90 protein-coding genes and 1 riboswitch (1 of these 91 running past the window's edge) are annotated in these 115343 nt (G+C 35.9%); of the genes, 42 read left to right on the top strand and 48 right to left on the bottom strand.

Annotated elements, in window-relative coordinates:
• Together dnaG and HNS40_RS01455 are read left to right on the top strand one after the other, a co-directional pair.
• A protein-coding gene (gene dnaG / locus HNS40_RS01460) for a DNA primase (RefSeq protein ID WP_216663763.1) crosses the window boundary here: on the top strand, positions 1–7 show its 3' end. The gene continues 1952 nt to the left of window position 1, outside the view; 7 of the gene's 1959 nt are visible here — the last part of the coding sequence; the start codon falls outside the window, past its left edge; its stop codon occupies positions 5–7.
• A gap of 236 nt (positions 8–243) precedes the next feature.
• Positions 244–696, top strand: a complete 453-nt coding sequence (locus HNS40_RS01455) for a hypothetical protein (RefSeq protein ID WP_172276497.1) — start codon at positions 244–246, stop codon at positions 694–696.
• Positions 697–780: 84 nt separating this feature from the next.
• On the opposite strand, the gene HNS40_RS01450 is transcribed toward HNS40_RS01455, so the two are convergent.
• Both HNS40_RS01450 and HNS40_RS01445 read right to left on the bottom strand, forming a co-directional pair.
• A complete protein-coding gene (locus HNS40_RS01450) occupies positions 781–2589 on the bottom strand; it encodes a hypothetical protein (RefSeq protein WP_216663762.1) in 1809 nt (602 codons plus the stop codon).
• Positions 2590–2813: 224 nt separating this feature from the next.
• Positions 2814–3770: a glucosaminidase domain-containing protein gene (locus tag HNS40_RS01445; protein WP_172276494.1), complete on the bottom strand. Its 957-nt coding sequence runs from the start codon at positions 3768–3770 to the stop codon at positions 2814–2816.
• A 409-nt stretch (positions 3771–4179) separates the two neighbouring features.
• Between HNS40_RS01445 and HNS40_RS01440 the strand changes: the two genes are divergently transcribed.
• The 4 genes from HNS40_RS01440 (at position 4180) to HNS40_RS01425 (ending at position 10859) form a co-directional block, all read left to right on the top strand.
• On the top strand, positions 4180–4524 hold the full coding sequence (locus HNS40_RS01440) for a NifB/NifX family molybdenum-iron cluster-binding protein (protein ID WP_172276491.1): 345 nt from the start codon (positions 4180–4182) through the stop codon (positions 4522–4524).
• A gap of 268 nt (positions 4525–4792) precedes the next feature.
• Positions 4793–7147, top strand: coding sequence for a M1 family aminopeptidase (locus HNS40_RS01435; protein WP_172276488.1), 2355 nt, complete (start codon positions 4793–4795; stop codon positions 7145–7147).
• A gap of 8 nt (positions 7148–7155) precedes the next feature.
• Positions 7156–7827 (top strand): DNA alkylation repair protein, encoded by a 672-nt coding sequence (locus HNS40_RS01430; protein ID WP_172276485.1) that lies wholly within the window; start codon positions 7156–7158, stop codon positions 7825–7827.
• Between the two features lie 161 nt (positions 7828–7988).
• On the top strand, positions 7989–10859 hold the full coding sequence (locus HNS40_RS01425) for an AsmA-like C-terminal region-containing protein (RefSeq protein ID WP_172276482.1): 2871 nt from the start codon (positions 7989–7991) through the stop codon (positions 10857–10859).
• A 521-nt stretch (positions 10860–11380) separates the two neighbouring features.
• Here the strand turns inward: HNS40_RS01425 and HNS40_RS01420 are convergent.
• Both HNS40_RS01420 and HNS40_RS01415 read right to left on the bottom strand, forming a co-directional pair.
• Positions 11381–12586: a C1 family peptidase gene (locus tag HNS40_RS01420; RefSeq protein WP_172276479.1), complete on the bottom strand. Its 1206-nt coding sequence runs from the start codon at positions 12584–12586 to the stop codon at positions 11381–11383.
• Between the two features lie 264 nt (positions 12587–12850).
• Positions 12851–13888 carry a rhodanese-related sulfurtransferase gene (locus HNS40_RS01415; protein WP_172276477.1) on the bottom strand — a complete coding sequence of 346 codons (1038 nt, stop codon included), beginning with the start codon at positions 13886–13888 and terminating at the stop codon, positions 12851–12853.
• A 137-nt stretch (positions 13889–14025) separates the two neighbouring features.
• Between HNS40_RS01415 and HNS40_RS01410 the strand changes: the two genes are divergently transcribed.
• From HNS40_RS01410 to HNS40_RS01390, 5 genes are all read left to right on the top strand, one after another.
• Complete coding sequence (locus tag HNS40_RS01410; RefSeq protein ID WP_172276475.1) at positions 14026–14646, top strand: MarC family protein; 621 nt, start codon at positions 14026–14028, stop codon at positions 14644–14646.
• A gap of 486 nt (positions 14647–15132) precedes the next feature.
• On the top strand, positions 15133–15846 hold the full coding sequence (locus HNS40_RS01405; protein ID WP_172276473.1) for an ABC transporter ATP-binding protein: 714 nt from the start codon (positions 15133–15135) through the stop codon (positions 15844–15846).
• Between the two features lie 348 nt (positions 15847–16194).
• Positions 16195–16572: a GxxExxY protein gene (locus tag HNS40_RS01400; protein WP_172276471.1), complete on the top strand. Its 378-nt coding sequence runs from the start codon at positions 16195–16197 to the stop codon at positions 16570–16572.
• 599 nt (positions 16573–17171) lie between these two features.
• On the top strand, positions 17172–17753 hold the full coding sequence (locus HNS40_RS01395) for an RNA polymerase sigma factor (protein ID WP_172276469.1): 582 nt from the start codon (positions 17172–17174) through the stop codon (positions 17751–17753).
• A gap of 2 nt (positions 17754–17755) precedes the next feature.
• Positions 17756–18190 (top strand): hypothetical protein, encoded by a 435-nt coding sequence (locus HNS40_RS01390; protein WP_172276467.1) that lies wholly within the window; start codon positions 17756–17758, stop codon positions 18188–18190.
• A gap of 53 nt (positions 18191–18243) precedes the next feature.
• On the opposite strand, the gene HNS40_RS01385 is transcribed toward HNS40_RS01390, so the two are convergent.
• The 5 genes from HNS40_RS01385 to HNS40_RS01365 all read right to left on the bottom strand — a co-directional run bounded on the left by HNS40_RS01385 (position 18244) and on the right by HNS40_RS01365 (position 22173).
• On the bottom strand, positions 18244–19212 hold the full coding sequence (locus HNS40_RS01385) for a glycosyltransferase family 9 protein (protein WP_172276465.1): 969 nt from the start codon (positions 19210–19212) through the stop codon (positions 18244–18246).
• Positions 19213–19547: 335 nt separating this feature from the next.
• Positions 19548–19934 carry a GxxExxY protein gene (locus HNS40_RS01380; RefSeq protein ID WP_172276463.1) on the bottom strand — a complete coding sequence of 129 codons (387 nt, stop codon included), beginning with the start codon at positions 19932–19934 and terminating at the stop codon, positions 19548–19550.
• A gap of 181 nt (positions 19935–20115) precedes the next feature.
• Positions 20116–20586: a WbuC family cupin fold metalloprotein gene (locus HNS40_RS01375; RefSeq protein ID WP_172276461.1), complete on the bottom strand. Its 471-nt coding sequence runs from the start codon at positions 20584–20586 to the stop codon at positions 20116–20118.
• 373 nt (positions 20587–20959) lie between these two features.
• Positions 20960–21613, bottom strand: coding sequence for an MBL fold metallo-hydrolase (locus HNS40_RS01370; protein ID WP_172276460.1), 654 nt, complete (start codon positions 21611–21613; stop codon positions 20960–20962).
• Positions 21614–21681: 68 nt separating this feature from the next.
• Complete coding sequence (locus HNS40_RS01365) at positions 21682–22173, bottom strand: hypothetical protein (protein ID WP_172276459.1); 492 nt, start codon at positions 22171–22173, stop codon at positions 21682–21684.
• Between the two features lie 290 nt (positions 22174–22463).
• On the opposite strand from HNS40_RS01365, the gene HNS40_RS01360 reads away from it, so the two are divergent.
• Positions 22464–22631: a hypothetical protein gene (locus HNS40_RS01360; RefSeq protein ID WP_172276458.1), complete on the top strand. Its 168-nt coding sequence runs from the start codon at positions 22464–22466 to the stop codon at positions 22629–22631.
• Positions 22632–22786: 155 nt separating this feature from the next.
• Here the strand turns inward: HNS40_RS01360 and HNS40_RS01355 are convergent, their stop codons facing one another.
• The 3 genes from HNS40_RS01355 to panB all read right to left on the bottom strand — a co-directional run bounded on the left by HNS40_RS01355 (position 22787) and on the right by panB (position 25837).
• Positions 22787–23365 (bottom strand): DUF2179 domain-containing protein, encoded by a 579-nt coding sequence (locus HNS40_RS01355; protein WP_172276457.1) that lies wholly within the window; start codon positions 23363–23365, stop codon positions 22787–22789.
• A 241-nt stretch (positions 23366–23606) separates the two neighbouring features.
• On the bottom strand, positions 23607–24821 hold the full coding sequence (locus tag HNS40_RS01350; protein ID WP_172276456.1) for an aminopeptidase C: 1215 nt from the start codon (positions 24819–24821) through the stop codon (positions 23607–23609).
• A 194-nt stretch (positions 24822–25015) separates the two neighbouring features.
• Complete coding sequence (gene panB / locus HNS40_RS01345) at positions 25016–25837, bottom strand: 3-methyl-2-oxobutanoate hydroxymethyltransferase (RefSeq protein WP_172276455.1); 822 nt, start codon at positions 25835–25837, stop codon at positions 25016–25018.
• A gap of 369 nt (positions 25838–26206) precedes the next feature.
• Between panB and HNS40_RS01340 the strand changes: the two genes are divergently transcribed.
• Entirely contained in the window at positions 26207–26680 is a 474-nt protein-coding gene (locus tag HNS40_RS01340) for a hypothetical protein (protein WP_172276454.1), read from the top strand.
• Between the two features lie 171 nt (positions 26681–26851).
• Here the strand turns inward: HNS40_RS01340 and HNS40_RS01335 are convergent, their stop codons facing one another.
• The 7 genes from HNS40_RS01335 to HNS40_RS01305 form a co-directional block, all read right to left on the bottom strand.
• Complete coding sequence (locus tag HNS40_RS01335; protein WP_172276453.1) at positions 26852–28438, bottom strand: T9SS type A sorting domain-containing protein; 1587 nt, start codon at positions 28436–28438, stop codon at positions 26852–26854.
• Between the two features lie 32 nt (positions 28439–28470).
• Positions 28471–29253, bottom strand: a complete 783-nt coding sequence (locus HNS40_RS01330; protein ID WP_172276452.1) for an alpha/beta fold hydrolase — start codon at positions 29251–29253, stop codon at positions 28471–28473.
• Positions 29250–29969, bottom strand: a complete 720-nt coding sequence (locus HNS40_RS01325) for a ThiF family adenylyltransferase (protein ID WP_216663663.1) — start codon at positions 29967–29969, stop codon at positions 29250–29252. Before HNS40_RS01325 ends, HNS40_RS01330 begins: the two co-directional genes overlap by 4 nt.
• A gap of 107 nt (positions 29970–30076) precedes the next feature.
• On the bottom strand, positions 30077–31366 hold the full coding sequence (locus HNS40_RS01320) for an MFS transporter (RefSeq protein WP_172276450.1): 1290 nt from the start codon (positions 31364–31366) through the stop codon (positions 30077–30079).
• 31 nt (positions 31367–31397) lie between these two features.
• A complete protein-coding gene (locus HNS40_RS01315; RefSeq protein WP_172276448.1) occupies positions 31398–31799 on the bottom strand; it encodes a thiol-disulfide oxidoreductase DCC family protein in 402 nt (133 codons plus the stop codon).
• A 4-nt stretch (positions 31800–31803) separates the two neighbouring features.
• Positions 31804–31998 carry a hypothetical protein gene (locus HNS40_RS01310; RefSeq protein ID WP_172276446.1) on the bottom strand — a complete coding sequence of 65 codons (195 nt, stop codon included), beginning with the start codon at positions 31996–31998 and terminating at the stop codon, positions 31804–31806.
• A gap of 4 nt (positions 31999–32002) precedes the next feature.
• Positions 32003–32572, bottom strand: coding sequence for an isochorismatase family protein (locus HNS40_RS01305; protein WP_172276444.1), 570 nt, complete (start codon positions 32570–32572; stop codon positions 32003–32005).
• 151 nt (positions 32573–32723) lie between these two features.
• Here HNS40_RS01305 and HNS40_RS01300 point away from each other — a divergent pair, with 151 nt between their 5' ends.
• From HNS40_RS01300 to HNS40_RS01285, 4 genes are all read left to right on the top strand, one after another.
• Positions 32724–33473: a YebC/PmpR family DNA-binding transcriptional regulator gene (locus HNS40_RS01300; protein WP_172276442.1), complete on the top strand. Its 750-nt coding sequence runs from the start codon at positions 32724–32726 to the stop codon at positions 33471–33473.
• Between the two features lie 15 nt (positions 33474–33488).
• Entirely contained in the window at positions 33489–34721 is a 1233-nt protein-coding gene (locus HNS40_RS01295) for a nucleoside recognition domain-containing protein (RefSeq protein WP_172276440.1), read from the top strand.
• The gene (locus HNS40_RS01290; protein ID WP_172276438.1) at positions 34722–35306 is read left to right on the top strand and encodes a methyltransferase domain-containing protein; all 585 of its coding nucleotides are present in this window, start codon (positions 34722–34724) and stop codon (positions 35304–35306) included.
• Between the two features lie 387 nt (positions 35307–35693).
• Positions 35694–35942, top strand: coding sequence for a hypothetical protein (locus HNS40_RS01285; protein WP_172276436.1), 249 nt, complete (start codon positions 35694–35696; stop codon positions 35940–35942).
• 57 nt (positions 35943–35999) lie between these two features.
• On the opposite strand, the gene gpmI is transcribed toward HNS40_RS01285, so the two are convergent.
• Complete coding sequence (gene gpmI / locus HNS40_RS01280) at positions 36000–37523, bottom strand: 2,3-bisphosphoglycerate-independent phosphoglycerate mutase (protein ID WP_172276434.1); 1524 nt, start codon at positions 37521–37523, stop codon at positions 36000–36002.
• A 104-nt stretch (positions 37524–37627) separates the two neighbouring features.
• Between gpmI and HNS40_RS01275 the strand changes: the two genes are divergently transcribed.
• Positions 37628–39217, top strand: a complete 1590-nt coding sequence (locus HNS40_RS01275; protein ID WP_172276432.1) for a S41 family peptidase — start codon at positions 37628–37630, stop codon at positions 39215–39217.
• A gap of 24 nt (positions 39218–39241) precedes the next feature.
• Here HNS40_RS01275 and HNS40_RS01270 read toward each other — a convergent pair whose 3' ends face one another.
• Positions 39242–39607: a hypothetical protein gene (locus tag HNS40_RS01270; protein WP_172276430.1), complete on the bottom strand. Its 366-nt coding sequence runs from the start codon at positions 39605–39607 to the stop codon at positions 39242–39244.
• Between the two features lie 187 nt (positions 39608–39794).
• Here HNS40_RS01270 and HNS40_RS01265 point away from each other — a divergent pair, with 187 nt between their 5' ends.
• Both HNS40_RS01265 and HNS40_RS23640 read left to right on the top strand, forming a co-directional pair.
• Entirely contained in the window at positions 39795–40595 is an 801-nt protein-coding gene (locus HNS40_RS01265) for a polysaccharide biosynthesis/export family protein (protein ID WP_172276428.1), read from the top strand.
• Positions 40596–40605: 10 nt separating this feature from the next.
• Positions 40606–43080, top strand: a complete 2475-nt coding sequence (locus HNS40_RS23640) for a tyrosine-protein kinase (RefSeq protein ID WP_172276426.1) — start codon at positions 40606–40608, stop codon at positions 43078–43080.
• 51 nt (positions 43081–43131) lie between these two features.
• Here HNS40_RS23640 and HNS40_RS01255 read toward each other — a convergent pair whose 3' ends face one another.
• The 3 genes from HNS40_RS01255 to HNS40_RS01245 all read right to left on the bottom strand — a co-directional run bounded on the left by HNS40_RS01255 (position 43132) and on the right by HNS40_RS01245 (position 50350).
• Entirely contained in the window at positions 43132–43767 is a 636-nt protein-coding gene (locus tag HNS40_RS01255; RefSeq protein ID WP_172276424.1) for a viroplasmin family protein, read from the bottom strand.
• Between the two features lie 96 nt (positions 43768–43863).
• Positions 43864–45474: a T9SS-dependent choice-of-anchor J family protein gene (locus HNS40_RS01250; RefSeq protein WP_172276422.1), complete on the bottom strand. Its 1611-nt coding sequence runs from the start codon at positions 45472–45474 to the stop codon at positions 43864–43866.
• Between the two features lie 82 nt (positions 45475–45556).
• The gene (locus HNS40_RS01245) at positions 45557–50350 is read right to left on the bottom strand and encodes a lamin tail domain-containing protein (protein WP_172276420.1); all 4794 of its coding nucleotides are present in this window, start codon (positions 50348–50350) and stop codon (positions 45557–45559) included.
• Positions 50351–50683: 333 nt separating this feature from the next.
• Between HNS40_RS01245 and HNS40_RS01240 the strand changes: the two genes are divergently transcribed.
• The 7 genes from HNS40_RS01240 to HNS40_RS01210 all read left to right on the top strand — a co-directional run bounded on the left by HNS40_RS01240 (position 50684) and on the right by HNS40_RS01210 (position 59366).
• Positions 50684–51937 (top strand): efflux RND transporter periplasmic adaptor subunit, encoded by a 1254-nt coding sequence (locus HNS40_RS01240; RefSeq protein ID WP_172276418.1) that lies wholly within the window; start codon positions 50684–50686, stop codon positions 51935–51937.
• On the top strand, positions 51925–53397 hold the full coding sequence (locus HNS40_RS01235) for a TolC family protein (protein ID WP_172276416.1): 1473 nt from the start codon (positions 51925–51927) through the stop codon (positions 53395–53397). Before HNS40_RS01240 ends, HNS40_RS01235 begins: the two co-directional genes overlap by 13 nt.
• 10 nt (positions 53398–53407) lie before the next feature.
• Positions 53408–54073 (top strand): ABC transporter ATP-binding protein, encoded by a 666-nt coding sequence (locus HNS40_RS01230; protein ID WP_172276414.1) that lies wholly within the window; start codon positions 53408–53410, stop codon positions 54071–54073.
• 11 nt (positions 54074–54084) lie between these two features.
• Positions 54085–55341 (top strand): ABC transporter permease, encoded by a 1257-nt coding sequence (locus tag HNS40_RS01225; protein ID WP_172276412.1) that lies wholly within the window; start codon positions 54085–54087, stop codon positions 55339–55341.
• Positions 55338–56504 (top strand): ABC transporter permease, encoded by a 1167-nt coding sequence (locus HNS40_RS01220; protein WP_172276410.1) that lies wholly within the window; start codon positions 55338–55340, stop codon positions 56502–56504. Before HNS40_RS01225 ends, HNS40_RS01220 begins: the two co-directional genes overlap by 4 nt.
• Positions 56505–56722: 218 nt before the next feature.
• Complete coding sequence (locus HNS40_RS01215; protein ID WP_172276408.1) at positions 56723–58084, top strand: sigma-54 dependent transcriptional regulator; 1362 nt, start codon at positions 56723–56725, stop codon at positions 58082–58084.
• Positions 58074–59366 (top strand): PAS domain-containing sensor histidine kinase, encoded by a 1293-nt coding sequence (locus HNS40_RS01210; protein ID WP_172276406.1) that lies wholly within the window; start codon positions 58074–58076, stop codon positions 59364–59366. The genes HNS40_RS01215 and HNS40_RS01210 overlap by 11 nt, the downstream gene beginning before the upstream one ends.
• Before the next feature lie 167 nt (positions 59367–59533).
• Here HNS40_RS01210 and queA read toward each other — a convergent pair whose 3' ends face one another.
• Entirely contained in the window at positions 59534–60580 is a 1047-nt protein-coding gene (queA, locus tag HNS40_RS01205; RefSeq protein WP_172276404.1) for a tRNA preQ1(34) S-adenosylmethionine ribosyltransferase-isomerase QueA, read from the bottom strand.
• A gap of 542 nt (positions 60581–61122) precedes the next feature.
• Between queA and HNS40_RS01200 the strand changes: the two genes are divergently transcribed.
• The 12 genes from HNS40_RS01200 to HNS40_RS01145 all read left to right on the top strand — a co-directional run bounded on the left by HNS40_RS01200 (position 61123) and on the right by HNS40_RS01145 (position 76770).
• Positions 61123–62625: a glutamine synthetase family protein gene (locus HNS40_RS01200; protein ID WP_172276402.1), complete on the top strand. Its 1503-nt coding sequence runs from the start codon at positions 61123–61125 to the stop codon at positions 62623–62625.
• Positions 62626–62788: 163 nt separating this feature from the next.
• Positions 62789–63349: a hypothetical protein gene (locus HNS40_RS01195; protein WP_172276400.1), complete on the top strand. Its 561-nt coding sequence runs from the start codon at positions 62789–62791 to the stop codon at positions 63347–63349.
• Positions 63350–63461: 112 nt separating this feature from the next.
• Entirely contained in the window at positions 63462–65147 is a 1686-nt protein-coding gene (locus HNS40_RS01190; RefSeq protein WP_172276398.1) for a glutamine--tRNA ligase/YqeY domain fusion protein, read from the top strand.
• Positions 65148–65933: 786 nt separating this feature from the next.
• On the top strand, positions 65934–66302 hold the full coding sequence (locus HNS40_RS01185) for a hypothetical protein (RefSeq protein WP_172276396.1): 369 nt from the start codon (positions 65934–65936) through the stop codon (positions 66300–66302).
• An 88-nt stretch (positions 66303–66390) separates the two neighbouring features.
• Positions 66391–70212: an efflux RND transporter permease subunit gene (locus tag HNS40_RS01180; RefSeq protein ID WP_172276394.1), complete on the top strand. Its 3822-nt coding sequence runs from the start codon at positions 66391–66393 to the stop codon at positions 70210–70212.
• Positions 70209–71435 (top strand): TolC family protein, encoded by a 1227-nt coding sequence (locus HNS40_RS01175; RefSeq protein ID WP_172276392.1) that lies wholly within the window; start codon positions 70209–70211, stop codon positions 71433–71435. The genes HNS40_RS01180 and HNS40_RS01175 overlap by 4 nt, the downstream gene beginning before the upstream one ends.
• 11 nt (positions 71436–71446) lie before the next feature.
• Positions 71447–73282: an efflux RND transporter periplasmic adaptor subunit gene (locus HNS40_RS01170; protein WP_172276390.1), complete on the top strand. Its 1836-nt coding sequence runs from the start codon at positions 71447–71449 to the stop codon at positions 73280–73282.
• 22 nt (positions 73283–73304) lie between these two features.
• The gene (locus HNS40_RS01165) at positions 73305–73646 is read left to right on the top strand and encodes a heavy-metal-associated domain-containing protein (RefSeq protein ID WP_172276388.1); all 342 of its coding nucleotides are present in this window, start codon (positions 73305–73307) and stop codon (positions 73644–73646) included.
• An 89-nt stretch (positions 73647–73735) separates the two neighbouring features.
• A complete protein-coding gene (locus tag HNS40_RS01160; RefSeq protein ID WP_172276386.1) occupies positions 73736–74389 on the top strand; it encodes a Crp/Fnr family transcriptional regulator in 654 nt (217 codons plus the stop codon).
• A 358-nt stretch (positions 74390–74747) separates the two neighbouring features.
• Complete coding sequence (locus HNS40_RS01155; RefSeq protein ID WP_172276384.1) at positions 74748–75425, top strand: T9SS type A sorting domain-containing protein; 678 nt, start codon at positions 74748–74750, stop codon at positions 75423–75425.
• Positions 75426–75429: 4 nt separating this feature from the next.
• Positions 75430–75798: a hypothetical protein gene (locus HNS40_RS01150; protein WP_172276382.1), complete on the top strand. Its 369-nt coding sequence runs from the start codon at positions 75430–75432 to the stop codon at positions 75796–75798.
• A gap of 33 nt (positions 75799–75831) precedes the next feature.
• Positions 75832–76770 (top strand): transporter, encoded by a 939-nt coding sequence (locus tag HNS40_RS01145; protein WP_172276380.1) that lies wholly within the window; start codon positions 75832–75834, stop codon positions 76768–76770.
• On the opposite strand, the gene HNS40_RS23460 is transcribed toward HNS40_RS01145, so the two are convergent.
• Complete coding sequence (locus HNS40_RS23460) at positions 76767–76901, bottom strand: hypothetical protein (RefSeq protein WP_256367515.1); 135 nt, start codon at positions 76899–76901, stop codon at positions 76767–76769. The genes HNS40_RS01145 and HNS40_RS23460 overlap by 4 nt on opposite strands.
• A gap of 56 nt (positions 76902–76957) precedes the next feature.
• On the opposite strand from HNS40_RS23460, the gene HNS40_RS01140 reads away from it, so the two are divergent.
• Both HNS40_RS01140 and HNS40_RS01135 read left to right on the top strand, forming a co-directional pair.
• Positions 76958–77341: a hypothetical protein gene (locus tag HNS40_RS01140; protein ID WP_172276378.1), complete on the top strand. Its 384-nt coding sequence runs from the start codon at positions 76958–76960 to the stop codon at positions 77339–77341.
• Between the two features lie 109 nt (positions 77342–77450).
• A complete protein-coding gene (locus HNS40_RS01135) occupies positions 77451–78296 on the top strand; it encodes a transposase (protein ID WP_216663662.1) in 846 nt (281 codons plus the stop codon).
• Here HNS40_RS01135 and HNS40_RS01130 read toward each other — a convergent pair.
• The 3 genes from HNS40_RS01130 to HNS40_RS01120 form a co-directional block, all read right to left on the bottom strand.
• Positions 78271–78612 (bottom strand): carboxypeptidase-like regulatory domain-containing protein, encoded by a 342-nt coding sequence (locus tag HNS40_RS01130; protein ID WP_172276376.1) that lies wholly within the window; start codon positions 78610–78612, stop codon positions 78271–78273. The genes HNS40_RS01135 and HNS40_RS01130 overlap by 26 nt on opposite strands.
• 330 nt (positions 78613–78942) lie before the next feature.
• Positions 78943–81594, bottom strand: coding sequence for a DPP IV N-terminal domain-containing protein (locus HNS40_RS01125; RefSeq protein WP_253916205.1), 2652 nt, complete (start codon positions 81592–81594; stop codon positions 78943–78945).
• Between the two features lie 173 nt (positions 81595–81767).
• Positions 81768–84437: a M14 family zinc carboxypeptidase gene (locus HNS40_RS01120; protein ID WP_172276374.1), complete on the bottom strand. Its 2670-nt coding sequence runs from the start codon at positions 84435–84437 to the stop codon at positions 81768–81770.
• Positions 84438–84550: 113 nt separating this feature from the next.
• Here HNS40_RS01120 and rsmA point away from each other — a divergent pair, with 113 nt between their 5' ends.
• Entirely contained in the window at positions 84551–85318 is a 768-nt protein-coding gene (rsmA, locus tag HNS40_RS01115; protein WP_172276372.1) for a 16S rRNA (adenine(1518)-N(6)/adenine(1519)-N(6))-dimethyltransferase RsmA, read from the top strand.
• A 144-nt stretch (positions 85319–85462) separates the two neighbouring features.
• On the opposite strand, the gene HNS40_RS01110 is transcribed toward rsmA, so the two are convergent.
• The 19 genes from HNS40_RS01110 to HNS40_RS01020 form a co-directional block, all read right to left on the bottom strand.
• Positions 85463–87196, bottom strand: coding sequence for a hypothetical protein (locus tag HNS40_RS01110; protein WP_172276370.1), 1734 nt, complete (start codon positions 87194–87196; stop codon positions 85463–85465).
• 24 nt (positions 87197–87220) lie between these two features.
• Positions 87221–90298, bottom strand: a complete 3078-nt coding sequence (locus tag HNS40_RS01105; protein WP_172276368.1) for a tetratricopeptide repeat protein — start codon at positions 90296–90298, stop codon at positions 87221–87223.
• 170 nt (positions 90299–90468) lie between these two features.
• A complete protein-coding gene (locus HNS40_RS01100) occupies positions 90469–91953 on the bottom strand; it encodes a T9SS type A sorting domain-containing protein (RefSeq protein WP_172276366.1) in 1485 nt (494 codons plus the stop codon).
• A 22-nt stretch (positions 91954–91975) separates the two neighbouring features.
• Entirely contained in the window at positions 91976–94819 is a 2844-nt protein-coding gene (locus tag HNS40_RS01095; protein ID WP_172276364.1) for a T9SS type A sorting domain-containing protein, read from the bottom strand.
• 438 nt (positions 94820–95257) lie between these two features.
• The gene (locus tag HNS40_RS01090) at positions 95258–96016 is read right to left on the bottom strand and encodes a tetratricopeptide repeat protein (protein WP_172276362.1); all 759 of its coding nucleotides are present in this window, start codon (positions 96014–96016) and stop codon (positions 95258–95260) included.
• Positions 96017–96024: 8 nt separating this feature from the next.
• Positions 96025–97878: a BatD family protein gene (locus HNS40_RS01085; RefSeq protein ID WP_172276360.1), complete on the bottom strand. Its 1854-nt coding sequence runs from the start codon at positions 97876–97878 to the stop codon at positions 96025–96027.
• A 94-nt stretch (positions 97879–97972) separates the two neighbouring features.
• Positions 97973–98752: a tetratricopeptide repeat protein gene (locus tag HNS40_RS01080; RefSeq protein WP_253916203.1), complete on the bottom strand. Its 780-nt coding sequence runs from the start codon at positions 98750–98752 to the stop codon at positions 97973–97975.
• The gene (locus HNS40_RS01075) at positions 98745–99791 is read right to left on the bottom strand and encodes a VWA domain-containing protein (RefSeq protein WP_172276358.1); all 1047 of its coding nucleotides are present in this window, start codon (positions 99789–99791) and stop codon (positions 98745–98747) included. Before HNS40_RS01075 ends, HNS40_RS01080 begins: the two co-directional genes overlap by 8 nt.
• A gap of 10 nt (positions 99792–99801) precedes the next feature.
• Positions 99802–100785: a VWA domain-containing protein gene (locus HNS40_RS01070; RefSeq protein ID WP_172276687.1), complete on the bottom strand. Its 984-nt coding sequence runs from the start codon at positions 100783–100785 to the stop codon at positions 99802–99804.
• Position 100786: 1 nt separating this feature from the next.
• Entirely contained in the window at positions 100787–101764 is a 978-nt protein-coding gene (locus HNS40_RS01065) for a hypothetical protein (RefSeq protein WP_172276356.1), read from the bottom strand.
• On the bottom strand, positions 101764–102639 hold the full coding sequence (locus tag HNS40_RS01060; RefSeq protein WP_172276354.1) for a DUF58 domain-containing protein: 876 nt from the start codon (positions 102637–102639) through the stop codon (positions 101764–101766). The genes HNS40_RS01065 and HNS40_RS01060 overlap by 1 nt, the downstream gene beginning before the upstream one ends.
• An 86-nt stretch (positions 102640–102725) precedes the next feature.
• Positions 102726–103718 carry a MoxR family ATPase gene (locus HNS40_RS01055; RefSeq protein ID WP_172276352.1) on the bottom strand — a complete coding sequence of 331 codons (993 nt, stop codon included), beginning with the start codon at positions 103716–103718 and terminating at the stop codon, positions 102726–102728.
• A gap of 315 nt (positions 103719–104033) precedes the next feature.
• Positions 104034–105197, bottom strand: coding sequence for an MFS transporter (locus HNS40_RS01050; RefSeq protein WP_172276350.1), 1164 nt, complete (start codon positions 105195–105197; stop codon positions 104034–104036).
• Between the two features lie 74 nt (positions 105198–105271).
• Positions 105272–106366: a YncE family protein gene (locus HNS40_RS01045; protein ID WP_253916200.1), complete on the bottom strand. Its 1095-nt coding sequence runs from the start codon at positions 106364–106366 to the stop codon at positions 105272–105274.
• Between the two features lie 361 nt (positions 106367–106727).
• Positions 106728–108956, bottom strand: a complete 2229-nt coding sequence (locus tag HNS40_RS01040; RefSeq protein ID WP_172276348.1) for a TonB-dependent siderophore receptor — start codon at positions 108954–108956, stop codon at positions 106728–106730.
• Positions 108956–111379: a T9SS type A sorting domain-containing protein gene (locus HNS40_RS01035; RefSeq protein WP_172276346.1), complete on the bottom strand. Its 2424-nt coding sequence runs from the start codon at positions 111377–111379 to the stop codon at positions 108956–108958. Before HNS40_RS01035 ends, HNS40_RS01040 begins: the two co-directional genes overlap by 1 nt.
• 119 nt (positions 111380–111498) lie before the next feature.
• A riboswitch (cobalamin riboswitch) is annotated at positions 111499–111676 on the bottom strand.
• Positions 111677–111807: 131 nt separating this feature from the next.
• On the bottom strand, positions 111808–113091 hold the full coding sequence (locus HNS40_RS01030; RefSeq protein WP_172276344.1) for a hypothetical protein: 1284 nt from the start codon (positions 113089–113091) through the stop codon (positions 111808–111810).
• Entirely contained in the window at positions 113091–114521 is a 1431-nt protein-coding gene (locus HNS40_RS01025; RefSeq protein WP_172276342.1) for an MBOAT family protein, read from the bottom strand. Before HNS40_RS01025 ends, HNS40_RS01030 begins: the two co-directional genes overlap by 1 nt.
• A 105-nt stretch (positions 114522–114626) precedes the next feature.
• On the bottom strand, positions 114627–115049 hold the full coding sequence (locus HNS40_RS01020) for a hypothetical protein (RefSeq protein WP_172276340.1): 423 nt from the start codon (positions 115047–115049) through the stop codon (positions 114627–114629).
• Positions 115050–115343 lie beyond the last annotated feature (294 nt).

Here is a 115343-nt window from a genome sequence, read left to right as displayed (position 1 = left end):
TCGTTAAGAACTAGGTTGGAGTCGGATATCGGATGACCGATGAGGGATATGGTTTCCCAAGTTCTCTGGCTCTTCAGCTCATCATTTCCCCAATTCATTCTAAAAACAAAATCTACAAGTTTAACTTTGAACTTTAAACATTGAACCTCGCTCTCAGTCCTTTTAAGCAATTTTAAGATTCCCGTTTCCTGCTCTTTCCCTTTCGTCGCAATATTTATAATACATTTGCGTTTCAAAGCAATAATGAAAAATAAACTTATATATCTTTTCCTACTTGGAATCGTCCTATTTGGCCTTATATTCTCGCAATGCAAAAAGGAAGACGATCCACTACCATTAGCAGTGGTTAATATTTATATTGAGCCCAACTCAACCTTATATATTAATTTGAATACTGTTGGTGGTTCTGAATATATTACGGCAAATTACCCAAGTAGAGGACTGATTGTATACAGAATAAGCGTGAATGACTTTGTAGCCTTTGAGCGCACTTGCCCTCACGATCCTGATGCCTGTTGCGATGAAAATGGCTGTGCTAGACTGAATGTTGAACCTGATGGAATCATTATAAAAGACAGTTGTTGCGAATCTCAATACCTCATTCTCGATGGTTCAAATGTGACTGGTCCATCGGTGAAACCTCTGAAGCAATATCGTACTTCCTACGATGGCAAGACTTTGCATATTTATAATTAAAAGTGCGCTTCTCATGGCAATAAAAAAGCCCTTTCCAAAATATTTAATTTCAAAATGGGCTCCTATATTCATAATTCTCTAGCTTTAGGCTTCTGAGAATTTCTTTCTAATTTCTATACTAAAATCGTGAAGTTTTTGTTTGCTTTCTTCTAAATCATAAGCAATTTGCTGTTTAGTATCTTCAAAAGCATGTTTCATTTCACTAAACAAATTTTGATAATAATTAACACCTTCTTTTAAATTTTCATTGAAAGTGGTTAAACTCTTTTCCTGCTTCTTAGAAAGATCTGTTTTTACTTCGTCAATCTTTCCTCTTAGATGATCTATATATAGGTGTAATTCTTTAACAAACATATGAGGACGGTCATTGCGTTTTATCACATTATTTCTGCCATAAATATGGCCTACCATTTCTTTTAAAGTAATTTCCTTTTCGTAATAGGCTATATTAGGTCCAGGACAAACCGAAACACCAGGTCCTTCCACCTTAGTGTCCAATCCTTTTGATATTAAAGCAGCAGTTCCTAAGCCCACACAAACGCAAGATTTTTCTACAATCTTATTATACTTATATTGTCGATCTGCTTCAGGTAATTCTAAATCATCAAGCTCTTTAATCTTCAGACGTTGATAGCGATAAGAAGCAGTACAGAGCCCTTTTTCAGTAAACTCATAATTGAGTTCTACATATTTCTTGGGACAAAGACTACCTGGTTTTCCCATATCTATACGAGCTTGCTTTTCAATATCTTTAGTATTTCCTCTCAAACTATTAAATGGGACTCCTAAAGGAGAAATCCCACTTAAATATAGGTCTTTCTCTCTAGCATCTGCTAATTGTTTGCGAGTGGCATTATCCACAGAAGTTACTTCAGGAACCAATAAAAATGGAGAACCCCAACCTACAGAATCCACTTCGAAATGATCAAGTAAGAAAGAATGCTCTTCTGCAGTCCCAACACCGCCTTGTGCCGACATACGTAGCGGTAATACCTCAGTAGGGACAGGACGATTCTTAGCTGTTAATGCCTTTTCGAGTAAAGCCCACACTTGTTGAACTAATGCTTCCTTATTGGTTTTGAATTCCTCTAAAACTGGTCCCATTAAGTGGCCTTCAGTGGCAAAAGCATGACCTCCACAATTTAATCCAGATTCTACTCTGTATTCAGAAACCCAAAGACCTTTTTTAGCTAAATATTTTCCCTGGATTAATGCCGAACGATAGTCAGAAACCTTTAGTATGATCTGCTTCTTCATTTCACCATCCTCATTAGGATAGAAATCGTCGAACTGATCCATATAATTATATAATCGAGGATTCATACCAGCTGAAAGAACGATAGAAGAGTTGAGATTGCTTTTAGCAAAACCTCTTAAAGCTGCATGGGCATCATTAAATTCAACAGGTAACTGCTCCCCATTTTTATAATTATGCTTGTCTACCTTAGTCATGATATTTACGTCTACATTTCCAATGCTCAGGTGGTCTCTAATCCAAGATTTCACATCGTTTAAGTTGAAATTTTCAACTTTTTGTTGGAATTCTTTTTTTAGTTCTGAGCTATCTGGTAATAAATGGAAATATTCTTTTATTTCTTCCCTTTTGTCTTGTGTTGCAGTTTTGAACTCTTCGAGTTTCGATTCTGCAATTTCTTTCATCAAATTGAGATATGAGGTGATTCTCTTGGCACGAAAATCATCAATTTTATGGGTAATTTCTTGGTAAGGAAGCTCAAATTTCTCGCTGTAAAATTTTCTCATTTTCTCGACTAACATATCGTCAACCAATGAAATAGTAGAGTCAATTCCTAAATGAGCCACCCTAGCTGGAGAGTCTATGGTAAAACCTATTCCCATCACAGGAATATGGAATGTGTGTTTTCTTTGATTCATTTTTCGAATTTTCGCTTTAAATATTCGGTAAAAGTACTTTAAAAACGATTAGTCACAAGGATATTATTAGACTTTAACAGAAAAAAAGTCTAAAAAAAGTATGGATGTGACAAAGTTATTCATGGAGTATTATACGATATGCTTTTTGGGTGATGATTCAATAGAGCCAATTTGCTCTCATCAACACCAAAATACTTACCTAAAGGAATGATAATCATAAGGACTTAACGAAGTTTTAAACGGCCTCCTTCTGGTAGAGCATCTTCATTTTTAATGCCATTCATCTTTTTTACTTTTTTCATCCTAACGGCATATTTCTGGCAGATTTCCCTTAAGGTTTCACCTCTTTGTACGATATGAAACTTAATTCTAGCTTTGGAATTTTTCTTTTCAATATATATAAAGTCACCTGAACTTAGTCTGGTCTTTTTAGTGGCATCATTATATTTCCTGACTTGCCAAGTGTATATTCCAAATTCAGCTGCAATGCTTTCAAAGCTGTCGTCTTTCATTGCTTTTACATAACGAACACCTTCGTTTTCGTAGATGAGTCTTTGATTATCACTTACTGATACTGGTTTGAAATCGGTGGGTTCAGCGACAACAACAATATCCTCTTTTGGTGGTTTTACATTAGTGGGCTTTTCTTCTTTTACTCCAAGCTCCTTCATACTCTTTATCTTGTCGTACTGATACAATTCGTTGTCTTCAATGACTTTAATAAGCAGATGCGCATATTTTGGATTGGTAGCATAGCCAGCCTTTTTTAAACCATGAGCCCATTTTTTATAATCTGTTACTTTGTATTCGAAGAGAAAAGCATAACGACTGCGAGTCATTAGAAACTGGGAATGATCTTCAAAAGATTCGGCAGCAGTTTTGTATTTTCTGAAACATTCATTCTTTTTATCATCGTCCATGATAAAGCTATCACCGGTCCATCCTTTATGGCATTTTATGCCAAAGTGATTATTGGCAATACTTGCTAAGTCGCTTTTTCCAGATCCTGATTCTAATATTCCTTGGGCTAAGGTGATACTTGCAGGAATTCCATGCTCCAACATCTTTTTCACAGCAGTTGCTTTGTATTTTTCAATATAGTCTTTTCTTACGGTGTTGGTTTGTGCAGATAGGTTGAATACTGCAAAACTCAGGACTAAAAGGCTAATAATCTTATTCATATTATGAAAGCTGTTTTTGATGTAATGATATAATTGTTCTATCTAAACAAAGAAAACCAATATTAAATTGTATTGAAGGGTGATTTGCAGAAGTTTTAAAAAGAGTAATGTTAAAAAGTGAAGGCTTAATGAAAGACATATTCAGTCTAAAGCCCTGATTTCATCAGGTCAAATTTTATTTGAAATTTGACTTTTTATACTAGTCTAATCCTAATTATACCAAACACCTGTCTTCCTAATCTCCCCCCCCCCCCCCATTTATTTTGCTTGATTTTTCATCAGCTTAACAAATTTTAAGAGAAATGGAAGCCATTACAGTTTCAAATCTGTATCAACTAAGCTATTAGATAAGAAAGGAATGAGAAATTTTACTAAATTCGCAAGCCCCAATTAAAAAAGGAGATTAAGAATGAAGATTGCAATACCTACATCAGATAAAAAGACTGTTTTTTCAAAAACTGGAAAAACAAAAGAATTTGCTATTTGTGAGATTGTAGAAGGTAGCTACGAATTCATTGAGTTTCGTAATAATCCATTTCAATCAGATGGTGATTCCCATAGCGAAGAACATAAGCATAAAGCACTACTTGAATTATTAAAAGACTGTGATGCGCTCTTGGTGAAGGCAACAGGTGAACTTCTTCGTGCCGAACTTTGGGATGCCAATATGCCTATCTATAAAACTAATGAAGAAGATTTAAAAGAAGCCATCACTCTTTTTACCTTAAACATGGTTGGACATAAGAGGTTATAATTCATCTTTTGTAGCAAAAGCAACTTCCAAACGAGTATTATTATGACTTCAATATTTGATAAATGCAAGTAGCTCTATACTCCCGTTTGTAGCTTTCTAAGCAATAATAGCAGGCGCTTGATATTATTGCTTTAAGAAGTAGTAAAAGAGAGTAATACAACAGAAGATTTTGTGCTTTTCCTCCAAAAAGCAAAACCTAAAAAATAACAACACCAGGAGTTTTCGATTTTCCAGTATATTTGATGCTTCAAATATCAATTCAAAACACATGAAAAATCGTTTCCTTCTTTTATTGATTAGCAGCTTGTTTGTCTCTTCCTTTACTTTAGCTCAAAATCACCAAAATTGTAATCACCGAGTATCTTTCGAGAAAAGCAGTTTGAGTGACAGCTTGGATGTACAATCCTATCATATATTTATCGATTCCATCCTTTGGGATACCGATGAATTATATGCCAGAACTGATATTTCAATTAAATCTAAAGTAGATGATTTAGCCATTATCCCGTTGGAACTGATGAACCTGATAGTGGATGAAGTAAAAGTAGGTGGAGTCCAAACAGATAATTTTGAGCAAGTTGGAAAAAGATTAATCATAAATTTAGATGATTTGCTGATGGCAGATGACTTGGCCGAGCTCAGCATTAGTTACCATGGCACACCCTTTCACGAAAGCTGGGGAGGTTTTTACATTGACAATCAATATGCTTATAATCTTGGTGTTGGATTTGATATAGAACCTCATAACCTCGGGAAATCTTGGTTTCCTTGTATTGACGATTTTCATGATAGAGCAGTTTATGATGTGACGGTTAGGGTCGACGACCCTTTAAAAGCGGTGGCTGGTGGTTTATTGCAAGAAGTGATAGATCATGGAGATGGAAGCAAAAGTTATCATTGGCATTTAGCAGAAACTATTCCAACCTATTTGGCTTCTGTGGCAGTGGGTGATTATGTGATTCATGAAGATATTTACGGAGGCATTGATGGTGATATCCCAATTAAAATATATGCGCGTCCGGCGAATGCTAGTTCGGTAGAAGCCAGCTTTATTAACCTCAAAGAAATTTTGGCCTATTTTGAAGAAAACTTTGGAGCTTATCCATTCGAACGAGTTGGATATGTGGGCACCTCAATAGGAGCCATGGAACATGCTACAAATATTGCATATCCTAATTTTGCTATTGATGGAACCTTAGGATACGAAGGATTATATACCCACGAATTATCACATATGTGGTTTGGCGATCAAGTGACTTGTGCCAGTGCCCTCGACATGTGGTTAAACGAAGGTTGGGCTACTTTCTCTGCATTATTCTATATGGAGCAGGTTTATGATATTGAAACTTATAAAGCGGAAATGAGATACCATCATAAAGAAGTACTCAGAAACACACATTTTAAAGATGGTGACTATCTGGCTTTATATGGCATTTCTCACGATCTTACATATGGAAGCACGGTTTATGACAAAGGGGCAACCGTGGTTCAGAGCTTAAGAGGTTATTTAACTGATGAGGTTTTCTTTCCTGCCATAAAAGCCTATTTAAGCGCCTATGCATATGATTATGCCTCTTCCGAGAATATGAGAGACTTCCTCACCGACTTTACCGGCATTGATATGGCATATTTCTTTGAAGCCTATGTGTTTACTCCGGGTTTCTCCACTTTTGTTATCGACTCAATTCAGCATATTTCTGGAGATGAGTATACCATATATGCCCGCCAAAAGCTGAAAGGGAAAGAGGTGTTTGCTAATTCTAATAAAGTAGACATCACTCTGATGAATAACGATTGGGAGCAATTTGATGTGAGAATGGAATTTGATGGAGAAACAGGTTCTCAAACCTTCACTATACCTTTTGAACCCATTGTTGCCATGGTGGATTTGCATGAGAACTTTTGTGATGCCACCAGCGACGAAACTAAAATCATAAAGGAAACTGGAGAATATAATTTCGAGGATTCCTATTTCAAGTTAGAAGTGGAAGATATCAGCGATTCAGCTCTAATTCAGGTTTCTCACCATTGGGTAGCACCCGATACTCCAGAAAACCCTCAGGAAGGTCTTACTTTTTCTGATTATCGTTATTATGAGATTGATGGGATAGTCCCAAATAATTTTCAAGCAACCGGAATCTTTCGCTACTCTATGACCAGTAAACTCGATCATACCCTTATCAATGATGTTTTTGATAGTTTGGTGATATTATTCCGTCCAGATGCCTCCTCCCATTGGCATGGCATTCCTTTTGAAAGAACAGGAAGTCCATTTGCAGGATATATCTATGTTCCAAATATTCAGAAAGGACAATATACACTAGCGCTTTGGGCAGAGGAATTTGTGAGTATTAAAGAAGAAATAGTCATAAGACCCGAAGATTACCTTCAAAGCTATCCAAATCCATCTAATGGCAGAGTCTTTTTTGAGTTGATGATGCCAGAAGAGGGTAGTCTTTTAATTTTTGACCAAAGTGGAAAGCAAGTAGATTCTGTTTTTATTCAAGCCCATCAAGAATCCGCAAAATGGGATGGAAGAAGAATGCCAAAAGGGAGCTATCTGGTTCGTCTGATTAACAAAAATGGAATAGAGCTTTCTCAGCAAAAGATTATCATACAATAGTATGTTCTATGGATGCCTATAAATACTATCAGGAATTGGATGCTCGTTTGGAAGCCATTGCTATTGAAGCCAATGCCATTCCAATGAAGAAGTATATGAAAAACCATTTCGAATTCTATGGTATAAAATCTGTAGCTCGGAGAGCAGTAGTTTCTGCATTTATTAAGGAATTAGGAAGAATTTCGGAGGAGGGTTTAGATGAATTTGTTCGTCTTTGTTGGGACAATCCCTATCGTGAATTGCATTATGCCTGCCTAGATATTATTGAGAAAGAAAAAAAGCCAAAGATTGAGCGATTAGAGCTATACGAGTGGATGATTCTGCATCGTTCTTGGTGGGATTCGGTAGATGCTATAGCACCTAATCTGCTGGGTAGACTCCTCCAACAAAACCCGGAACTCATTAAAGAAAACACACTTCGATATGTGCAATCCAATGAGCTTTGGTTGCAAAGAACTGCCTTAATATTTCAATTGCGATACAAAACCGAAACAGATTTACCTCTGCTTTTTAATTACTGTGAAATGTTGGCTGAGCATAAAGATTTCTTCATCAGAAAAGCCATAGGCTGGAGCCTCCGTCAAGCTGGCAAGTTCTATCCCGATGTAGTAAAAGATTTTGTGGCAAAAACGGAGCTGAGTAATCTAAGTGTTAGAGAGGCTTTGAAGCATTTGGGCTAGAAGTGGAGGCAAAGGGCTGCCTTCCCCAAATAAGAATGAATCCCTATTATAGATAAAATATTAACCCTTAAAACTAAAAAGGAGGTTTAATAGCTAATATTTTAACCGAAAAAGTTTTTAGTTTTCTATCTTTACCCCATCATACCAAAAAAAAATTTCCAATGAAAAAATTCATCAAGTGGTTTCTTATCATTATCGTTTTTATTCTAGCTATATTGATTATTCTTCCCATGGCTTTCCAAGGAAAGATTACAAAGATTGCCAAACAAGAAATCAATAAGAATGTGAATGCAAGAGTCAATTTTGAGGAGGTTAAATTAAGTCTAATCACTTCTTTTCCAGATTTGAGTTTTAAGATGAATGAGATTTCTGTAATTGGAGTCGACCATTTTGAAGGAGATACTTTGGCCTATATTAAGCAGTTCCGATTAGACCTTGGTCTTTTAAGCATTTTAAACGACCCTATAGAAATTAAATCGATTATCTTCAAGCATCCTCAAGTTTATACCAAAGTTTTAGAAGATGGTAAAGCCAATTGGGATATTGCTTTGGAAGAGGAAACAGTAGAAGAGGAAACTTCAAACGATTCGGAACCGGCAATGGTTTTATCCTTGCGTAATTTTAGCATTATTGGTGCCGAAATCATATATGAAGATCAAAGCATGGATTTATTCACCAAAATGGAGAACTTGAACTTTAATCTTAGCGGCGACCTTTCGTCGGACTATACCACTCTATCCACCAAATCCACCATTGATGCTATGAGCCTTAAAATGGAGGGACTTTCCTATTTAAAGAAGGCCAAAATGGAACTCATTGCTGATTTAGAAACCGACTTAGTAAAATCAAAATATACTTTCAAAGAAAACATCCTCAAGGTTAATGAACTGGAATTGGGTTTCGATGGTTCTGTGGAAATGCCAAGTGATGACATTATCGTCGACATAGTTTTTGATGCTAAGCAAACAGCTTTTAAAAACATCCTCTCTTTAGTTCCTGCGGTATATATGACCGATTTTCAGGATTTAAAAACAGCTGGTCAACTATCATTAAAAGGAAAAGTAAAAGGAATCTATAATGAGAATCAATTGCCAGCTTTTAACCTGAATTTATTAGTGAAAGAGGCCATGTTCCAATATCCTGACCTTCCATCTAAAGTAGAGAATATCTCTATGGATTTAGCTATTGATAATGCAGATGGAATAGAAGATCATACGATTATCAATCTAAAGACATTCCATATGGATATGGCTGGAAATCCTTTCGATATGAATATGTTGGTCAAAACGCCTGTGAGTGATCCAAGTATTGATGGAAAGATAAATGGAACAATAGACTTAGGAAAGATGAAGGATTTACTTCCTTCTGAGGATATGAATATGTCCGGAACCATTAAAGCCAATATGGAAATGAAGGGAAAAATGTCATCCATAGAAAATGAAGATTATGAAGACTTTTATGCGGTAGGAAATATTGCTATTCAAAACCTAAACTATAAAGATACTGATTTACCTCAGGGTATTCATATAAAAAGTGCCAAAGCCATCATCTCTCCTCAATTTGTGAATCTAGATCATTTTAAAGCTGAAATAGGTGAAAGCGATATGAATATGAAAGGTAAAATAGAGAACTTCTTGGCTTTTTATTTCAAAGATGAACTGCTAAAAGGAGATTTCAGTTTTACTTCCAACAAACTGAATATGGCAGATTTGATGGGTGAAGAAACGGATGAATTAGAGAGCAATTCGGAGGAAGAGAGCGAGGAATTAGCGGTGATAGAAATCCCTAAAAACATAGATTTTACTCTAAACACTGAAATTGATGAGCTTCTATACGATAATATGGAGATTAAAAATATTAGAGGAGACCTTCAATTAAAAGACGGTATAGCTAGCTTGGATGATCTAAACATGAATATGCTGGATGGTAGTTTAAAGATGAACGGGCAATATTCGAGTCAGGATTTAGAAAAGCCCAGCTTCGATTTCGATATGGATGCTGTAAATTTCAATGTAAAAGAGACCTTTGAGACTTTCAATACCATTCAGAAAATAGCGCCTATTGCTAAAAACATGGAAGGAAATATTTCTGCAAAAATGAATATCGATGGAATCCTCCTACAAAATATGGAACCTGATTTGGGGACAGTAAACAGCAAAGGTAGACTTCAATCTAATAGTTTGGCCATAAAAAATGCAGAGCTATTTAAGCAGGTGGGGAGTTTAATCAAGTCGGACAAGTTCAATCAACTCTCGCTAGATAATATGGATTTGACTTATACCATGACCAATGGAAATATTGATCTGAAGCCTTTCGACACCAAATTTGGGAAATCAAAAATGACCATTGGCGGATCCCAGAATATCAATCAAAACATTGACTATTATATGGATTTCAACATTCCAAGTTCAGAATTAGGTTCACAGGCCAATGCTGTGGCCTCTCAATTATTTGCTGAAGCAGGGAAATTAGGTTTGGATGTTCAGACTCCTGAAACCATCAAATTCAAAGCCTTAATTGGAGGAACATTAAGTCAACCTAAAGTAGGTTTAGATTTAAAGAATTCAGCTTCAAATATGGCTGATGATTTAAAGAAACAAGCAGAACTTAAGCTAAAGCAAGAAAAAGATAAAGCCAAGAAGCAGGCTATTGACGAGGCGAAAAAGCAAGCTGCTCAACTCATGGCTGAAGCTGACAAGCAAGGGAAGAAGTTAATCTCAGAAGCCCAGAAAGTAGCCAGTCAAGCCAAAGCAGAAGCCAACAAACAAGCAGATATAGCTAAAGCTGAGACTTACAAACAGGCAGATGCATTAATCAAAGAAGCTGGTGATGATACCATGAAAAAACTTATAGCAAAAACAGCTGCAGACAAGCTAAAAGCCGAAGCGGATAAAACCGCAGAAAACTTTAAAAAGGAAGCTGCTGCACAAGCCGACAAAGGAGTAAACGTAGCTAAGAAACAATCTGATGCTCTAAAAGTAACAGCTAAAAAGCAAGGTGATGCCTTAATTGTTAAGGCTGAGAAGGTGTAAACCTAAATGTGCTGGCTTGGAAATGCTTTCGGAGCCTTAAAACGTTTGGACAATCGAAAAAAATTCCGTTTGAGTGGTAACTAACTATTGAATCTTTAATTGATATCAGGGCCTCAATCCTCTACGAGGCTTTGATCCCTTAAAAACATCTGCTGGTTGAGATATTTTTCTGTTGTTGAAATTAAGCTCTCTTATACAAGAAGCATATCTGCAGAGAAGCTATGGCACAGAGTTGCACAAAGGAAGCACAGAGATTCTCAAAGTGGTTGATACTTTGGGCCATAAATTTAAGTCGTATATATAATTGGAGTACAATTTCGGTTGAGCTCGAATACAAAATAAGCAAACTGCTCAGGCGGAAATGATTTCCGCCGCTAAGAATAAGGTAAGCACTTTTATGCTGACTTGGAAATGATTTCCAAGCTTTGAGCCTAGTCATATATGGAACCTGAATACAATTCTGATTGAGCTGGGAAATTCGCGATAATTAGCCAAATTAGTGAAAATTCGTAGACAGAAACCTACTTAATCCCAAGTTTACTCTTAATAGCAGCAGGAATAGCATCCTTATGAATCATAATACTGATAGTTTTTGATTGCATATAAGGCGTTGAGGCAAAGAAAAAACCTTCATAAGGACTTCCTTTTTCGCTCCAGCTATTTTTTACTTTATAGAAAGTTTCTCCTCTTTGGTCTTTGGCAACAGCTGTAAGAAGCATCAAGTGATCGTCTTTGGTTTTATAATTATCAAAAGCCTCTTGTCTTAATGCTTGAGTGATTACTTTTTCAGCCACTGGCACATCAAAACTATAGAGTTTTTCGCTCTTTTCCTTCTCGTCCAACTCTTCCCATTTCTCACTTTCCATACCAGCTAACTCAGGCTTCTCAGCATCAGGAATAATGGCTACTCCATTCTTCCAACTAAAGCCTTTTTCACTAACATCAGCATCCCATGCTACTGAATAACCATTCATTAAGGCACTTTCTATCACTTCTATCATTTCGTCTAAAGGAAGGTTATAATACTCAGCCAACATCCAGTTGTCGGGGATTTCTAAAATAAAAGTCTCATAAAATGGGTGGTGATTAAAAGAAGTGATTTCCACATAATCATCCATATTTAAACCTAATTCATCAGCATAAGATTGGGTTGTAAATTCTTTACCATCCTCAGAAAATGTTTCAGGAACTTCACCTAAATAAGCATCTAAAATGCCATCGAAACCATTGTGCCAAGCAGCACTTAGTTTTCGGTTCTTATTCATAATGACTGTACTTACATAGGCATCTAACAAAGCATCTAATTCACCATGAACGTGTTTTTCTTCACCATATTCAAGACCAGCATAAGCATCTTCTGTGATGGCTCCGTGATTGGCAAAAACCCAAGTGACATCGTGGAAATTACCTCCTCCTCCAAAGTTGAGGTTACCATGCCAGCGAACGGTGTTTATGGCTTTTTGACTGTAGGCATTTCTAACCACAAACATCTCAGATAAATCTACTTCTCCTTTTCCTAATCGTATCAATTCTGTTTCTAAGAAGGCCGTACCTCCAAAACTCCAACATGTTCCAGAACGATATTGATTTTTTACGGCAGAAGTTGGAACTTCGTTGATAATAGTGAATTCGTAGGCTTTTTTGTCCTCTTCTTTTTTATCCTTCTTCTTTGCTAATACTGGCAATGTCAATACTAGGGCCAATAGAAAAATGCTTCCTTTTTTCATCTCTATATAATTTGATATCTGATTATAATTAAACATCAAATTTAGAAATTATTTTATGTCTAATAGACTATGGTTTAGAATTGTCTCCTTATTTAGAATGATGAGCAAATATGAATCTCTATAGTCTTTAGAAAAGAAAAAATTGGTTATTACACAAAAAACTCAAAGAAGGCACAAAAACCACAAAAAATGGCAATTAGGAAAATAGCTATATTGTATAATATATCCAATCAGTGAGAATTCGTGAAATCCGTGGACAAACATTTATACTACTGGTTCTTCTTTTCTTAATTTCGACATAGTTAAGCTCTTTCGGTACCTCCTACCACTTTTCGTAATAATGGGATGCGCAACCGGATCGATGGAACGAAGATGATTTTCTTCTTTACATTCATCTGAACAGCAATTTCCATACTGCTCGGCACATGAAGGACACTGGATAAACAAGAGATGACAAGAATCGTTGGCGCAGTTTTTATGGGTATCGAAAGCCGTTCCACATTGATGGCAAGAAGCCAATACTTGTCCGTTTACATCTTCAGCCATGCGGGCATCAAACACAAAGTTTTTGCCCATAAATTTTGATTTTAAACCCAAAGGCTTAATCTGTCTCACATACTCCAGAACACCGCCAAGCAATTGGTTTACATCATTAAAACCATGATGCTTTAAATAAGCACTGGCTTTTTCACAGCGGATTCCTCCGGTACAATATAATAGTACTTTTTTATCTTTTTGCTCTTTCAATAAATCTACTGCAATTTCCAATTCCTCTCTAAATGTGTCTGCTTCGGGACAAATGGCATTTTCAAACCTGCCTATTTCGCTTTCATAGAGATTCCTCATATCCACAACCACTGTGTTTTCTTTTCCTAATTGCTCGTGAAACTCTACTCCAGAAAGGTGCTTCCCCACATTTGTCACATCAAAATCGCCATCTTTCAATCCATCCGCCACTAGTTTTGGTCGAACTTTTATGGTTAATTTATAGAACGATTTACCATCATCTTCTACGGCATATTTAATGGGGATTTCCTTGAAAATCTCATGTTTTTTTAAGCTTTCCATAAAAGCCTCAAAATAGTGTTCAGGCACACTCATTTGTGCATTAATACCTTCTCTGGCTACATAAATCCTACCCAAGCAATTAAAGTTGTTCCATTCTTTATATATTTCATCACGAAATTCTTGAGGATGGTCTAAATAGAAATATCGATAAAAGGAAATCGTTTTTCTTTTGAAGGTTTCTTGCATGAGTTGTTCTTTCAACACTTCACGGTTGATGGTATTATGTAAAGGCATGTTCTAGATTTTTTAGGTGGGCGCAAATTTAGGCTTATGATTGCTGATTCCCTTCGTATTATTTATTAATAAAATGTGAAAAACTAGATTTAGCCTAAATTTGATTATTTTAGCATTGATAACTCAAAATCAGTAAAATGGATGAATTTCTAGCCACTTTTGTATTCTTCTTTGCTGTGATAGATCCCATTGGAACCATTCCTGTTTTTATTGCAGTTACAACAGGTTATAATGAAAAGCAGAAGAGGAAGATTGCTCTAAAAGCTGTTCTAATTTCAGCTATTGTTCTATTATTCTTTATTGCGGTAGGTGAATTAATACTAAATGCCATCAATATTCCACTGTCTGCATTTCAAATAGCTGGAGGAATTGTACTTTTTATATTTGCCATGACCATGATATTTGGTAAAGGAAAACCCGAAGAGGAGAAAGAAATGATAAGCAGTGTAAGCGAGACCGCCGTATATCCTTTAGCCATGCCTTCTATTGCTAGTCCTGGAGCCATGTTAGCAGCTGTTTTACTAACTGAAAACAGCAGGTTTAGTTTATGGGAGCAAGCACAATCTTCAGCTGCTATGCTTGGAGTTTTGGCTCTTGTATTACTATTTATGCTGGGAGCCAGTAAAATACATAAGTATATAGGCGATAGTGGTGCAAGTATTATAAGCCGGGTGATGGGATTGATTTTAGCATCTGTAGCAGTGAGTTCTGTTCTTCATGGCATCGATATTTACTTCCAAATCCTAACTTTGGGATAATGATGGCAATTGGAAAACACAATAACAGCGTTATCCTCACCATTTAAATCAGTCATCCCGATGATTTCTATCGGGACTCTTGGTTTAAATTGTTCGAAAGCCTCATTCTTGATGCTTTCCTTAAAGCCTCTACAATAATGCTAATCTTATAAGGATATTAAAAATGAATTGACTAAATAGAGCCTGCCCATAAAGTCGAGTGTTTGAACTATAAAGTTCAAGTTCTAGGCGTGTGAAAAATCAAAACCACAGAATACTAGCGTATTTGAGGATTTGGATTTTGAGCAATAACGACGAAATTGGACTTTATAGACGAACACTAAATAAGGTTGTAATCTTTATCAGTTTACTGCGTCATAAACCTGAAAAATAGTTAAGGCTATCTTATAATGCGAACTAAAGAAACAAAAAGTCTTTAGAAATGTTAATTGCAACTAGAGCTAAGCCTAATTTTTATACTTTTGATTCAATTAGAAAATTATACCCATGGACCAAGTCATTAAGATACGAGACATAGCAAAACACTATCAAGTAGGAACCCAATTGGTGAAAGCCATTAGAACCATTAGCCTTGATATTAAAAAGAACGAATATGTAGCATTAATGGGACCTTCAGGTTCAGGGAAATCTACATTGATGAATATTCTTGGCTGTTTAGATACGCCAACCCGTGGGGAGTATTTTTTAGCTGGTGATGATGTAAGTAAACTTGATGATAATGCTTTGGCAGATATCCGTAACCGTCAAATTGGTTTCGTTTTCCAGACATTTAATCTTTTACCACGTTCTTCGGCATTAGAGAATGTGATGCTGCCATTGATTTATGCGGGTTATAACAAAAAACAACGCACCGAAATGGCAACAGAAACATTAGATAATGTTCAGTTAGCCGACAGAATGGATCATAAACCCAATGAACTTTCAGGTGGACAAAGACAGAGGGTGGCTGTGGCACGGGCATTGGTAAACAAACCTGCTATTATTCTTGCTGATGAGCCCACTGGAAACTTAGATTCTAAAACATCAGTGGAGATTATGGCCCTTTTTGAAGAGATTCACGATCAAGGTAACACCGTAATTGTGGTTACTCACGAGGAGGATATTGCCCAACATGCCCACCGTATCATTCGATTGAAAGATGGAGAAATTTTTTCTGACAAGAAGAATCCTAATATTAAGCGCTTGCTTCAGAAGGTTTAGTTAGTAGTTACAGTTAACAGCCAATAGTGAACAGTTGTGGGCTTTTTTAAAGTTCTAAGTTTATACCCTTGTATTTCTTTTTATTTTCTTTGTATGATATTGAAGTTTATATAGTTTCACGCCAAGACGCGAAGTTGAAATTAGGCCAAGAACGCTAAGGGAATTCCTCAAAAAATACATGATAAACAATTAAGGTTTAGGGAGGTAAGGAAAAACCCTTATGCGCACTTTGCGAAAAACCTTTGCATTTTCTTTGCGTGAAACTTTTGGCATTTTATTCGCGAGAAACCTAAACTCCAAAGTAATAGTCATTTTTATTAACTTTGAATTCCCTCAAAAATTAACATCATGACAGAAAATGAATTATCCTATAAAGTTATTGGAGCAGTAATTGAGTTGCATAAAAATATTGGCCCAGGATTATTGGAGTCAGCTTATGAAAATGCACTGGCATATGACTTAAGGGAATTAGGATTCGAGGTTAAACAGCAAGTTCCGATGCCATTTATTTACAAAGAAATCAAGCAGAATATTGGCTACAGAGTGGACCTAATGATTAACAGCAAAATTATCCTAGAAATTAAATCAGTTGATACTCTCGCTCCTGTTCATTATTCACAAACCCTTACCTACCTGAGGCTATCTGGAATAAAATTGGGACTACTGATTAATTTCAATACAAAATATGTGAAAAATGAAATTCATAGAGTAGTTAATAATTTGTAGTTTGATTTCACGCAAAGACGCGAAGTTGAAATTACGCCAAGAACGCTAAGGGAATTCCTCAAAAAACAGATGGTAAACACTTAAGGTTTAGGGAAGTAAGAAATATCCTTATGCGCGCTTTGCGAGAAACCTAAACTCAAAGTAATAGTCATTTGCACGAAGTTGGAATTACGCCAAGAAGCTTAAGAGAAAAGTACAAGAGGCAGATAATCAATGCTTAATAATGATGAAATATGGGAAGCCCTTATGCGCACTTTGCGAAAAACCTTTGCATGTTCTTTGCGAGATATTACCTATTGAAGGTGCTACTTGCATTAAGCATGGTTACATTTTTTTCTTATCCATTACGCACCATGGTTTAATCGTAGTCTTCTTAAATAATAACAATCCATATTTGCAATGATGTCTATTCACATTGTATCTTGGGCACATCCTAATTAGAATAGATTCATAAATCATTAATAAGCAATTAAATAAGAATGTATATTTTAACCTAAATGAAACTAATGTTAACAGGGTTTAACTATTCATATGATGAAAATTACGGAATTTTGTAACCGAAGTTCAATTTATCCGTCATAATAATTGAAGATGAAATCATGACCTTTCAAGAAGACCATATTTACATAGAGAAAATCAAAAAAGGAGATGCCTCCGCTTTCGCCAGTTTGGTTGAAAAGCATAAGGATATGGTATTTACTATCATTGTAAAGATTGTCAAGAAATCGGAGGATGCTGAAGAGATTGCTCAGGATGTATTCTTAAAGGTATTTGAGAAGCTAGAAGGTTTTAGAGGGGATTCCCGTTTTTCTACATGGTTGTACAGAATAGCATATAATGCAGCCATTTCGAAGACCAGAAAAAGAAGACTCGAAGTAGAAGCTTTAGATGATTTCACCATCAGCAATTATTCAGTGGATGAGGTGAAGGAAGAATTGGAGTCGATAGATGCAGAAGAACAACAGGCATTATTAAAAGAGGCCATGGAAAGCCTTTCTGATGATGACTATTTGATTATAAAGCTGTTTTATCTGGAAGAATCCTCTGTAAAAGACATCAGCACAGTAACCGGTTTAAGCCAAGCCAATGTGAAGGTGAAATTACATAGGATTAGAAAGAAATTATACTGCAGCATGAAGGATTCCATGGAAAAAGTAATTGATAATATTGTAAATTTGTAGTTATGAATCAGGACGAACATATAGAAGATTTATTTTTAAAAGCCTTAATTAAGAATGATGGTTTAAAAACTCCTTCAAAGGATTTTACCAAAACCATTATGGCTAAAATACCTTCAGGAAAAGTTGTAGTAGAAGAATCCTCACGTTTTGTAGGGAAAAACCTCACCATGTTTATCTTTTTCTTGGTGGGTATTATTAACCTGGTCATCATGTATTTTATTTGGCCTTACCTAAGTGTATGGATTCCAGAAAATAGCATCTTGGCTTTTATGTTAGAAAATGCGAATAGCTTTATATCTCAGCATGTTTCACAATTATTTGATCGCTCTGCAACTATTTCCTTGCTTCTTATTATTGGACTTGGATTGTTTATCATTCTAGGTAGAGACGAGACCATGGATGGTTTGCATAAGCTTTATAAGAAATTGCCCATTTAATTAAATAGCTTCTCTCAGTTATTGCAAGGATTTAAATCCTCAGCCTTACTTTCTTAATTTCCAATCACAGAAAAATCCTGTTTCATCATGCAATCGAAATGCTTCTTAGGGCAATTATTATATCCTAATTTGCTGCAAGGTCGACAAGATAGATTTTTTACTTCCAAGATAACAGATAGCTCTGGGTTTTTAGGCATATATGGGTACATCCCAAATTCAGGAACGGTATTTCCCCAAACTGAGTATATTCTCTTTTGATAAGCTGCAGCAATATGCATAAGCCCGGTATCGCTACTAACTACAAATTGGCTTCTTCTAATGATTTCAGCACTTTCGTTGAGATTACTTTTGCCGGCTGCAATAAATGCCTTTTGAGGATGTTTTTGAGCAACCTTTTCTGCTATTTCTAAATCACCTTTCCCGCCTAGTAGGACTACTGGAATACTTATTTTACTAATCAACTCGTTCAGCTTTTCTTCTGGAATTTGCTTGGTGAAATAGGTGCCTCCAATAACGATAGCTGCAAAATTATTCTGAATAGACTCCTCTAATCCCTTTATGTTTTTCTGTTCTTCAAGTCCGCTATAATATTCTAAGCCTTTATGATCGTTAGTAACTCCAATCTTATTTAAGGTATCAAAATAGCGATGAACAATATGTACATCGGGCATTCGGTTTTTTTTGAATCTAACCAAGAGCCACTTTTGCCTATTGAGCTTATCGAAACTAGAAGTGGGCTTTTTTAAATACGATTTAATTCTTAAGCTCCTCAAATTTTTATGCAAATCGACAATAAAATCATATTGCTCTATTTTTAGTTGAGGAAGGATATCAGAAAGCTTGTCTTCTAGCACAAATAATCTATCGATATGAGGATTATGCTCAAGAGTAGCGGCATAGGCCTTTTTAGTGATATAGTGGATTTCAGTATCGGGTTTCTGTGCTTTGATGGCACGAAGCAAGGGAGTAGTAAGTATAATATCGCCAATGGAACTAAACCTGATGATTAAAATCTTTTGCATTTGGCAAATTTAGGAAAGTTTTAGGGAAAGGGGAACGCTAATTTCCGCTAATTTAAATTGGATTTTGATTGTTGTGTAGAGGAACGCTAATTTCTGCTAATTTGAATTGGATTTTGATTGTTATGTAGTGGAACGCTAATTTCCGCTAATTTAAATTGGATTTTGATTGATATGTAGTGGAACGCTAATTTCCGCTAATTTGAATTGAATTTTGATTGTTAAGTAGTGGAGCGCTAATTTCCGCTAATTTGTATTGATTGTTGAGAAGGCGAATGCTGATTTTCGCGAATAGAGCTTGCTGGTTCGCATTAATAAATTGGTAGATGCTTTATTTGTTACATTCTCAATGTGTTCGCAAATCTTTTGATGGATATTTTTGGACTTCCAAAATTCACAAGTAAACCAAGCGGTTTGTTAGTAGCTTTTAGATAGTTTAGAATTTGAGATTCATGTTCTTTGCTTGTTTTTTCTACTGCCTTAATTTCGATAATGATATCTTCAAAGCATAAGAAGTCAGCGTAGAACTTTTTATTCAATATTTTGTTTTTATAAATGATATTCATCCCCAATTGTTCCTTAAATGGGATATTAAGTTCAGTAAACTCAAGTGCAAGTGCTTCTTGATAAACGGATTCTAGAAACCCTGGGCCAAGTTCATTATATACTGCAAAGAATGCTCCACTTATCAGGTAGCTTTCTTCTGGAAGGATGAGTTGATGCATGAGACTATTTTCAGGTAAAATTACGGATATTTATTTAAATGAGGATTATAGGCAAAGTATTAATCAAGTCATGATATGGGTTAATAAATATCTAATGATATTCCATATTTCACATCATTTTAAAATACAAGCAGCGATAATTAGCGTGCGATTAGCAGAAATTAGCGTTCCTTTTATTTTTTTAAAGACCAAGTTTATCAAGCAATCGCCGATTATATTCTTGGCAATCATCATCCCCTTCAGCAGGAGCCCATGTGGCGAAGTTTTTATCTACGCTAGGATCGTAGGGACCATCTTTTATCTCGTAGGCTACCGAACCTTCTTCCAAACAGATGAGTGTATGCCAGGAACCAATTGGGATTTCTCCTCCATAATTTCCTTTTTTGGGATCTAGTACGATATGATCTATGATGTTTCCCCTCTCATCGAACTCAATTAAAACAATTCTTCCTCGTAAAACAAAAAATGCCTCCACCTTATCCGGATCTTCATGTTTATGGGCTTGGATATAGGTGTCTGGTTCCATGGCATTGAGCATCCTCTGCAAAGTAGCAGCATCTTCTTTATGGAAATTATAATTCATTCTTCGTCTTTGAGAAGTTTTGGCCTTGGTCGAGTATTGAGAAATAAGGGCATCGTCTATCTTTATCATGTGTTTTTATTTTAAAGATAATGATATTTTTGAAATCTAACAGGAGGTTCAAGTAGATTGTTTTCTTGCTGTTTCATACCTTCTACTCCAAACTCTTTTGCGTTCTTTGCGATTTATCTTTGCGATTTCTTTGCGTGAAATAAATTGCACATCAGGAATAGATTCCTAGAAATTGGTTTTAACTTTAAGTACTTTAATACACTTTAAGTACTCTAAGTACTTCTCTTTTTGCATGAATTTAACCTCTTTGGAATTCATCTTCTAACCTTAACTAGTTTTCCTAAGTACTTCTAATATCATCTCCGAAGGCCTTTGATCTTTTATCCCGCAACTTTTAACTTTAAGTACTTTAATATACTTTAAGACCTTCTTTCTAATGCACCTCTCCAAAATGAAGAAATGGATTATTAGCTTGTTCATGAGCAATACTCGACTGTGGGCCATGACCAGGATAAACTACAAAATCGCCAGGTAATTGGAATAGCTTATTATTTATGCTCGCCAAAAGCACATCTAAATCACCGGTGGGCAAATCGGTGCGACCAATGCTTTCTCTAAAAAGAACATCTCCAGTGATGACGAATTTATCGCTATGACTCACAAAGCAAAGACTACCATCGGCATGGCCTGGTGTATTGAGGATTTCTAATTCACTATTCCCGAATTTAATGCTTTCTCCTTCATCAATAAAAATTTGAGGAGGGAGTATTTCTGCAATTTGCATTCCATAAACAGCTGCTTGTTTGGTCGCGTTTTCTGTAAATTGGATGCCATCTTTATGTGCTGCATAATCCATCTGATGATGTTCTTTCAAAAATGGAGCTCCAAAACAATGGTCAAAATGACAATGGGTATTATAAACACCCTTAAGCGATAACCCTTCGCTTTGTAGAAGTTTAGCTATCACTTGGTATTCTTGTTCTGAACTGAAAGAAGGATCGACAATGATGGCCTCTTTGGTCTCGACCCAAAGCACATAACAATTACATTGAAAAGGATTGAAGGGAAGTATTTTGATTTGAATCATTTGTTTAAAATTTTGACAAAAATAATAGTTTTTGCTTAGTGATGAACACTAATTATAAGGTCCTAAGATTATTCTTTCTCCAAAAGTTCAATTTGTTTTTCTAGCTCTGCTTTTCTATTAAAATCTAATTGATGAAAAGCTTCTTTACTCTTTTGGAAATCCATTAGCTTGTAGATGAAAAAAGCTATGAACAGAGCTGAAATTGTGATGTATAGAAAAAGAGGAGGTTGTTTTTTAAGGATTAATCCATTTTGATTTTGAATATAAATCATGGATGAGATGACCATAATCCCAATGGCATAGATAAAACTTGATTTTGTATCCTTTTTCTTTTTAATATATTCTTTTTCTAGGCTTGTAAACTCCAATACTTTTTCATCTAATTGATCGAGGATTTTATTTTTAGCCTTCTCCAGTTTTTCTTTATTGTATTTTTTTTGCTTGAGGATGGTAATAGTAAAAAGAATAGATTCGAATTCCTTTAAATTTCCTTGCTTAAGTAAGGAAATGAGCTCTTGATCTGTTTTTTCCTCTAGCTCTTTGAAAATACTATCATTCATACTTTGAGATTTTGGGTTTTATTATGAAGAACCAAAATTAGAGTAAAATGAGATAGGTCTGTATTTTTTTGTCAGATTCTCAAAAATTATGATTTAGGTAGCTCGTGACCAGAAAGATTTTAGAAGGGCCGTAAACGGTAATTTATTATTACCTTTATCTCGAGCATTAATATTAAATTATGTAAACTAAATCCCAAATAGCTACTACGTTTTATTGGTTAGGACATCTATTGGCCTTGGCATTTTATGTATTCTTGATTTTGCTTGATTTTAATATTAATTATTTTCAGATGTATGAGACGGAAGTAATTTCTTCAAAATCTTCTAATTGCACATATGAATACTGTGAAAATTTGAATAATGGTGGTTCTGTTGAACAATTAATAACAGGTTATCATGAAGGTGATGTTGCTCAATATTTACTAAAAACACACGCTAGAAGAACAGAGAATCAATAGATTTTTGCGGTAAAGTGGTTGGGTAATCACACTGAAATTATAGGTAATTTTAATAATAATTAGTTTAATAAAATTTATTTTGTAACTACTGATCGTGATTCGCTTTTTCATCATATAATTGAACCATTTGTTCATCAAGAATATATGATAGTTTTTTATTTACCCTTCTGATTACGGTGAAAAAAGCTTTCCTTCTTTAAAGAATATCCTTGTTTTACCATCTTCACATCTTCTATGGTATAAAAAGCATTAGGATTGTTCTGGTTTAAGATTTTTAGAAAAACTTTCAAGCGGTTTCGCATGATTGTACTGAATACTACTTTAACTGGCTGATCCATACCTTCTGCATCGCTTATGGTCAGTCGATAGTCTGCTTCCCGTAATAAGGAGATAGTGGTTTCTGAGTCTTTCTGAAAGATGACTCTTACCATAACGTATCCTATAGATAGCTTTTGCTCTAAGTAAATTCCAACTACATTTCCTGTTGCAAATCCGCCAGCATAGGCTAAATAGCATAGGGCATTATCTAAGTGATTCATGATTTGACCAATAGCAATCAGCCAGATTAATGACTCCATAAATCCTGCAAAAAAAGCTGGGTATTTTAATCCTTTGGTGGCGAAGATAATTCTAAGTATACCAACAGATTGATCAAAAATTCGTGATAAAAATATCAATATGGGTAAGATGACATAAATAAAAATGTCCGAATTAAATAGGTCTGCAAAGTCCATGATAGTATGCTGCTAGTTTGAGTTATTAATTATAATTCTACTTGTGAAATATTTTGCAAGAGTACAGTTTTCTTTAACATGATTTCTAATTCATATGAAATTATTTCCATTCTATTTAATCTTCGTAAGCATCAGTATATCAGTAGTGTGTGATGATTGTTATTTACTCAGGCATCTTGTCAATAAAAAAAGGGCTCCACTAAAAAGTGAAACCCTAAAACTCAAATGTAGAAATCAAATTCTATTTAATTCCCATTTTATCTTTTAATTCCTGTGGAATAGCATCTTTATGTACCAATACATCGATAGTCTTTAAAGCAACAAATGGCTTAGAAGCATAGAAGTATCCTACATAAGGACTTCCTTTTTCGCTCCAGCTATTCTTGACTTTGAAGAATAATTGTCCGTTTTGGTCTTTAGAAATCCCCGTTAATAACATACCATGATCGTCAGTAGTTTTATAGTTATCATACTGCTCTTGACGCATTTCTTGAGTGATAGTTTTTTCAGAAACTGGTTCATCAAAGCTATAAAGCATTTTGTTTTTTTCCTTAGCGTCCATCTTTTCCCATTTTTCGCTTTCCATTCCTGCGATTTCTGGCTTGTCGGCATCAGGAACAATAGCTACACCATTTTTCCAGCTAAATCCTTTTTCACTTACATCGGCTCCCCAAGCTACTGAATATCCATTCATAATGGCATTTTCAATGATAGTCATCATATCTTCCATAGGTACATTATGAATTTCGTCTAACATCCAATTGTCTGGAACCTCTAGGATAAAGCTGCTATAAAATGGATGATGAGTATAAGAACCGATTTCAACATAATCACTCATGTCTAAATCTAAATATTCGGCATAAGATTTAGGAGTATATTCCACACCTTCTACTTCGAAAGTTTCAGGAACTTCACCTAAATAAGCATCTAAGATTCCATCAAAACCAGCATGCCAAGCTGTGCTTACTTTTTTGTTCTTGTTTTCAATTACTGTTTTTACGTAACCGTCTAAAAGAGCATCCATTTCACCATGAACGTGTTTTTCTTCACCATATTCTAATCCAGCATAGGCTATTTCAGGAACAGCACCATAGTTTTCGAAAACCCAAGTCACATCGTGAAAAGCTCCACCGCCACCAAAGTTTAAGTTCCCATGCCAACGTACCGTGTTAATTGCTTTTTGGCTATAAGCATTGCGTACTACGAACATTTCGGAAAGGTCAACCTTACCTTTGCCTGTTCTGATTAATTCAGTTTCTAAAAAGCTTAAACCGCTGAAGCTCCAGCAAGTACCAGAACGGTATTGGTTTTTAATAGAGGTAGTAGGAATGTCTTTTACCGCCGTAAAAACATAAGCGTCTTTTTTATCCTCTTCTTTGTCTTTTTTCTTGGCTATGGCAGGAAAAGCCAGCACTAAAGCCAAAATAATGATTGTAAAATGTTTTATATTTCTCATGATATTTAATTATAGTTTTATTCTATTTTTTCTTCATTATGTACCCTGAGCGGAGCCGAAGGTATATGGGCCTTATTTTTTGGTCACTTCGACAAACCTGCCTAGCTTCGTTGCCAGATAGACTCAGTGACCCAGTATTTTCTATATTTAACTTTAAATACTTTTATCTCTAAGTACTCCAAGTACTAGCCCTTTTAATACTGCTCTCTCTCGTTTGGAAATTCACCAGTCTTCACATCATTAATATAAGCTTTTACAGAGCCTTGAATTTCCTCACTTAAATTATGGTAACGACGTAAGAAACGAGGAGAGAACTTTTGAGTAATACCCAACATGTCGTGTAATACAAGTACTTGTCCATCAACTTCATGTCCGGCGCCAATACCTATAACAGGAATTTTTACCATTTTCTGAACTTTGGCTGCCAACGAGGCTGGAATTTTCTCCAGTACCAAAGCAAAACATCCTGCTTCTTCTAGTTTCTTAGCATCATCGAGAAGTTGCTGTGCTTCCTCCTCTTCTTTGGCTCTTACTACATAAGTTCCAAATTTATGTATGGACTGTGGAGTTAAACCCAAATGCCCCATTACTGGAATTCCAGCAGATAGAATACGGTTGACAGATTCTAAAATCTCTTGACCACCTTCCATTTTAATAGCATTTCCACCACTTTCTTTCATGATTTTAATAGCAGAGAGCAGCGCTTCTTTACTATTTCCTTGGTAGGTACCAAATGGCATATCCACCACCACCAAGGCTCTTTGTACGCCGCGCATTACACTCGATGCATGATAAATCATCTGGTCTAATGTGATTGGCAGTGTAGTTTTGTGACCAGCCATTACATTGGAGGCCGAATCGCCTACCAAAATAACGTCTATTCCAGCAGAGTCTAAAAGTGTAGCCATGGAATAATCGTAGGCAGTAAGCATTGAAATTTTCTCTCCTCTATGTTTCATTTCATTTAAAACGTGAGTAGTGATTTTTCTATAATTTGATTCTAAATATGCAGACATATTGTTTGTATTAGGGGGACAAATCTACGATTTATTCTTTTTGTTTCTAATCTCTTGAGATTTTTGCATGATATACGGGGACTTAATTCTTATGGGCTCCTTTGAGTTTATATATTCTATTTGTATTCCGTAATAATTTGATAGTTGAATTTAATGTGGTTATTTTTCTAAGCATATCATTAATCTAGGAGAAAAAAGAGAGATTTAATTCTGATTTATCAAATTTGAAATATGCTTTTAATCAATAGTAGCGCACGTTTAATAAATACAGTCAAACGCTTATTCATTTAATTAACCTTTTTAAGCCATAGGCATATAAAATTGTAATTTCGCCATTATTATTCAATATCAATCTAAAAGATTTATCAAATGAAAAGAAAATTACATTTTTTGATTATTGTTGCCTTCTTGGGTGTATTTATAAGTTCATGTAAAAAGGATGAGGAAGTTACTCCAGTTGACCAACGTGACCAGTGGATAGGTACTTATGTAGGAGAGACTAATGGTTCAATTACATTGACCATGGCGGGGCAAACTTCTACACAGCCTCTAAATGGTGATATAAGTTTTCAGATAAAGAAAGGAAACAATACTAATGAAATTTTGATGGTTGATGAAACAGAGGCCGTTAGAGGTGTTATAAGTGGTACTAGCGTTACCTTTGATCCAATGACCACAGAGCAGGTGCAAGATGGAGTGACCATTCAGCTTACTGCAAATACAACAGGGACCTTATCGGGGAGTGTATTTAATTATAAAATGATTATTACTGGTCAAGGAGAATATTTAGGTGTTAATTTCCCCATTGAAGGAATAGCAACTACCGTTGCAACTAAGCAATAGAATATCATTTTGAGATAAAATAAAAGGGTGGTTTCTAGTTGGAATCATCCTTTTTAGAAATAGCCAATGGGTGATTATTTCATGTTATTAGTACTGAAGTATTGACCCCTGATAGTGACAGGAGAGTTTGAAGCTCACCTATATCTACCGATCTGTGCATATAAAAGATTCTTAATGAGCCATTAACTTTGAAACCTTTATTCTATTTGAATTCTTTTCCAGAGCTTTCAAAAAATATAAACCTGAATTTAGTTTAATGATGGGTAGCGAAATTTGGTGTTTACCTTGGCTGTAATCTTGCATTGGGATTCGAACTATTTCTTTACCTTGACTATCTGTTATGGTAAATTCTAACTCAGTTTGTTCCAGAATATTCAAATTGATTATTGAATGATCAGTAATGGGATTCGGAGAAACTGATAGTTCCAATTTATTAATGGTTCCACTTTGGATTCCTGAATTCCCTTGGTTTTCATAGCAGCCCATGTCAATCTGGTCTTCCTGAATCCTTAATTGGCCTGCTAAATCCGTATGTGGAAGCAAAAGTCCAGTGGTGTCTGGAGTTCCTGTATTCACACAGGGGGAATCTCCATGGGGGCTGAAAGGAAAATCACCTGTTCCCACAAACTGAGGGTCAAGGTCAATATTATTATCGTATATGATCAGGCCATTTCCAACACCAGAACCCGTAAAATCTTCAAAACCACCTTCTATATTATTATAATAAAATTCGGGAGCTGAATATACATCATACATACAGACTTGTGGACCTTCTTCGCTGCTGATGGTATTATTCCATATAATGCAGTTCTTGATAATGGGATTGGCTCCCGCATTAATATGAAAACCTCCACCATAAATGGAACTATTATTTACTACAGTATTATTTGTGAAAAGCGTATGGGCTTCTAAAAATGCAAGGGCACCCCCAAAAAAGGTGGAGCCATTATGATCAAAAAGGTTGTTTACAACAGCTTTGCCTGCTTTTGATCGAATACAACATAAGCCTCCACCAATGGCACTGAAATTATTATAAAAAATATTGGCCTCAATATCTGGGTCTGAATATTCAAATGATAAACCACCTCCGGTGCCTGTGGATGAATTTTTTGCAAAATAGTTTCGGCAAACTATTGCATTAGAATATTCGAGGCAAACGGCACCACCGTAACCCCATTCAATAGATGTGCCACCTGCATTATCGAGAAACATACAATGTTCTATTTTGATATCGGAATCTCTGCAATAGATGGCACCTCCGTTTTTATAGGCGATATTGTTTGAGAATGAGCAGTTTGAAAACCGGATTCGGTCAGATTTATTAATGCGGACCGCACCTCCATACCAATAAACAGAATCTGTTGATACTGCTTTCCCATAATTAAATTTGCAGAATTCAAAAGTAGAAGAATCGTTGTTTGGGCTAATTTGCTCAAACCAAAAGCCAGCCCATGAGCCCTCATTAGTTTCAAGATTATATAGGCCTGTAGTATCCGAAACAAAAAAGGAGATGGAATCATTTGCTAATCCATTGGCCTGTATCTGTCCTGAAATATTAAAAAAATAATAGCCATCAAAAATGACCTTTACACCAGGGTTGATGGTAAGGATTTGATTGTTAGGTATTAGTATATCATCAATGACTTGAACGGTGTCCGCATTCCATGTTCCGGAAACATTTCCAGAAACTTGAATAATGCTTGCTCTTATTGATACTGTAAGGATAAGGAAAAAAGAAAATAGAAATATTGTCCTCATTTTTTTGTGTTTTGAGCAAATTTAGAATTTAATCACAAACTAGCGTTTGATTCATAAGGTTTTTTAAAAAAATCCATTACCAGCTTCTTGATTTCACTAGGTTTTTGAAAATGAGGGATATGGCCACAGCTGGGAATAAGATGGGTCTCGGCAGAAGATAAATCCCTAATAATCTTCAATTGTTCAGGACTTCCATATTCATCATCTTCTCCTTGAATGGCTAAAACAGGACATTTTATTTGCTTCAGCTCAATATTCATGTTCCAAGATTTGAATGCTGGATCTATCCAAGTATCAGACCAATGATAGAAAACCCAATCGGTTTTATCTCCATGATGTTTTTGTAGGGGTTTTCGGATTTTATCTTGATAAATAGCTCTGATTTTCCGAATTCCTTCTACGCTTATGTTTTCAATAATCACATGAGCGGCTTCAGATATCACACTTAAGCATTTTTGAGGATGGTAGGCAGCAAATAATAGGGCGATGGTAGCACCATCCGAGTGACCGAAAAGGTGACAAGTCTCAATCTTTAGTTGTTCGAGCAGTTTAGGTAAAATAGTTTGGGCCTCATAGCGAACATAATCATAGGGATAATTCTGAGGAACTGGTGATGATTTTCCATACCCACTGCGATCGTATACCAACACGTTCATGCTTGTTAATTCAGAAAACTCTTCTGGCAAATTCTTCCATTGTGCCACCGAACCTAATCCTTCATGCAGAAAAACTAGATATTCTGCCTCCTCTGATTTTTGAAAAAGCTCATAATAGATTTTTTGCCCATTTATATTTCCGAAGCCTGCTTTTTTCATTTCGAATTCATTAAATCTCGAATGACTATGCTCGACAAGAAATTACCAAAGATGGCAGGCATATAACTAATGGTTCCTACTGTAGTCTTCTTGTTTTGTTCGCCTTCGGTGAGAATGACTGCCGATTCGTCTACTACTTCAGGAGAAAAAACCACTTTTATTCCTTCATAAACGCCCAATCTATGGAGCCTTTTTCTAAGGATTCTAGCCAATTTATCATTATATGATTTGGAGATATCAGCTATCTGAACTTGGCTGGGGTCTACCTTTCCACCAGCACCCATTGAACTAGCGACTTTCAACTCTTTTTGTAGACAGTGGTAAAGTAGAAATATCTTAGGAGATAAGGTATCTATGGCATCTACCACATAATCATAGGGATGGTCGAGGAGTTCTTCCATCCGCTCATCTTTAATGTATTCGTTTATGGTGGTGATTTTTAAATCCGGATTGATATCCAGTAGCCTTTGTTCCATGATTTTAGCTTTAGATTGATCTAAAGTACTTACTAAAGCGGCCATCTGTCGGTTTCTATTGCTTTCAGAAACAGCGTCGCCATCTACTATGGTCACTTGTCCAACCCCTGCACGCACTATTTGTTCAGCAGCATAGGCTCCAACTCCTCCGAGTCCAACAATCAATACATGACTATCATGTAATTTCTTTATTTTTTCTGCTCCTAAAAGCAGAGCAGTTCTTTCTTGCCAGTCCGACATTATTCTCCAATAAATTTATAATATTAGGGCAAAAATACATTTTTTGTTTTGAAATTTATTATTCCACAATGTTTCTCGAAGGAGTCATGAAAATGACAAATAAAAAGTTAGCCAATTTTTCGTCTACGATAAGACCATATCATCAATAGAACCGCAATTAAAAGGCAAAGAATAGCAATGCCAAAAGTAATAGTATATCCAAATAATTGATAAAAGATAATACCCACAAGAGGGGCAAAGGCCGCTCTAATCCCAGTAAGTGATAGGTGGACAGCTTGTAAATCACCAGCATCTTTGTCTTTTCCGAAATAGGCTGAACCTATAAACCAAAGCAAAGACATGGTAGCTGCAAAAATGCTGTGAAACAGAATGTAAGCCAGCATCATATAATAGATTTTGATATTCCAAAGGTTTATATTTGCTGGAAAGTATTGGGTTAATGCTAAAGCTAGAATATACAATAACATACTACTAAAAGTGATGACAGCAAATTTTCTGGGATCTATCTTGCCTAAGAGTTTTCCAAAAAATGGCAATATCATAATAGCCAATATGTTGTATGAGTTTTTATAGAAGGCCACTGAAGAATAATTCAAATGTAAAACCTCATCGTAGTAGATGGTAACTACAGCAACGGTGGACATAAAAGCAAAGCCATAAAGCATAAATCCTAATTCGAAATGCAGATAGGGTTTGTTGGTAACTACTAAATTTGTCATTCTTTTAATACTATCCTTTACGGCTACATTAAAGGGCTTTTTAATGATGACATCCTTGTCGGTGTATGGAATTTTCGATAGTAGATGTACCGAAGCAATTCCTATAATGGCAATAATTGGATAAATCCAAGTGAAAGCATAAGGATCAATATCGAGCCATAAACCATAGGCAAAAGTGACCACTAGCATCACAATTTTATTTATAGAGGTGGCATTGGAAAAAAGCCGCCCAAAGTTTTTGTGGCTATAAGTGTTTTTAAGAAATTGATTGATAGTGGGATAGATTATAGGAGCCGCCAGGTAATAGGCTAAGAATATGGCCAAGAAAATCAGGTGATAAATAGAATCCCCATCTAGTGCCGCTTCGCTGCGAGGAAAGAAAAAGAGAAGGACGAGGGGTAGTCGAGTGAGAATGGCTGTTATTCTCAACATCTTGGCTTTGTTTTTGGTTCTCCTGATGAGTTCATTAATAAAAATCAATCCAATAAATACCACCATGCTAAATTGGAAAAGAATTCCCAATTGCATATTGCTACCTTTTAAACTCTTCAGGAAAACGAATTCGTTGAGGGCCAATACACCCAAGACTATGCCTTCTAAAATAGAATAGATAAGGTGAAGCCTGAAAGTATATCTTTCGGCGGGGCTAAGGCCACTCAGTTTTAAGCTGATTTTCATGGCGCCAAAGATAGTTCTCTAATTCATCATTTTATATAAATCTATCAATTAAATTTTCATCGGGAATCATACAAGTATTATACTTTCCAAACCAAGAATATCGGTATTTGGCAATGAGATCATAAATATAGTCTCTGATGGGTCTTGGTAGCATAATAAACACATAGAAAACAGGCCATAAACCATCCAGATTTTTACATATTTTTAAAGCTGCTGTTGATTTGGTGAAAATTTTCCCTTCCTGAATATATAGGATAGAATCGGGGATGGGCTTTTGAATCTGACTTTCTAATAATTCAAAGTTTTTAAAATCTTGCAAAGCTTGGAATCTGAAAATCGCTTTAGAATCTCTGTGGATAATAAAGTTGAACGATGCATGACATAATTTGCATACTCCATCATATAGAATGATATGGGAGTGTTTAGTATTCATTGAATTATTGTTCTTTTTCTTGTTCCGATTTGTTTTTCAAATTCATGCCAGAGATAAACAATAATCCACCAATGGCTATAAATACAGTACCTATTGATTGAGGTGCATCAGTCATGATAGTTGAAAATGCTATTCCTAGAATAGTGACAATCATAGCTCCGTAAAATCTTTTCTGCCAATTGTTTAGGCTTTTTATCATTGTATTATTTTTTATATATTTTCACACCCATCTTTTTATACTTCCTGAAATACTTTTCTTTACTTATTTCGGATCTGGCGAGTATGGCTTCTGGTATCATATACATATCATAATCGTGTTTAACTCCAGATTTTAAAGTGATAAATATACAGCCATCTGCAATAAGTCCAATGACTACAATTTTATGATCGGGGAATTTTAATAGATATTCCTCTAATCCATCCGCTGTGAAAGAGTCGCCTTCTGTTTTTATAAAAACATGCTCATTTACTATTTTTAAGTCAGGTTCGAAATTAGGGAAGCTCACGGTGTCAATGGATTTTCCTTTAAAAGATAGAGAAAGTACCAAAGACAAATCTCTAATATAGATTACTTTTTCTTTCTCGAATGACTCAATCACTCCATTAACCTCTTTTAAAAAGTCTTGATAAACTTCTGTTGGAATTTCCTCCTTCACATTCTCAAATTCTTGCACGTCTATAACCATCAAAAGGTAATTGTCATCTTGGCCTTGAGCGGAAAAGCCACAGGAAAGGAGAAAAGCAATACTGATATTTAGAAGTATATTTTTCATAGCGAACTGTTTCGGTTCAAAGATAGTGTATATTTATCAAAATCAAGACCTTGGGATGTTGGTTTCTGAAATTTGGTTTTTAAGTCTAATGCTTCACTAAAATAAGCCACGAATTTTCGTAATTTTACCCATTCAATAAAAAAATAGAAATATGTCAGGACATAGTAAATGGTCAACCATTAAACGCAAAAAAGGAGCAGCAGATGCTAAGCGCTCTAAAATGTTTAGTAAAATTGTTAAAGATATCACTATCGCAGTAAAAGAGGGTGGTAATGATCCTGATTCTAATCCTAAGCTTCGTTTGGCCATTACCAATGCCAAAGGTGTGAGTATGCCCAAGGATAATATCCTAAGAGCGATTAAAAAAGGAGATGATAAAGATTCTAATAACTATGAAGAGCTCACTTATGAAGGATACGCTCCTCATGGAATTGCTGTTTTCCTAGAATGTACTACTGATAATACCCAAAGAACAGTTGCTAATGTTCGAGCGGTATTCAATAAGTACAGTGGAAGCTTAGGAAAAAACGGGTCTTTAAGCTTTATTTTCGATAGAAAAGGATTCTTTAGTCTGGAGCTTGGGGATTTAAATATGGATGATTTGGAATTGGAATTTATTGATGCTGGTGCCGAAGATATAGAAGTAGAAGAGCAACATATAACCATTACTACAGCCATGGAAGACTTTGGTTCTATGATGAAAAAACTAGAGGAGCTCAATATTGAACCAGAATCGGCAGAATTACAGAGAATCCCTGTCACCACAGAAAAATTAGATGTAGAATCAGCCAAAAAAGTATTGAAAATTATTGAGATTTTTGAGGAGGACGATGATGTGTCTAATGTTTATCATAACTTAGAAATGACAGACGAGTTGGAAGAAGCCCTTTCCCAAGAATAAGTCAAACTCATTTTTATGGCTCTTAATTATATTTGGGTATTCTTTTTTCTTTGCGCTTTTGTGATAGCTCTGGTGCGCCTGATATTCTTTGGCGATACAGAAATATTCCCAGCTTTGATGAATAGCACTTTCGTTAATGCCAAAACGGGTTTCGAAATCAGTTTAGGCTTAACAGGAGTCATGACGTTATGGTTAGGCCTAATGAAGGTAGGCGAAAAAGGAGGAATGGTGGCTATTTTAAGTAAGATAGTGGGGCCGTTTTTTAGAAAGCTTTTTCCAGATATCCCTGCCGATCACCCTGTAAATGGAAGTATCATGATGAATCTGGCGGCTAATATGCTGGGTTTAGATAATGCGGCTACTCCCATGGGTTTAAAAGCCATGACACAGCTTCAAGAATTAAATCCCAAGAAAGATATAGCCTCCAATTCCATGATTATGTTTTTGGTATTGAATACCTCTGGATTAACCTTGATTCCAATTAGCGTGATGGTGTATCGAGCTCAATTAGGAGCTGCAGATCCTTCCGATATATTTCTACCCATTTTACTTTCTACCTTCTTTAGTACCATAGCTGGAATTATTGCAGTGAGTTTATATCAGAAAATAAACCTTTTCAATAAGGTGATTATGGCCTATATGGGGAGCCTTTCTTTATTAATTGCTGGTATTATTTATTTGTTCGCTGTATTGCCAAAGGAACAGGTGTCGGTTTATTCCTCAGTTGCAGCAAATGTGATATTATTTTCCCTCATCATATCTTTTATCGTACTAGGGCTAAGAAAGAAAATCCATATCTATGATACTTTTATTGAAGGCGCCAAAGAAGGTTTTGGTATTGCCATTAAAATCATTCCATTTTTAGTAGCAATGTTAGTAGCTATTGGGGTCTTTAGGGTAAGTGGAGCTATGGATTATTTAATTGATGGAATAGCTTGGGTGGTTCAATTGGCTGGATTAAACACCGATTTTGTTCCTGCATTACCAACAGCATTTATGAAACCCTTATCAGGTAGTGGAGCTAGAACAGTGATGCTAGAAACGATGAATACCTATGGTGTTGATTCCTTTGCGGGCCGTTTGAGTTCTACCATGCAAGGAGCTACCGATACCACATTCTATATTATTGCGGTTTATTTTGGTTCTGTTGCGGTGAAAAATACCAGATATGCCATTACCGCAGGATTAATTGCGGATTTGGCCGGAGTAATTGCAGCTATCTTTATTGCTTATTTATTCTTTGGATAAATGAAAGATAGAGCTGACTATTGGAACCAACAATATATCAATCAATCCACTGGCTGGGATATGGGATATGCTTCGCCACCAATTATGAAGTATTTTACTTCTGTTAAAGATAAATCACTTCGGATTTTGATACCTGGAGGAGGTTATGCATGGGAAGTAGAGCAATTATGGAAACTAGGTTTTCAAAATGTGTTTCTCCTAGATTTTAGTCATAAAGCTTTGTCCTTATTTCGCGAGCGTGTTCCCAATTTCCCAGAAGAGCAAATCATAGAAGGAGATTTTTTTAAACACGAATCCAAGTATGATATCATCGTAGAGCAAACTTTCTTTTCTAGCTTTGAGCCTAGTCTACGAGCCAAATACGTGGAACAAATAGCTCGCTTATTAGTGGATGGTGGCAAATTGGCGGGTTTGCTTTTTAATCATGAGTTTACCTTTTCTGGACCTCCTTATGGTGGTAATGAAGAAGATTATTTAAAGCTTTTTCAGCCTTCTTTTCATATCAAAACCATGGAGCTTTGCTATAACTCTATTAAGCCTCGTTTGGGTAGGGAGCTGTTTATTCAGCTTTACAAAGAAACGTAATTTCGATGAAAAGCCCTAAACGCTAATTAGGTGCTTACTAATATTCATATCCTCCATATGGTCTCTTTTGCTTTCATACTTTTGCCTCATGATATTTGGAGTCATTATATATTTTGTGTTGTCAATAGCAATAGCTTTTTGGGGAAAACATAGGACCATCGGGTTTCTAAGTAGTCTCATCATAAGTTTATTGTTGACTCCAATTGCTGGATTGTTAGTTGTTGTGAATTCCCAAAAATTAATTCTGTATCACATTGTGCAGCATGAATGTCCGGAGTGTGGTTTTAGTTTCGACGAAAACCATGATTCTTGTCCTTTATGTCTAAAGCAAGGTAAATATGTGGTCTTGAAATCAACAATTGTCCCAACAACTTAAAAATAGATATCATGATAATATTAATTAGCATCGTATTAGTAGTGGTTATTGGAGGCTTAGTGGCCTTCAGAACTCTTAAAAAAGACAATCCCGAATTACGCATCTATCGGAAGCACTACTCTTGTTCCATTTGTGGAGCTGAATTCAACCAAACCCTGGATTATTGCCCAGAGTGTGCCAATGAGAGACAAACAACCGTTTTACTTCACGAGTTCTTTGTTGAAGTAAATGAGGGCAAACAAAAAGTTAGATTAACTTAACCTAAAAAACCTTAGCAAATCGCTAAGGTTTTTTTATTTGTTTTAAATTTAAAGTATTTATACTAATACTTCTCCTGTCATTTCTTCAGGAATATCTAAACCCATTAATGTTAATAGGGTAGGAGCTAAATCAGCCAGCTTTCCATCTTTTAATTCTTTATGTGTTCCATCCATAAGGAAAACAGGAACAGGATTCATGGAATGTGCTGTATTAGGACTTCCATCAGCATTAATAGCATGATCAGAATTTCCATGATCTGCAGTAATCATAACAGAATAATCTAGTTCTCGCGCAGTTTCTGTTACTTTTTGAACGCATTTGTCTACTGTTTCTACAGCTTCTTTAATGGCTTCATAGATACCGGTGTGACCTACCATATCAGAATTTGCAAAATTTAAAATAACCAAATCTGGTTGGTTTTGATTCAATTCTTTAACAATTGCATCGGTCACTTCATAAGCACTCATGCTGGGTTTTAAATCGTAGGTAGCTACTTTAGGTGATGGAATTAAAATCCTCTTTTCGCCTTCAAACTCTGCTTCTCTACCACCAGACATGAAAAAAGTAACATGGGCATATTTTTCTGTTTCTGCAATTCGGATTTGACTTTTTCCAGCTTTACTGATTACTTCACCTAAAGTCATTTTTAAGTCGTCTTTATCAAAGGCAATGTGAACATTTTTGAATTTCTCATCATAACGAGTCATGGTCACATAATAAAGTGGAAGCTTGGTCATGCCTTCTTCTGGCATGTCTTCTTGACTTAAAACAGTAGTGATTTCTCTTAATCTATCCGTTCTGAAATTGAAACAGAAAACCACATCATCAGCTTCTATCTTTGTCAAAGGCTCCTTGTTCTCGTCAACTATCACCGCTGGATTTACAAACTCATCTGTTTTATCTTCGGCATAAGCAGCTTTCATAACCTCCTCAGCAGATTGGAAAGCTTGGCCTTTTCCATGAACCAAAAGATCGTATCCTAGCTTAACTCTATCCCACCTTTTATCACGGTCCATAGTATAATATCTACCACAAACGCTAGCGATTTGAGCTGATGTATCTTTAATATTGGCATCAAGTTCTTTAATAAAGCCTAAACCACTTCTTGGATCGGTATCTCTTCCATCTGTTAAGGCATGAACAAAAACATCTTTCAAACCAGCATCATCAGCCATTTGGCATAATTTTACTAAATGAGCACTCGCAGCATGAACACCACCATCAGAAACCAATCCAATAAAATGCATCTTCTTTCCATTTTCTTTGGCATAAGCTATGGCTTTGGTGATTTCTTCATTCTGCTCGATGCTTTTGTCTTTTATGGCATTATTGATTCTTACCAAATCTTGGAATACGATTCTTCCAGAACCAATATTGAGGTGACCTACCTCTGAATTTCCCATTTGGCCATCTGGTAAACCTACGTGTTCACCATCAGTATGGAGTAGCGCTTGAGCTACATTTGGGTTGTTAAATAAGCTTTTTGTAAAGCTGGTATTCGACTGGTAGATGGCGTCGGCTTTGTCTTTCTTGCCTTGTCCCCATCCATCCATTATGATTAGTATGGCTTTCTTAGTCATTATTTATCAAATTTTTATGGTTAAAATTTTCGCTGCAAAGATAACTTTTCTAAAAATATCTTTTACTTTTGACGGCTAAAAGTCTTAAAAATACTGTTAATAGTATGAATACAACCTGGTGGAATAAAGTTTATACTCCGATAATAATAGCTTTAGTGTTTGTGGTAGGGATGTCTGTTGGAAGGCATTTTTTAAGTGAAGGAAGCAATAGCTATGGAGGAGCAGCAACAAAAGTAGATCGTATTCTGAATTATATAGAACACGATTATGTGGATAGTGTTGATTTGGCTGATATGGAAAAACAAGCCATAAATGAGTTGATCAAAGAGTTAGATCCTCACTCCTCCTATATCACTCCTGAGAACTATCACTATGTGGTGGATCCTTTATTAGGAAATTTTGATGGGATTGGAATTCAATTCCGAATGATCAGAGATAGTTTAACTGTGATGCTCCCTTTGGAGGGTGGTCCATCCTTAAAAGCAGGAATTAAAGCTGGTGATAAAATAGTGATAGCTGATGGGGATACTATCGCTGGTCAAAAGATGAATTCTGATGATGTGATTAAAAGACTAAAAGGTCCACGAGGAAGCGAAGTTGACTTGTTTGTTCATAGAAGTCATATCGATACGCTGCTGCCATTTACCATTATTCGCGATAAAATCCCTACTTATAGTCTTGATGCATCTTTTATGGTCAATGATAGTTTGGGATATATAAAGATAAGCAAGTTTTCAGCTACCACCATTGAGGAGTTTGATGAAGCCATGGCCGACTTATTGAAATTAGGAATGGAAGCTTTGATTCTAGATTTACGTGGGAATAGTGGTGGTTATTTAAGAGCAGCCATTGCCATGTCAGATACTTTCCTCGAGGATGAATCATTAATAGTTTATACCAAGGGAAAGAACCGTCCTGAAAAAAGATACTTAGCTGATAAGAATGGCGCTTTTGAGGAGGGCGCTTTATTTATTCTTATCGATGATAATTCAGCTTCAGCCTCCGAAATTGTAGCTGGAGCCATACAAGATAACGACAGAGGAACTATTGTTGGAAGGCGTTCCTTTGGTAAAGGATTAGTTCAGGAACAAATGGATTTTGAGGATGGTTCTGCATTAAGATTAACAGTAGCTCGGTATTATACTCCTACAGGAAGAAGTATACAAAGACCCTATGACAAAGGCTCTGAAGCTTATTATGCCGACCATTATCACAGAATGCTCGATGTGGACAAGTCAGATAGTTTAATAGTGCAAGATACTACCAAATATGTGACTCCTCAGGGTAAAGTGGTTTATGGAGGAGGTGGCATCATGCCAGATGTAGAAATTCCATTTGACACCATTTTTAATTATTATTTCTATAATAGAGTGATTAGAAATAGTATTGTGGTGGAAAATGCAATAGATTTTTATAATGAGCACAGAATGCAAATAGATGCTTTTGAAAATATGGAAGCTTTTGCTAAAGAATTTGTATTACCGTCTTCAGTATATAAAAATATTGTAGCCATAGCAAAATCGCAAGACATTGAAGGCAAACAAGAAAATATAGAGAAAAGTGAACAAATGCTGATGAATACTTACAAAGCCGAGTTGGCTCGGTTGGCGTTTGGCGAAAAAGCCTATTTCTACGTATACCTTCAGGAAGATGAAATGTATGAGAAAACAGTGGAATTATTAAGTGATAACTAGTTTTATGTCCCCTTATTGTATGTATTAGTCCACGTAATCTTTTCTTTTCACGATGACGATTTCTTCATGGCTCAATTCTAAATAACCATAATCGTAGCAAAAAACATATTGTTGCCCTTTTTTGGTTAAGTATACATTGGTATGGTAAAGAAAATTAAACCCTTCGCTGGTCATCTGTCCTCTGGTGGATTTTGACTTGGAATAGGGGCATAGTTTGGCTAGAATCCTCCGGTTTCTTCTTAGTGTATTGTTAATATTTCTAATGAAATTGGTAGAATCACTATTTAGCTGATTGTTATAGGCGTTTCGGCATAAATCGGAGCAGTATTTTTGGTCGGATCGGCCTTGCAGCTCATAGCCGCAATTTAAGCATTGACGTTTTTTATTCATGGATAAATAATTTGATCATAAAGATAAATAAAATTATAGAAAACCAGGGGCCTTTATCCTAGAAATTGAATGGATTAAATTTTGAGTTTTGGGAAAATAGACTAAATTTGCCATGTTAAGAAAAAGGATCTGTCCACACTATTCTAGCTCTGAACCATCAAGAAAACAAAATTATAATTGGTATTGAATGAAACGTAAAATTAACTATTCCCTCATTACTGGATTAAAAATAATTGCAATTTTAATTATATTTAGTTCCTGTATCCCCCAAAAGAAGATAAAATACATGCAGCCAACGCATGAAGATAGTACCAATCGGACTGCTTTTGCTACCCCTGCTTATCAAAAGTACCATCTAGGAATTGGTGATAACCTCTATATTAAAGTTCGTAGTTTGGATGCTAAATCTAACGATTTTTTTAATAATATGGGGAGTAACAGCAATAGTAACTCTGGTTATAATGATGCTAGTATTTATCTGAATAGCTATAATGTTGATCAGGAAGGAAATATAATATTCCCATTTGTTGGCCCCATAAATGTGATTGGATTGACCTTAAATCAGACTCAAGAAAAAATTGCAGGAATTCTTAATGAATATCTTAAGGAGACCACTATTATAGTTAAGCTCGTTAACTTTAACATTACTTTTGTTGGTGAGATAAAGAAGCCTGGAGAGTATAAAATTTACCAAGACAATATCAGTATCTTCGAAGCTGTGGCTTTGGCTGGGGATATTACAGATTATGGTAATAGAAATGAAGTGAAATTAATGCGTAAAACTGATGATGGTACCGCATTACATATATTGGATTTAACACGTGAGGATATTCTAGAATCTCCTTACTTTTATTTGAAGCCAAATGATGTAATCTATATTGAGCCATTAAAAGGAAAACAATTTGCATTCTCCACATTCCCTTATGCATTATTGTTCTCGACTATTACCACACTTATTGTCCTATTAACTTTCATACAAGTAAAATAAAATCTGTATCGTGAACGAAAATTATAACCCACAAGATATTTATCAAGAAGAAGCAGTAGATTATAAAGCCTTATTTTTTAAGTTTTATCGTCATTGGTACTTTTTTGTAGTGACCATATTTATTGCATTAATCATTGCATTCCTTTTTAATAAATATACCAAACCTATTTATGAGGTTTCTACTACCTTATTAATTGAAGATAAAAGTGCAGGCGATGCTCAATCATTATTAGGCCTAGGATTTCGAAACAACATGCAGAACCTAGAAAATGAGATTGGGAAATTGAAGTCATATAAACTCTCTCATCAAACCATAAAGATGCTGGACTTTGAAGTTTCTACTTATGGAGAAGACAATTTTATTTCAAAGGAACTATATACTGAATCCCCATTTAGAGTGGAGTTTGATCATGAGCATATTCAAACCTTAACTTTGAATTTTAATATTAATATCAATTCACCAACAGAGTTTATTTTGGCTTGTGATGGTGAAAACTTGGATTTATATAGTTATTTAACTGACAAGAAAATTGAAGATCAAAAGCTGGAACTCATCAGTATAAATGAAACACATCGATTTGGTGAATGGATAGAATCTGACCATTATCGCTTCAGATTGATTTTAACTCCCAAATTCGATCCTGAAAAGGACTTGAATAAGAAGATGTATTTTGTTTTTAATAGTACTGATGGACTGGTTGGAAGATATAAAGGATTTGAAATTGAGCCCATCAATAAAGAATCCTCAATTATTGAAGTGAAGCTAAAAGGGAGTAATAAAGATAAATCTGTGGATTTCTTAAATATGCTAACCAAGGTGTATTTAGATATGGAATTGAACAAGAAAAACAAGATTGCTGAACGAACAATTGAGTTTATTGATGAGCAATTGGTGTCTATCAGTTCTAATTTGGATTCTGCTGAATATAATCTTCAAATATTCAGAACGGAGAACGATGTGATGAACATGGATTTCCAAACCACCCAGGTGTTTGAACAAATGGCGACGCTTACTGAGAAAAAGGCAGAATTATTATTAAGCGATAAATATTATCAAAGTTTAAAAAACTATATTGTCAAGAATCAAGATAAAATTGATGATATTATTGTGCCTTCTGCTTTAGGAATTAACGATGCCGTGACTAGTAGCTTCGTTCAGATTTTAATTGATTTATATCAGGAAAGAGCTGAATTATTATATAGTGCAACAGATATTAATCCTGCGGTTATTCAGGTGGATATTAAGATTAATAGCCAGAAGAGAGCTTTGCTTGAAAACATCGATAATTTGGTAGCAGCATCGCAGATATCTCTTAATGATATTGATGAAAGAATAGAGTTATTAGTAACGGAAGTAAACAAGCTTCCCTTAACTCAAAGAACCCTTTTTAACATGGAACGTCAATTCAAATTGAGTAATACCATGTATGAGTTTTTATTGAAGAAACGTTCTGAAGCTCAAATTACTGCTGCTTCTAATCAACCTGACAACGAAATAGTAGATCTGGCTCGTAAGAGTGCTGGAGGAAGCCCTGTTTATCCTAAGAAATCTTTAAACTATTTAATTGCTTTAGTTCTTGGTGTTGTTTTACCTGTGGGTTATATTCTTGGTAAGGATTTTATGAATGACAAAGTGATTGAAAGAAAAGATGTAGAGAGTATTACAAACCTGCCTATTATTGGTCATACGATTCACAGTAGTAAAGAGTCGAAAATTGTTGTAGCAACTTCCCCAAAATCTTCCATTGCGGAGTCCTTTAGATCGATTAGAACCAATCTTCAATATATGGCAAAAGGGAAGGAACAACAGACTATATTGATTACTTCGGATATGGTTGGGGCAGGTAAAACCTATTCTTCTATCAATATGGCCTCCATTTATGCCATGTATGGAAAGAAGACCTTATTGATGGGATTTGACTTGAGGAAGCCAAAGATTTATCAGGATTTTGGTTTGTCCAATACAGAGGGAATTTCTTCCTACTTAATCAATAAAAGTAGTTTTGAAGATATCGTTCAGAAATCTTCTATCGATAATCTTGATATTATTATGGCTGGTCCCGTACCACCAAATCCTGCCGAGCTTATTGCTTCAAGTAAAACAGATGAGCTTTTTGAAAGATGTAAAGAAATATATGATTATATCATCATTGATACTCCTCCAGTTGGTTTAGTAACTGATGCTTTCCTTTTAATGAAGCATACAGATATTACATTGTTTATCGTCCGACAAAACTTTACCCATAAAAAGGTATTTGCTAGTATCATTAAGGATATAGAGCAAAGGAACATTCCAAATGTAAATATCATGATTAATGATGTTCGTCTCTCTAGAAATGCTTATGGCTATGGTTATGGCTATGGTTACGGCTACGGATACGGTTATGGCTATGGTTACGGCTACGGATATGGCTATGGTTATTATTCTGATGATAAGGATGTAGAGAAACCTAGTTTGTTGAAGCGAGTTTTTCAGAAGTCATAAAACGGATAACAAAATGCAAAAAAAAGGCTGAATCTTAAGATTCAGCCTTTTTTATTTCCTTCCAAAGTCTGCAGGTATTTCTCCCCAGGTTCTGGTTTCCCATTTTAGTATTTCTGTGGTAAAAGAGTTGTCATGAAGCCAAAAAAGGGCTCTGTCCACCAGTTGAAAGAGCTTTTCAGTTTGTTGGTTTCGAGGCAGATTGGTTTTGATTTGTTTTCGTTTAACCCATGACATTGCCGTTCTCGAATCTGTGTAAATGGGCATGGTCAGTTTGTTCTTCTTTAAATAAGCCAATGCATGAACCAAGGCTAAAAACTCTCCAATATTTACCGTAGCCACAGGGAAAGGGCCTAAATGAAAAACTTTGGTTTCTGTTTCGGTAAAAACCCCTTGATACTCCATGATTCCAGGATTTCCACTGCAGGCAGCATCAACGGAAAGACTGAAAAGATTAGGTTTTTCATCCTCTGGGAGAATCAGTTCTTTTAGGTTCTTCTTTCCCTTTTTACCAATGTAATTAGAAGGGTTTTCTCGATATGCCTTCGAGGCTTCCTCACCATTATCGAATGATTTATAGATAGGACTGGGGTAGCCATTAATATGTTGTTGGCATTCAGCCCAGCTCTCGTATATGCCAGGATGGTGTCCTTTCCAAACGACGTAGTATTTTTGTTTTTTCTTTGCCATAAAAATAAGGAACAAAAATAGCTATAAAAGCATCATTTTGTTCCTTATATCAAATTAATTCTTAACAGGCTCAATCGAGCATATATAAGAAATAAATTATTTCTTAATTACAGAAACAGTTTTTGTATTTCCTTGTCCTGTTAATTGAACTAAATAAACACCATCATTCTGATTTTGAATATCTAAGTTTATTAATTGCTCTGAAGAAATAGTTTCATAAACCAATTCTCCTAAGATATTATAAACACTGATGTTCAACTTGGTTTGTTGAGTATTGTTTATATTATAAACTCCATTACCAGGGTTAGGATAAACATTAATAGCTGTTAATTCTTCTTCATTAACTGAGCTAGACATAGTACCAGTTAACAATAGATTATCTAATTCCCAAGTAGCAGCACCAGATGTAGTAGAGGTGTATTTAAATGCTAGATTTACTGTTCCAGTGTAGGAGTCAAGATCAATTTCACCAGAATTAACATAATCCCAAGATCCACCAGGGCTAGCCTCGAAGGCTAATTCAGTCCAAGTAGCTGTAGTAACGTCGTCAGTATAGTCAGATGAAATGTAGAATAACATTTCAGGACCATCATAATTCATTGCATTATCGAATGAAAAAGTGATGTTTGAATAGGCATCAAAGTCATATGTTGGAGAAACTAACCAATCTTCATTGTCAAATGCACCACCATCATAACCTGCCATCTTAGCACAATTGCCAGGGTTTCCATAAGCTACAACTTCCCAAACTTGGGCGCCATTTACGTTGATGCCAGACCAGTCACCTAATGTGTTGTCTTCAAAGTCAACGAAATCAATAATGGATACATCTGGCATTGTTAAAGATGCAGCAGGAGCACTACCATCAATTTTATAATCGATATCAGCACCACTATTGGTATAAGGGAATATGATGAAAAAGTATTCTGTAGCAGGTGATACGCCAGAGAAAGAAGCAGACTGACTACCAAAAGCAACATTTAAAACAGCGGTTCCGTCAGAAAGATCTGCATCATCGGCTACTGGCGTTCCGTCTACAGGTACAGTGAAGTTTGCTGAAGTAGAAGCCATTACTAAATAAAACTGAGGAAGCTGTCCACCTTCAGAATCAGTCCAAGAAGCATTAACAGCAGCACCATTTGCGGCAGCAGCAAAAGCTGTTGGGTAATTAGTGGGTTCTGGCTTGATAGCATTATCAATGATAAAACTACAGTTGTCTACTAAGATTTCGGCATCACCATCCCAGTTATCCGATACGTCATAGAAACGAATTTGATATGTGGCAGTAGTTGCCCCATCGGGAACTGTTCCTTCATAACTGATCATTTGCCAGCTGCCCATATCTTCACTGTATTCACCATAATAGTTATCAGCACCTTCGAATAATACAGAAAGACGAGCTCGTCCTGCAACATCATTATCATATATATAAACGCTTGTAGCTATAGGATCGCCAGCGCTTACGGCAAACGTGTTGGATTGAAGATTTTGATTATCTTGGCTGGTAAATACAACCTGACAACTAGAACTTCCCTCTTGTACGTTTGTAGTATTCTGTGATAGGGTAATGGCATCACCAGCGGTTACCCATGTGTCAGGTTGTCCACCGGTCCATGTTTCAAAACCTGGGTTTTCAATAAGATTTTGGGCATTTAATCCCAAGGTAGCTATTAATAAAGCTGCCCATACAAAAGTAAATTTTTTCATATGCATAATGTTTAATTAGTTTTTGTAAATAAAGCTATCGCAAAGATAAAAAAACATTTTGCGACAGCTTTATATGATTTATTTATTGTTTGATAATTCTCATGGTTTTGTATTCACCATCTATACTCAATTGTAACAGATAGATACCGCTTTCTTCTCTAGTTAAATCAATAACTTCATGTGATAGTACTGAATGCTTCTCGTAAACTAACTTACCAAGTACATTATATACCACGGCAGAGATTTCATTATTAGAGGGGTTTTCTAATGTGAATAATCCAGTAGATGGATTAGGCATAATTGAAATTTCTGCTAAAGTTTGTTCAGCAATACCAACACCTACTCTAATATACTCTTCCAACGTGATGGTGTGACTTCCTATAGCATTTGTTACTGTTAAAGTCACATCAAAATCACCAGCCATAGCATATGTAATTGATGGATTTGGCTCTGTCGAACTTCCTGGTGTACCACCTTCAAATGTCCATTCAAAAGATTCAGCATTACAAGTGGATAGTTCTGTGAATTCTACCTGGCCACCAACACTGGGTAACTGATCGTTGGCTGTGAAATTTGCAACAGCTACGGGGCCGGTTCCTGGAGTGCCGTATATAGCATCACCATTGGTATTATCGGCTAAATAGTTTACTGATGCATGCCAATTCTCACCCACTGAGTTTTCTGCTTCTGGATCACAAATAGTAATAGAAGGTCCTGTTCCATCTCCATCCTCTGGCCATGGAGTCATATCACTATAAGGAACTGAATCTACTGTAATGCCTGAGGCAGAAATAATCTTAATTAACTCTCCGCCATTACTCAGGCTTCCAGATGTCCACTCTATTGCAGTAACACCTAAGGTGTTTTGCATAGCATTGGCATTTTTAGCAATAACAAGATAATCATTAATGGCTAAACTCATATTAGGGAAAGTAAACTCTACTCCATCAGAGAAGGTATAACCCAATAGGTTTACAATATTAGCTGAGTTATTATAGATTTCAATATATTCTAATGAATCATCACCAGATTCTGGTGGGTTGTACATGATTTCAGTAATCACTAAATCTCCAACGGTGGCTGGTAATACAGTGATATAATCTGTTTTCACCATTTCATCATCACCAGCTGTGTTTTCTACAAATAGGGTTACATCAAAAATGCCAGGTGCATTATATGTAACACTTGGGTTTTGTAATGAGGAAGAAACTGGCGTTCCGCCTTCGAATGTCCAGCTGTAAGTAACAGGTTCGTTTTCAGAAAGGTCAGTGTACAGAACACTTTGTCCAACGAATATCGTAGTCAGATTCGCAGAAAAATTAGCAATTGGAGCAATAGTTGGATCTATTACTTCAATATAATCTACCATCTCTATGGTGTGACTACCTATAGCATTGGTTACGGTTAATGTCACATCGAAAACACCTTCATTGTCGTATGAAACTACAGGATTCTCATCACTGGAAGTACTCGGTGTTCCTCCTTCAAATGTCCATTCAATACTAGTGTAATTACAAGTAGATAGGTTTGTAAACTGAACATCTTCTGTGATAAATATAGAGGTTTCGTTTGCTGAGAAATGAGCTACAGGAGCTGAAGCAGTTCCAGGAGACCCATAAATAGCATCACCAGCATTATCTGTTAAATACTTTGTGGAGGCGTGCCAGTTTTCACCAATTGAATTCTCTACTTCAGGATCACAAATGGCGATAGAAGGTCCGTTACCATTACCATCTTCTGGCCATGGGCTAGATATTGCATAAGGAATAGAGTCGATAGTTATACCTGTTGGAGAGCTTAATTTGATTAATTCACCACTATTACTTAAACTTCCCGAAGTCCATTGTAATGCAGTAATACCTAAAACAGTTTGCATGGCATTAGCATCTTTGGCAACTAATACATAGGCTCCACTTGCAAGATCCATTGTAGGGAATGTGTATTCGATACCTGCAGTAAAATTATAACCTATTAGGTCTACTGTTTCTTCAGAATTATTATAAATCTCAATATATTCCAAAACATCATCACCAGCTTCTGGCGGATTGTACATGATTTCAGTAATCACTAAATCACCTAATGTGGCAGGCAATACTGTGATATAATCCATTTCAACCAGTTCATTAGAACCACCACCATTGGCAACAGTTAATGATACATCATAAATCCCAGCTGTGCTATAAGAAATATTAGGATTTTGATTGCTTGATGTTGCAGGAGTTCCGCCTTCAAATGTCCATGAATAAGTATCTGGATCATTAGCTGATGTACTGGTAAACTGAACACTTTGTCCAACGAAAATGGTAGTTAGGTTGGCAGTGAAAGCAGCAATAGGAGGGGTGATTGGATCAACAACTGTGATATAATTCGTTTTGGTTTCTGTATTATTATCATCATCAGTTGAGATGGTAAGAATTACATCATAAACACCAGCAGTATTATAAACGATATCTTGAGGGTTCTGACTAGTTGAACTTGAGGGAGTCCCACCTTCGAATGTCCAAGACCAGGAAGTAGGGTTTCCTGTAGAAAGGTCTGTGAAGTCTATACTTTGTCCTGTTTCTATACTTGTTGAACTAGCAGAAAACTCAGCAACTAGAGGAGCTACACCACAACTTGCTAATGGCGTTCCGTAAATATCTTGACCTCCTATTGTAGCAAGTAATTCAACACTAATACTCCAATTAGCGGGATCATTATTAGCTAAACCAGGATTACAGAAACGAATAGATTTTCCGACTTCTTTAGCGGGCCAAGGGTCGGAAACACCAAAATCTACATAGGTAACTTCGTTACCAGATGCATCTAATAAATTAACATCCTCTCCATTGTTCGAAAGTCCGCCACTTGTCCATTCAATAGCATCTTTACCAAAAGCATCTTGAATAGCAGAAGCATTGACAGCTACTAATACATAAGCTCCTGCGGCTAAATTATAAGATTCGAAAGTATGTTCTACACCTTCTGTTATTTGATAACCATCAAGGTTTATGGCCGAACTTCCATTATTATAAAATTCAATATATTCTAAAGTATCTGAGCCAGGCATAGCATTATACATGATTTCACTGATCACGATTTCTGGAATAATTACCTCTAAAACATTGAAAGGAGCACTAGATCCAGATTCTAAACCACCACCAGTAACATTCAATACTACTCCACTTTCATGGGGACCATAAGTCACTCCACTAATGGTAATAGTACTTGTACCAGCAGCAATAGTTCCTGTTAATGTTCCACCTAAGTTACCTGTTCCTGTTCCTAAAGAAAGGGTGACAGCTAAATCAGCATCCACATTAGCAGCATCACCATCATCATCTTGAGCTTGAACAGTAACAGTAAAAGCTTGATTTTCGTTTACCGCATTTCCACCATTGATAGAGGTGATGTCTAATTGAGTGGCTGGGTTTGCAGATGATGCAGGATTGATATCTAAACTGCTTCTGCTGGTTACGAAGTTTTCATTTTCATCATCGTTCTCAGGGTCAGTGGTATTAGCTAACATTATTAGGTCTTGAGCTCCAGCAGGGATTGCAGTTCCAATATAATCTACATCATAAAAAGTAGTTCTGAAATTAAAAGAACCTTTGCTTCCATCAGTTATAGCGTATATTGTTCCGTTTTCAAAATCAGCTCCAGCATCAACAAATATTGCATTCTCAACTTTTATTAATTCAGCTTGATAATCTTGAAAATCACTTAATAAATCGTCTAATGTAACTACTTCAGGTGTAATAGAGTTTGCTGTTGAACTTGCAGCACCAGGATCTGAAATAGGAATAAATTGAAGCATTCCTTCATATAAATTCAGACTTCCAATAATTCCAGTAATTCCATCATAGAGGTCGTAAGTTGTTGTTATATTTCCATCAAGGTCATCAATGAAGATGGCAGCAGTAGCATCTTGAATATATTTTTGGCCTCTATATGACTGTTGATAAGTTAAAATGGCTTCTCCTGTTAATTGATAATAATCATCTCCCACAGTTTGACTTCTTAATTGAGAAATATTTGAAATATCAGTTACCGATGGGAAAGCATAATTGTTAGTGGCAATAGCACTTTCAGTTAAGCCTGTTTTATAGGCTCTTGCTTTAACTGTTTTGTTTGAACTTACAGAGAAACCAGCAGTGTATAATGTAGAAGATTGAGTTGGATTACTACCATTAGTAGTGTAATAAATGGCTGCATCATCTGTTCCACATGTCATGGTCACGGTTATTGGGGCAAAATAATCACCAGAAGCTGGGGAAATGATAGGTGTAGAAACTGTAGTTGCAGCTCCTGCTGTATATGTTCCAACTGGGAAAGGTGTTGCAGAAGTTGCATTCGTTAGGCTTCCTTCACCATCCCATACATTAGGGCCGCTATAAGAGAAGTTGCCTAGTTCAAAATTACTACCATCAGGCCCAGAACCATTAGTTCTATAAGCCCAACCATCAAGGTATTCCCAAGGTTGTCCTGAACCACTTTGGTTGATATCACCAAATACATCTATTACTGTACTATTCATAAATAACTCTACTGCATCATCTCCATTTATCGCCATAGAACCATCAGTATAATTAGGTGCAAATCCAAACCAATTGGCGAATTCTACATCTTCGGTGGCAACATAGATAAAGCTACCTGCAGAGGCAGCATCAGCTGGGAAAGTAAATTCTTCTCCGTCAGAACCTCCGCCGTTATTTGCAGATCCTAAGCCATAAACACTTAAGTCTGCAATGTTAGCTAGAACGTAAAGTTCAACACCTTTTGGTGTTCCACCGGAACGTGGACCATCATAGACACCTGAGATGACAAGATCTTGAGCTTGTGAAGACGTCCCGATAAACATCAAAAGCATCAGTAAAAGAGTAGTAAATTTTTTCATCATTTGTATTTTATATTTAGAATTAGTTTCTTTTCTTTCTATCCTCATTTCTAGTGAAAAGGGCATCAAATTTACTAAAAAATGAGATGCAAATTTATAGCTATATCATAAAACTTAATGCAATGTTCTATTTCTTCATGAAAAATTAATCTCAGCTATATGTCAATACTTATAGTCATTTATTTTGAGCTTTTAATCAAGTTTTTTTAAGAATGAACACCTTGCCCATTATTGGGCAGTTTTTTTTACCCTATAATTCATACCCATCTGTATATGTATGTGTTAGGGGTTTTGGCATTTGAATTGTAATAAGCCTATCAAATTCTAATAGACATGGATAGAGAACTTTCTAAAGATTTTGTGATAGCAAAAAGGAAAAAACGTTTGATTAAATTTTCAATAATAATTGTCATTATCATACTTCCTATTTGGTATATCATTGACCATATTAAGCCCAGTGTTGAGTTGAAAAAGGTCCTTTTGAGCACAGTTTCTGTTGGTGAGGTGGAGAATTCATTTTCCAGCAATGCCACCATTGAACCTTATTATCAAGAATTACTGACTTCCTCAATTTCAACGGAGATTCTAGAGATTAATAAAGCAGCTGGTGATATAGTTGGACCAAACGATACTCTGTTTATTCCTAATGTGGAGGATTTAATATCTCAGAAAATTCAAATTGAAAGAGAAATTGCTTTGAAGTTAAATAGTATTTCCAGAAGCCAAGAGGAGTTGCAGCAGAAACGAAGAGCATTGAGAAATAATCTAAAGAAAGACTCTATCCAATTGCAGCAATTGCAATCGCAACTAGAAAAAGAAAAATACCTATTTAATATTGGAGGAGGTTCACAACAAAAAGTGGATCAAGCACAAATAGATTACCAGCTTTCTTCCATCAATCGGAATAACCAAAAAGGGGAGTTTGAGTCTTTTAAAAAACTGCAAAAGTTAGATTTAGAGCGCATGGAGTTGGAGCTTCAGCTGAAGAAGCAAGAAAAGATGAAAATGGAAACCTTGATTAGTCAAGCTTTTGTTCAGCCCAAGATTAATGGAATTATCACTTCTATATTGGTTCAACCTGGAGAACATGTAAGCGAGGGGCAGGCATTGGCCCATGTGGCCGATGCTCAAAGGTTTAAAATTGAAGGAAGCATCTCTACTCGTTATGCCGATAAGGTATATGTGGGACAAAAAGCTTTGGTGGATATTAATGACAGTATACTCCATGGACTCGTCACTGCTATTTCACCATCTGTTGATAACGGAAGTATTTCTTATACTGTAAATCTCGAAAATCCTCAACACAGACTCCTCAAGGCCAAATTAAAAGTAGAAGTGAGGATTATTCTTTCGGAGCAAGAAAACAGGCTTCGTATTGCCAATGGGGATTATTATTTTGGACCTGGATATACCGATTTATTCGTGAAGATTGGAGACCAGCTGGAAAAGAGAAAAGTAAAACTTGGTGGAGCAAATTTCGACTTTGTAGAAGTGATTTCAGGATTAGAAGAAGGGGAGACTGTTATCATCAGCAATGCCTTTAACGAAAAACACAAAAAATACAATTCATTATCATGCAGCGAATAATCAAAAATATTGGTTTTTTAGGGATTGTTTTTTTGAGCGCTCTTTATTCAAATGCTCAGGTAGTATTGAATTTAGATGAAATAGTTGAAATCGCAAGAACCGAAAACCTCAGCGCCAGAAAAGCCTATGTAAGCCAAAAAAATGCATATTGGAATTGGCAAATACATCAGTCTAATCTTAAGCCTCAATTGAGATTGGATACTCAGATTACCGATTTTACAAAAGGTGTAACTCCCGTAAATCAGGAGGATGGAAGCATTGCCATTAAAACGATAAATCAGAATTCCAGCAATGCCAACCTTTCCTTGCTTCAACCTTTGCCTTTTATTGGAGCAGAAATATTTATGAGTTCTTACCTCTATCGTTTTGATAATTTCAGTTCTAAAACTCATAGTTATAGCTCTCAACCATTGGAACTTGGAATTCATCTACCAGTATTTCGTTTCAATCAGTTGAAATGGGATAAGAGGATAGAGCCTGTTTTGTATGTGGAATCACAAAAAGAATACGATAGAAATCTAGAATTATCAGCTTACATGGCAGTGGATATGTTTTTTCAAAACTTGAGCGATCGCCACGAATGGAACATGGCCAATGCCAATATGGATATGAATAAGGAGTTGTATAGAATTACAGAGGAGAGGTATAATCTAGGTCAGATTTCAAAGGATGAGTTATTGCAAGTGAAGCTTATGTTGGTGAATGCCAAAAAGAGTTTAAAAGCAGCACAGGTAAGAATGGAAAATTCAGCCTTACAACTGATGACTCATCTGTCTTTAAGTGATATTGAGAATTTTCAACCTCAAATTCCCTCTATCATTCCAAATGTGGAGATCATAACTGAGGAAGCCATAAAATATGCATTGGAGTATAATCCGGAAAGTATCGCATTCAAAAGAAGATTGCTCGAAGCAGATCAAGAAGTAGCCAGAGTAAAAGGAGCAACCGGAGTAAATGGAAGTGTATTTGCCACCATTGGTTATGGTTCTAATTTCGATGAGTTGCCACAATGGAATCAAGACCTCAACCAACATGCCGCAGTACAAATTGGACTGGCCATTCCTATCATTGATTGGGGAAGAACCTACGCCGCTCGCAAACAGGCTTCCATGAAAAAGGAATTGGAGGAGACATCGGTATTGCAAGAGCAAATAGATTTTGAGAATGAAATAGTGAGTTTGGTGAATGTGGTTGATATGTTGAAAGAGAATATAGAAGTGGTAGAAGAAGCAGAAAGCATTGCCCAGGAAAGATATGAGATTGCTTATAAACGATATATGGCAGGCGACCTGAGTGTTTTGGAGTTAAGTATGGCTCAGAAAGAAAAGGATTATGCTAGCCGCGATCTATTGTCGGCAAAAGGAAGCTTTTGGGTGAATTATCACCGATTGAGGATGATTACCCTTTACGATTTTGTCAATCAGGAAGCATTAGTAAGTCAATTAGAAACAGAAATTTAAATATACCATCATGATACAATTAAAGAGTGTTCAGAAAATTTATCGAACCCGAAATATAGAAACTATTGCATTAGAGCAAGTAGATTTGGAGATTAAAAAATCTGAGTTTGTCTCCGTTATGGGACCTTCGGGTTGTGGCAAGAGTACATTACTCAATATAATGGGTTTATTAGATAGACCAACAGAAGGCGAAATCAGCATTGCAGAAACTAGAATTGCTGGTCAAAAAGACAAAAAACTAGCTCATTTTAGAAATGAAAAAATTGGATTTATCTTTCAGCGTTTTCATCTGATTAATTCCCTGAACATTATAGATAATGTGGAGCTTCCATTGCTTTATCGCAATATTTCTGCTTCTCAAAGAAGAAAGATAGCTCAGGAAACATTAGAAAGAGTTGGGCTTTCGCACCGAATGAAGCATTTTCCTTCGGAATTGTCAGGAGGACAGTGTCAGAGGGTGGCTATAGCAAGAGCTATTTCTGGAAAACCAGATATACTTTTGGCAGATGAGCCAACTGGAAACTTGGATTCTCAGATGGGTCATGAAATTATGGAAATCCTCCATCAACTGAATACCGAAGGTAAAATGACCATAGTTATGGTGACCCACGATGAGCATTTGGCCAAGCAAACTAATCGCATCATCCGTTTCTTCGATGGTAGACAAGTCAATTAAAAACCGGAGCTATGTGGAAAACAAGTTTTATACAGTTTTTGAAGATTATTCAGCAGAATAAATTCTTCACGTTTTTAAATCTATTTGGTGTGAGTATCACCATTATGATCATCCTCATTGCCGCCATCAAAATTGAATCTACCATTAGGCCTGGTGGTCCTGAAAAAAATAATGACAAAATGCTCTTTATTAAAAATGAAGTAGTAGTGGCCGAACAAAATATGTCGATGGGGGGATTAAATTTTACTTTGGTTGAGGATTATTTGGCCAAGATGAAAAGCCCCGAAGCGATTGCTTATAGCAGCCAAACCCCGTGGAGCTTCTTTGGGGAAAACGGAGTAGAAGAATATGAACTGAGAAATGTTAATGCTGGTTGGTGGCAGGTTTTTGATTTTGAGTTTGTAGAAGGACGAGGATTTAACCCGGAAGAAGTTGAACAAGCTGCTTCATTAATAGTCATTGATGAGAAAGTGAAAAACAGGTTTTTTCAAGACCAAAAAACAATTGGCGAATTGATTGAAATATCAGGAAAGTATTATAAGGTATGTGGAGTTATTAAGGAAGTCCCCAGTAATTGTATGGAAGCTTATGCAAATGTTTTTATCCCTTATTCACTGCTGGAAGGTCAAGAAAGAAACTTGATGCAAACGGGTTCTTATTCCATTGTTTTTTTAGCCAAAGACAATCAAAATAAGGAAGAAATAATAGCAGAAGTAGAAGCCGTGAGAAGGAAAATATTACCGCTTCTAGAGGAGGGTTATGAATTGCATCTTGGCGGACCAGATAGTGCCTTATCTTATTACTTGAAAGGTTGGGAGAGACCAGATGAATACAAGGGAAATACTAGAGCTATATTGATTATTTTAGCTAAGTTTTTATTGGTTTTATTTCTTCCAGCACTAAATTTAGTTAGTATTCAGCTGATTAGGATTCATGAGCGTTCAGAAGAAATAGGAGTAAGAAAAGCCTTTGGTGCAACAAGGGTGGGTTTAATTAAACAAATTCTTTACGAAAACACATTGCTTACTTTTTTGGGAGCCATCTTGGGTTTAGTTTTGGCAGTTACTATTGTTTATGGGTTTGAATCTGCTTTAAAAAGTGCTTTATTTAGTGATGCTGGAAACAATGTCCAGATTCAGCTTAACTATGGCTTATTTCTAGTTAGTTTGTTTGTGTCCTTAGTGTTAAGTTTATTATCGGGAATGATACCTGCCCTTAAAATGTCGAGGGTAGAAGCCATAGATGTTTTAAAAGGAGGTGAATTATGATCAAACATAGTTTTAAGTTAATTTGGAATCAAAAGCTCAAGAATACTTATATCATTCTTGAATTGTTTTTCTTATTCGTCATTCTATTAATAAGCTCAGTTTACATGATAGAAAAATACGAGCTTTATGCTGGTGGTACAGGTGCTGAAATTGATAATATGTTTCATCTTCGTATCAATCAGAAGGATTTCAAGGATGTGGATTTTATAGAAAGGTTAGTGGCGCTAAGAAAAGAAGTATTATCAAATCCCGAGGTTGAACAAGTTTCGTTTTCTCAAAATGCAATCCCATATATTTGGTCTATGAGCATGAATACCAGTATATACGACAGCGTTCACGAAAGTACAGTTTTGCGTGGTGTTGATGAAAATTTTGGGCGTATTTTTCAGTTGGAAATGATAGCTGGGAAATGGTTTGAGGATGATTATCAGAGTGCAAATACTCCTGTTGTTATTGATAGGAAATTGGCAGAAGCTTTGTTTGATAGTCCAGAAGATGCTATCAATAAAATTATTGATAATAATGGTGACAAACTAGTAGTTGGTGTTTATGAAATGCTGAAAAGAAATGAATATGAAGAAAATTATTCTTCACTTTGCTATCCTAGAGATTTTAGTAGTACCTGGTCTGCAGATATGGTGGTCAAATATAAAGATGAGTATTTAGCAAATCCTTCTCAATTGGCAAAAACCATTCATCTATATTTTAATAAAGAAGAATTTGCCATTCGCTATGCTTCCACCATGAATGCCAAAAAACAAGATGTGGTGGCTGAAACCAATATTGAAATGACTATGGTGGGTTTCTTTGCTGTTTTCTTAATCGTGAACATCATCTTAGGTATGATTGGTATTTTTGGTTACAGTGTGAAGCGCAGAAAAGGAGAATTGGGCATCCGAAGAGCCATGGGTTCCAGTGCTCAAAAGCTATATTTATTACTTTTACTAGAATCTTGGTCCTTGACTATTCTGGCGCTTATTCCTGCCATTATTTTAATGATACAGATTCCTCTACTCGATCTATATCCTGTTGAAACCCATATCTTTTTGCAGGCTCTTGGATTGAGTGTTTTGTTGATTTTTGTTTTGGTGAGTATGTCGGTTTATTATCCAGCTTATTTGGCATCTAAAATTGAAGCTGCGGAAGCATTATCAGAGGAATAATTTAATAGAACCGCCCGATGAAGCTTGTGTAGGAAACAGAAAGGCATACGGTGATGGTGTGTGTATTAAATCGCCGGAAAACATACTGATGTTTCAATCAGCAGAACTTTCCGGCTGAGCGAGAAGGTTGATGACCGATGCGGATGTATAAAGACGGAAAACATGTTGATTTTCCCTTTCTAAATACACAATGGATTTTTAATTAATTTAGCCTAATCATGAATAGTATTTTAATAATAGACGACGATATAGCGGTTTGTACTTCTTTAAAGTTACTTTTAAAGCAAGCCAAATACCAAGCGTATGCCTGCTATGATCCTGAGGAGGCCTTAAAATGGCTGCGACAGAATAGTCCTGAATTAATACTCATGGATATGAATTACTCCATAGAAACCAGTGGACGAGAGGGGCTGGAATTGCTCCAGAAAGTGAGAGTCTTCCATCCTCTAGTTCCTGTGATTCTCATTACAGGTTGGGCGAGTATAGCCTTGGCCGTGGAAGGGATTAAAAATGGAGCCTCCGATTTCGTTAGCAAACCTTGGGATAATGAAGGCTTATTACAATCCATAAAAAGTAATATTCAGTGGGCGAAAATTAATCTGGAGAGCTCTTCTAGTAATCGCAAAGAATTAGATCAGCAATTCGACTTAGGTGGAATCATAGGAGAACATGAGTCTTTATTGGAGGTTTTGTCTGTTTCGGGTCGAGTAGCCAGTAGTGAAGCCACCGTTTTAATCACCGGAGAAAGCGGTACAGGAAAAGAATTGATAGCGGAAGTTATTCATAATAATAGCAAGCGAAAAGCCAAACCTTTCATAAAAGTGAATTTAGGAGGTATCTCCGAAAGCCTATTTGAAAGTGAAATGTTTGGTCATAAGAAAGGCTCGTTTACCGATGCTATTGCCGATAGAAAAGGCCGTTTTCAAATGGCAGAAGGGGGAAGTATTTTCTTAGATGAAATAGCCGAACTTTCCTTGGCCTCACAAGTGAAATTATTGAGAGTTTTGCAGGAACGTACCTATGAAGTTCTGGGTGAAAGCAGCGTAAGAAAAGCCAATGTGAGAGTGATTTGTGCTACCAATAAAAACCTCAGCGAAATGGTGCAACAAGGATTATTCAGAGAGGATTTATACTATCGTATTAATCTCATCCATATTCATAATCCCAGCTTGCGACAAAGAGTGACTGATATTCCTGTTTTGGCTAAACAATTTGTAGCCCTCACTTGTCAAGAGAATAGAATGGCTGAGGTAAACCTAACTAAAGAAAGTCTTTCGTTTTTAAAGCTTCAAAATTTTGCTGGCAATATTAGAGAGCTCAAAAACTTGATGGAGCGATGTGTTTTAATGTGCTCCAAGAATCAGATTGAGCCATCGGATATTGAGAAATATATGGATAAAGCCGAACCTCAATCGTCCGCTGATGGTTTAAAAACTTTAGACCAAATTGAAAAGGAAGCCATAGTGAAAGCCATGGAAGTTTATAGTGGAAACATTTCTAGAGTAGCCCGAGCTTTGGGTTTGAGCCGCGGAGCACTCTATCGTCGTTTCGAAAAACATAAAATCCCCTATGAGCATTAAATTAAAATTTATACTTTGGGGCCTCTTATTTTATCTATCCACAGGCTTTCTTCTCTACCATTTATTGGAAGTAAATAAATGGTATTTTGTGGCTGGGGAAGTCTTGTTATTACTGTCCTTGGTACTGTTTATCATTTTGTATGGACAATTGGTAAAACCCATTGAAACCATAAGCTCAGCCATTCATTTATTAAAAGAGAAAGACTTTAGTACCCGTTTAAGTCCGGTGAAGCAAAAAGAAATAGACCAATTAATTGACGTTTTTAATAAGATGTCGGAGCAATTGCATTTGGAGCGGGTGGAGCATGAGGAGAAAAACCTTTTCCTGGACCGATTGATAGAAGCTTCTCCATCGGCTATACTTATCTTAAATACCGATAATGATATTGAGCGTATGAATCCCGCTGCTCGTCAACTCTTTCAACTATCCAACGAAAAACATACCACTATAAACTTTTCTCAGCTCCCTCCTCCATGGACCCAAAAGCTACAATCCTTAAATGAAGAAGGCTTTTCAAGTATTAAGTTAGATGGAGTCAGAAGATTTAAAGCCAGTTATAATACTTTTATGGATAAGGGTTTTTCTCGGCCTTTTATACTAATTGAAGAAATGACAAGAGAACTGGTGCAGGCAGAGAGACAGAGTTATGAGAAAGTCATCCGGATGATGTCTCACGAAGTAAACAACTCGGTAGGTGCTGTTAACTCGGTCATGCAATCGGTATTGGGAATGAGTGAGCAGTTGGACGAGAATATTCGGCAAGATGTGGAACATGCTTTGCAAATTTCTATGGATCGTAATAAAAGTCTCAATCGCTTTATGGCCAACTTTGCCGATGTGGTAAAACTACCTCTTCCAGATAAAAAAGAAGTAGATCTTGCTGAGCTGATTAAAAAAGTCATTCCTTTATTTAATGCCAGTTTTCAGATGCAAGAAATTCAATATATCGATAAATCCTCCTCCTATTTTATTTATGCCGATGGTATTCAGATAGAACAAGTTTTGGTCAATATTATCAAAAATAGTGTGGAGGCCATTTCATCAAGGGGAATCATTCAAATAGAAATAAATGACAATAGACTATCCATATTAGATAATGGAGGAGGTTTTACAAAGGAGACCATAGAGAAATTATTCACCCCCTTCTATTCCACCAAGCAAACCGGCCAAGGAATAGGTCTAACCTTAGTCCGTGAGATTTTAATCAATCATGGCTTTTCCTTCAAGCTACACCGCAAGGATAAGGTGTTTACTGAGTTTTTGATTCTTTTTGGAGAATAATATATGGTAAATATTTGTAATATAAAGTCAATTACAAATCTAAAAACCTAGTTATATAGTAGGTTTTAAATGAATCAAATCAAAATCAGATTAAAAATGATGAATTTATAAACACGAAAAAGCCCACTCCGATGAGCAGGCTTAATATTCTGTATTTTCAATATCGATTATATAATCAACATGGCATCTCCGTAGGTGAAGAAACGATATTTTTCTTTCACGGCTTCTTTATAGGCTTCCATCATAAAATCATAACCCCCAAATGCACTCGCTAACATCAACATGCTAGAGTATGGCAAATGGAAATTGGTGATCATACAATTGGCAATTTTGAAATTATACTGTGGGAATATGAATTTGTTGGTCCATCCAGAGAAAGGTTTTAAATGTCCACTAATACTAGTAGAAGATTCCATTCCTTTCATAACAGTAGTTCCAATTCCACAAACTCTTTTCTTTGCGTCAATAGAAAGATTTACACGGTCTGCAGTGGCTTCGTTAATGAATAATTGCTCACTATCCATTTTGTGTTTGGTCAGATCTTCAACTTCAATGTCGCGGAAATTACCAAGCCCTGCATGTAATGTAATTTCAGCAAAATTTACACCTTGTAATTCGAGGCGTTTTAAAAGTTCGCGGCTAAAGTGTAATCCAGCAGTAGGAGCGGCAACAGCACCTTCATTTTTCGCATAAATAGTTTGGTAACGCTCACTATCTTCTGGCTCAATAGCACGATCGTGGATTTTTGGTAGGGGAGTTTCTCCTAATCTCTTAATGGTCTTTTTGAACTCTTCGTAAGGGCCATCGAATAAAAATCTTAGGGTACGACCACGGCTAGTGGTATTGTCAATAACTTCGGCTACTAATTCATCGTTTCCGAAATATAATTTATTTCCAATTCTAATTTTACGAGCTGGATCTACTAATACGTCCCATAAACGAGATTCTTGATTGAGTTCTCTCAATAGAAAAACTTCAATCTTAGCACCAGTTTTTTCTTTTTCACCGTAAAGGCGAGCGGGAAAAACTTTTGTATCGTTTAATACAAAGATGTCCCCATCCGAAAAATAGCTTAAAACGTCCTTGAACATCTTGTGCTCAATTGTTTTTGTTTCTCGATTTAAAACCATTAATCGAGACTCATCTCGGTTTTCAGTTGGATGGGTGGCAATCAGTTCCTTTGGTAAATTAAATTTGAATTTGGATAACTTCATTCTAGAGTTTTAAATTGCTATAAGATGATACTTTGTTTCCCCTAAAAATCATTAACTTAGGGTTCGCTCAAAAAAGGATGCAAAGATAATACAAAAACAGGCCTTTGTCAAGGGTATAAATGGTTTAAATAGAAGCTTTTGAATAATAGCAGATCTTCTGGTGTATAAATGTAACTAGACTAGGCGTGTTTATTGGCTTGTGTGCACTTCTTATTATGGTGATAATTAGAAGATTCCATAAGAATATAAAGGCTATATTGGGAAATACCTCTTTAAATATTCCTAAACCTATGATGTTTATGATATTATTATAAAATTGGGTTTGTTTAAAAAATGGACACATTTTGTTGTTTCAAATAGATGAACATCAGAAAAATACTGATTTTTTAAAGATCAGGTATTCACGCTTTTTTCCTAATGGATTTTTATTTTCTTTTGTAGCTGGGGGAAAACGCCATATTTGGCATCTTATATTTGGTCGAAAAACGACAAAGAATGTGTTCTCCCTTTATAATTAAGTTTATATTGAAAAAATAAATCATATGAGTAATCAAACAATTAGCAGCCCTAACCCATTGGTTCAATACTTGCAAAAACAGCCCAAAGATTTTACGAAATCTGATATTATTAAGTATATTTTGGAAAATGGTATTGAAATGTTGAACTTTAGATATACCGGAGGAGATGGAAGGTTGAAGACTTTGAACTTTGTAGTTTATGACGAAGATCAACTAGAAGAAGTATTAAGCTCAGGAGAAAGAGTTGATGGCTCTAGTTTATTCCCATATATTGAAGCTGGAAATAGCGATCTATATGTTATTCCTCGTTTCAGGACAGCTTTTGTTAACCCGTTTAGTGAACTCCCAACCATTGATATCCTTTGTGGTTTCTATGATAAAAGTGGTGAACCTTTTGATGGTTCTCCAGCCTATACTTTGCATAAAGCACATCATGTGCTGAAAGAAAAGACGGGTTTTGAATTCGAAGTGATGGGTGAATTAGAATACTATGTCATTAGCGAAAAAGAACCTTATTTTGTAGCCGATGACCAAAGAGGGTACCACGAAAGTACACCTTTTACTAAATGGGAAGAATTACGTCGCGAAGCCATGTATGCCATTGCCACAGTAGGTGGAAATATTAAATATGGTCACTCAGAAGTAGGAAACTTTACCGTAGGAAACCTCGAATACGAACAAAACGAGATTGAGTTTAAGCCTAGTCCTTTAGAAGATGCTGCTGATCAATTGGTGATTGCGAAATGGGTAATGAGAACTTTGGCTCATAATTATGGTGTTACTATTACTTTCGCGCCTAAAATTACTGTTGGTAAAGCTGGAAGTGGTTTGCATATCCATACTCGTTTAATGAAAGATGGTAAAAATGTAATGATAGAGGATGGTAAGATTAGTGATGTGGCTAAGAGAGCCATAGCTGGTTATCTAAAATTAGCTCCTTCTATTTCCGCATTTGGTAACACCAATCCAACCAGTTATTTCCGTTTGGTACCCCATCAAGAAGCACCTACAAATATATGCTGGGGCGATAGAAATCGTTCTGTATTGGTAAGAGTACCTTTAGGTTGGACGGGTCAGATGAACATGTTGAAGCATGCCAATCCACTTGAAAGCGATGTTATTGAAGATTTCTCTTCAAAACAAACAGTAGAATTCCGTTGTCCAGATGGTAGTGCTGATATTTATCTATTATTGGCTGGGTTGACAGTTGCTGCTCGTCATGGTTTAGAATGTAAAGACAGTTTGGCTTATGCTGAAAAGACATATGTGGATGTAAATATCTTCGATGATGCACATAAAAGCAGAGTTGAGGAATTAGAACAATTGCCTATTAGTTGTCATCATTCTTCTCTCGAACTTGACAGACAAAGAGAAGAATACCTCAAATACGGAGTCTTCAATGAACTAACCGTGGATGGGATCATCAAGAAACTTCGCGATTTTCAAGACGAAAACATTCGGGAAGAAGTAGGCAATGATGACGAAAAGATTTTAGCACTAGTTGACAAATATTTCCATTGTGGATAATTTGCAAGTATAAGATTTACAATATAATGATAGGGCAATTGGAAACATTTGCCCTATTTGTTTATCAAGAAACAACTGTTTATATTTGCCCCATCTAAAGACTTCAGAAAATGAATTAAATCTTTAGATTTGCATTAAAATTATTAACTAAATCTTATAAACAATGAAAAAATTAGCGTTAGCATTATTTACTATTTTAATGATGTCCGTTGGAGCACAAGCTCAACATGTATTTAATAAAGGTGATATGGGTATCAATGCAGGATTAGGTGTTGGTGGACTTGGAGGGCTTTATCCTTCTATTGAAGCTTCATTTGAACTTGGAGTTATTCCTACTGGAGATATTGGACTGGTTTCGTTTGGTGGTGTTGTAGGTTGGAAATATTCTAGACAAACTTACGATTATTGGTATTATAATGAGACTTTACATTATAATCAGTTTATTATTGGTGGTAGAGGTACTTGGCACCTTCACTCATTCACTAGTGATAAATACGATGTTTATGGTGGTGTTGGTGTAGGTCTTAGGCTACATGCTGATTATAATTATGATAGCTGGGATGATCAAGAAGGTTGGACACCAACAAAAGATTCAAAAGCATCTATTTATGAAGAAATATTTGTGGGTGGTCGTATGATGTTAAATCCTGGTTTTGGCTTATTTGCTGAAGTGGGATACAGTAGAATTTCTAATGTTCGTTTTGGTTTAACGTTCACAATGTAATCCATAGAACTAAAAATATATAGCCGATGGAAGCCATTCTATCGGCTTTTTTATTTTACGTGATTAAATATCTCTAAATCTGTGTATTTTTGCAGATTCAAAATTTAAGAATATGACAACATCTGATAATAAGCCTGAAGAAACAAGAGCAAAGCTCAATTTCATCGAACAGATTATAGAACAAGATATAAAAGCAGGTAAAAATGAAGCTAAGGTTCATACCCGCTTTCCTCCCGAGCCTAATGGATATTTACATATTGGCCATGCTAAATCTATTTGCCTCAACTTTGGAATTGCCGATAAGTATAATGGAGAGTGCAATTTAAGATTCGATGATACCAATCCTGTGAAGGAGGATGTGGAATATGTGGACTCTATTATTGAGGATGTAAAATGGTTGGGATTCGATTGGGAAGATAGATTATACTTTGCTTCCGATTATTTTGATCAGATGTATGATTTTGCAATTCGATTAATCAAAGAAGGCAAAGCCTATGTTTGTGAATTGACTGCCGAGGAAGTAAGTACCATGCGTGGGACTCCTCAAAAGCCTTCACAGCCAAGTCCATATCGCGTCAGAACAGTGGAAGAAAATCTTGATTTATTCAAAAGAATGAAGGATGGAGAATTTGAGGATGGTAGCAAAACACTTAGGGCTAAAATTGATTTAGCCTCTGCTAATATGCAGTTACGCGACCCTGCTATTTATCGCATTCGCCATACACATCATCACCGTACTGGTGATAAATGGTGTATTTATCCAATGTACGACTGGGCTCATGGTTTAGAAGATAGTATAGAAAATATTACACATTCTCTTTGTACTTTAGAATTTGAAAATCATCGCCCATTATACGATTGGTTCTTGAATCAATTAGAAGTTCACCATCCTCAACAAATTGAGTTTGCGCGTTTAAATCTCACTTATACTGTGATGAGTAAGCGTAAATTATTACAATTGGTTGAAGATAATTTGGTGAATGGGTGGGATGACCCTCGTATGCCTACTATTGGTGGAATGCGTCGTAGAGGTTTTACGCCTGCCAGTCTTAGAAATTTCTCCGATACCATAGGAATTGCCAAGCGCGATAATATAATTGATGTGGCCCTTCTGGAACATCATGTGAGAGAAGATTTAAATAAAGTAGCCAACAGAGTAATGGGAGTTTTAGATCCTCTCAAAGTGGTGATCACCAATTATCCTGAAGGACAAACAGAAGAAGTAGAAGCCATTAATAATCCTGAGGACGAAAGTGCTGGAACCCGTATGCTTCCATTTAGTAGAGAAATTTATATCGAAAGAAGCGATTATATGGAGGATGCTCCTAAGAAATTCTTCCGCATGACTTTAGGTAAAGAAGTTCGATTGAAATATGCTTATTTTGCTACTTGTAATGAAGTGATAAAAGATGAGGATGGTAAAATTATAGAATTGCGCTGTACTTACGATCCGTTGTCAAAAGGAGGAAAATCTCCAGATGGTAGAAAAGTAAAAGGAGCCATGCATTGGGTGGATGCGAGTGATAACGTTGAGGCCGAAATTCGCCTTTACGATAGATTATTTACTGTTGAATCTCCAGATACCGATAAAGAAAAAGACTTCAAAGAATTCTTAAATCCTGATAGTTTAAATATTATCGAGAAAGCTTATGTGGAGCGTTCTGTAAAAGGAAAAGAGCCACTAACTCATTATCAATTTGAGCGTACTGGATATTTCAATATCGATAAAGACAGTACTGATGAGAAAATGGTTTTCAATAGAACTGTTGGACTTAAAGGTGGGTTTGATAAGAAATAATAATCCTTATTCTTAAGATATTTTGCAGAGGCATTTGAGGTTTTAATCCTTGAATGCCTTTTTTTTATGAATGAACATTGCAAATTGGAGCTATTACACAAAATGCACTAAGGATCCACAAAAGACACAAAATATAATGTTGTTATACTTTCTTTTTTGAGTTTTTAGTGCCTTCTATGTGGACCTTTGAGTTATAATTTAGTAGCTTGGTAATGTTGAGAAAGAGAAGATTGATTCTCATTATTATTGTAAATTGAAGCTATTGCACAAAACGCACTAAGGATTCACAAAAGGCACAAAACTTTATAGTCATATTTCTTCGTGCTAGGTCCTTTGAGTCTTTAGTGTCTTCTTTGTGGAACTTCGTGTTATAGCTTTTTAGGCTGGTAATGTTGAGAAAGAGAAATCTGATTCACATGATAATTGAATTTTGAAGCTATTGCACAAAACACACAAAGGAAACACAAAAGGTACAAAACATATTATCGAATATTTTTTTCTTAGTGCTTTTAGTGTCTTCTTTGTGGAACTTCGTGGTATAGCTTATCAGGTCCGTGGTATTATGAAAGTGAAGGATGAATAGGACTAAATATCAAATTGGAGCTATTACACAAAATGCACTATGGATACACAAAAGACACAAAAACATATCGTAGAATCTTTTCTCTTAGATCCATAGCTTGACAAGCACGTGGTGATGATAAAGACAAAAGAAAAAGTTAATTAATGGAAATAGCTCGCAAATCTGATTACATTTGTTTTCTAAATGAAAAAATTATTAGCAGGTTGAAGAAATTAGTTTACATATTTATGGCCATTTTATGGTTCTCTGCCAGTACTGGTTTTAGTGTGACCAAGCACTATTGTAGTGGCAAATATATAACTATGTCTATTAATTCAACTCCCGAATCTTGTTGTGATGATGGGGATTGCTGCCGTAATGAAAGTGAAGCATTTCAATTAGATGAAGATACTGTATTTCAGGTAGATCTCATTGTTGATGAAGCTCCCTCATTTGATATCATGGTTTTCGAAAACGAATTTTTCCAATTGGATTCTTTTGAGGATATCAATTCTTTATATCTAGATAGAGTTCATATTCCACCGCCGAATTTGCCAGATATACTGGCCAGTTTCCAGTCTTTTATTTTATGATTTTTATTTGATGAATAGGATAGCTTGAGGAATTATTTCTTCAGGCTAATGTTGTGTATTTATTCTATCAAATTAAAAATCATGCAAAATGCTAAATAAAACCATCAAGTTTTTTCTTGAAAACAGATTGGTGACTTTCCTTTTACTTTTTACATTCATTCTTTGGGGTGTAATCAGTTCTCCTTTTGGATGGGAGACCGGAATCTTACCACGAGACCCTGTCCCTGTTGATGCCATTCCCGATATAGGAGAGAATCAACAAATAGTATATACGCAATGGCCAGGTCGATCGCCACAAGATATAGACGATCAAATATCTTATCCTCTAACCACTTCTCTTTTGGGTATTCCAGGAGTGAAGACCATACGTAGTAATTCCATCTTTGGAGTTTCTAGTATCTATATTATTTTTGAGGATGGATTAGATTTCTACTGGACCCGTACTCGTATACTCGAGAAACTCAATTCACTTCCTCCCGGTACTTTGCCCCCTGATGTCATACCTTCTTTAGGCCCAGATGCCACTGCTTTAGGGCAAGTCTATTGGTATACATTAGAAGGAAGAAATAAAGATGGCGAACCTTCTGGTGATTGGGATCCTCAAGAGCTCAGGAGTATCCAGGATTTCTATGTGAAATATGCATTAACGGCTGCAAAGGGAGTTTCGGAAGTAGCTTCAATTGGCGGCTTCGTGAAAGAGTATCAAATAGATATTGATCCCATAGCCATGAAAGCTCATGGTGTAAATATTGCTCAGATAATGAATGCAGTTAAAAAGAGTAATCTGGATATTGGTGCTAGAACAATAGAGTTCAATAGAGTAGAATATTTAATCCGTGCATTGGGTTATGTGAAAACACTATCAGAACTTGAAGAAAGTGTGGTTGCAGTTAATGAAAATGTTCCCATTCGAATAAAAGATGTGGCAAAAGTCAACTTTGGCCCTGCCACCAGAAGAGGTGGATTGGATAAAGGAGGAGCAGAAGCTGTGGGAGGTGTTGTGGTGGCACGATATGGCTCTAATCCATTAGAAGTTATAGAGAATGTTAAAGCAAAAATAGCAGAGATAAGTCCAGGCCTTCCTTCTAAAACCCTGGCAGATGGGAGTGTCTCGAAAGTAACTTTGATTCCCTTCTACGATCGTACGGGTTTAATAAAGGAAACGCTAGGAACCTTAGAGGAAGCTTTATCCTTGGAGATCCTCATCAGCATTATCGTCATCATTGTATTGATGTTGAATTTGCGAGCCAGCATTTTAATTACAACTCTTCTACCAATAGGCGTTTTAATGACTTTTATCGTGATGAGGCGATTTGGTGTGGATGCTAATATTGTGGCTTTATCAGGTATTGCTATTGCCATAGGAGTGATGGTGGATGTGGGAGTCGTCTTTACAGAGAACATCATTAGGCATATAGAAATGGCCAAAAATGTGGGCGCCAAAGGAAAGCAATTATTAGGTGTGGTTTATGAAGCGACCACCGAAGTAGCAGGAGCAGTTATAACGGCATTAACAACAACCGTCGTAAGTTTCCTTCCCGTATTTGCTATGGAAGCTGCCGAAGGTAAACTTTTTAGACCTTTGGCTTTCACAAAGACCTTTGCCATGCTTTCGGCTTTAATTATTGGTTTGATTATCATACCAGCGTTGGCTCACTTTATCTTTTCTATCAAATTCGACAAGAAGAAAGTCCGTTGGATTTGGAATGGATTACTCATCTTGGGCGGATTTGTCCTCTTATTTATTTCTGGTAATTTCATCACTTTAGGGATGATAGCGATCGGAATTAATAATATCATGGAATTCAAATGGTCTGAAAAATACCGAAAGTTTCCAAATTATATCAATATTTCTATCATCTTAATGGTGGTGGTTTATTTCTTAACCAAAGCATGGATGCCTCTTGGAGCTCAACAATCTTTGTTCTCCAATTTCATTTTTGTAATCTCTATTATCGTTTTTGTTTTGGCATTTATGATGGCGATGGTGCATTTCTATCGTCAAATACTTTCTTGGTGTTTAAATCATAAGTGGTTCTTTTTAAGCTTTCCTATCATTCTAATCCTATTTGGTTTAATGACTTGGCAAGGAATAGATAAGATTGGTGGTTTTGTTCCTGAAAGCATTAAGGAATCAAAAACTTGGAAGTCGCTAGATGAATCATTACCTGGTATAGGGAAAGAGTTTATGCCAAATCTAGACGAAGGAAGCTTTTTGTTAATGCCAACCACCATGCCGCATTCTGGGATTGAAGAGAATTTGGAAGTCATTAGAATCTTAGATAAAAAAGTAAATGCCATTCCAGAAGTTGAGAATGTCATCGGTAAATGGGGAAGAGTGAATTCAGCATTGGATCCTGCACCTGTTTCCATGTATGAGAATGTAATCAATTATAAATCTGAGTATATCTTAAATGAACATGGAAAGCGACTTCGATTTAAAGTAGATGGAGAAGGCGCTTTTGTACTTAAAGATGGCAGTACCTATCATCCAAGGGAGGAAGAGTTTAAGGTCATTGAAAGGGAAAATCTAATTGTTGAGGAAGATGGAGAATATTTTCGTCAATGGAGAGAGAATATAAATTCTCCTGATGATATTTGGAAAGAGATAGTTCATCATTCTAGTATTCCAGGACTCACCTCCGCGCCTAAATTACAACCCATTCAAACTCGCTTGGTCATGTTGCAAACCGGAATGCGGGCCCCCATGGGCATGAAAGTTTATGGCCCTGATTTGGAATCCATTGAAAAGGTGGGCTATGAATTGGAGAAGCTTTTAAAAGAGGTGGAAGGCGTTTCTGCTATGTCGGTTTTTGCTGATAGAGTTGTTGGGAAGCCTTACCTAGAGCTCAATATTAAAAGAAAAGAATTAGCTCGTTATGGGCTTACCATTCAAGACTTGCAAGGAATTATTGGTAGTGCAATTGGAGGAATGCAACTTTCTACCAGTGTAGAAGGCCGCGAACGCTATCCCATCCGATTAAGATATGCTAGAGAATATAGAGATCATCCTGAAGGCTTAAAGAAAATTTTAATTCCTACACCCATGGGACAACAAATTCCTTTGGGAGAACTCGTAGATATTGAGTATTCTCGAGGACCACAAATGGTCAAAAGTGAAAATACCTTTTTAGTGGGCTATGTTATTTTTGATAAGCAAGAAGGCTTTGCTGAAGTGGATGTGGTAGAAAATGCTCAGAAGTATTTGGAGGATAAGATGGAGACTGGTGAACTGGTGATGCCTGAAGGTGTGAATTTTATTTTCACTGGAAACTATGAGAACCAAATTAGAGCGACCAAACGTCTCTTGTTGATTATACCAATATGTTTAGTGGTGATTTTTCTGATCCTGTATTTTCAGTTTCGTTCGGTGATTACCTCCTCATTAATTTTCTCAGGAATAATAGTGGCTCTGGCTGGAGGCTTTATCATGATTTGGCTTTATGGCCAGCCTTGGTTTTTAGATTTCTCCATTTTTGGCACCAATATGCGTGATTTGTTTCAAGTGAGAACCATCAATTTAAGTGTGGCGGTTTGGGTTGGTTTCATTGCCCTGTTTGGAGTGGCTACCGATGATGGTGTATTAATTAGCACCCATTTAAAACAACTTTTCGAGAAGAATAAGCCAAAGAACAAAGCAGAAGTAAGAGCATTGGTGATAGAGGCCGGAATGAAAAGAGTGAGGCCTGCTATGATGACAACTGCAACTACAGTTATTGCTTTGCTCCCCGTGCTGACCTCTACTGGAAAAGGCTCCGATATTATGGTACCAATGGCCATCCCACTATTTGGAGGAATGACTATAGAAGTGCTCACCATGTTTGTGGTACCTGTTTTATACAGCATGTGGCAAGAAAGAAAACTGAAGGAAGAATCCATCAACGAATTAACAGAAGGAGGAGCGATATGAAAAAGATAATCGTCATTTGTATTTGCATATTGGGTTTTCAAATGAGCTATGCTCAAGAAGATTTACAGGTTTATTTGAAGGCAGCAGCCCAGAATAATCCGGGATTACAAGTCAAGTTCAATGAATATATGGCTGCTTTGGAAGTCATTCCTCAAGTAGGTAGTTTGCCAGATCCAAGCTTTGCCTTTGGCTATTTCATCCTTCCAGTTGAAACCCGTGAAGGTCCTCAGATTGCTAAAGTATCAGCCAATCAAATGTTTCCTTGGTTTGGTAGTCTGCAAGCCAAAGAAGATGTGGCTGTTCAACTGGCAAAAGCAAAATATGAAGCTTTTGAGGAGGCCAAGTCCATATTATTCAACGAAGTAAAAGCTACCTATTATAATCTCTATTTTACTCGTAAGGCTATTTTTGTGATGTCTGAAAATCAGAGCATATTGCATGTCTTTAAGCAATTAGCCCTCACCAAAATTGAAACCGGAAAAGCCAGCCTTAACGATGAACTAAGAGTGGAAATGGAATTGGCTGATTTGGAAAATCAGTTGGCTCTTGTTCAAGATAAATATGAAGTGCTTTCTATCACTTTCAATAATCTATTAAATGTAGATAATGAGTCTATAATTTCCATTCCAGATCTTATTTGGGAGCAGGATTTGAAACTCGATAAAAAAGCCTTGTTGGATAGTATATATGCTAATAATCATCAGCTTTTGAGTCTGGAATATCAATATCATTCTTTGGAATCTCGTCAGCAAGTGGCTAAAAAAGCGGGTTTACCCAATATCTCAATAGGCATAGATTATACTTTTATTGGAAAAGGAGAAAATAACCTATCTGGCAAAGATGCGCTCTTGTTTCCCAAAATAGGAATTACCATTCCTCTATATCGAAACAAGTATAAAGCTATGGTTAATGAAGTATTGTATTTGCAAGCTGCAAAAACAGAAGAGAAATTTGAGAAAGAACTCGTATTGGAAACCATTTTCGAGAATGCTTTTAAAGACTATAAAGATGCACAACGACGAATCTCACATTATTCTAGTCAAGGGAAATTGGCTAAGCAATCACTAAAGCTTATTGAAGTGGAATATTCCACCAATGCAAAGGGATTTGAAGAAATGCTACGCATGGAACGACGGCTTTTAAAATATGATTTGGAATTGGAGAAAGCTAGAGTAGATAAGCTAGCGTCCATTGCTTTTGTTCAATATTTAATGGGTCAATAAAAAACAGAAAAATGAAAAATATAAAACAATATATATACGTCATCATTCCCACATTGATTATAGGAATGTTGATAGGTTGGATGTTCTTGGGTGGAAGCAGTCAACCTTCAGATGATGAGCACAATCATGAACATCAAGAGGAAGAAGTAGAAACCATGTATACCTGCTCCATGCATCCTCAAATTAAGCAAAACAAACCCGGTCTTTGCCCCATTTGTGCTATGGATTTAGTTCCCATGCAAACCATGGGTTCAGGTGGTGATCATGCTTCTTCAAATGAAATCAGCATGACTAAGGCAGCCGCAAGTTTAGCCAATATTCAAACTTTAATAGTGGAGGAGGCTTTGCCAATGAAAGACTTGTTTTTGCAAGGAAAGGTAAAGGCCGATGAACGCAATATTGCCGAAATCACGGCTCGTTATGGGGGGCGGATAGAAAAGCTATTTGTGAATTTTACTGGCCAACAAGTGAAAAAGGGGGAGCTTTTGGCCACTATATATTCTCCTGATTTGGTTTCAGCACAAAAAGAATTATTAGAAGCGCTTTCTTTTATAGATACCCGTCCAGCTTTGTATGATGCAGCCATAGCTAAGCTTAAATTATGGGACTTATCAAAATCTCAAATCAAAGCCATAGAAGAAAATGGAGAACCACAGCTCTATTTTGATGTGTTTTCTCCAATTTCAGGAACAGTAAGTGGCAGACATGTCACAGAAGGGGATTATGTGAAAGAAGGTAAAGGCATGTTGCAAGTAATAGATCTCACCAAAGTTTGGGTGCTTTTTGATGCATATGAAAGCGATTTGCCTTGGATTAAAATAGGTGATGAAATCAATTTTAAAATTAAGGCTTTGGCCCAAAAGGAGTTTAGTGGAAAGGTCTCTTTTATTGATGCTTTTCTGAATCCAAAGACCAGAGTGGTGCAGGTGAGAGTAGAACTAGATAATTCGGATTTGTCTCTGAAGCCAGAAATGTTTGTGGATGGTGTTCTACATTCAGAATCGGCATCAGAGGAATTAGAAATTTTAATTCCACAATCATCAATTTTATGGACTGGAAAGCGAGCTGTAGTTTATATAAAAGTTCCTGAAAGAAATTCTCCCACATTTCTGTATAGAGAAATTGATTTAGGTGCTGAGGTTGGCGATTATTATATTGTGAAATCCGGATTAGAAGTCGGTGAAGAGATCGCCGTAAATGGAGTGTTTAAAATAGATGCCTCAGCACAATTATCTGGTTTGCCCAGCATGATGAATCCAGGGGGTGGAGCAGTAAGTTCAGGACATGATCATGGTGAAATGCCTAGTTTGGAGAATGCTGATGACGCTTTTACGGTGTATGGAAATTGCAGTATGTGTAAAGAAAGAATAGAAACTGCAGCCTTATCAGTAGCAGGAGTAGAACATGTCAATTGGGATGAAAATACCAAGAGTTTATACCTTCATCATGAGTCGGTAGATTTGGCGGAAGTACATCAGGCTATAGCTCATGTTGGGCATGATACTGATTTGGAAACCTCCCCAAATGAAGTCTATGAGTCCCTACATGAATGTTGTAAATACGATAGGCCTCAGAACTTAAAACTAGAAGAAATTAAGGTTTATGGAAACTGTGGTATGTGTAAAGAAAGAATTGAAACTGCGGTATTGGAGCTTCAGGGTGTGGTGAAAGCCGATTGGGATTCAGAAACCACTATGCTCAAACTGAGTATTAATCCTGAGGAGGTAAGTATGGGACTTATTCATCAAGAATTGGCTCAAGTTGGGCATGATACCGAATTGGCAAAAGCCCCTGATGCCGTTTATGAGCAATTACATGCTTGTTGTAAATATGAAAGAAGTAAATAATAACAAATTAAAAATTAGAAACATGAAAAAGCAATTCAGTTTATTATTAGCCATGGTATTAATGTTTGGCTTTTCTGCCATAGCGGGAAATGTGACCAAAGAGAAATTTAAAGTTTACGGTAACTGCGGAATGTGTGAGAAGACCATAGAAAAAGCAGTAAAGAATGTTGATGGGGTGAAAAAAGCCAATTGGAATCAAAAAACTAAAATGATGGAAATTACCTTTGATGCTGAAAAAACCAATATTGAAGCTATTCATCAGGCAATTGCCGATGTGGGTTACGATACAGAAAAGGCTACAGCTAAGGATGAAGTATATGAAGCTTTACATTCTTGTTGCAAATATGATAGGCCCAAAAAGTAAGTTTTGAGAATGGATTTGATCGGTATTATTTAAACAGCAAAGGAGAGATGATGAATTGTATACAAGATAAAAACTGTTGTAGTTGTTCTATGAAATCACCACTTTTTCAAGTGTTGACGGAGGAAGAATTAGAATTAATCAATGTCAACAAAAGGCAAGTAAAGTTTAAGAAAGGAGAAATCATAGTGAAGCAAGGGGCGCCTATGTCCCATGTGATCAGTTTCACCTCTGGTATTGCCAAGGTTTATATTGAGGCTTCGGGCAATCGAAACTTATTGTTGCAATTTATAAAACCCACCAATTTCTTGGGTGCTCCAGGCATATTTGCCGATCAAATTCACTATTCTTCAGTAAGCGCTATTGAGGAGTCCTCCGTTTGTTTTATCGACATCCACATTTTTAAAAAGGTGATAAAAATGAATGAGAGATTTGCAGAGCAGTTTATGGAGTTGATCAGTTGGAATGGAATTTTTAATTACGAGCGCTTTACTTGTTTAACTCATAAAAATACCCATGGTCGATTGGCTGACAGCTTAATCTATTTACATGAAAAGATATTTGACGATAGAGATCATCTCATTTCTATATCAAGGCAAGATATGGCCGAGCTTACAGGAATGTCAAAAGATACCGTAATCAGAACATTGAAGGAGTTGAACGAGGAGGGCGTCATTGAAATTATTAAAAATGACATTCGGATATTGGAAATAGATAAGTTGCAAAAGATTAGTATGATCAGTTAGGACTTTATTGGTCTCATTCGTTTTTAAAACTATACACTTTAGTGTTTCGGTTTCTATATACTTCATGGTTCGAAGACGGGAGTCAGAAGCTAGAAGTAAATCTACTTCGGGCTTCCATCCATAATTGGTCATTATTAGAACGAATATTATTCCTAAAACAAACCTATGCTAATTCAGTCCATAGTGGTTTAGCTTTGATGCTACTTTCTTGAAATAATAGGGAGTAAAAAGGCGATATACAACGTAAAATTCTAGGATTAAATCGAAATATACTCGTCACGTAAGCGTAGGGATTAGTGTTGTTTTCAAGGTGATAATAATACTTTTGTGATACAAAAAACTAATTAACAATACCCTTATGAAAATAAAATCTACGTTTATCCTAGTGATGGCTATTCTGTTGGCTGCCCCATCTTTATTTGCTCAAACTAAAGATGATTTCACAGTAAGATTCATCACCCTTGGCAATTGTTATACTTGTAAAGTAAGGGTAGAGGCAAAACTTAATGCCATGGAAGGGGTTAGTTTTTCCAAATACGATCCTTTTTATGCAGAAACTACGGTTACCTTCGATGAGTTTGTTACCGATACTTATATCATTATGCAAGCTGTTGCAGATACAGGTCACGATACCGAATGGTTCAGAGCTCCCGATGAAGCATATCAGCTGTTGATAGGCACTTGTTGTGAATATGAACGAACTATCAATTATGATGATGTTCAAATGGGTTATTTGAGTTTAATGGGTATCTACGTTGGACATGTAGCTGTAAATGAGTATGACTACCTAAGTGATATTTCAGTTTTTCCAAGTATTAGCAGTGGTAGGTATAGCATTAACTTGAATGATACACCAAGTATTCTAAATGCTAAAATTCAAGTCTTCTCCATGCAAGGTCAAATGGTATATTCAAGCTCCATTGAGGATGGTAATAATCAGGAAATAGACCTAACAAATAAAGTAAATGGAACATATATGGTCATGATCTCTAGTAATGGGATGGCCGTTTCAAGCACAAAAATAATTAAACAATAAACCCATGAAATATACAATAATAGCCCTGTTGATGCTAGCCACTGTTTTTAGTATCAGTTGCAAGAAAGAAGAAACAACAACACCTAGTACAACAACTACTACTCCTGAGATTTTAAGTCTAACATCTGATAAATCGACCATCAAATTTGGTGGTGAAGAGCCTGCTATCATTACCTGTGAGGCTTCTGGAGGAAATTGTGAATATACTTGGGAAGTTGATCTGGGTGATATCTTTGTATTGAATGAAGATGGATCTCAAGTAAGATTTACAGGTTCGGAATGCTGTATTGGAGATAAGATTATAAAGTGTACAGTGAAGAATGATAAAGGCGAAGTAACGGAAACGGTAACCGTTAATATTTACATTCCCTAAGGTCTATTATCCACATTTTCATAAACACAAAACATGATGAATAGATTCATTATATTGGCTATGGTATTGGCAAGTTTTTGCTGCATCCAAGAAGCCGAAGCCCAATGCTGCGCTGCTGGAAACCCAATAAGCGATGATGGCTCAGCAAGTGGAGGAGGGAAGAAAATATTGGAAGCCGGTATTTTAGGTACTTATAGCTATTCCGATATATACTTCAAAGGGAATGAAAGATCCGATTATGAATATATAGACTATTCCTATTTTATGTATTCCTCTGCAAATCTGGCTTATGGAATTACTGATAAATTAAAAGTGACAGCAGAGATAGGCTACTTTTTTGCCAAGGCTCAATACTTTGTTTTCGATCAGAATAGAAATGCAACTGGCTTAGGAGATCTGGTTTTGGGAGCTCAATATTTAGCTTATCAGAATTGTGAGAAATTCTTCAATATATTTCCAAGAGTAAAAGTGACTTTGCCCGTTGGAACATTCGATCAGGTGGATGGTTCGGTCGTCCTTCCTATCGATATCCAGCCTTCTTCTGGTTCTTATAAATATCAGATTGGGCTTTTGTTTTCAAAGTTATATATGCAAGGGAAATTGGCCTTGTTCTTTGATAATTCCTTCGAATACTCCCAGCGTATTGAAACGGAGAGAACCAATTATAAGTATGGGAATCTTTATAATAACTCTCTTTATGCGGGATATAAAATTATGTCTAAACTAACTTTAGCTTTACAGTGGAGGTCACAATATAGAGATAAAGCCTCCGATAAAAACAAGGAATTGGTGAATGCAACAGGCGGGCATGTGATGTTTATAGCTCCTCAACTACGATATAATTTCTGGAAGCAATGGAATGTCTCATTAAAATATGATTACCCTTTTTATAAAAACATGAATGGTACTCAATTGACCAATAATTATGCGGTATCTCTACGTTTATCTAAGAGTATCGATTTTAATCATTAGGATGTTTCTGTTCTGCTCTTCAAGTCACCCTTTCCCCAACTCGTCCAATCGCTCCAGCTCCCCAAGTCTCCAAGTCCATCTTCAGCTCTCCAGCTGCCAAATATTACATCCCCAAGAAAAAAAAGGGACACATAAAAAACTTGGGGACAAAATTAAGAAATCTATATTTTTGGCATAAAAATGATCTATGCAAAAAGATATCTCCTATATGTTACTTCCGACGAGTTTTTTAGATTACTTTGAAGTAATATCGGTAAAAGAGCTATGTGATTTAGAGACAAAGCAAGAGCTTTTTCAAATTGAATTAGAGGAGAAGAATCAGCTTCCCCATGGCTATAATCAAGACGCATATCAGTCAAAAGGTTTTTACCCATCAAAGACGATTCAAGATTTCCCTGTACGTGGGAAAGCATTATATTTAAGCATAAAACGAAGGCGATGGCGTTCAAAAGACGGTTTATCACCAGACCTAAAAGGAGATTATACTTTTATAGCAGAGGGTTCTAAAATAACAAAGGAACTGTCTGATTTTTTAAAAGGTACAGGTAGAGACCCGAGTAGATACCATTAGTAATATAGCCAGCTATTATTGTATTAAGCCAGATAAACTAAGGCGTAATTATAAAGATCATAGCAGTGATTTTAAAGATTGGGATCAAAAGAAACATGCAGAAGATTATATGATTTTCCCAGAAAACATAGGAGAATTCTTAAGTATAGATGAAGTTTCTTTGTCACAAGGAGAGTTGTATACCTTTGTTACAAACAAGCAGGGTAAAGGAAAAAAAGGAACACTTGTAGCTAGCATAAAAGGCACTTTATCTAATGATATATCAAGTGTTGTAAATCTCAAACCCTTAGAACAAAGGAAAAGGGTTAAAGAAGTTACTTTAGATATGGCAAAAAACATGGAGGCTAGTATGCGAATAAGCTTTCCTAATGCTGACTTCGTAATTGATAGGTTTCATGTCGTTAAATTGGTAATAGAATCATTACAGCAAATCCGAATCAAATTAAGATGGAAAGCAATTGATGAAGAGAACAAGGCTATTTCTGAAGCTAAAAAGAATGGTGAAAGATATGTTCCCAAAGAGTTTTCAAATGGAGATACAGTGAAACAGCTACTTGCCAGAAGTAGATTTCTTCTTTTTAAATGTTCATCAAAATGGACATATACCCAAAAGCTAAGAGCTAAAATACTATTTAAAGAATACCCCAAATTAATGGTAGCATATAAAATTACAATGGTGTTCAGAAACATCTATGAGTTAAGAAATAAACAAGTGGCTGAACGTAACTTCATAAACTGGATAACAAGTGTGTTCGCTAATAAGATGGAAAACTTCTACACAGCAGCAAATTCTATTGGAACTAATATGGAGAATATAACAAACTTCTTTTTAAACAGAAATACAAATGCTAATGCGGAGTCTTTCAACTCAAAGATCAAACTCTTCAGAGCGAATTTAAGAGGGGTGTCTGATACTAATTTCCTTCTCTTTAGATTGCAGAAGCTTTTTGCTTAATCCCCAAGTTTTTAAACTGACCCGTCATTTCAGGAGTGGTTTGGTTCACGAGTACCTTATGCGACTTGTATCCAATAAACTGAAAACTGAGCGTGTCTTGAGATGAGAAAGGAGATAGGTCAAATGAGAAACTTCCTTTTTCATTACTTACCGTTCCTTTGTATTTTTGAAGTATAACGATATTGGCATAGGGTAGTACTTCATTGGTGTTTTTATCAATGATGGTTCCTCGAATCACATGGCTTTCGTCATTTTGTCCTTGAGAAAACAGGGATATGAGAAGAAAGAAGCTTAGTATAATGGTATTTGTTTTCATAAGTCTATGACTGTTCAGCTATTGAATAAGTTACATTCGTTGCTTATTTTTATGTAAAATTAATTGAAAACAACTATACATGGATGTTTTTAAATATTGTTAAGATTTGGGCAAGCAAAAAAATAGCCGCAGAATCCCACGGCTATTTCTCTTAGATTATTAAGTAGTTTATATAGTGCTTGAACTTACGTGTTTGATTCATAAAGTTTAAATTCGAGCCTACCTGACGGCTAGGCAGGGCTTGCGAAGTCCTAGACTTGGGAGTTTACTTTTGTAAATGACCAATTTTAGGACAAGCCTAACGAAGAAGTCGGACTTTATGGGCAAACACTATTTGCTTCTCTTCTTACTAGGAGTAGCCTTATGTTCCCTATTCATTTCAAATATATCGGTACTAATGGAATAATCTCCAATGAGATGACGGCAGAAATAATCTGCTTTGCGCCAGAAGAAATAATCACCATGTCCACCAAAACCATGTCGCTGACCAGTCATAATAAACAGGTCGAAACGTTTATTGGCTTTTATTAAGGCATTGGCCATTCTCAAAGTATTTCCAGGATGTACATTATTATCAATATCACCAGTAACCAGCATTAAGTGACCTTTTAAATTCTTTGCTAAATCACTATTTTTCTCAATTTGATATACAAAAGTGGTATCACCATCATCTGATACTTTTTCTTCAACTCCATGATGACGCTCACTCCACCAACGGTTGTAGATATTGTTTTCATGATTACCTGCAGAAGAAACAGCAACTTTATAAAAATCAGGATACTGTAATAAAGCTGCTGTCGACATAAAACCACCACCTGAATGACCAGAGATACCCACTTTATCGATGTCGATAAAATCAAAGCGATCAGCTAGTTGTTCCACTACATATTTCTTGTCTGCTAAACCATAGTCACGTAAGTCTCCGTAACCATAAGTGTGATACCACTGTGATCTATTTGGAGAGCCTCCTCTATTTCCTAATGAAATAACAACGAAACCCAATTGAGCCATTCTGTCATTTCTATCCATACGAGGAGAGAATTTGAAACTCATGGCTTCGGTTTGAGGCCCAGGGTACACATATTCTAAAATTGGATAAGTCTTAGTAGAATCCATTTTGAATGGTTTATACATCACTCCATAAATATCAGTAATACCATCGGCAGCTTTAGCTTTAAATGGTTCTGGGAATTTATAACCGGCAGCAAATAATGAAGATAAATCGGCAGTTTCTAATTCCATGACTAGATTTCCTGAGCGGTCTCTAATCTCCGATTTAGGCGTTGTATTCACTCTTGAATAGTTATTGATGAAATAATGATAAGAGTCGCTTAATTTGGAGCTATGATAGTAATTTCCTGTATTGAGTAGTTTAATATCGCCACCTTTTAATGAAACACTATACTGGTGGGTGTAATATGGGTTTTCATTGGCTTCTTTACCTTGAGCAGTAAAGAATAAAGTATTTGTTTTTTCATCTACTTTAGCAGAATATTCGTCTGTTTTCCATGGTCCAGAAGTCAATTGACGAACCAAAGTTCCATCAATATCATAAAGATAGAAATGCCCCCATCCTGTACGTTCCGACCAATGGATAAATTGCTTCTCATTATTGAAAAGGATTGGAGTTCTAGTATCCAGATAAGTATTCATACTTTCTTCAAGAATAACAGAAACTTCACCTGAATTTAAATCAGCAACACAAAATTCAAATTTCTTTAAATCACGACTGCTCCTGGTAAAGTAAAGTTTATCAGAGGATTCTGAAATCCATTGTGAAGCCAAGTGATCAGCTAGCTTTTCTTTATTGGTGAAAGATTTGCTGGAAACATTAACCCATTGGTTTTTGAATTTATTAGTTTGAATTTTTATATGTTCTTTGGTTTCTGCATCAAAAACCAAGAGTTCCACTTCTGTGGTGTCTTTTTCGCCTGGCATTTGGTATTTATAGGTTTCCAATTTGGGGCGTGGATTCTTCAATACATCAATCACCCATAATTCATTTAAGTGACGATCGTCGGAACGAATTAATGAGAACTTTTTAGAATCTTGGGACCAAGTTACCCAAGCACTTCTTCTTTTCTTCATTTCTTCTTTAATCTCTTTCTCTGTATCGTTATTCTGAGCAGTGTATCCACCACCATAGCCATAGTTCTTCACTCCATCATTTGTGATTTGGTACTCAACAATAGTAGAGTCTTTATGATCCTCATCATCTTTTTGTTTGTCTTCCTCTTCTTTTGCTTTCAAGTAGTTGGCATAATCCATCCAATACAAATTATAATCTCTAGCAAAAATGATAATGCTATCGTTTGGTGAAATATTAGCCCAGTCTGGATCTTTTATTTCTTTTTTCCAGTCTTCTATTTCTTTAAGCTCACCAGTTTCGATGTTATATTCTAGGTGAAAGACTTTTTTCTTGGGTTTGTCTTTTTTAGCTTTCTTTTTCTTATCAATCTCTCCGTCTTTTTCCTTTTCGTCGTCTCTTTTATCTTCCTCTTCTATTTCTATCACTTTTTCTTCTTCTTTTTTGACTGATGTAGAATCAGTAACATCCTCTTTCTTTTTTTCTTCAAACTGGGTGCTAGTTACATCAAAACGAAAGGTTTTATCTCCTTTTTCGAAGTCAGGTTTAATATCTGGAAGATGTTGTAAATCATAAGGATCCTTAGTAATTAATGTTAACTGAGTAGCCATGTGGTGATTATCGAAAAGTGGTTTTTTGCTTTTCTTTTCCAAATCAACTAAATAATAGAAAGTACCTTCAGTGGTTTTGTAGGTATACCAAAACTTATCTCCTGATTCTAACCATTTGGGTCTGACATCGAGACTAAAAACCATGTTTTTGATTTTTGTGGGACTAAAGCGCTCAGCCATTCTGTAATCTGCTTTGTCGATGGGTGTCTTTTGAGCAAAACTTTGAAAAATAAATGTACTCAATAGCATTGTCAATACAATACTTTTGTAGAATTGTAAGTTCATGTTTGATAATTTAATTTGTAATATCTTATTGGTGGCTTCGCAAAAATCTCGATGTAAATCTATCAAAAAAAGAGAAAGGATGAAGAAATATTTTGAATAATATTTTTTCAAGGTCACAAAAAAACCTATCAGCTACAAAACGGATAGGTTTGATTTATTTATTCTTGTGGAGGCTATTGTATGAGCAATCTTTGTGCTTGATATTCGCCATTTGAATTACTCACTTTTACCACATAGACACCACTTAAGTATCTTGAGATATTTAATTTTAGGTCTTTTTGGTTTTCAATGAGTTGAATAGACTGAATGAGTTCGCCAGACATATTATATACTTCTAAATAATCTGCTTTATTTTCCAAAAGAGAAATATTAACCCAAGTTTTAGCAGGGTTTGGGCTGAGTGTGAATTCAGGAAGTTTATTTATGGATTCGATGCCTGTACAGATATCTACTGTGAGTACCATAGCATCTGTTGCTGTAGTACTACCCTCTGCGGCAATACTTAAGTTAACTTCGCCATTGGCTATATCATTTGTTCCAGGTGTATATATGGTTTCGGAGCTGTTTGTATTACTAAAGCTTCCATCTCCATCGCTTGTCCAGCTCAGTGTTGAATAATTGGCAGCAAAAGCATTTAGTTTTGCAGTTTCATTGGTGCAAATAATTTGGTCGGGACCCGCATTTACCATGGTGGTTAAAACTGGAGGGATTTCTATATAGTCTACCCATGCTTTATCTAACCCGCCAATAGCACCTCCATCTTTTGTATATTTCCATTCTAATTCATGATTACCTTCATCAAGTTGGAATACTACTTGAGTCCAGCCAGTTTCTCCACTCCAGCTTCCTAGTGTTGCACCATCAACTAAAAAGTGAAGAAAATCATACCCTGACTCACTACTAACTTTTGTATAGAAGCTCACGATACCTGAAGCTCTGTCTTCTATTTCCAATGTCATTATTGAACTTTGGTTGTTACCGATTGCTCCTGAAACAACTGAGTAGTTATTATCCCAAGAGTTGTTTCCATCGATAGTCCAAGGATTTGATGACATACTAAATTCTTCGCCAATCTCTCCACTTTCAAAACTGATGGCTTGAGCAGGTAATAAAACGAAGTTGATTATATAATGGTCTTCATTAATATCTTGTTCTATAAAGAATGGAGCATAACCTTCCCTAGAAACTCTAATTCTATTGTTGCTGAAACTCACATCATTTATATTATAAACACCATTTGCATCAGTATAAGTTGCCGGAATTGGAGAGTTTAAAATGCTAATTTCAGCGCCTTCAATATTTTCACCTGTTACACCATCAATCACGCTGCCATATATAGGGCCACTTTCAGCTCGCTCTAAATAAACATCTTGAATAGTGATTTCATTTGCTGTGATTTCTAATGCAGAGAAGGTCTGTGGAATATATCCATAAGCAGAAAAAGTTACATTAAATTCGCCTTCTAGCAACAAACGGTAGTAGGCACCAAATTCAGTATTGCTCATATATGGTTCTCTGTAATCTCCTTGATCATCAAGTCCTTCTATAAATACCTCAGCAACTACTGCTTCATTAGTTTCTGCATCGTATACATGGCCTCTTAATGTTTGGTGGTTTGCTCTGTTTAAAACTAGCAGAGCAGATTCAATATTGTCTTCCACAATTTGTGGAACCTGACTTGCTGGTGGAATAAACTCTTGACCTAGTTCTACGGTAAAACAGAATATTCCATGCTTTCCATAGGCCCAATCGTCTGTAATTCCTGCAGCTGGGTATAGCTCATTGGATTGTTCTGGAATATAATGACCTGAACCCACTATGTTAGGAATGGTCTCGGCCATATTTATTGCCAATTCTTCCATGGCATAATGGTCGGGAGCTTGGGTAGTAGCAGAGTAAGCATAAGGAAATAGGACTAATTCGCTATAACTGTGGAATGAAATACCAGTAGTAAAGTGATGACTGGCCAATAGTTCCTTCATTGTATATGCTTCTGGTTCAGAAAATGCACCAGGGCCATGAAAAAGATCGCTTGAAGGAGTGCCAGAAGCACCAGAACCACCAAATTCCCACCCATAGTTTCTATTTAGATCTACACCGTCAGGGCCCTCACTCATGCTGGTGAATATTTCATCGTTATTATTATCCGCTGCATTTTTTCTCCACCATGTATTTATTTGGTCTAGTACTACTTCGTGACCATCAGGATTTACTATTGGTACGATATAGATTTCAGATGCATTTACCATATTGGTAATATCACTGTCAGTCCCATAATTATCTAATAAGTGATTGACAATTCCCATCACCACTTCGGTGGAAATTGGTTCGCGAGCATGGTGCGCACCCATATAGTAAACCGCTGGCTCATCTTCGTTTTCATTCACATTGTCAGATATTTTCAACATCCAAATATCATGTTGATAATCTTCGTAATTCGTCATCCCACTATTAAAATATTCTTTTCCATGACTGTCTCCAATGTCAGTTAATGTGCATATTTCAGGATAGTCAATTGCTAGTTGTTGTAATTCGGCTAATACTTCATCATAAGTTCTGTAACCATCGATACCTTTTTGCTGACTCAAATGAGCTTTATTTTTTTTAGCTGTTTGTGTGATTCTTAGTTGGAAATCCTCATCAATCAATTCCTGATACTTTTCTTGACTAATTAAAGCATCAAGATATGCACCTTCTTTATAGGCAGTAATTTCTAATTTCTTTTGTTTGAATGTTTTTAATTCGTTTTGTCCTGCATTATCAAGCCTAACCACCATCTGGTCTTGCGCTTGAATTTGAATAGTTATAATTAAACTAATAAATAGAAGAAATATGTTTTTCATTTGATGTAAATTATATTATGATTATAAGACCAATAACATGGTTATGAGTTGCCAAATATATTCATAATTTTTCCTTTTACCACATTAGAATGCTTTTTTTGTACTTTCGCCAAATGAATCATGTAAGACCCAAAAAGCAACTCGGACAGCATTTTTTAAATGACAAGAGTATTGCTGCAGATATTGTGAATGCCTTGAGGGAAGATACTCAGAATCTTTTAGAAATTGGACCAGGAACTGGAGTCTTAACAGATTTTCTCTTGGAGAAACCCATTGGTAATTTTCAAATCATTGAAATTGACAGGGAATCAGTAGCTTATTTATTGGAAGTGCATCCTGATTTAAAAAGCCAATTGATTTTAGGAGACTTTCTTCGATTAAATTTAGAGGAGGTTTTTCCCGAGAAATATAGCATAGTTGGTAATTTTCCCTATAATATCAGTACTCAGATTTTGTTTAAAGTGTGGGACGATCGGCATAAGGTGGAAGAAGTAGTTGGGATGTTTCAGAAAGAAGTAGCTGAACGAGTAGCTGCTGGTCCAGGTTCAAAAACTTATGGTATTCTAAGTGTATTGTTACAAGCTTTCTACCATATTGAATATCTTTTTACTGTGGAACCTGAGGTTTTTAATCCCCCTCCGAAGGTAAAGTCTGGAGTTATAAGGTTGCGTAGAAATGGTGTGAAAGAATTAGATTGCAATGAGAAGATCTTTAAGACAGTGATTAAAACAGCATTTGGTCAAAGGAGAAAAACCATTTCAAACTCTCTTAAAACCATGGGTTTTAAAGATCACCTTGAAGAACTTGGACATTTAGCCATCAAAAGACCAGAACAATTAGGAGTAGCCGAATTTATTGAAATCACAAAAGTGCTTTCTTAAGAGTTTAGAATAGTTTTGGTTTTGTGCGAATAGCCAAAAAGGCATTGAAAAGTAAAATGTTATAGCCATTTCGAAAAGCTCAATGGCTATAAAGCCAGATATTTTTTTATAGTGCTAAAAGTTAATAGCAGCAGTGGGTAGCTATTAAAAAGCAAAATGGATGCCACCCATAAATCCAATACTTTGCACAGGATATTCATACCAAATATGATATTGGTCAGAGAAGATATTCGTAACCTTCAAGAAGAAGCCCAAGTCTTTGCTTAAATGATAATCGGCCATTAAGCTGAAATCCATCCAGGGTTCAACTGTTTTTTCTCCCTGATAAAGATTATACATTTTCGATTGTCCCAATAGTAAACCTGTTACTTTCAAGTTTTCTAGAACATAATATCCTACTTTCAATTTATAAGTAAAGGATGGCTTTTGCCATGCTCTAGTAGCGGTATCCATGGTGAAAGATTGGTATTTTCCCATGAGTTCTACATTCCATCTTTCAGTTTTAAAGAGGAATTCCATTCCGGCACCTAATTGCTGGCCTCCATCATAAATCACTGTGAAAGTATTGTTATAGGGTGAAGTTACATCTGTCACATACATAGGCATATTCTCAAATGCGGATGTTTCTACGAATGCATGATAGTCGAGAAAGCTTAAATAGTGACCTTTTAGACCAACTTTTACTTGGTATTTATTCTCAGTATACATCAATGGAATCACAGGGCTTATAAAGTTGTTTTCTGTACTTAATCCAAATACGCTATTATTATAGATTCCACCATTAACATGGGCGTATAGTAGGAGTTGGTCACCCAATAAACCGACTTCTAATTTTATACGTGGAGCTATTCGAACATTGGTATTGCTATCTAAACCCATGCTTAATTTGGCTCCCAATTCTAAAGTTAAGTTTTCGTGCTTAATCTGGTAATAAGGAGCTATGTCGTATAAACCATGGAAATAGCTTTCGGAGCTATCAATAGAAGGGGTGAGGCCTGAAAAGTTAAACTTAGTGCTGTAAGTTTGAGTATTGAAAGCAACTCCAATATGCTGCTGATCCACATTAATCCAGTCTACTGGATGCTCGTAATAGGCATCAATATCAATTAGATGTTCAGAGGTTTTAAATATATCCCAGAAATATTTATATCCCAATTGAATTTTCCAATCTCGGAATTTAGTATCAAAATTCCCCAAGATATCCCCATTGAAACCAATATGGGAAAAAACTTGATTAATATCGTTTTTTAAAGCTTCAGCACTTGAGCTAGGAAAGCTAAGAATAGGATAATCTTCTAATCTGAAGCCATATTGATGGATTTGATTTCTTTTATAATCAACAGAAAGACTTGTGGTTTGCTTTCTTCTTACACTTTTAGTCCATACCTTTGCAGTAGTTAAAGAACTTCCTGAATAGGCAAATTTATCAATTCCACCATTGGTAGAATAGTGACGAACATGAACACCCACCTGAGAAGTTTTGCTCATTTCGCTATTCACAAATAGTTCACCGTAAATGCTATTATATAAACCATAACCTGCTTTGGCAAAGTTTTGTGCATATTTCGGATTTTTTCTGTCTACAAATTTTGCAGCAGTCAATTTCTCCAGAGAATAATTGGTCTCGAATAGTTGAGGCGTTGTTAGATAGTCAATTTTGAGTTTTTGTGCCCTATTGGTATCTGCTTGAGGTTGAAAATTGAGTTTTTGTGCCTTACTGATGCTTGGATTAAATGGTGCAATAACCATTACTTCCTCATCGGTATCCATTTCTTCAACCTGCGCTACACTCAATAGTGGAAACCAAACTAGGAAGGCTAAAATGAACTTAAAGCCTATTTTAATACTGTTGATATATTGATGATGATTTACTTTCATAATTATGAATCTTAAAAATTAAGGCTATTGTTGTTCTGGATCTAATGTTACGCTGTCAGTTTCTGCTGGCGTATTTAGTTCTCGTTCTTCTATGGCTTCTAATTCTTCCACCACTTTCTTTTTCTTTAGGGCCATATTAACAAGTACAGAATCCTCTTGATTATCTATAATACTTTGCAGTGTTTGCAAGGCTTGGAATGTATTGTCATATTTTACATAGATATCTGCCAATAAGATAAAACCCTTAGTAATCCATTCGTCATATGAGCCATATTCGTTGATAAGCTCAAAAACTATTTTCTCTGAGTCTTTATAATTGGTTAATTTATACTGAATGAGCGCTTGGTAATATTTAGCCTCTGCAGCACTTTCTCCTTGCATGAGGTTAGATACTATGGTGTATTCTCTATTAGCCAAACTTAAATCTCCAGTTTTTAGAGCTGCATGTGCCATATATGAATGGGCCTTTTTCATGGTAGGTTCAGAAACTACTTTCGATGTTAAAATGGTTTTACCAATGACCAATATGCTATCGTTTTGCCCCATTTGCTGAAAGCATTCTAATTGTCCATCGAGACTTTCTGAGAGATATATCTCGCTAGAAGCAATATTAAACAGTTGTTGATAGTTTCTAAGAGCCATTACATAGTTTTTGTTGTATCTATATATTCGTGCCGATTTAAGAAGAGAGGATTCTCTAAAGGCGGCTTTTGAGTTAGTCAATACAAACTGATAGTCGAGTAGGGCTAGATCGTATTCACTGGTTTTAAGCAAGCATTCGCCTCTATAAAAGTGAGCGTTAATACTAAAAGCACCTTGTGGATATTTCTCTAAATAATGATTAAAACCAGGTACTGCTTCTCGGCAATTCCCGTTCATATATACATTTTCTGTGGCCATATAGGTGATACTATCTTGCTCATTATTACTAATATTTACGAACGGAATATTCTTTACATAAACAAAGAAATCATCAGCTGCATTCGATTCTACGTATATATTTCGGATACTTACTAGTGCTTCCTTTGATTCTTTAGTACCAGAATAATTTTGAACTACTTGCTTCAATACTTGTAAAGCCTCTTGCTTTTTGTCCATGTTATAATAGGTTAACCCAATTTTTAAAAGGGCTTGTCTTTTAAAAGGGCTGTTAGGATAATCTTTCACCAAGTTATTGAAGCTATTGATGGCTTTTTGACTTTGTTCGAAGATCAGATAGGTTGTCCCTAGTTCATATAAGGCATCATCCCCTAAATCTGATTTCGGATATTGGGAATAGAAGTAATTTAACTCCTCCGTCTTTTGTTGAAGGTTACCATCAGCACCATGGGCTAATGCTCTTTGGTAGAGGGCATAGTCGGCGTTGGATTGTTTTAAATCGAAAGCTGATCCATAATAGGTAATGGCATTTCTATAATCTTTAAGAAGATAGTAACAGTCTCCACTTCTTAAATAGGCATCCGCTATTAATTTCTCAGGTGATTTTCTGTCATTGATTACTTTTGAATACCATTCTATAGCATTTGAATAATCATCTAATCTATAATAAGAAAAAGCAATATTATAATTAAGTTTATTGGCTTCATTAATTTGATGGATCTTATAATCGCTTGCAAGTTCTTTCCATGCTTTAATGGCTTTATAATAGCTTTTCATTTGATATTGACAATCGGCAGCCCAGAATTTTGCTTGCAGACTCATCTTTTTGTCGGATGGATACTTGCGCGATTTTTCAAAAAGGTCAAAAGCATCCGTATATCTGGATTCTTGATAGAGTTCTGTAGCTCTATTGAAGGCAATTCTTTGATAGGCTTTATTGAGGTTTTCACTTCTATTGGGGATGCTTTCAATAGCGGATAAGGCTCCTTTATAATTCTTAGAGGAGAGAAATAAATTGACCAAATAGCCATATGCTTCGTTTTTCCGAGGTGAATTGGGATAGTTTTTGATGTAAGTGTCTATAGCTGTAATGGCTCGATTATAAGGGTCGTTGCTCAGTTCAAAAGATATCTTAGCAAAGTTAAACATGGCATCTTCTTGTATGGTCTTATCAAAATCCATTTGATAGGCCGCATAAAAAGTTTTTCCAGCAAACTCTTTTTGATTGGTTTTTAGATAGCAATTGCCAAGATTATATAAGGCATTTTGTGAAATAGCTGCGTTTTTGTTCCCTACTTTCTCGAAGTACTTAATGGCTTTTTCATAATTATCAACTTTCATATAGGCAAAAGCCAACTGGTAATAATCCGATTTTTCATATCCAGAATTGCTATTAGACTTGTAGAACTCTAAATACTCTATGGCTTTATCATACTTTTCTTGTTTGAAATAGGCATCGCCCACTAATTTGGCAATTTCATTTTTCCTTGGACCTCTGGCCTCCTCAAAAAGGGCAGGAGCTGTTTCTAAAAGTTTATCATAATTTTCTTCTTGGTAGAATATTTGGCAAATGTAATAAGGGACAATAGATTTAAAAGTTGAATTATCCCGAAGACTTTCAAATCCTTTTAATGCTGAAGGGAAATTCTTCTCATCATAGTTGATATGTGCATAATAGTAGGTGGCAGAATGTGCATAAGAAGATTTGCTGTCTTTTACTTTATAGAAATTAGTCTTGGCTTTTTTGGGCTTGTCGTTCATGAAGTAGCTATAAGCCAATTTGAAGAAATAGGTGTTTCTATCCTCTGGTTCCAGATTTGCTGGGCGTACTTGTTCGTATTCAACTACCGAGTTTTTGAATTTCTTATGCTTAAAATAGTAGTCTCCTCTTTCTTTTTTCAAAGTTTCGAGTTTACTATAATGGGGATAGTCATTTTCAAATTTCTCTACTAATCCTGGTCCTTCTCTTAGATCTAGTTTTAGGGAAATTAATGCATTATAATATTCTAAATCTGATAATTGACTTAGGTTTGCCCTTCCCTTTTTTAAATCATGAATGAGGGTTTGAGCCGCTAAAAGCCTATTATTTTCTGTTAAATCGCTTAGTAGAAGTTGTTGAGACTGGAACTCCTTATTGGCCTGAGAGCTTTGTGCCGCCAAGTAGTTGGCAGAGAAAAGGGATAATGATAAACTTAATATGCTATAGAATAATCTTTTTCGCATGGTCATAATATTTGATATTGCTAAATTACCAACAAATGAAAACTGGCTAAAGCTAAGCTTTGATAGATGATAACATCGTATTGTTGATAAACGGAAAGATTATGAAAATCGTATAACAAAAAAAAGAGCCACTCTTTTGGAGTAGCTCTTTTAGAATATTTGTTTTGTAATTATTTCACTAAAAATCTAATTACTTTGCTTTCGTTGTTTTGATTTAATTCTAAGAAATAAATTCCTTGGTTTAAATCTTCTATGTTAATATTTTCATTAAAAAGTCCTGTTTTTACATCAACAGATTGATTGGAAACAGTTTTTCCTAAAATATCAGAAATTACAATATCAAGATTACCACTTTGTTTAGCAATAAAAGATAAAGCCATAGATGTAGTAGCAGGATTTGGGAATAAGCTTACTTCAGAGATGTTAGTTAATTCTTCAACTCCTACATTAATAATATTAAACATAAAAGTTTCAGCATACTCAGAATCATCATTCTCTCTTGTCGCTTTAACCGACCAATAATAGCTAGTATTTCTATCTAAAACTGGAAGAGGATAGCTACCTGTGTTATTGTCAACTGTATACATCATTCCATCTGATAAATCAGCATTTTCACTTAAAACAATTTCATAACCAGCAGCACCTTCTATAGTTTCCCACTCTAGCTTAGGGCGAAGTGTATTTACTTCCTGATTGTTTTCAGGACTTGTTAATTCTGGTGAAGCTATCATGGTGAATTTATAAACTTCAGACCATGGAGATGTACTAGTAGGAGTAGTTGCTTTCACTCTCCACCAATATTCATGGCCAAATTTTAAAAAGTCAGGTTCTGCTTCATCATTTAGAGTAATAATAGTAACAGGTTCTGTAAATACTTCATCAGTACTAACTTCTAATGTATATTCAAAATCATCACCTTCATCACCTAATTTGTCCCATTTTAGAGTTAGGTCAAACTCTTCGTCAGTGGTATTGTTACTGGGTTTGTCTAGTTCAACAGTAGGTACTGTTTCGAACTCTCTAATTTCAGACCATGGGCTAAATCCATCTGCATGCATAGCTCTAACTCTCCAATAATGTACTTTCCCAAAAAGGAGATAGTCGGTAATTTGTTCGAAAACAACACCTTCAGCATTGATCATGCTGTGGTATGGGCTGTCAAAAGTATTTACAGTGTCAATGTCGATATCAAATCCACCAACACCTACAATGGTCTCACCATTACTTCTGTTTTTCCATTTTAGTTCCGCTAAAATGTCAATACCATCTTTACCATCATTTGGCTTAGAAAGTTCAACTTCTGTAAAAACAGAGAATGTAAAGGTATCACTCCATTCAGAAGTACCATTGTTATCCGTGGCTTTTACTCTCCAAAAGTATTCTTGACCAAATAGTAAGTTACTATTATAATAAGCAGAGATCTCATTCTGGTTTTCATCAACAACTAAGTTTGTAAAACTAGCATCAGTTGCTAATTGTACATGATAGGTGATTTCTCCAACTCCTGAAACGGCTACCCAATCCAAAACTGCATCTGGCATAGCTGTTTCAAATTCATTTTCGGGTGATGTAAGTTGCGGTACGGTCACTTTTTGAGCAAATCCTAGCTGTACCACTAATAACATGATAAATATTCCGTAAAATTTCTTCATCATTATATCTTTTATTTATTAATAACTATTTAGAAATAACCAATTTAGTTTGATATTGCTTCTGACCATCTGTTAATCTAACAATATATGAACCGTTTTGAAGGTTATAAAGATCAAGCTCTAAATTTGAATGATCTGCTTGATTGTTGAATTGTTGATTCATAATTAGTTTACCACTAAGGTCAAATATATCTACACTTACTGATGAACTATTTATTGCATGATAAGCAATATTAATTAGGTTCTGTGCAGGATTTGGATAGAGCTCAATACTTCCTTCCTTAGCAATAGGAGCGTTAAACTCTTCAAAACCAACAAAGTCTTTACTCACATATACTCCACCGCCAAATGTACCTACATACATGGCTCCATAATTATTGGCTCCTGCATAGAATAAATAATTATCTCCTACTGGGAATTTAGCAGAAGGCCAATTAACATTTTGTTGTCTGATGGCAAATACAGGAACATTACCAAATGCAGCATCTTCATAGATCCATTCAACAGGATTTGCATCAAAATTCGATGTGATGAACATTCCATTTTCAGTACCAATAAAAACAAGACCATCAGCATTTACTTCAAAAGAAGAGGCATAAGCTGGCATTTTTGGAAGGTTTCCTTGAATACTTGAAAACTCAGGTGCATCACTCATGCCGTTTGTAGAAGCAAAAACATAATCCGTGTTGCCATAGTTTCCTAGAGTGAAAACAATGTTCTCAGCATCTTTAGGATCAACTGAAACAGAAGTAACCGCTTGGCTTGTAGATAACGCAATTTCTTGTGTTGCTATAATACAGCCAGGTCTGTTAATGTCGGCTTGTTCTTCTGAATGAGCTCTAGAGATGTTTGAAAGTCTATATAACTTACCTTCTAAAGTACCAACCCAAACATAATTAGCATCTGCCGAATATGCCATACAAGTTGGTAGGCCTTCAATCTCGCTAATTTTCCACCAAGTAGGAATTGCTGTATAGTCAAGCATTCCTGTGGTCATATAAACAGCATCTTGTGTTGCTATGAAAGCTTTTGTAGAAACGATATCTCGAACAAGAGCAGTCCCTGCTGAATCAACATTTTGGTCTAAAATAGCTTTGAATGGAAACTCATAAGAATTACTTTGTACATAAACTTCTTCACCAGCTTGGTAAGCTCTTGTACGAGCTACAAATTCTGCTGTATCTGTAGAATAAGGGTCATTTGTTGTTTCCCACATTAAAAATGGAGTCATAAACTCTTCACCTATTTCAATGTCATTTATAATAGTTGGGTCTTGATTTATACCGTCGTCCTCTGATCTCCAGAAATTACCATTTTCATCAGAACAAACTACAAATTCAGGGTTGATAAAACTGATATGGTTATAACCACCTGTTTCAGCACTAGCAGAACCAAATTTGCCCACTAGCATTTCAATTGCTTGCTTAGAGCCATTGTCTTCAATTCTATGAACACCATTAAATTGAGAACCTGCTAATACAGCCCCCCCTTTAGATGCGTTTACTGTAAAATATTCAGAAGTGTTATAGCCACGGTTAATAATTTCTGTACTACCAAAACCATTTGTTGTGAGGCTCATTCCTCCATCACTACCAATAATGGCATTTCCATTTCTTGAGGCATCAAATACAATGGTATTTATACCAAAATGAACATAGTTTGAAGTAAAACCATTAGGGTAAGGGGGGAAATTACCATTTGTTATTTGAGTCCAGTTATAATAACCAGTAGATTGTGATTCATATCCTTGATAAACATCGTAGGCTCCAAGGTACACTTTCTTTTCGTCCGTAGGAGAAACCGCAATGGCATTATTTCTTAATCCTTGACCATAATAGATATCACCAATTGAAGAGCCTCCAGGATAAACTACTCTCCAAGTCAAACCTTTATCAGTAGTTACATAAACATTATGTAATGAGCCTTCTGTAGTTACGTAACTTGCATAAATATAATCAGCATTCGTTGTTGAGATATCAAATTTAATATTTCCAAATGAACCTGAAGGTAGCATTCCTTCTTCTTCTCCAGAAATTAATGTGAAACCTATTGCACTTCCTGTAGAAATATATGCATTTCCTGCTACAGCTGTTATAACAGAACCATTCTTTACTATAACATCGCAGCTCTTTCCTGAAAGTTCAGTATCACCTGCTTTTGCCATAGTCCATTCAGCTCCATTAAAATACTTTAAACCAGTATTGGTTGCTGCAAATAAATTTCCAGAACCATCAACGGCTAATTTCTGGATAAATGCCCAATCACCTTCAGGGTTAGAGCCATCAGGTGCTGTACCTGGCATTAACTCAAACGTAGTTCCGTTGGTTGATTTGTATATCCCTTTTCCAATAGTACTACCTTCTGAAAGCTTATCTGCTGCAGGCTCAAGGCTTACTCCAGTACCTACATAAATAGTTCCATTATCTGCTTGGCAGATAGAAGAAACATTCAATACATCATCTAACTGAACCATGGACCAAGTAGCGCCATAATTTGTAGATGTCCATAAACCACCAGAAGTACTACCGGCGAAAAATGTGTTACCACTTGCGTCAGTGTTATCGATGATCACTGCTTTTGTTGGTCCACCATAGTTGAGTGGTCCCATTGAAGTCCATTGGTAAGTGGATGCTTGCGATTTAAAATGACTCATTAATTGAGATGATTCTCTCGCTGAAATCACATCAGTAATGGAAATGGTTCCAGTGTGCTGATTCGTCTTGATTTTGGAGAAGTACTCACCAGATGTCATTTTTGAATTCTTGTTGATAGGATTATTGTCATTTCCATCAACAGAAAAGGCCATCAAAACTGATGTTAAACCTGCAAGAAAAACTACAAAGGTAAATCGTAAAAATCTATTTTTCATACCCGCTTGTTTTTATTTTGAATTAATTTCGTAATATTTCTAAAATAGTGGCACAAGGTACATTAAATTTGATTGATTACAAATTTTCGAAACCAATTTGTTTTAACATATTTTAAGGTTTTATTGATGTTTTACATCTAATTATGTTAAAATAATTTAACGAGCATGATTCATCATAAATAATTTGCGTTTGATATTGGTCTAAGATATTTAATATCAGGTATATGTACGGTAAAAGATAAGGGTTTTATTACTAAGTGTTTTTCTGAGGTAAGCATTTCGAAATTAGGGGAAACTTTTAAGTGGAAATGGCTAATATCAATCAAAAAGAGGCGGATTTTCACTAAAATTCTCATCCCTTTTTTGGATTTCGGTTCGGATTTGGCTTCCAAAATGTCTTGTGAGCTCAAAAATCATGTCAGAAATGACCCAAAATCGCTATATAATTTCCATGTTTTCGCTCTCGATCCAACCAATGCTTCCATTCTGAATTTTGATTTTCTTCCACTCACCTACCTGATCAAGTATGCTCACTTTTGTTCCTTCATGAATAACAAATAAATCGACACTGCTTTTGGCGGGAGAACTTTTTACAGTGATGCTAGGAGTGAAGATAATGGCTTCATCATGCTGTTTAAAAGATGAGTACTTCTGATAAGTCAGAAAAAAAGTAAATACAGATAAGCTTAAAAATACAAATGCAGTCCAAAAACCTAATTTCTTGATAATGATTTTGTTGGAGAGGAAATATATGGTTAGTAGCAATGCGAAAAATGAAAATAGGATCAATCCTATTTTTGCCCATACATCTATGGGGAAATGATTGTATAGGCTTTGATACCAATTAATGAAAAATAATCTAGGTATTTCTTCAATTCTATCTGGAATCATTGAATTACATAGTTGAAGATTAAAAATAATGTTTTCATCGCTGGGTTTCAGCTTTAAAGCTTTTTCGTAATACAATATGGCACTTGGTATTTCCTGCAATTTAAAATAGGTATTGCCTAAGTTGTAATATAGTTCTGGAGATTGATATCCGCTGTCGATTATGGATTGATAAACTACTGCTGCTGTATCGTATTTTGCTTCAGCATATAAGTCTTGGGCAGTAATAATTTTGTTTGAGAAATCTTGTGCAAAAGACCCCAAAGAAAATAAGACCGCAAGACAAGTAATGATTATTTTTGCTTTCATGTTTCTTATTATTTTAATTGGTCTTCAATTTTACTGATGATATTTAATCCTTGTTGATAGACTTTTTCCATCATACTATCTTTATCACCTGGTGCAAAGCGTGCAAATTCACTATTATTTAATGTATCAATAAATTCTCGAATCACATTTTCATTAACTCCTTTTTCTAACAATTTATCATTTACAGTATCGCTGGATAATTCCGATAGTGGAATGTTGAATTTGTCACTCACATAGCCCCATAAAGCTTGGCCTATTTCATTATAGAAGTCTGCTTCTTGGTGTGCCTTTAAAAACTCATGAGATTTTTTCAATCGTTTTTTGGCCACTTTTGTAGCGTTTTTGTTTTTCATTAAACTGGTATTTCCTCTTCTTTTTCTTTCTCGCTGCCATACCATGATGATAAATAGCATGATAATAATAGGGCTGATAAGAAGAATATAGAATGAATAAGAGCCAAAGAAAAAATGCTCATATGGTTCCAATTCGAATGGCATTAGGAATATGTATCTAATATCCTTTCCAATATAACGAATGTCTTCTTTTGAGCTTCCTCCGTAAGTTACATTTTGCTGATTGGTATTATTAGATTTATTCACCTTTATTTCATAAGAATCACTACTTAATTTTTTATATTGTTTTTTAACGGGGTCGAAATAGGAGAACTCAACAGTAGGAATTTCATAGGTTCCAGCACTTCTTGGTATTACGGTGTATTCATAAGTTTTGTAACCATTAATACCTTCTTTGTTTTTTCTGGTTTTTGTAGAAATCTTAGGATCGTAAACCTCGAAATCTGCAGGAAAACTGACATTTAAATCAGGAAGTAAATCCACATTGCCTTGGCCACTAATGGTATACTTCAAGGTGATGGCTTCATTGGCCATTAGTTCTCTATGATCGATATTAGAACCTAAGGAATATTGGCCTACAGCTCCTGTAAAATTTACGGGCTTGTTGGCATTTGGGAGGTCTTTTATTTCTAAATTCAACTGATTAGAAAAAAGTGTCTTTTCAATATTTCTGTAATTATTACTAAAAAAGGGATCATTAAAGAAGCTATCGAAGAAAGGATCGTTGGATGAAGTTCTTTTATTACTCGTTTGAACTTGCACTACACAAGACAAGGACATGGGTTCAATTTCTAACTTGCCTGTTTTTTGAGGAAATAATGCTGTCCTTTTTAAATCCGCAACAATATATTCTTCTCCATTAATGATTTCATTTCTTTGATTTAGTTTTCCATTATTTTCCAATAGCTCTACATTCCAGAAACCATTGAAAGACGAAAGTTTATCTATGCTTAAATTTGAAACTGGGACTTTGGTGTAAATTCTATAAGAAACTATGATTTGTTCGCCAAGATATGCTGATTTTTTATTGCTGAACGCCTTTATATACACATCGTCAGCTTTTAGACTTCCTTTGTTTTCATTAGATGAGCTTTGTGTCTTAGTAGATTGGTTAGGACTTTGTCCTGCTTTAACAACATTGATAGTTTTAGTTGTGGATTGATAGGATTTTCCATTAACCTTAATTTCTGCAGCGGGAATTTCAACTTTACCCTCTTGTGTTGCAGCTAGTATATAAGTATAACTGACATTTATATTCTGAGAAACCTTTCCGTTGATGATCTGAATACTGCTATTCTGTCCTCGGCTGGGTCCACTAAGTATTTGTAGCCCTGATAAAGCTGGAGGTGTAAACTGATCCACATCAGCGTTAATCTGATAAGTGAGTCGAAATCGTTCTCCAAGTCGCACTTGAGCTGGTGCGGAAACCTTAAAGTCCACTTCTGCTGCTTGCATTTGTATGCCATACAAGCCAAGCATGAGGATGAAAAATATGATGATTCGCTTCATGTTATTTTAAGTATTCTCTAAATTAGTTGGCAAAAGTAATCATTACCTATATATTTCCTATATCAATACGCAAAGTTTCAGTGTCTAAGCCGTTTTACCAATCTTTTTCCGACTTAATAACTTTGGCATTCTTTTTCTTTTCTTTTTTCAGTTTCTCTAAAGTTTTCTTTTCATTATTCTTTAAAGCTTCCAACATTCGTTCTGCATCTTTTTTACTAATCTTTTGCGCTTGTTGTTCGTTTTGGTTGCCTTGTTGATTTTGTTGATCTTGCTGCTGTTGGTCTTGGTTCTGTTGATCTTGTTGTTGCTGATCTTGGTTTTGCTCCTGTTGGTCTTTGTTTTGTTCCTGTTGATCTTGATTCTGATCTTGCTTGTCCTTATCCTGATCTTGCTTGTCGTCTTTATTTTGATCTTGATTTTGTTGCTCTTGTTGAGCTTGCTTTTGGCGAGCATATTCCAAATTATAACGAGCTTCTTCGTTTTCAGGATTAAATTTTAAAGCTTGCTTATAGGCCGCAATACTTTCGTTCAGCTTTCCTCCTTTTAAAAAGGAGTTTCCAAGATTATAGGCCGTATTGGATTTTTCAAAATTAGATATTTTCTCAACACTGCTGTTAGCAAAGACTTCTGCCGCTTTTTCGTAGTTTTCTTGTTCATATAAAGCATCACCTAAGTTGAACTGTGCCGATTGTTTCTGAGGATTCTTATCCAAAGCTTTACGGTAGTTAATCTCAGCTTCGTTGAAGTTTCCATTTTGGAACTCTTTATTTCCTTGGCGAACCAATTTCTTGTCTGATTGTGCTAGACTCGTCATTGGTATGATGAATCCAAGCAGGATAAAAAACAAGACAATATTTCTGTTTGTATTATTCATTTTTGCTTGTTTTTGTTTCGAAAATATTAAATCTGCCAGCCCATTTGCTACGTTTGTCGGTGATAAATAAATCCATCACTAAGAAAAATAAAGCTAAGGCTAAGAATATTTGAAAACGATCTTCATAATCGGAGAAGATTTTGGCCTCGTATTTTTGCTTTTCCATTTTATTGATGCGATCAAATACATCTTTTAAACCTGCAGTGGTGTTATTGGCTCGGACATATATTCCTTTTCCAGCGGCAGCTACTTTTTGAAGCGTGATTTCATCGAGCTTGGTTACAACGGTTTTTCCGCTTAAGTCCTTTTTGAAACCCGTCTTTTGGCCATTAGAATAAGTCGGAATAGGAGCGCCTTCTGGTAAACCGATACCAATGGTATATACACTGATGTTATTTTTAACAGCCTCCTCAGCTGCAGCTACTGGATTGTCCTCATGGTCTTCTCCATCAGTAATGACGATAATAGCCTTGTCATGCTTACTCTTTTCAAAAGCCTCCATCGATAAATTGATGGCTTGTCCAATACTAGTCCCTTGTGTTGGGACTACGTCTGTATCTATGGTATTGATAAAGAGTTTGGCTGCGCTATAGTCCGAGGTGATGGGTAATTGAGTATAAGCTCTTCCGGCAAATACTACAATTCCTATTCTGTCTCCCTCGAGCTGGTCAACTAGCTTACTGATGGCCCGTTTGGCTCTTTCTAACCTGTTGGGTTTGATGTCTTCCGCCAACATACTATTGGATACATCCAAGGCAATCATCAAATCCACTCCTTGTCTCTCTACCTTATCTAGCTTACTTCCTATTTGTGGATTGGCTAAACCAATAATGATAAATGTATATATTACGGAGTAGACACCAAATTTCCACCACAGTTTCTGCTTAGGTTGTTCCGGCATTAGTTTTTTTACTAATGATAATTCACCCAGTTTTTTCATTCTGGCTTTCCTCTGCAAAATCATATAATAGAAAAGCACGAAGAAAACGGGCAAGGCTGCTAGCCAATACAAATAGTTTATGTCTTCAAATTTTATCATTTATAATTTCTTAAGGCAATGTTTTTAACCAAGTATACTTTAATATAAGGAGTAGAAGAAATAATAAAGCGGCCGCTATAGCCCAAATATGAAATTCTTCTCCTTTTTTACTAAATACCGTTACGTCTATTTTTGACTTCTCCAATTCATCAATGGCTTGATAGATTTCTTGTAGCTTTTTATTGCTTGTCGCTCTAAAATATCTACCATCAGTTAATGCCGCTACTTGTTTCAGTAATGGTTCATCTATTTTTACTTCCATTTGTTGCATCTGAGTTCCAAAAGGAGTTTGAACAGGGTAGGGAGCAGTTCCCATAGTTCCCACACCTATGGTATAAACTCTAATGCCATACATTTTTGCAATTTCAGCAGCCGAAGAAGCATCCAAAGCTCCCATATTGCTCACTCCATCAGTTAGTAATATGATGACTTTACTAATGGCCTTACTATCTTTTAAACGAGAAATGGCTGTGGCAAGTCCGTCGCCAATGGCTGTACCATCCTCTATCATTCCACTTTTAACATTTGTGAATAAACTACCAAGGACGGTATGGTCAGTAGTTAAAGGGCATTGTGTAAAAGCTTCTCCACTAAATATCACCAATCCCATTCTGTCGTTGGGTCTTCCTTTGGAGAAGTCAATGGCTACTTTTTTAGAAGCTTCCAAACGGTTGGGCTTGAGGTCTTGTGCTAACATACTGCTGGAAACATCCAATGCCATCATGATGTCGATACCTTCTACGGAGACATCCTCTCTTTTGCTGCTGGTTTGAGGTCTGGCAATCGCAATAACGAGTAAGCCAAGTACTAGCATTTTTAGTGCAAAGGGAAGATGAATAAGTCTTTGGCGTAAGCTGATTGGAGCGCCTTTTAGGTTCTCCAAACTAGAAATTCTCATTTTGGCAAAATTACCTTTATGCTTCCACCAATACCATGCGGTAAGAGCAGGAATGAGTAAAAGGAGCCAGAAATATCCCGGATTTGCGAAATCAATATTATTGAACATCTTTTACCTCCTTGTTTTCTGTTGGCTTCATTTCTTGTACCGCTTTTATAATCAATTGTTTCGTCTCGTTTACAAAGTCTGTACAATTATTCAAGCTGGTATCATTTTCAATAGCCGAAGCTCCAGATTTAGCAAACTTTACCAAATCCGATAATTCTAAAGAAGCTTGCAGCTTTTGAAGGGCTTCAGTATTGATATTCTCTTTTTTAAGCGAGTCCATGATTTCGAAACTCACCATTTCTGCTGCTTGAATACCAAATCTACCTTCAATATAAACTCTAATAATATCAATAAGCTCGGTATGGTATTCCTTTAGCTGATCTTGTTGCCAAAGTTTTTTCAGCCTGAGTTTTTCTAGGTCGAGAATGGCTTGTTCATGTGGTGGAAGACTTGGTTTCTCTTTCTTTTGGAATAGAGGTTTGTTCTTTTTCTTCCTCTTAATGAAGTAGAAAATGGCAAAAATAACCAATCCAAAAGCAAAGGCTGAAGCTATCCATGGTAAAAACTCAGCGATGGTGTATGGCTCTGCCATGGGTCTAACAATAGGCTTAATATCTTTGGTGGTATCTACTTCAACAGTAAATACATTCAAAAGAAGGGGTTCGCTTTGTAGGACTTGAAAAGTAGTATCTCCCTTCTCCATTAATCCAAATGGGAGCGGAGGGATAATATGATAGCCTGTGTCAAAAGAGGTGATGACGAGCTGTTGTTGTAATAATTGCTGACCATCTTCTGTAAATATTGTATCAATATTAGTTCTAGAGACAATCTCTAAAAGGGAGGTAATGGTGTCATTAAATACAGGGAAGAGACCGAGTTTGTTGGCGGGTAATTGATATTTTAAATCAAGCTTCACCTGTTCACCAATTAAAATAGCATTAGTATCAGAACTCACCGATACATTTTGAGCAAAACTATTCCAGCTCAATGCCAATAATAATATGATTAGTTTCCAATTGTTTTTCATTAGGCTCGTGCTTCTCGTTTTTTAAACATGGCCACCAAAGGCTTCACATAATCAGTTCCAGTGCTAATTTCTGCCAAATCGACTCCCGATTTTTTGAAAGTTTCTTTGGTTAGGATTTCATTCTTTCGGGCAGAATCAGCATAGAATCTTCGGATGGCAGCACTAGCGGTATCTATCCATTTGGTTTCTCCTGTTTCGGAATCTTCCACTTGAATTAAACCCACATTAGGAATTTCATTTTCTCTTTGGTCGAAAATCCGAACCGCCATTAAATCATGCTTATTGCTGGCAATTTTTAAAGCGTCCTTAAAGTTGGGGCTTTTGAAATCGGATAGCACAAAAGCAGTACAACGTTTTTTAATGGCATTGGTTAAGAATTTCAAAGCTTCAGAAACATCCGTTCCTTTACTCTCCGCTTTGAAATCCACCAATTCTCTAATGATTCTTAAAATATGTGTACTTCCTTTTTTAGGTGGAATGAATTTTTCAATCTTATCGCTAAAGAAAATAACACCTACTTTATCATTATTTTTAATGGCTGAGAAAGCAAGAACAGCAGATATTTCTGTAAGTACATCTTGTTTAAAAGATTCTACAGTACCAAACTGATGAGAAGCCGAAACATCAATCAATAACATTACTGTCATTTCTCGCTCCTCCTCAAATATTTTGATGAAAGGGTGGTTGAAACGCGCAGTTACATTCCAATCGATATTACGCACATCATCGCCATATTGATATTCTCGAACCTCGCTAAAAGCCATTCCCCTTCCTTTAAAAGAAGAGTGATATTGGCCAGCAAAGATTTGATTACTCAATCCTCTGGTTTTGATTTCTATCTTTCGAACCTTCTTAAATATCTCTTTTGCAGTCAAGTTTCGCTTTTTTAATTATTAAATGAAAGGTTAATCCTCATTCAAACATCCTCAATCTGAAATCATAAATCCTCAATTAATACTCCTTAAGGTACTTCAACAGTATTCAAGATTTCGTTGATGATGTCGACAGAAGTAATATTTTCAGCTTCCGCTTCGTAAGTTAAACCAATTCTATGGCGCAATACATCATGAGCTACTGCTCTAATGTCTTCTGGAACCACATAACCTCTTCTTTTGATGAAGGCATAGGCTTTTGCAGCAAGGGCTAAGCTAATACTTGCACGCGGAGAACCACCAAAGGCAATCATGGGCTCTAGTTTTTCCATGCGGAATTTGGCAGGATAACGAGAGGCAAATACGATATCGGTGATATACTTTTCAATCTTTTCATCCAAGTACACTTCTCTTACAACTTCTCTAGCTTTGATAATATCCTCAGGTTTAACCACTGCATTTACCGTTTCGAAAGTGTTGGAAATATTCTGACGAAGAATTTGCATTTCTTCTTCTTGCTTAGGATAGTTAATCACTACTTTCAGCATAAATCTATCCACTTGAGCTTCAGGTAAAGGATATGTTCCTTCTTGTTCAATAGGATTTTGTGTGGCCATTACTAAGAATGGCAAGGGAAGAGGAAAAGTCTCAGAGCCTATTGTAACTTGACGTTCCTGCATGGCTTCTAATAACGCCGATTGAACTTTTGCCGGACTACGATTGATTTCATCTGCCAAAACGAAGTTGGCGAAGATGGGTCCTTTTTTAATTTGAAACTCTTCTTTCTTCTGGCTATAAATCATAGTACCCAAAAGGTCGGCAGGTAAAAGGTCAGGGGTGAACTGAATACGGGCAAATTTCCCATCCACAGCTTTTGATAGAGTAGTAATGGCTAAAGTTTTAGCTAAACCAGGAACTCCTTCTAATAAAATGTGACCATTGGAGAGCAAACCGATCATTAAACTTTCGGTCATGTGCTTTTGCCCAACAATTACTTTATTCATTTCGAGGCTTAGAACATCGATAAATGAACTTTCTAACCTAATTCTTTCATTCAATTCTCTAATATCTGTTTGCATCATTTTGCATTCGTTTTAATTAAGATGTGCAAATATACTCAGCCCATCGGATTGTTGAAAAAATCCGCGGTTAAAATTTGTTAAGCAGTGTTTATGAAAAGTTAAGAAGGAGGTGAATTTGTGATTTATTGGTTTTATTTCTTAGAAAAAATCATGCACTTTACTGTTTTAGATTCTGCAAATATTGTGGTTGGAAGGTAGGAGCCTGAAGCTAGAAGTAAATGTATTTCGGACTTCTAAACCAGAGTAGTTTTTTAATATTTCAAAAGGATTGATTCGTATTTAGATAAAGAATAGTGTTTTTTTTTTGAGCTTTTATCAAGCGCGTTTTCTAGCCCAAATAAATATACTTAAAATGAAACCTAGAAAAACGGAAACTAATAAAACACTAAAACTAATCTGAAGCCCAAAATGCTCTGCTAAAAATCCAAGAACAACAGGCCCAGTTAAAAAGCCTACATAGCCTACGCCAGCCATAAAAGCGATACCGCTGGCGGGATTTACTCCTTCAATATTTGCAGAGAGACGGTATACTTCGGGTACAATGATGGAGAAGCCTAATCCAACGGTGAAGAATCCAACAATACTAACTAGGGGATGGCCTAATAAAACCAATGAAAAACCTATTAAAGCTAGAACGTATCCAGCAAGAATAATTTGCCATGCTCCAAATTTTGAACTCAGATAGTCACCGCTAAAACGTCCGATGGTCATGGCCAATGAAAATCCTGCATAACCAAGCCCTAGGTAATTCATATTGGTCTTGGCGATGTCTTTTAAATATAAGCCGCTCCAGTCGGCAATGGCGCCTTCCGATACCATTCCTATAATGGCAATGGCTCCAATAAGCCACAGCGTTTTGTTTTTGATGGCGCTTCTTGTTGGGGCACTTTCGGTCTCCTGTGTTTTATTAACGATGTGAAAGTATTTCTTTTTGAAGAGAATTTGAAGGAGTATGACACTAGCTAAAGCCAGAAGAATATGTAAAAGTGGATTATTGAGCAGGACAATAATAATGGTCCCAAAGCCAGCAGATATCATTGCACCTAGGCTGAAGAATCCATGGCAAGTGGACATGATATTTATTTGTCTTTCTCTTTCAACGGTGGCAACTAAGGAGTTGATGGCAACTTGCATGATACCAGAACTGATTCCAAATAGATACATGGTAAAACAAAGCCAATAAAAGGATGGGGAGATAAATAAGGTGCTGATAAAAATAGCAACCATTAAAATGCTTATTAAAGACGATTTACCTTCCCCAATTGATGTCACAATCTTTTTTCCAAATGGAAGAGAGGATACCGAACCAAATGCAGCAAAGAACAAGGCGATTCCCAACTGTCCTTCATTCATATTTAGCTTTTCGATGATGCTTGGGATATAGATAACCCATGTACCAAACATAATACTGAGAGATAGGTATAATTGCGCAAAAGGAAATATCTCTAGCTTTTCTTTAATATTAAATTTGAGCTTCATGGTTTGGTTCTAAATATGCTGCAAATATGCTGTTTTTCCTTGGCTTAGAAAAATGCCAATTCAAGACTTCAAGCTTATTCCATCTTAAAACAAAAACTTCCAGGGTTCACGCCAGCTTTAAAAGAATCCAACAGATGACCTTGAGGATGGTATCTATAAATAATTCCGTTTTGTTGATAATCTATGGCATCTGCAATATAAACTTGTGAAGAGGTGGGGTGGATGGACAAGCCATAAAAGCCTCCATAAACTCCAGTATAACTACTTTCTACAAAAGGGACTTCTGGAAACTGAGGCTCCTCTGTGGTCATTCTAAATACATGGCGATTGATGAAGTAAAGCGTGTCTTGGCTTCCATTAATACATAATTCGGAAGGGTTGTCTTCTAAATCAAATCGAAAAAGCTTTTCGATTTCTAAGCTTTGAGCATCAATTTTTACTAGAGCTGGCCTTTCGTGTGCATAAGGACTTTCGGCATATCCACCATCGCATAAAACCCAGATTTTATTATTCTTGTCCATCACCATGCTACTGGGTTGAGCCGGAACTTCTATGGAATCTATAACTTGATCAGTATTGCTATCGATAACTAAAATTTGATTATCAAAAGACCAACAATTCGTAAAAACCAAATTCTCATATTGAATCATTTGTTCGGTACTGTGTTGGTAGTAATTAGGATTATTGTTGTTCACATCAATGCTGCCAGTTTTCTTATAAGTACTAGGATTAACAATAGTGATGGCTTTGGCATGTAAATCTGTAATGTAAGCTTTTTGGTCGTTGAGAAAGTGAATATAACGAGGAGAGTTTAAACCAGTAATGCTAGCTGTAAACTCTAAAGTATTAGCATCCGCAACATATACCTTACCGCTATTGTTGACTACGATAAAGGCTTGTCCGTTATGAATTTCCATAGATTGAACTACATCTCCTAAAGGAGCTGAGTTTCTAGCATAAAAAATGTGATTATAAATCCGTTTTTTCTCAATATCATAAAAACTCAAAGAGGCATTTCCATACATGAAATTTCCTTCGTTTGTAATAAATACTCCAGATGTATTATTTAATTTGAAATAAATGGTTTCTACTGGTTCCTTTTGACATGAGGTTGTAAGAAGGTAAATAGATAAAAATAAAAAGAGGTTTATAATTGAATCAATTTTCATCTTTTTTACCCCGGCCCCAAGGGGAGAAAGCTGAAAATTGCTGAGGTTTTTTAAACTGATTAAAGAGTATGATGTTAAACTTAATAATTGAAAAATAATATTTTTAAAACCAGATGCTTTTTCGCTCCCCTTGGGGTTGGGGCAATCGAAAAAGAAGCTTCTCGCTGAATCATTTTTAATTGGTTTTGCCCCGACCCAGATGGGAGCCCAATTAAAAATAGATTGCCTATTAAGAAAGGAATGAATAGGTCCATCTTCACCAATGAGAATAGGATTACTTATATCAGATGCTTTTTTGCTCCCCGTGGGGTTAGGGAAAACAAAAAAGAATTTTGAAATGTTACTTATTCTAAACTTCATACTATTTCCTCCATCCAATTTGTAAATTTACTGAATAATATCTTCCGGGCATTGCACGCCATAATACAGTCATATAGTCTCTGTCAAAGATGTTCTCAACTCTAATACCAAATCTGGCTTTGAGCTTTTTCCAATTAAATCCTTTTTCAAAGCTAAGATTTGTTAAAGAATAAGCTAAAAGAGGTTTTTCAAAATCTGATAATTCGTTAGAGCTGGTGGTATACCTTTTTCCAATGATGGAATTGTCAATGTTTAGTTCCCAAGATTTGTAATTCACTCCTATCATTAAATTAGCGGTATGACGAGGAATATAGATTAATTGTTTTCCTCTGCTTTCATCAACAGATTCTACAGCATTTTCATTGGTGGTTATGGTAAGGGCGTAATTGGCAATGGTTTTTAGTTTCCAATTTCTATAGAAATCCATATTGTATTTTAAAGTGCATTCGACTCCTCGGGCAAAAACTTTCTTAATATTATCTGCTTCCCAATAAATGGCACCGGTGGAAGAGGGATGCCAAACTATCCAATTTTCAATTATAGAAGCATAGATATTGATGTTTGATTCTAAATTCCAATTGTTTTTGGCTTGTTTAAAACCTAAACCCAGTTCTGCGGTATACCCGTCTTCGGGAAGTAGGTCTGGGTTTCCGCCAGGAATCCAGTATAAGTCGTTAAGGTTAGGTTTGTGGTAATTTCGACTGGCATTAAATTTTATGCTCCAAATATCTTTTTGGTCCAATTGATATTCAATACCCAATGATGGAATGAGAAAAACGAAAGTATCATCATAATATTCGCTTCGGAGGAGGGCATAAGCTGATGTTCTTTCGTTGATTTGAAGATTGAGCTGTGCCAGATAACTCAACTCTACTCGTTCTTCCTTATATCCCGTTTTTTTGGTAGAATCATAAATATCTACTTGGTGAAAATTTGCATCCAAAGAGGTTTTAAAGTGTAGAGACTCCTCTTCTTTATATTGATATTCCAAGTGGTTAAAACTAGATTTTTCTTTACTTATTGAATTGAAATTATTATCTAATTCTGTTGATTTTCGAAAATAATGCAATTTTGTATAGTTGATACCACTTGTGAATTCCCATCTTGAATCTCCTATGTAGTATTTCCAAGCTCCAATAGCTCTTAGTTGCTCATCTTCTCGATATTCTATTCTGTTGAATATTTGATAATCCACACTGTCAGGTGTTTGAATCTCTTCGATGTTATAGCCTTCGTAAGACATGAGCTGAGGAAGATTTCTGAAATTATGATGGCCCCAGATTTTTAAAGAGAGCAAATGATTTTTCTTCAATTTTCCATAAAACTCTTGTAGGAAACCATATTTCTCATAATCCGCATTTTTCTGGACATCGTCTCTGTATGGAAGTACTCCATAGTTGTAGAATGGAAAGTCGTTCTCTGATTGGTCGTGAAAAACTCTAGTTTTCGATTGAAACTTAGAGTTCCCCAAGGCCAATTCTGCAAATTCTTTAAAAGTAGAAAAGCTCTCTATATGTTGAATGTATTTTACTGAAATTCGATTACTCCAATCTGCTTTGTTTTCAAGACTAATACTTCCTCCTAAGGCACCACTTCCTGCACTTAAAGAGCTTCCGCCATGAAGCAATTCTACTCTATCGATAAAATAAACAGGAAACTGAGAGAAATCTACATCGCCCCGCATGGGTGAGTTGAGACTCATTCCATTCCAATTGACTTGAGTATGAGAAGCTGCCGTTCCGCGAAAAGAAGCGGTGGCGGAGGAGCCTCTTCCATAAGATTTTATGAATACTGGAGTGCTGGCCGTCATGAGGCTCGATAGAGATTTTGAGCTCAAGCTTTGTAAAGCCATGGTGTCTATCCTCGATTTGCTCATGGCTACTTCTTCAATGGGTTTTTGAGCTTTAACTTCTACTGTTTTTAATTGAAAAGTATCCTTGGTGATTTGAGCATTGATATTTTGACTCCAAAAAAGAGAGACAGAAAGAAAAGCAAAAATTTTAAAGAATAGTCTTCTATTATAAGCTGTGATATTTATTATTTTCAAAGCAGAGGTATTGGTATAATCTAATCTTTCAATGGGGTGGATTTCAACAATAATAAATGAGAATAATTCTGTGCAAATATAAATAATCTTCTTTGTGAAACTCTGTATAATAGCTTTGCCACGAAGAAACACAAAGGATTTCGCAAAGTGCCACCAAGAATGAAGAAGTGTTTGCCCAGCCATTATCTTTTGATGATGGTTTTGGAGAAGGAATTACCTTTGCTATAAACTTGAATTAAATAGACTCCGCTCTTAAGTTCTCCCAGATTTACTCGTTTTGCCTCTTTTACCTCTTTTACCAATTGACCTTGATGATTATAGATTTTCAGAAGATCAATATCATTGTTTTCTGAGGATTCTATATGGATAAGATCCTCAAAAGGATTGGGGTAAATAGTAAAATGGAGTGGATTGAGTTCTTCAATTCCAGTGGCATCGGAAATAATGATTTGTGCTTTATGTGCTCCTATGGAAATTAGGTGTTGACCAAGGATGTTGATGCTAAACTCAGCTTCTCCATCAGAATTAGTTGAGACTTGTTGACCGTCATTGACCAAGCTTTCTTCATTTAATGATAGCAATGCATTTGCAATGGGCTTTCTTTCCAATAATTCTACAATTCCTGATTCATAGAATTGACACCGCTCTTCCATGAAATGAGTTGTAATGAGTTCGTCAGGTTTTGAGGTGTAGGTGCTTAGTGTTATTTGATTGATGGTCCATTCCTCTCTGGAATCTGGCACATGATAGATTAGAATTTCATCTTCATCTTGTATTTCGATTTGATGCATATTCCTAGCAAAATGATCATCATTTAGTTTTATAATCCATGTTCTCGATTTACTATCGTCGCTATGGTTTCCACCGTAGCCATAGTAGTAATTTAAACTTGAATGTTCTTCTTCTGGAACTTTCCATAAGTAAAGAGCGCCATCTACTATTTCGTCGTCCTTAAATTTAAAATCCTCTCCAAGTCCAGTGCTTTCAAAAATAGAAGCTATGGCATGGGCTAGACTTATATTTTCTACACTACCGATTCCGTAATCTTGAGCTGCATTATCTACATAAGGGTTAAGGTCAAAATGGTCAATATTAACTGCTTGCCGAGAAAGTATATTATGGTCATCGGTTTGGATAGTGATATATACCTTCTTACTGTGGCTTTCTGCTAATATTTGTATGGCTAATGAATCAATAATTTGAGGAAAACCTTCAGCCTGAGCATAGATATAGGTATTACCCTCCTCTAATCCTTTGATATAGGTTTCATTGTTTCTTTCAAAGATTTCTAATAATTCGGGATTTTTAGCATGCCATAGTGTTTCTAATCCTAAAATAGCTTCGTTATTTTGATCTTTAATGATAGCATTTATTTCAATTTGACTTTGTGAATGAATGCTCTGTGATTCTAATATGATTTCGATGGAGGAGGGCTCCGAAACGAGAATCTCGAAACTATTCGAAATATACTCCTGATTTTGAACTTTTGCAGTGATAATGGTAAGGCCAGCTTGATGAGTCTGAATGAGTCCATTGGCATCTACTGTGGCGATATTGGTATTTGAGGAGTTCCAAATGATATTTTGACTTGCTGCCGGAATACCAGAAATAAAATGAATGGCTTCTGCTTGTAAGCTCCTGTTTATTGTTATTGTTTTTGGCATATCCGACAAGGCTAATAAATTGATCTCCCCAGTGATAGTGCTATTAGGGCTGACGTCTATAATACCGGAAATCTCAGTGGAAGCTTCCCCCAATCCTCCCACGGAAGTATTCATGGCATTGGTGATTTTAATAAAATCTATATGGTCAAGCGCTACTCTGTTTCCATTTTCATCTCTGGCCCAACTGATATCCATGGCATCGCCACCTGAATTTTCTAAGTCGCTGGTATAAGGATTATCAGGAATGTCATAGGGTTGGCTGCCTCTGGTTCTGTTATCTGCAAAGCCAAAGTATCTTTCGTAAGATTTTATCATGGATGGAGTGGAGAGGTCAATATCACCTTCAACTTTCATGCCTTGTAGAGTGTAAAGTTCTTGGTTTATACTAGGGAATAAGATCGGAGATGGGTAATAGCTTTGTTGGTGGAAACTGTTTTTATAAACGTATCCAGAATCTTGATTGCTGTCCACCCAAAGTACATCGGTAGCTGAGTTTTCATTGGGATTGAAATAAGTGACAGCATAATCCATTTGACTTTGGTTCAAATAATAGTCGCTCCCTGCCAAAAGATACCATTGGTCATCAGCCAGTCCATTATTATTCTCATCTTTCATGACTTCTACCATTGCTGCTTCGCTCCAATCAGGCAAAGCATTGGTGAATATGGTAAAATCAATTCCAAATGGATTGTTGGGATGGTTTTCTACACTTTCTTCCATTTTTACAATAATATGACCGCCAAATGCGCCCAAAGAAACCAATCCGCTTGTTCCTCCAATAATGCTTTGTGCAGCATACGGAGAGCCAAATGCACCATCGTTAGTAAATTGTCCTGGAGCAGGTTTGTAATCAATAATTTCCGACACATACTGTGCCTGACCCAGCAAGTTAAAGCTGAATAGGAGGATTAGAGTTGCAAATTTAATAATTGACTGGCTCATTTTATTGTTTATTTATTTCGCAAAAACAGTAGAAACTGAAAAAGATGAGGGCAGGCTTTGAAGGAAGCAATCGGCTAGTGTAGGAAACCAGCAGATGATTAGCTTTTTCACCGAAAGCACTCAAATCTTTATCTGTTGGCAGGTCTTCTGACTTACTCCATTCTGTGGAAGCCTTCCCGGTTGCGAACCAGTGGCATATTTTCCACGAAATATATGGAGCTTACAGCAGCGGGAACTGTTCAGGATTTACACCTGATTCCCTATTAATCCGATAATACCATTTTAACGATATGGAATTTCATAAAGTCAAATTGGTATAAGCTGGAACCAATTTCGCTGCAAAAGTAGAAATATTAGTTGAGGTGGAATGTTAAATTCTGAAAAATGATAAAATAGTAAGTACAGATGAACAGGTTGTTGATTAATAGTTATTTGTATTTCTGATCTATCATGAATTTAGCATCAAGATATAACATAGAATCTACTGTGATTCCTCTAGATTTTGCTTTTTCTTGGATTTTTTCAAACCATTTTTTATCAGATTGAATCTGTTTCATCATGGCTCTAATGTCTTTCTCCAAGTTTATGTAACTTTGACTTGCATGTTCAAAAGATTCGATAAAACCAAAGGGGAATCTGTCAAGGTTCGCTTCAGTGGTGAAAAGCAGCAGGATGTCAGCTTTTCTTATTGCTTCGGAATAATTGATATTCTTTACTTCATCTGTCATCTGTAGTTTGTCGATAAAAATCTGTTGATTATAATACCAAAACTCACCATGACTAAATGCCTTTTGATGAATACCTAAACGATATAATTGCCAGAAAAAACTATCTGCAATACTTATTACTTTAGGCTTATAAGCCGATTCATCTTTAAAGCTTATTTGGGGATAGGTCATTAATGGAATAGGAACAGGTAGGCCTAAGTTTAAAGCTTTTTCAATGTCGCTATCTTGTTTGTCAGCAATAAAAGACTTACTAATATCGTCAATTTGAACATCAACTAAGTTCTTATTCAAAACCAATTCCATTTTTCTGAGGATTGAATCAACTATCAGAGGCATGCTTCCTTGACTCCAATGAATTCCTGTTTTTGGATAAAGAACTATTTCAGAGCCATCTTTCATATTTAAGAAAGCAGCATTAAAATCGATAAATGGAATATTGGACTTAGTTAAGATAGAAGTATAAACTTCATAATTTGTGATGCTTCTTTCTTTGTTCATGGAATCAGGAATGAATTCAGGATAAAAGAAACCCTTTCCTGGTGCAATTACTATTATTAATTGGGTTTGATGCTTCTTTAATTCTTCTTGAATAGCTAATAGTTTATTAATTCTAGAATTAATTTTCTTTTCACCTATAAAATTAGTTCCAAAATAGGAGTCGATATATTGTTGTTCATATAGATAGTCGTTCTTTCCAATGATTACGTTTTGAGCACTTACTTTATTGAATAAACTATATTGCAGTTGATTATAAAGCCTTACAAACGAACTCCTAAAGCCAAAATGGTCATTAAAGAAGGTATCATATTTATTTTGGAATTCCCCAGAAAACCAATCTTGAATTATAAACACTGGTTTTTGCTTGAGGGTATAGCTTCCTTCTAGAGGCTTAACAAAAACCTTTTGAGTATAATACTGCAAAAGAGGAAGCGTTAAAGCTAAAATGATGATGATAATTCCTATATTATTCGTCTTGTTTTTCATTAGAACCTAAAATATATAAATGGATTAAAATCACTGCTGGTGATGGCGCTAAGGCAGATGGCTAAGCTTAATATGGCTAGAATTATAGAAATGAAATACCTCGATGTACTGTATTGCTCAGAAAAGAATACTTTATTCTCCCATTTTTTGCCTGTTTTTAAGAGTGTAATAAACGAAAATAAGACTGCAATTACTAATATGAACCAAAATTCTGATGAGGTTTTTGTGGGGACTGAAAAGTCGAATTTAAATAAACTTCTTAAGAAATATTTTATTTGATTAAAGCTCTCAGATCTAAATATAACCCAACCAATGATGGTTATAAAAAAAGTGAGAATGATACTTGGATATTTACCTACCTTTTTACTGAACTTAAGTAGGAATAGCTTATCAAGAATTAAGAAGAAGCCATGGAAAGCCCCCCAGATCACAAAATTCCATGCTGCACCATGCCAGAGACCAGAGATTAAAAATACCAGCCAAAGATTAAAATAGAGTCTTTTTTTTGAGGATACTCTACTTCCCCCCAATGGAATATATAGATAATCGCGCATCCAACTTCCTAGGGTGATGTGCCATCTACGCCAAAATTCAGTTATGCTTTGTGAGGTATAGGGATTATTAAAGTTTTCAGGAAATTTGAAGCCCATGATTCTACCAAGTCCAATGGCCATATCGGAATACCCAGAAAAGTCAAAATAGATTTGGAAGGTATAGGCTATTATTCCTATCCAGGCAGCTGAGCTTGTTAATTCTCCATCTGCCAAAGCAAAAGCTTGGTCGGCTTGTGCTCCTAATACATTAGCTATTAAAACTTTTTTCGCTAGTCCAATACAAAATCTAAAAAATCCCAATAACTTGTTGTCTAAGGTCTCTAAATGCTGGCGATTCTCTATCTGATCCGCAATTTGATTGAACCTCACAATAGGTCCTGCAATCATTTGAGGAAATAGCATAATATAAACTAGATATTGGATGGGATTCTTAAGAGGTTTGTGAACACCTCTAAAGACATCGATAGAATAAGTTAGTGTTTGAAAAGTATAGAAAGAAATGCCTATGGGTAAGGCCACTTGTGTCCATTGGAGGTTCTCGAAACCCATAGAATGGAGGACGAAGTCCAAATTCTCCACAAAGAAGTTGGCATATTTAAAATAGAGTAGGAGGCCAACATTTATAGAAATGGATAATGCCAATAAGTATTTTCGATGTATTGAGTTAGGGGAGTGGTACATGTTATTGATGATATAATAATCAAGAATAACAGAACCTATAACTACAAATACAAAAACGGGTGCCCCCCAAGCATAAAAGAAAATGCTAGCAAATAGGATGACCCAGTTTTTATAATTGTTGTTTTTGAAGAGGTGATATAACAACAAAAAAACAGGTAGAAAGTATAAAAGGAATAGGCTGCTACTAAATACCATTTGATCGATTTCAAATTTGATGGCACAAAGCTAAAAAAAATGAAGGTTGAACTATGAAAAGAAAAAAGTGTTTGTGAATTTAAATATCTTCATCATATTAATAGATTAGTGATAAAGAAAAACAGGTAATCCATCCTCACAAATGATATCACTTGGCTCAGGAGGAATGGTGCAATCAGATATAATCCCCCATTTTATATTATACAGATCTTGTTGATGGGTATAGAATTTGACTTTGCTTAGAAAAGCGTTTTCATCAATTTTCTGATGATAAGCCATAAAACCAACTGGGCCACCACAAGCCTTTTGACCATAAGCTACAAGCTTCCAGTCTTCGGAGTTGGTGCAAGAAACAGAGGCAGAAATACTAGAAATTTCTATAAATAAATCGGAAAGAAATTTCAGATCTTCTGCTTGTGAGCTAGTGTCTTTAATTTCTCCTCTTACAATTTCTTCTTCATCATTGTTTTTGTCGCATGCCATCAATATTCCCATTGCTAAAGCAAAGACGATAATTAACCTTTTCATTCATTTTGTTTTTGATAAAGCTAAAATACTGAAAAATAGGATGGTTTTTTAAATAATTTTGAAATATTTGTTAATTGGTCATGTTTTAATTGGTTTCCTATCTTTACCTTTTGAAAATTTAATCTTATGAAAATCCTTAAACGTTTATTATTAGTCATAGTTATTATCTGAAGTTTCGCACCAAATCAGACTGCCTTATCAAGCTGAATTAGAATAGGTTCTTTTTCTCTAAAAAACAGAAAATTTTCACTATTGTTGATTAACTCATGTGCAATTTTCTGAAAATCAACACCA

The sequence above is a fragment of the Lentimicrobium sp. S6 genome (genome assembly GCF_013166635.1).
GTDB lineage: Bacteria > Bacteroidota > Bacteroidia > Bacteroidales > UBA12170 > UBA12170.
This window is presented reverse-complemented; position numbering and strand designations above follow the sequence as displayed.

What these genes read in the sequence shown, in the direction of transcription:
- HNS40_RS01455 (WP_172276497.1), top strand. Translation starts at nt 244, where the DNA reads ATGAAAAATAAACTTATATATCTTTTCCTACTTGGAATCGTCCTATTT.
- HNS40_RS01450 (WP_216663762.1), bottom strand. Translation starts at nt 2,589, where the DNA reads ATGAATCAAAGAAAACACACATTCCATATTCCTGTGATGGGAATAGGT.
- HNS40_RS01445 (WP_172276494.1), bottom strand. Translation starts at nt 3,770, where the DNA reads ATGAATAAGATTATTAGCCTTTTAGTCCTGAGTTTTGCAGTATTCAAC.
- HNS40_RS01440 (WP_172276491.1), top strand. Translation starts at nt 4,180, where the DNA reads ATGAAGATTGCAATACCTACATCAGATAAAAAGACTGTTTTTTCAAAA.
- HNS40_RS01435 (WP_172276488.1), top strand. Translation starts at nt 4,793, where the DNA reads ATGAAAAATCGTTTCCTTCTTTTATTGATTAGCAGCTTGTTTGTCTCT.
- HNS40_RS01430 (WP_172276485.1), top strand. Translation starts at nt 7,156, where the DNA reads ATGGATGCCTATAAATACTATCAGGAATTGGATGCTCGTTTGGAAGCC.
- HNS40_RS01425 (WP_172276482.1), top strand. Translation starts at nt 7,989, where the DNA reads ATGAAAAAATTCATCAAGTGGTTTCTTATCATTATCGTTTTTATTCTA.
- HNS40_RS01420 (WP_172276479.1), bottom strand. Translation starts at nt 12,586, where the DNA reads ATGAAAAAAGGAAGCATTTTTCTATTGGCCCTAGTATTGACATTGCCA.
- HNS40_RS01415 (WP_172276477.1), bottom strand. Translation starts at nt 13,888, where the DNA reads ATGCCTTTACATAATACCATCAACCGTGAAGTGTTGAAAGAACAACTC.
- HNS40_RS01410 (WP_172276475.1), top strand. Translation starts at nt 14,026, where the DNA reads ATGGATGAATTTCTAGCCACTTTTGTATTCTTCTTTGCTGTGATAGAT.
- HNS40_RS01405 (WP_172276473.1), top strand. Translation starts at nt 15,133, where the DNA reads ATGGACCAAGTCATTAAGATACGAGACATAGCAAAACACTATCAAGTA.
- HNS40_RS01400 (WP_172276471.1), top strand. Translation starts at nt 16,195, where the DNA reads ATGACAGAAAATGAATTATCCTATAAAGTTATTGGAGCAGTAATTGAG.
- HNS40_RS01395 (WP_172276469.1), top strand. Translation starts at nt 17,172, where the DNA reads ATGACCTTTCAAGAAGACCATATTTACATAGAGAAAATCAAAAAAGGA.
- HNS40_RS01390 (WP_172276467.1), top strand. Translation starts at nt 17,756, where the DNA reads ATGAATCAGGACGAACATATAGAAGATTTATTTTTAAAAGCCTTAATT.
- HNS40_RS01385 (WP_172276465.1), bottom strand. Translation starts at nt 19,212, where the DNA reads ATGCAAAAGATTTTAATCATCAGGTTTAGTTCCATTGGCGATATTATA.
- HNS40_RS01380 (WP_172276463.1), bottom strand. Translation starts at nt 19,934, where the DNA reads ATGCATCAACTCATCCTTCCAGAAGAAAGCTACCTGATAAGTGGAGCA.
- HNS40_RS01375 (WP_172276461.1), bottom strand. Translation starts at nt 20,586, where the DNA reads ATGATAAAGATAGACGATGCCCTTATTTCTCAATACTCGACCAAGGCC.
- HNS40_RS01370 (WP_172276460.1), bottom strand. Translation starts at nt 21,613, where the DNA reads ATGATTCAAATCAAAATACTTCCCTTCAATCCTTTTCAATGTAATTGT.
- HNS40_RS01365 (WP_172276459.1), bottom strand. Translation starts at nt 22,173, where the DNA reads ATGAATGATAGTATTTTCAAAGAGCTAGAGGAAAAAACAGATCAAGAG.
- HNS40_RS01360 (WP_172276458.1), top strand. Translation starts at nt 22,464, where the DNA reads ATGTATGAGACGGAAGTAATTTCTTCAAAATCTTCTAATTGCACATAT.
- HNS40_RS01355 (WP_172276457.1), bottom strand. Translation starts at nt 23,365, where the DNA reads ATGGACTTTGCAGACCTATTTAATTCGGACATTTTTATTTATGTCATC.
- HNS40_RS01350 (WP_172276456.1), bottom strand. Translation starts at nt 24,821, where the DNA reads ATGAGAAATATAAAACATTTTACAATCATTATTTTGGCTTTAGTGCTG.
- panB (WP_172276455.1), bottom strand. Translation starts at nt 25,837, where the DNA reads ATGTCTGCATATTTAGAATCAAATTATAGAAAAATCACTACTCACGTT.
- HNS40_RS01340 (WP_172276454.1), top strand. Translation starts at nt 26,207, where the DNA reads ATGAAAAGAAAATTACATTTTTTGATTATTGTTGCCTTCTTGGGTGTA.
- HNS40_RS01335 (WP_172276453.1), bottom strand. Translation starts at nt 28,438, where the DNA reads ATGAGGACAATATTTCTATTTTCTTTTTTCCTTATCCTTACAGTATCA.
- HNS40_RS01330 (WP_172276452.1), bottom strand. Translation starts at nt 29,253, where the DNA reads ATGAAAAAAGCAGGCTTCGGAAATATAAATGGGCAAAAAATCTATTAT.
- HNS40_RS01325 (WP_216663663.1), bottom strand. Translation starts at nt 29,969, where the DNA reads ATGTCGGACTGGCAAGAAAGAACTGCTCTGCTTTTAGGAGCAGAAAAA.
- HNS40_RS01320 (WP_172276450.1), bottom strand. Translation starts at nt 31,366, where the DNA reads ATGAAAATCAGCTTAAAACTGAGTGGCCTTAGCCCCGCCGAAAGATAT.
- HNS40_RS01315 (WP_172276448.1), bottom strand. Translation starts at nt 31,799, where the DNA reads ATGAATACTAAACACTCCCATATCATTCTATATGATGGAGTATGCAAA.
- HNS40_RS01310 (WP_172276446.1), bottom strand. Translation starts at nt 31,998, where the DNA reads ATGATAAAAAGCCTAAACAATTGGCAGAAAAGATTTTACGGAGCTATG.
- HNS40_RS01305 (WP_172276444.1), bottom strand. Translation starts at nt 32,572, where the DNA reads ATGAAAAATATACTTCTAAATATCAGTATTGCTTTTCTCCTTTCCTGT.
- HNS40_RS01300 (WP_172276442.1), top strand. Translation starts at nt 32,724, where the DNA reads ATGTCAGGACATAGTAAATGGTCAACCATTAAACGCAAAAAAGGAGCA.
- HNS40_RS01295 (WP_172276440.1), top strand. Translation starts at nt 33,489, where the DNA reads ATGGCTCTTAATTATATTTGGGTATTCTTTTTTCTTTGCGCTTTTGTG.
- HNS40_RS01290 (WP_172276438.1), top strand. Translation starts at nt 34,722, where the DNA reads ATGAAAGATAGAGCTGACTATTGGAACCAACAATATATCAATCAATCC.
- HNS40_RS01285 (WP_172276436.1), top strand. Translation starts at nt 35,694, where the DNA reads ATGATAATATTAATTAGCATCGTATTAGTAGTGGTTATTGGAGGCTTA.
- gpmI (WP_172276434.1), bottom strand. Translation starts at nt 37,523, where the DNA reads ATGACTAAGAAAGCCATACTAATCATAATGGATGGATGGGGACAAGGC.
- HNS40_RS01275 (WP_172276432.1), top strand. Translation starts at nt 37,628, where the DNA reads ATGAATACAACCTGGTGGAATAAAGTTTATACTCCGATAATAATAGCT.
- HNS40_RS01270 (WP_172276430.1), bottom strand. Translation starts at nt 39,607, where the DNA reads ATGAATAAAAAACGTCAATGCTTAAATTGCGGCTATGAGCTGCAAGGC.
- HNS40_RS01265 (WP_172276428.1), top strand. Translation starts at nt 39,795, where the DNA reads ATGAAACGTAAAATTAACTATTCCCTCATTACTGGATTAAAAATAATT.
- HNS40_RS01255 (WP_172276424.1), bottom strand. Translation starts at nt 43,767, where the DNA reads ATGGCAAAGAAAAAACAAAAATACTACGTCGTTTGGAAAGGACACCAT.
- HNS40_RS01250 (WP_172276422.1), bottom strand. Translation starts at nt 45,474, where the DNA reads ATGAAAAAATTTACTTTTGTATGGGCAGCTTTATTAATAGCTACCTTG.
- HNS40_RS01245 (WP_172276420.1), bottom strand. Translation starts at nt 50,350, where the DNA reads ATGAAAAAATTTACTACTCTTTTACTGATGCTTTTGATGTTTATCGGG.
- HNS40_RS01240 (WP_172276418.1), top strand. Translation starts at nt 50,684, where the DNA reads ATGGATAGAGAACTTTCTAAAGATTTTGTGATAGCAAAAAGGAAAAAA.
- HNS40_RS01235 (WP_172276416.1), top strand. Translation starts at nt 51,925, where the DNA reads ATGCAGCGAATAATCAAAAATATTGGTTTTTTAGGGATTGTTTTTTTG.
- HNS40_RS01230 (WP_172276414.1), top strand. Translation starts at nt 53,408, where the DNA reads ATGATACAATTAAAGAGTGTTCAGAAAATTTATCGAACCCGAAATATA.
- HNS40_RS01225 (WP_172276412.1), top strand. Translation starts at nt 54,085, where the DNA reads ATGTGGAAAACAAGTTTTATACAGTTTTTGAAGATTATTCAGCAGAAT.
- HNS40_RS01220 (WP_172276410.1), top strand. Translation starts at nt 55,338, where the DNA reads ATGATCAAACATAGTTTTAAGTTAATTTGGAATCAAAAGCTCAAGAAT.
- HNS40_RS01215 (WP_172276408.1), top strand. Translation starts at nt 56,723, where the DNA reads ATGAATAGTATTTTAATAATAGACGACGATATAGCGGTTTGTACTTCT.
- HNS40_RS01210 (WP_172276406.1), top strand. Translation starts at nt 58,074, where the DNA reads ATGAGCATTAAATTAAAATTTATACTTTGGGGCCTCTTATTTTATCTA.
- queA (WP_172276404.1), bottom strand. Translation starts at nt 60,580, where the DNA reads ATGAAGTTATCCAAATTCAAATTTAATTTACCAAAGGAACTGATTGCC.
- HNS40_RS01200 (WP_172276402.1), top strand. Translation starts at nt 61,123, where the DNA reads ATGAGTAATCAAACAATTAGCAGCCCTAACCCATTGGTTCAATACTTG.
- HNS40_RS01195 (WP_172276400.1), top strand. Translation starts at nt 62,789, where the DNA reads ATGAAAAAATTAGCGTTAGCATTATTTACTATTTTAATGATGTCCGTT.
- HNS40_RS01190 (WP_172276398.1), top strand. Translation starts at nt 63,462, where the DNA reads ATGACAACATCTGATAATAAGCCTGAAGAAACAAGAGCAAAGCTCAAT.
- HNS40_RS01180 (WP_172276394.1), top strand. Translation starts at nt 66,391, where the DNA reads ATGCTAAATAAAACCATCAAGTTTTTTCTTGAAAACAGATTGGTGACT.
- HNS40_RS01175 (WP_172276392.1), top strand. Translation starts at nt 70,209, where the DNA reads ATGAAAAAGATAATCGTCATTTGTATTTGCATATTGGGTTTTCAAATG.
- HNS40_RS01170 (WP_172276390.1), top strand. Translation starts at nt 71,447, where the DNA reads ATGAAAAATATAAAACAATATATATACGTCATCATTCCCACATTGATT.
- HNS40_RS01165 (WP_172276388.1), top strand. Translation starts at nt 73,305, where the DNA reads ATGAAAAAGCAATTCAGTTTATTATTAGCCATGGTATTAATGTTTGGC.
- HNS40_RS01160 (WP_172276386.1), top strand. Translation starts at nt 73,736, where the DNA reads ATGAAATCACCACTTTTTCAAGTGTTGACGGAGGAAGAATTAGAATTA.
- HNS40_RS01155 (WP_172276384.1), top strand. Translation starts at nt 74,748, where the DNA reads ATGAAAATAAAATCTACGTTTATCCTAGTGATGGCTATTCTGTTGGCT.
- HNS40_RS01150 (WP_172276382.1), top strand. Translation starts at nt 75,430, where the DNA reads ATGAAATATACAATAATAGCCCTGTTGATGCTAGCCACTGTTTTTAGT.
- HNS40_RS01145 (WP_172276380.1), top strand. Translation starts at nt 75,832, where the DNA reads ATGATGAATAGATTCATTATATTGGCTATGGTATTGGCAAGTTTTTGC.
- HNS40_RS01140 (WP_172276378.1), top strand. Translation starts at nt 76,958, where the DNA reads ATGCAAAAAGATATCTCCTATATGTTACTTCCGACGAGTTTTTTAGAT.
- HNS40_RS01135 (WP_216663662.1), top strand. Translation starts at nt 77,451, where the DNA reads ATGATTTTCCCAGAAAACATAGGAGAATTCTTAAGTATAGATGAAGTT.
- HNS40_RS01130 (WP_172276376.1), bottom strand. Translation starts at nt 78,612, where the DNA reads ATGAAAACAAATACCATTATACTAAGCTTCTTTCTTCTCATATCCCTG.
- HNS40_RS01125 (WP_253916205.1), bottom strand. Translation starts at nt 81,594, where the DNA reads ATGAACTTACAATTCTACAAAAGTATTGTATTGACAATGCTATTGAGT.
- HNS40_RS01120 (WP_172276374.1), bottom strand. Translation starts at nt 84,437, where the DNA reads ATGAAAAACATATTTCTTCTATTTATTAGTTTAATTATAACTATTCAA.
- rsmA (WP_172276372.1), top strand. Translation starts at nt 84,551, where the DNA reads ATGAATCATGTAAGACCCAAAAAGCAACTCGGACAGCATTTTTTAAAT.
- HNS40_RS01110 (WP_172276370.1), bottom strand. Translation starts at nt 87,196, where the DNA reads ATGAAAGTAAATCATCATCAATATATCAACAGTATTAAAATAGGCTTT.
- HNS40_RS01105 (WP_172276368.1), bottom strand. Translation starts at nt 90,298, where the DNA reads ATGCGAAAAAGATTATTCTATAGCATATTAAGTTTATCATTATCCCTT.
- HNS40_RS01100 (WP_172276366.1), bottom strand. Translation starts at nt 91,953, where the DNA reads ATGATGAAGAAATTTTACGGAATATTTATCATGTTATTAGTGGTACAG.
- HNS40_RS01095 (WP_172276364.1), bottom strand. Translation starts at nt 94,819, where the DNA reads ATGAAAAATAGATTTTTACGATTTACCTTTGTAGTTTTTCTTGCAGGT.
- HNS40_RS01090 (WP_172276362.1), bottom strand. Translation starts at nt 96,016, where the DNA reads ATGAAAGCAAAAATAATCATTACTTGTCTTGCGGTCTTATTTTCTTTG.
- HNS40_RS01085 (WP_172276360.1), bottom strand. Translation starts at nt 97,878, where the DNA reads ATGAAGCGAATCATCATATTTTTCATCCTCATGCTTGGCTTGTATGGC.
- HNS40_RS01080 (WP_253916203.1), bottom strand. Translation starts at nt 98,752, where the DNA reads ATGAATAATACAAACAGAAATATTGTCTTGTTTTTTATCCTGCTTGGA.
- HNS40_RS01075 (WP_172276358.1), bottom strand. Translation starts at nt 99,791, where the DNA reads ATGATAAAATTTGAAGACATAAACTATTTGTATTGGCTAGCAGCCTTG.
- HNS40_RS01065 (WP_172276356.1), bottom strand. Translation starts at nt 101,764, where the DNA reads ATGAAAAACAATTGGAAACTAATCATATTATTATTGGCATTGAGCTGG.
- HNS40_RS01055 (WP_172276352.1), bottom strand. Translation starts at nt 103,718, where the DNA reads ATGATGCAAACAGATATTAGAGAATTGAATGAAAGAATTAGGTTAGAA.
- HNS40_RS01050 (WP_172276350.1), bottom strand. Translation starts at nt 105,197, where the DNA reads ATGAAGCTCAAATTTAATATTAAAGAAAAGCTAGAGATATTTCCTTTT.
- HNS40_RS01045 (WP_253916200.1), bottom strand. Translation starts at nt 106,366, where the DNA reads ATGAAAATTGATTCAATTATAAACCTCTTTTTATTTTTATCTATTTAC.
- HNS40_RS01040 (WP_172276348.1), bottom strand. Translation starts at nt 108,956, where the DNA reads ATGGCTGGGCAAACACTTCTTCATTCTTGGTGGCACTTTGCGAAATCC.
- HNS40_RS01035 (WP_172276346.1), bottom strand. Translation starts at nt 111,379, where the DNA reads ATGAGCCAGTCAATTATTAAATTTGCAACTCTAATCCTCCTATTCAGC.
- HNS40_RS01030 (WP_172276344.1), bottom strand. Translation starts at nt 113,091, where the DNA reads ATGAAAAACAAGACGAATAATATAGGAATTATCATCATCATTTTAGCT.
- HNS40_RS01025 (WP_172276342.1), bottom strand. Translation starts at nt 114,521, where the DNA reads ATGGTATTTAGTAGCAGCCTATTCCTTTTATACTTTCTACCTGTTTTT.
- HNS40_RS01020 (WP_172276340.1), bottom strand. Translation starts at nt 115,049, where the DNA reads ATGAAAAGGTTAATTATCGTCTTTGCTTTAGCAATGGGAATATTGATG.